Origin of the sequence: Pseudomonas sp. LH21 (assembly GCF_036549575.1) — a bacterium.
GTDB classification, from domain to species: Bacteria; Pseudomonadota; Gammaproteobacteria; order Pseudomonadales; family Pseudomonadaceae; genus Aquipseudomonas; species Aquipseudomonas peradeniyensis.
The window spans coordinates 1,555,210-1,670,552 of record NZ_CP144367.1; the positions used below are offsets into that span (position 1 = coordinate 1,555,210).

A 115,343-nucleotide genomic window follows, 5' to 3' on the forward strand; every position below is an offset into this window, starting at 1 on the left:
GCGCCCGGCCGGCGTTGCCACTCCTCGCCATAGCCCTGCTATGACTCGTCGCGGCGCCTTGGCCGAACGCCCAAGCCACTCGCCAAAAGAGAACGTATTCCCGAGACAGGACACTAGGTCGTTTTCAGCACATTCCGTCAGGTCGGGTTAATTTCCTACAAAACTTGACCGCTGACGTGATGGCCTTCTGCTAAATATCTACTTGCTTTGATGATTTTCCCACTCATCTGGATAAGCAAGGGATCGCCAACGATGCGCATGAATTTGCCCGTCACCGAGCACGAAAGAACCTTTCCCCAAGACCAGCGGCTGATCTCCACCACCGACCTGAACAGCCGCATCACCTATTGCAACGACGCATTCGTGGCCATCAGCGGGTTCACCTACGACGAACTGGTCGGCCAGCCGCACAACCTGGTGCGTCATCCCGACATGCCGCCGGCGGTTTTCGGGCATATGTGGGACACCATCAAGCAAGGCAAACCCTGGATGGGCGTGGTCAAGAACCGCGCCAAGAACGGCGACTTCTACTGGGTCAGCGCCTACGTCACGGCGGTGTACGAGAACGGCCGCATCAGCGGCTATGAGTCGGTGCGCTCGGTGCCGACCCGGGAGCAGATCCGCCGGGCCGAGAACTTGTACGCCCGCCTGCGGGCAGGACGCTCGCCGGTGCCACTGGCGGCGCGCCTGGGGCATGGGATCGGCCATGGCTGGCCGCTGATCGGCGCGGGTCTGCTGTCGGCCGCCGCTTACCTGTGGTTGCCCCCTTATGCGGCGTTGGGCGTGCTGATGGCCAGCCTGCTGGCGGCCTGGTATGTGGTCGAGCATCGGCAGAACCAGTCGATCCGACGCACCTTGCAGGAGCACCCCAAGGCCTTCACCAGCCCGCTGGTGGCGCTGACCTACAGCGACAACCCCGGGCTGCAGGGCCAGCTCGACCTGGCGATCATCAGCGAGGAGGCGCGCCTGCAGACCGCCCTGACCCGCCTGGTGGACGCCGGTGTCGGGGTCAAGTCGCGAGCCGCGCAGTCCGCCGACCTGTCCGATGCCCAGGCGCAGATGCTCGACCGCCAGCGCAGCGAGACCGACCAGTCGGCCACCGCCATCGCGCAGATGGCGGCGACCATCCAGCAGGTCACCCACAACGTGCAGAGCACCGCCCATGCCGCCAGCGACGCCGACCAGCTGGCCCAGCAGGGCAGCGACCTGGCGCAGCAGAGCCTGCGCGCCATGGGCAGCATGAGCGAGGCGGTGAGCGACATCGGCCAGGCGGTCAATGCCCTGGCCGAGCAGACCCAGTCGATCGGCAGCGTGGTGGATGTGATCACCTCGATCGCCGAGCAGACCAACCTGCTGGCGCTCAATGCCGCCATCGAGGCGGCGCGGGCCGGCGAGCAGGGCCGGGGCTTCGCCGTGGTGGCGGACGAGGTGCGTTCGCTGGCGCAGCGCACCCGCGCCTCGACCGAGGAGATCCACCACATCATCTCCACCCTGCGCTCCGGTGCCGACCGCGCGGTGGCCAGCGCCAGCCGTGGCCAGCAGATCTCCAGCGACAGCGTGCACAGCGTCGAGGCGGTGCAGGCGGCGTTGTCGGGCATCGCCCAGGCGGTCAGCCGCATCACCGGCATGAGCCAGCAGATGGCCACGGCGTCCGAGCAGCAGAGCCATGTCGCCGAGGACATCAACCAGCAGATCGTGCGCATCGCCCATCTGTGTGACGAAAGCGCGGGGCAGGCCAGGCAGGGGGCCGAGATCAGCCAGGACCTGGAGCGCATGGCGGAGTATCTGCACAGCCTGGCGGAGCGGTTCAACCGCTGAAGCTGTAGCGGGTAACAGTGGGGGCGTGGGAGCGGGCTTGCCCCGCGATTGCAGTGCCGGCTTTGTCGCGGGGCAAGCCCGCTCCCACGAACGCCTCGCAGCCCACCGGGAATGGCAACCCTGTGGCAAACTACCCGCCCCAAGGAGCCCCCCATGCCCAGACCCCGCTGCGAGCGTTGCCAGCGCCCGCTCACCCATTGCCTTTGCCCACTGATCCCGCACCTCGGCAGCCGCACCCGCGTGGTCGTGCTGCAGCACCCCAGCGAAACCGCCCACGCCCTGAACACCGCACGCCTGGCGGCCCTTGGGCTGATCAACGCCGAGCTGCGCATCGGCGAGGTGTTCGATGACCTGGACGCACTGCTGGCCACGCCGGGCTATCGACCCGCGCTGCTGTTCCCCGGTGACGAGGCCGAGGTCCTGCAAGGCTATGGGCAAGACGCCGGTCTGCCCTTGATGCTGATCGTGCCGGATGGCACCTGGCGCAAGGCGCGCAAGATGCTGTACCTGAACCCGCTGCTGGAGGGGCTGCCACGAGTGACGCTCGGCCATGTCCAGCCCTCGCGCTATCGGCTGCGCAAGGCACCGGAGCCGGGGGCCTTGTCGACGCTCGAGGCGGTGGTGCAGGCGTTGAATGTGCTGGAGGCTCCGGTAGTGTTCGATGAGTTACTGCGCCCGTTCGAGGCGCTGATCGAAGGGCAGATCGAGGCCATGGGAGCGCAGACATATCAACGCAATCATGGGCAGGCTTGAATCGGAGCCCGCCCCTTCAAGGCGTGATAGTAGGTGCCCGGCTTGGCGTTGCCGGGGCTGCTTTGCAGCCCTTTCGCGGCACAAGGCCGCTCCTACTGGGCACGCGTTCTCCTGTAGGAGCGGCCTTTGTGCCGCGAAAGGGTCGCAAAGCGACCCTGGCAATCTTGAATTGGAGCGGCCCTTTCAAGGGGGGAGCCTGATCGCGTAACAAACCCACCATGCGACGGGCTCATGATCCGTGGGAACGGGCTTGCCCCGCGATTGGGCCGACATGCTGGCAATCACCGCTCGCGCAACGCCTCCGTCCGCGCCTTCAGTACCGGCTTCAACAGATAATCCAGCACGCTCTTCTGCCCGGTGATGATATCCACCGTGGCCACCATCCCCGGAATGATCAGCAGCGGCTTGTTGTCCCCACCCAGGTGGTTCTTGTCCGTGCGCACCTGGATCAGGTAGAAGGCATTGCCCTTGTCGTCGGTGACGGTATCCGCGCCGATCAGCTCCAGCTTGGCCTTCAAACCACCGTAGATGGTGTAGTCGTAGGCGCTGAACTTGACCATCGCGGTCTGCCCCGGGTGCAGGAATGCCACGTCCTGGGGTCTTACCTTGGCCTCGATCAGCAGGTTGTCCTCGATCGGCACGATCTCCACCAGGTCGCTGCCGGGCTGGACCACGCCGCCGATGGTGTTGACCTTGAGCAGCTTGACGATGCCGCGCACCGGCGACACCACGGTGGTGCGGTTGACCCGGTCGTCGATGGCGATGCTGGTGGCGGTGATCTTCGACAGCTCCGTGCGCTTGTCGTTGAGCTCCTTGGCGGCGTCGGAGCGGAAGCTGGCGTCGGATTCCTGGATCTTGCTGCGGATTTCGGCGATCGCCGCCTCGGCGCGGGGGATCGCCAGGTTGGTGGCATTGAGCTGGCCGCGCGCCTCCACGCTGCGCTGCTTCAGGCGCAGGATCTCGACGGGGGAGATGGCGCCCTTGCCCACCAGCGGCGAGGACATGTCCAGTTCCTGCTGCAAAAGGCCCACGGCCGAACGGTACTGGTCGGCCTTGGAGCGGAACTCGGCCAGTTCCTGGGTCTTCTGCCGCAGTTGTTCGTTGAGGGTCTGCTTTTCGCTGGCCAGGCGCCGCTGGCGTGACTGGTACAAGGCGATTTCGTCCTCGGCCACCTGCGGTGCCTTGCCGCGCACCTCGTCGGACGGCACGAAGGGGCGGCCGTCGGACTCGGCCGACAGGCGTTCGACCTGGGCGGTCAGCGCATAGCGATCAGCCTCGCTCTCGCCCTTGTTCGACTTGAAGCGGGTGTCGTCCAGGCGCAGCAGGGTCGCGCCCTTGTCGACCATCTGCCCTTCGCGCACGAAGATCTCGGTGACAATGCCGCCCTCGAGGTTCTGCACCACCTGCACCTTGCTCGACGGAATGGCCTTGCCCTCGCCGACGGTGACCTCGTCGAGCACCGCGAAGTTGGCCCAGACCAGGGCCACCAGCAGCAGGATCGCCGCCAGCCACACGGTCAGGCGCGACAGGCTGGGGGACTCCTGCAAGGTGGCGCCGGCCAGTTCCGGCATGTAGTCGCGTTCGGCGCGCTTGTCGGCGCCCTGGAGGTAGCTGCGCACGCTGTGGCTGAGGGGCATACATTACCTCCTAGAAAACTGGCCCCCTGTAGGAGCGGTCTTGTCCCGCGATCACGGGCATAGCCCCGTGCCAGGCACCGCGTTGCCTTGATCGCGGGACAAGCCCGCTCCTACAGGGGTGGTGGTCGTGTCACAGCGCCGCGCCGATACGGCCCTTGCGCAGCGCATCGATGACCGCGTCCTTCGGCCCGTCGGCGACGATCTTGCCGTTGTCCAGCACCAGCAGCCGATCCACCAGGCTGAGCATCGAGGTGCGGTGGGTGACCAGCAGCAGGGTCTTGCCCGGCACCCAGTCCAGCAGGCGCTGACGCAGTTGCTCCTCGCTGCTGTTGTCCATGTGGCTGGTGGGTTCGTCGAGGATCAGGATCGGCGGTTCCAGCAGCAGGGCCCTGGCCAGCAGCACGGCCTGGCGCTGGCCGCCGGACAGCAGTTGGCCGCGCTCGCCTACTGGGCGGTCAAAGCCCTGCGGGTGCTGGCGGGCCAGTTCGCTGACCCCGGTCAGTTCGGCCACCTCGAGCATGCGCGCATCACTGACATGGCGGGCGCCGAGGGTGAGGTTGTCGCGCAGGCTGCCGGCCAGCAGGGGCAGGTCGTGGGCCACGTAGCCGAGCTGGCTGCGCAGGTCGGCGATGTCCAGCTGGCGCAGGTCGAGGTTGTCCAGCAACACCTGGCCTTCGTCGGGGTGATGGAAGCCCATCAGCAGGCGGGCGAGGGTGCTCTTGCCCGAGCCGCTGCGGCCGATGATGCCGATGCGCTCGCCCGGCTTGAGCGTGGCGCTGACATCGTTGAGTGCCGGGGCCGTTTGCCCGGCATAGCGGAAGGTGGCGTGGTTGATGCTGATGCCACCTTGCAGCGCGGTGTGCTCCAGGGCCTGGTGCTCGGCTTCGCGTTCCTGGGGCAGGCTCATCAGCGCGTCGGTGCTGCGCATGGTCAGCTGCGCCTGCTGGTAGCGGGTGATCAGCCCGGCGATCTGGCCCAGCGGCGCGAGGACCCGGCTGCCGAGCATGTAGCTGGCCACCAGCGCGCCGACGCTGAGGTTGCCGGCGATGATGCTGTACACCCCGGCGACGATGGTGGCCATGCCGCAGAACTGCTGGATGAACAGCGTGCCGTTGCTGGCCAGCGAAGACAGGTTGCGGGCATGGGCGTCGAGGCGGGCGATGGCGCCGTTGGTGTGTTCCCACTGGTACTGGCGCTCGCTTTCGGCGCCGCAGGCCTTGAGGGTTTCCAGGCCGCCGAGGGTCTCGATCAGCAGCGCCTGGCGCACCGCGCCGAGGCTCAGGCTCTTCTGCACCGTGTCACGCAGGCGTACCTGGATGAACAGCGCCAGGCCCACGGCCAGCGGGAAGGCGATCAGCGGGATCACCACCAGCCAGCCGCCGAGCAGGCCGATCACCAGCAGCATCAGCGCCACGAACGGCAGGTCGATGATGCTGGTCAGGGTGACCGCGGTGAGGAATTCACGCAGTCCCTGGAAGTCATGGATGCTCTGGGCGAAGCCGCCGATGGTGGCCGGTCGCGCCTTCATGCTCATGCCGGTGATGCGTTCGAACAGGGTGGCCGAGAGAATCAGGTCGGTCTTCTTGCCGGCCTGGTCCAGCAGGTGCGCACGAACCATGCGCAGCACCAGCTCGAAGGCGGTGCCGATGAACAGGCCGGCCACCAGCACCCACAAGGTGGACAGCGCCTGGTTGGGCACCACGCGGTCGTAGGTCTGCATGACGAACAGCGGCACCATCAACCCCAGCAGGTTGATCAGCAGGCTGGCCAGCAGGGCATCGCCATACAGCCAGCGGGAGTGGCGCAGGGTGTCACGGAACCAGGCATTGACCCGCGGGATCAGCGGGGCGCGCACCTCCTCCAGGGTATGGCGAGGACGGGCGAACAAGACCTGGCCGCTGTAGGCCTCGGCCAGGGCATCGCGTTCGACCCACTGCTCGCCGCCTTCGGCTTCGCACGGCAGCAACAGGGCCCGGCCGTTGTCCGCCCAGCGTTGCAGCACGGCGCTGCGGCCGTCGTTGAGGATCAGCAGAACCGGCAGGTTGAGTGCCGAGATGGCGTCCAGCTCACGTTGCAGCACCCGCGCCTGCAACCCCGCCCGCGCGGCGGCGCGGGGCAGCAGGGCCAGGGGCAGGCGTTGCTCGGCCAGCGGCAGGCCGCTGCACAGGCTGGCGCGGCTGGCAGGGCAGCCGTGCAGCTTGCACAGGATCAGCAGGCCATCGAGCAACGGATCATCAACATCCAGGCGCGGTTGCGCGCTTTGCATACTGGTCACGATGGCCTACTCCTGCCGCGGTGGACGGGAAATGGGCGCTGGCGAAAAGTCCCTTGTCTCGTCAGAACCTAACGCATGTCGGGCAGTTTCGCCTCGTTGCGTACTTCGGTCTTGGCGATGGCCTCGGGCGGCAGCGAGATGTGCTGCTTGCTCAGCAACTCACCCATGGTCGCCAGGACCCGGTACATGGAGAACTCTTCGGTGTAGCGCACTTCGGTGTAGCGCCGGTTGGCGTTGTACAGCTCGTTCTCGCTGTCGAGCACGTCGAGCAGGGTGCGCTGGCCCAGGCCGAACTGGTCCTGGTAGGCGGCGCGCACGCGCTGGGTGGTTTCGGCGTACTCGCGGGCGCTCGGGGTCTGCTTGCGGGCGTTGTTCATCGCGTTCCAGGCCAGGCTGAGGTTTTCGTTCAGCTCGCGCAGGGCGTTGTTACGGATGTCCATCGCCTGGTTGATCTTGTGCGCGTCGGACTGCAGGCGGGCCTTGTCGCTGCCGCCGCGGAACAGGTTGTAGCTGAGCTCGACGCCGGCCTGCCAGTCGTTGTTGTCGTGGCCCTTCTGGCCGCCGATGTTGTTGTTGGCGCCGGTGGCCAGCACCGCGTCCAGGCGCGGGTAGAAGGGCGACTTGGCCACTTCGTACTGCTGCTCGGCGGAGCGCACGTCAGCCTGGGCCGACTTCAGGTAGGGGTTGTTCTCCAGCATGCCCTGGCGGGCATTGAGCAAGTCAGCCGGTACTTCACCCTTGATCGTGACCGGTGTTTCCAGCTCGTCCGGCATGCGCCCGACTACGCTGTAGAAGTTGGCCTCGGCGTCGGCCAGGTCGACCTCGGCGGTGTCCAGGTTGTTCTCGGCCAGGGCGCGACGGGCGCGGGACTGGTCGAGGTCGGCGGTGCTGCCCACGCCACGTTCGCTGCGCAGGCCGATCTGGTCGTTGACCCGCAGGTGGGCCTGCAGGTTGTTCTTGGCCAGGGTCACCAGTTCGCGGCGCTTGAGTACCTCGAGGTAGACCTCGATGGCGCGCAGGGCGATGCTCTCGGCGGTGGCCTGGGTGTAGTAGGCGCGCGAGGTGGCCACCGCTTCGGTGCGGGCGACCTCGTTGGAGGTGTTGAAGCCGTCGAACAGCATCTGTCGCAGGCGCAGTTCGGACTGGGTGTAGTTGAGGGTTTCCTTGTTGTGGTTACGCGTGCCGTCGGGGTTGAAGCCGCGGGTGTTGGTGTTGTCCGAGCGTTGCCGGCCGTAGCCGGCGACCAGATCGACGGTTGGGTAGTACCCCCCGCGGGCGAACTTCACATCCTCGTCGGCCGACAGCCTGCTGTTGCGGCTGGCGCTGATCTCGGGATGCTGGTCCACGGCGTTCTGGACAGCCTCGGTGATCGACATCGCCTGACTGTTGGCACACGCCATGGCCAACAAAATCGCACTGGTGATGGGGGTTAAAGCGCGCATGGGGTACATCTCCCTGGTCTTGAATAATGTCCTGCTAATCGCCAAAAAAATGACGAAAAATTAGAATCAAACCGTTTCAGGTTTGTAACAACAGAGCTAAGAACATTTACCGGGCGAGCTAAGAAGATTTTTTCATAAGATATATGCGAAAAAAAACTTATGCGGTCTAAAGAATCCGGGACATTGTTTCATTCAGGCGGTTACGGGAATTGGCTGGGACAGGCGATTTTCGGGCCTTGGTGAAAGTTCCAGATTTTTTGCAGCTAAGGAGACAGGGGAGGAAGGCGAAAGCGGAATTTGGCGACAGAAAAATGGCACTCAATAATGGCCATTCGCCCTTCTCGCTATCGCGGCAGTCGTCACAAGGAGCGTGGTTTCTCACGAACGTGACAGCAACGATCCACCAGCCATGGCATTCGGAACGTTGCGCACATTACCCGGCACGCCTTGATCTGCGAAAAGCCCATCGGCAGGGGAGGCGTACGCTCATGGCTAAATTAGTCGGTGTAGTCGGCAAGGTGATCGGCCAGGTATTCGCGGTGGGCGACGATGGTCATCGCCGCCTGTTGGTGGAGGGCGACCGGTTGTTCGCCGGCGAACAGCTCGAGACCGGCAGCGAGGGCGCCGTGGCGGTGCGGCTGCAAAATGGCGCGCAGCTGACCCTGGGCCGCGACAGCAGCCTGGAGATGACCACCGACCTGCTGGCCAATCGCGCGCCCCATGTGCAGGCGCCGGACGCGCAGCCCAGCGACGCCCAGCTCAGCGATGTCGAGCAACTGCAAAAAGCCATTGCCGCAGGCGCCGACCCCACCCAGGAGGCCGAGGCGACGGCGGCGGGCGGCAACCCGTCGGGTGTGTCGGGGGCGCTCGGCGGGGGGCACAGTTTCGTGATACTGACCGAGGTGGGCGCCCGGGTGGATCCCACCATCGGCTTCCCCACCGCGGGATTCAATGGTTTCCCCCTGCTGGCCAATCTCGAACTCGGCGGTCTTGACGGCAACGATGACGGGCCGGTGTTGGCCAGTGCACCCGTGATCGACAATCCGGTCAGCCTCGATGGCCTGGATATCAGCCCCGCCGAATTGACCCTGGACGAGGCCAACCTGCCCCAGGGGTCGGCCAGCAACCCGGCGGCCCTGACTCAGTCAGGCAGCTTCACGGTGGTGGCCGCCGACGGCGTGTTCAACCTCAGTGTCGGCGGCATCAATGTGGTCACGGCGGGCGTGGTCACCGGCGTCGGGCAGTCCATCGTCACCGGGCTCGGCAATGTGCTGACCATCACCGGCTACAACCCGGCCACCGGCGTGGTGAGCTACAGCTACACCCTGACCGGCGCCGAGCACCACCCGGACGGCGCGGGCAGTAATACCCTGGGCGAGCAGTTTCCGGTGCTGGTCAGCGACACGGATGGTGACGTGGCCAGTGGCTCCCTGGACGTGATCATCCGCGACGATGTGCCACGGGCGGTGAACGACACCCATGCCACCGCTGCCACCGAGCAGCAGGTGGAACTCAGCGGCAATGTGCTGAGCAACGATATCCAGGGGGCGGACCGCATCCCCAGCGGTCCGGTGGTGGCCGGCACTTTCGTCGGCACCTACGGCACCCTGGTCCTGGCGGCGGACGGCTCCTACACCTACACCCTCAACACCAACGACCCGGACTTCAAGAACCTGCACGGCGGTGGCAATGGGGTGGAGACCTTCACCTACACCCTGAAGGACGGCGACGGCGATACCAGCACCGCGACCCTGACCCTCAACATCAGCAACCTCGACGATCCGGTGACCTTGGGCGGTCTGAACGTGAACGGTGGCGAACTGACTGTCTACGAGAAGAACCTGGCCGACGGCAGCGCGCCGAACCCAAGTGCACTGACCCAGAGCGGCACCTTCACGGTCAGCGCACCGGATGGCCTGCAATCCTTGAGCGTCGGCGGCATCAGCGTGGTCAGCGGCGGCGTGGCGGCTAGCTACCCGCAGTCGATCACCACGGCCCTGGGCAATACCCTGACCATCACCGGCTACAACCCGGCCACGGGCGTGATCAGCTACAGCTACACCTTGCTGGACAATGAGAGCCACGCCAACGGCGACGGCGCCAACAGCCTGTCCGAGCACTTTACCGTCACGGCCACGGACACCGACGGCAGCACGGCCAACGGCTCGCTGGACGTGAATATCGTCGATGACCTGCCCAAGGCCAATCCCGATTCGGCCAGTGTCGTCGAAGGCGGCACGGTCAGTGGCAACGTGCTCGACAACGACACCTCCGGTGCGGACGTGCGCGCCGATGGCAAGTACGTGGTCGGCGTGCGGGCCGGCGCCGATACCTCGACCTCGGCCAGCGGCCAGCTGGGCACCCAGGTCCAGGGCCAGTACGGCTACCTGACCCTGGATGCCCAGGGCAACGCCACCTATCACGCCAACCCCAACGCCGTGGCACCTGCCGGGGCCACGGACGTGTTCGTCTACACCGTGCGTGACAGTGACGGTGACGAAAGCACCACCACCATCACCATCGACGTGCGCGATTGCTCGCTGATCGCCGGTGCCGACAGCGAGGTCACGGTCTACGAGAAAGCCCTCGACCTGACCAAGGATGGCAACGACCTGGCCCCAGGGAATGTGGACGGCAGCCAGCCAGGCTCGACTGGCGAGACGGCCAGCGGCTCGCTGGCCGGTTCGGTCAGTGGCGGAACCGGGGCGCTGACCTTCACCCTGGTCGGCAATGCCACCGGCCAGTACGGCCAGATCCAGCTGAATGCCGATGGCTCCTACACCTACACCCTGACCTCGGCGCCGAATTCGCCGAATCACGTCAACGACGGCCCGAACGTGCTGACGGAAACCTTCACCTACCAGGTGAAGGATTCGCTCGGCAATTCGACCACCAGCACCATCGTGATCAGCATCGTCGACGACGTGCCCAAGGCTCACAGCGACTTCGCCAATGTCTACGAAGGTGGCACCGTCAGCGGCAATGTGCTGGTCAACGATGTGATCGGCGCGGACGTGCCGGCCGATGGCAAGTATGTGGTCGGCGTGCGCGCAGGCAGCGACACGTCGACCTCGGCCATCGGCCAGCTGGGCAGCAATGTGGTTGGGCAGTACGGCTACCTGACCCTCGATGCCCAGGGCAACGCCACCTACCACGCCAACCCTGACAGCGTGGCGCCGGCCGGTGCCACGGATGTGTTCGTCTACACCATCCGCGATGCCGATGGCGACGAGAGCACCACCACCATCACCATCGACGTGCACGATATCTCGCTGGTCGCCTGCCCCGACGACACGGCCAAGGTCTACGAGAAAGCCCTGGACCTGACCAAGGATGGCAACGACCTGGCCGCAGGCACGGTCACCGGCAGTGACCCGCACGCCACCACGGAAACCACCAGCGGCTCGCTGGCCGGTTCGGTCAGCGGCGGCATCGGCGCCCTGACCTTCACCCTGGTCGGCAATGCCGCCGGGCAGTATGGCCAGATCCAGCTGAACAGCGATGGCAGCTACACCTACACCCTGACTTCGGCGCCGGACTCGCCCAACCACGCCAACGACGGCCCGAACGTGGTCACCGAGAGCTTCACCTACCAGGTGAAGGACTCGCTCGGCAACACCACCACCAGCACCATCGTGGTCAGCATTGTCGACGACGTGCCCAAGGCCCATTGCGACGTGGCCTCGGTCAAGGAAGGCGCCAGTGTCAGTGGCAACGTGCTGGACAACGATGTGGTCGGCGCCGATGTGCGTGCCGACGGGCAATACGTGGTCGGCGTGCGAGCAGGCTCTGACACCTCGACGTCAGCCATCGGCCATGTCGGCGACAGCATCGTCGGTCAGTACGGCTACCTGACCCTGGACAACCAGGGCAACGCCACCTACCACGCCAACCCCGACAGCGTGCCGCCCGCCGGGGCGACCGACAGTTTCGTCTACACCATCCGCGACGCCGATGGCGACGAGAGCACCACGACCATTCGCATCAATGTCCAGGACAGCAAGCTGGTGGCGTGCGAGGACAACGACGTCACCGTCTACGAAAAAGCCCTGGACCTGCACAAGGATGGCAACGACCTGGCCGCCGGCAGCGTGACCGGCAGCGACCCGGGTTCCACCGGCGAGACCGCCTCCGGCAGCCTGGTCGGCTCGGTGCATGGCGGCGTCGGCGCACTGACCTACAGCCTGGTCGGCAATGCCGTGGGTCAGTACGGCCAGATCCAGCTCAACGGTGACGGCTCCTACACCTACACCCTGACCTCGGCGCCGAAGACCCCGGGTGGCGCCAACGACGGGGCCAACACCGTCAATGAGTACTTCACCTACAAGGCCACCGACGCCCTGGGCAACAGCGTCACCAGCACCATCGCCATCAACATCGTCGACGATGTGCCGACGGTGCAATGCGCGGTGCGCAGCATCACGCCCGGCCAGGTGGACTCCAACATCCTGCTGGTGGTGGACGTTTCCAGCAGCATGGCCGCAAGCTCCGGCGTGCCGGGCTTGACCCGCCTGGAGCTGACCAAGCAGGCCATCAGCGCCTTGCTCGACAAGTACGACGAGATGGGCGACATCAAGGTGCAGATCGTCACCTTCGGCACCGGCGCCGAGATGAAGACGCCGGTGTGGGTCTCGATCAGCGAAGCCAAGAGCCTGATCGCCGGGCTCACTCCCGGCGGCTCGACCTACTACGACTCGGCGGCCACCAAGGCCCAGGAAGCCTTTGCCACCACCGGCAAACTGGTGGGTGCGCAGAACATCAGCTACTTCTTCTCCGACGGCGAGCCCACCAACGGCCACGCCATGACGGCGCCGCGCGAGGCTGCCTGGGAAAACTTCCTCGACAACAATGGCATCAAGTCCTACGCCATCGGCATGGGCAGCGGCGTCAACGAGGGCAACCTCGACCCGCTGGCCTACGACGGCAGCAGCCATACCGACACCAACTCGGTGGTGGTCACCGACCTCAGCCAGCTGAGTGCGGTGCTCTCCGGCACGGTGCAGGGCGCGCCGATCACCGGCAGCCTGATGAGCGGCGGCGACTTCGGTGCCGACGGCGGCTTCATCAAGGCGCTGCTGGTGGACGGCACCACCTACACCTACGATCCGAAGGCCAATGGTGGGCAGGGCGGTTATGCGGTCAGTGGCGGGGTGGACAAGGCCACGTTCGACACCGTCAGCAACAGCCTGAACATCAAGACCGGCCTGGGCGGCACCCTGGTGGTGAACATGGACAACGGCGAGTTCACCTACACGCCGCCGAAGGACAACGGCAGCGGCCAGGTGGAGAAGTTCGGCTTCATCGCCAGCGACAACGACGGCGACACCCGCAGCGCCAGCCTGACGGTGAACATCAACAGCAACGGCGGGCCGGTCGCTGGCGCCGACCACATCATCACCAACATCAAGGGCGCCACCCTGAGCGTGCCGGCAGAGGCCTTGCTGGCCAATGACAGCGACCCGGACCACGACACCCTGAGCGCCGCGCCGACTACCTTCAATACCAACTTCGCCGACAAGGGCGCGGGCTTCACGGCGGGCACGCAGGCGCAGACCATCACCTTCAACGCCACCGCCAACAAGGCCGAGAACCAGTTGCGCGACCTGGCCCGCAGCGAGTTCACCAGCCTCAACGGCAGCATGACCGCCGCTCTGGTGGTGGCCGGTTACCTGGGCTCGATCAGCAGTGCCAACGCCAACGACGAGGACACCCTGACGGTCACCCTGCGCAAGGGCGAGACCCTGACCCTCGACCATGACCGGCCTGCCGGCAACCTGCTGATGGAGTGGAAGGATGCCAGCGGTAGCTACCAGACCATCGCCGATGGCGGCAGCTTCACCGCCACCCATGACGGCGTGTACAGCATCCATGTGATCAACACCGAGAACGCCTCGGGCAACAGCAAGGCCGCCGAGAACTACAAGCTGAGCCTGGTGGTGGACTACAGCAACGCCAGCAATGACGACTACCACGGCAGCTACAGCGTCAGCGACAACCATGGTGGCACGGCAACCGGCGCGGTGGACATCACCTATCAGGCCGGCAATACCCTCACCGGTACTTCAGGGGACGATGTGCTGCTGGCCGGAACGGGCGACACCACCCTGCACGGCGGCGCCGGCAACGATGTGCTGGTGGCCGGCGCAGGCAACGACAGCCTGTATGGCGGCGATGGCGATGACCTGCTGATCGGTGGGCCGGGCAATGATCTGCTCGACGGCGGCCCCGGCAACGACACCGCCAGCTATGCCAGGGCAACCAGTGGCGTGACTGTCGACCTGGGCCATGTCGGCCAGCAGAACACCGTCGGCGCGGGGCTGGATACCCTCAACGGCATCGAGAACCTGATCGGTTCGGACTACAACGACACCCTGACCGGCAACGACGGCGACAACCTGCTCAACGGCGGCGCGGGCAACGATGTGCTCAGGGGCGGCGCCGGCAACGACATCCTGATCGGCGGGCGCGGCGATGACACCCTCACCGGTGGCAGCGGCAACGACACCTTCGTCTGGCTGAAGGGCGACACCGGGCACGACACCGTGACCGACTTCACCCCGGGCAGCGATCGGCTGGATCTGTCGCAACTGCTGCAGGGGGAGAACGCCACCAGCGCATCGCTGGATGATTACCTGCACTTCAAGGTCAGTGGCAGCGGCGTCAACGTGGTGTCGACCATCGAAGTCAGCAGCGTCGCCGGCGCGGCGCCGACCCAGACCATCGACCTGGCCGGGATAGACCTGGCGCAGCACTACGGGGTCGCGGCCGGGGCGGGCGGGGTGATCGCGGCAGGGCATGACACCGCGACCATCATCACCGGCATGCTCAATGACCATTCGTTGAAGGTGGATACGGTGTAAGCGGCGGGGAGATGAACCGAGGCGTGCTGTTACGCATTCCCCTGTAGGAGCGGCCTTGTGTCGCGAAAGGGCCGCAAAGCGGCCCCGGCGATCTTTGCATCAATGCTGAAATCCTGGGGCCGCTTCGCGCCCTTTTCGCGACACAAGGCCGCTCCTACAGGGGGATTGTGCTTGGCCATCCGGCTCAATTCGGTCGCTGCAGGGTCTTCTGCCTGAGGATCCAGGCACTGACCAGCACCGCGCTGGTCAGCATGAACACCCGTGCCCAGAACAATGGCACCAGGTAGCAGGACAGCCCGATGCTGGCCCACATCAGGCCGATCGCATAGACCTTGCCCCGCAGCGGAATCCCCTCGCCGCTGAGGTAGTCGCGGATCCACGGCCCGAGTTTCGGATGATTCACCAGCCAATGGTGAAAGCGCGGCGAGCTGCGGGCGAAGCAGGCCGCCGCCAAGAGCAAGAACGGGGTGGTGGGCAGCACCGGCAGGAAGATCCCCGCCACCCCGAGCGCGACACTGAGCCAGCCGGCGGCCAGCAGCAGGTAGCGCACCACGTCGATCAGTGGTGGCGCGGCTTGAGCAGGGCAGGCTTCTCTTCAGGGGCGTGCAGCAGCAGGAACAGCGCGCTCAGTGCCTCGGGGATCTGCACGATCATGTCGTCCTGCAGGTTGGCGTTGCCGGCGATGTCGGCGAACTCCGGCTGCTCGTCGAACAGGCCCGAGCCGACCATGATCGGCAGCAGCATTTCGCTGACTTCTTCCTCGGCGTTCTCGAACCAGGCCTCTTCACGCAGGAAGACACCCTCCATGAAGCCGATGCACCAGCCGCGCAGGTCGGAATCGTCCGGCTCGTCGGTCAGGTCCAGCTCGCAGGGCAGGTCGAATTCCTCGTCGCTGGCCAGTTGGCGGGCGATGTGCGCCTTGAGCGCGACCAGGGTGGCCTCGATCTCAGTGCGCTGGGCATCGCTGGCGTAGTGCGGTTCTTCGGCGAACAGCGCGTCGATCCATTCGCGTTCTGGAACTTCCTCGGAGCAGATCGACAGCGCGGTCAGGTAGCCGTGTGCGGCGACGTAGTCCAGCGCTTCTTCGTGCAGCTCATCGGCGTCGAGGAAGGCTTGCAGGCGGGTCAGTTGCTCGGCGAAGGACATTACAGGGCTACCTTGGGGAATAAACGATAGTGAATTCTAGCACCTTGCGGCGGCTGCGGGGCAAAGGGAACGTCTGTCACCGGGGCATGCGGCACAGCGCGGCAGTCGGGTATACTCCGCGGTTTTTCGTGCCCGGTGGCGTTTTGCGGCCATCCGGCAAAAACCGCTTACGCATTCGATGTGTGCGCGGCGCATTTATCGTCCAGCCTGAGTCCAGGATGGTACGGCGATTTTGGAGTGGCAAATGCTCGAACAGGCTCAGCGCGTCCTCAAGGATGTCTTCGGTTACGACAGTTTCCGCGGGCGCCAGGCAGCGATCATCGAATGTGTGGCAGGCGGCGGCGACGCCCTGGTGCTGATGCCCACCGGTGGCGGCAAGTCGTTGTGCTTCCAGGTGCCTGGCCTGCTGCGCCCGGGCCTGACCGTGGTGGTCTCGCCGCTGATCGCGCTGATGGACGACCAGGTCGCCACCCTCGACGAACTGGGCGTGGCCGCCGCGGCGCTGAACTCCACCCTCAGCGCCGAGCAGCAGCGCGACCTGGCCGGGCGCCTGCGCCGTGGCGAGGTGAAGATGCTCTACCTGGCCCCCGAGCGCCTGGTCCAGCCGCGTATGCTGGACTTCCTGCGTGGCCTGGACATCGCCCTGTTCGCCATCGACGAGGCCCACTGCGTGTCGCAATGGGGCCATGACTTCCGCCCCGAGTACCTGCAACTGGGCCAGCTCGCCGAGCTGTTCCCGCATGTGCCGCGCATCGCCCTGACCGCAACCGCCGACATGCGCACCCGCGAGGAGATCGTCCAGCGCCTGCACCTGCAGGGCGCCGAGCGCTTCCTGTCGAGCTTCGACCGGCCGAACATCTTCTACCGCATCGTGCCCAAGGAGTCGCCGCGCAAGCAGTTGATGGCCTTCCTCGGCGAGCGCCGCGGCAACGCCGGCATCGTCTATTGCCTGTCGCGCAAGAAGGTCGACGAGACCGCCGCCTTCCTCTGCGACCAGGGCTTCCCGGCGCTGCCTTACCACGCGGGCCTGGCCGCCGAGACCCGCGCCGCCAACCAGCACCGCTTCCTCAACGAGGAAGGGCTGATCATGGTCGCGACCATCGCCTTCGGCATGGGCATCGACAAGCCCAACGTGCGCTTCGTCGCCCACCTCGACCTGCCCAAGTCGCTCGAGGCCTATTACCAGGAGACCGGCCGCGCCGGCCGTGACGGCCTGCCCTCGGACGCCTGGATGGCCTACGGCCTGCAGGACATGGTGATGCTCAAGCAGATGCTGCAGAACTCCGAGGGCGACGAGCGCCACAAGCGCATCGAGCAGCACAAGCTCGACGCCATGCTGGCGCTGTGCGAGGAGACCCGCTGCCGCCGCCAGTCGCTATTGGCCTACTTCGACGAAGTGCTCGAGCAACCGTGCGGGCATTGCGACAACTGCGTCGACCAGGTGCAGACCTGGGACGCCACCGAGCCTGCGCGCCAGGCGCTGTCGGCGGTGTTCCGCACCGGCCAGCGCTACGGCGTCGGCCACTTGGTCGACGTGCTGCTGGGCAAGGACACCGAAAAAGTGCGCAATTTCGGCCACGAGAAGCTGTCGGTATTCGGCGTCGGCAAGGCGCTGGCCGAAGCCGAGTGGCGCTCGCTGTTCCGCCAGTTGGTGGCGCGCGGCCTGGTGGATATCGACCTGGAAGGCTACGGTGGCCTGCGTCTGTCCGACAGCTGCCGGCCGTTGCTGCGCGGCGAGGTGAATTTGCAGCTGCGCCGCGACCTCAAGCCGCAGACCGTGGCCAAGTCTTCCTCCAGCGGTGGCGGCAGCCCGGCCAGCCAGCTGGTACGGGCCGAGGAGCGCGAGCTGTGGGAAGCGCTGCGCACCCTGCGGCGCAAGCTGGCCGAGGAGCACAGCGTGCCGCCCTACGTCATCTTCCCCGACTCCACCCTGTTGGAGATGCTGCGCAGCATGCCCACCAGCCTCAGCGACATGGCTCAGGTCAGCGGTGTCGGCGCGCGCAAGCTGGAGCGCTACGGCCAGGCCTTCCTCGAAGTGCTCAACGGCGCCGGTGGCACCGAGGAGGCGCCGAAGGTGGTGCTCGACCTACGCCACGAACTGGTCAGCCTGGCCCGCGCCGGCATGACCCCGGCGCAGATCGCCGGGCAGCTGAACTGCACCGAGAAGAACGTCTACAGCCTGCTGGCCGAGGCCATCGGCCGCCAGGAACTGAGCCTGGAGCAGGCGCTGGACTTGCCGGAAGAACTGATGATGGAAGTGCAGGACGCCTTCCTCGACGGCGAGGGCGAGTTGCCGCCGGTGTCCGGCGTGGCGCCGTTGTTCGGCCAGCGGGTGCCGGAAGGCGTCCTGCATTGCGTACGGGCGGCGCTGGCGGTGGAGTTCGGCCTGTGATTGCCGGCATTTGCGCCAATTGCTGACCTTTGTCATACCCTTACATGATTATCAGCCATTTCCGAGGCGTCCAACCTTGCCTGATTGGCCGGGCCATGATTAGCTGGCTAATAATTAGTTCTATTCATTGAGTTGCTTATGCCCCTGACCGACAACCAACACCGCTTCGGCATGCAGCTGGCCCAGATGTCCCGGGGCTGGCGTGCCGAACTGGACCGCCGCCTGGCCGGGCTCAACCTGTCGCAAGCCCGTTGGCTGGTGCTGTTGCACCTGGCCAGGTTCGACGAGGCGCCGACCCAGCGTGAGCTGGCCCAGAGCGTGGGCGTCGAGGGCCCGACCCTGGCGCGTCTGCTCGACAGCCTCGAGAGCCAGGGGCTGGTGCGCCGCCAGGCGGTGATGGAAGACCGCCGGGCCAAGAAGATCCTGCTGTGCCCGCCGGCCAAGCCACTGATCGACCAGATCGAGACCATCGCCAACGCCTTGCGCCTCGAGCTGTTCACCGGCATAGACGAGGCCGACATGGAAGTGTGCATGCGCGTGCATGCGAAGATTCTCGATAATCTCGAGAAGTCCTGAACCCTTCATCAATCGCGGGGCAAGCCCGCTCCCACGAGTCTGCTCCCACAATAGGCCGCATGACTTGTGGGAGCGGGCTTGCCCCGCGATCATTTCTAGAAGGTATGCCCCAGGTTCAGGTACACCGCCTTCTCATGGGCATCGTTGGCCCCATAGCTCAGGTTCAACGGCCCCAGCGGCGTTTCCAGCCCCAGGAAGATGCTCGCCGCATTGATGTAGCCACTGTCGAACTCATTGTCGTTGTTCCACGCCCGTCCACGCTCCAGCGAGCCGCCCAGGTACAGCGGGAAATCCAGCGGCAGGTAGGCCCGTGGCGTCAGGCGGCGGTAGTAGACCATGCGCAGCAGGCTCATGTTCTGCCCGGAGATCGAATCCTGACGGAACCCAGACAGCTGCCGGGCGCCGCCGAACACGAAGCTGGAAGTGACCACTTCGGCATCGTCCAGGGTGCGCCCGTAGCGCCCGCCCAGCACCAGGGTGTTCGGCCCGCTGCTGATGGCCTTGTCCAGGTTGAACAGCCACTGCCGGTAATCCTGGTCCGAGTCCAGTGACTTGTCGTACTTGCGCACGGTCAGGCCGATGTCCTCGCCGCTGTGGGGGAAGTAGACGTTGTCGAAGGTATCGAACGAGTACTTGAGCTCGTAGAAGCCCTCGTTGAAGCTGACCTTGGGCAGGTCCTGGTCGCCGATGCGCACCTCGGCATTGCCCCAGGCCTTGCCCACGCCCAGGCGCACCTCGCCATAGGTGCCGATCTGCCGACCGACATTGAGCCCGAAGCCGTAGCGCTCCAGGCGATACTCGGCCACCGGGTCGTTGTCCAGGGTCGCCTCGACGTTCTGCGAGCCCAGGGCCAGGTAGGGGGCGATGAAGTAGCGCGAGCCCACGTCCAGCGGCTGGTAGAACTCGCTGTACAGCTCCTGCTCGTCGCCGATCTGCGCGCGGGTCAGCCATTCGCCGCCGAGCCGGTTGATGCCGTTGACCCGGTAGCTGGCGCCGAGGTTGAAGGCGCTGTCGCCGCGCAGGTCATCCGACAGGTTCAGGCCCAGGCGCAGGTAGTCGGTGCCGCCACGCCGGCCACGGGCGTTGATCACCAGGGTATGCTCGTCGCCCTTGTGCGCCACGCGGTACTGCACCTGGTCGAAGTAGTCCAGGCCGTAGAGGGTGCCCATGTCGGTCTGCAGGCGGCCGAGATCCAGCGGCTCACCGATGGGCTGGCGAATGTAGTAGCGGATCACGTCGTCGCTGACCTTGGAGTCGTTCTCCACCCGGATGGCAGTGATGATCGGCGTGCGCTGTTTCGGTGAGCGGGCCACCGCCAGGTTGCTGTCGCCCTCGGGCTGGCGCAGCGCCGCCAGGCGCGGGTCGAGGGCGCGGGTGGCGCGGTAGCCGGCGTCGATCATGTCCTGGGCGCGGCCGAAATCGGTGACGCCGAAGGCTGACAGCGGCGGCTGTACCAGGATGTCTTCGCGGCGCAGGGTGGCCAGTTGCTCCTCGGAGTTGCGCCGGGTCATCAGGGTGATCGACTGGTTGAGCACGTCCACCACCGTGGCCAGCTGCTTGCGGTTGCGCAGCGGAGTGCCGATGTCGACGACGATGGCCAGGTCCACGCCCATCTCGCGCACCACGTCCACCGGGATATTGTCGGTCATGCCGCCGTCCACCAGCAGCCGGCCATCCAGCTCTACCGGGGCGAATACCGCGGGGATCGACATGCTGGCGCGGATCACCTGGGGCAGGTGGCCGCGGCGGAAGATCACCTTCTCGCCGCTGGTGATGTCGGTGGCCACGGCGCGGAAGGGGATCGGCAGCTTGTCGAAGTCGCGGATGTCGGCGGTGTGGGCCAGCTTGCTTTCCAGCAGCAGGGCCAGGTTCTGGCCCTGGATCACCCCCAGCGGCAGGCCCAGGCTGCCGTCGTCGCGAAAGCTCAGCTTCTGCTTGACCAGGAAGTCGCGGTCGTCCTGCTTGCGTCGGAACGGCACATCCTTGCGCGGCGGCGCATCGGACAACGCCTGCTGCCAGTCCAGCGTGGTGGCCAGTTTTTCCAGTTCGGCGATGCTGTAGCCCGAGGCGTACAACCCGCCGACCACCGCGCCCATGCTGGTGCCGGCGATGGCGTCGATGCGCACGCCCTGTTCCTCCAGGGCCTTGAGCACGCCAATATGGGCCAGGCCGCGGGCGGCACCGCCCGACAGCACCAGGCCGATCTTTGGTCGTGTTGCTTCGGCGGCCAGCACGGTGAAGGAGGTGAGCATCAGCAGGAGGCAGTACAGCAGGCGGCGCATCGTGAGTCTCAAACCAGAGGATAAAGACCGCTAGTATAAGCGGCCCTTCCTACGGAGTTTCCCTGCATGGCAGACAGCAAGCCACAAATCGTCATCAATTATTGCACCCAGTGCCAGTGGCTGCTGCGCGCAGCCTGGTTGGCCCAGGAGCTGCTCAGCACCTTTGCCGACGACCTCGGCCAGGTGGCGCTGGAGCCCGGTACCGGCGGGGTGTTCCGCATCACCTGCGACGGCGTGCAGATCTGGGAACGCAAGGCCGACGGCGGTTTTCCCGAGGCCAAGGTGCTCAAGCAGCGGGTGCGTGACCAGATCGATCCGCAGCGCGACCTGGGCCACAACGATCGCTGATCAGGCGCTTTCGGGCTGCGGCTGACGGGCCGGTTGCTCGGCGGCCAGGCGGCTGGACAGCACGATGGCGAAGATGATCAAGGCGCCGCCGGCGAGCATGCGCAGGGTCGGCTGTTCGGCGAACACCACCCAGGCCACGGCGATGCCGTACACCGGCTCCATGCCGAACACCACGGCGGCGGTGCGCGCCTTGATCACCGCCAGGCTGGCGACGAACAGGCTGTGGGCGACGCCGGTGCAGAAGACGCCGAGCAGGGCGATCCACAGCCAGTCCAGCGGTGCCACCGCGCCCAGGCCGGGCACGGCGAACGGCAGCAGGCACAGGCTCACCACCAGGTTCTGCCACAGCGCCGCCTGCACGGCGGGCAGGCGCCCGGAACCGGCGCGGTTGGTCAGCGACAGCAGCGAGAACAGCAGGCCCGAGAGCAGCGCCCAGAGCAGCCCGCCGGTGGCCTCGCTGGCCAGGTCGAAGGCCGGGGTGACCAGCACCAGGCCGATGCTCACCAGCAGCACCAGCAGCGCTTCGTTGCGGCGAATGCGTTCGCGGAACAGCAGGCCCTCGAGGATCACGGTGAAGGCCGGGAAGCTGGCGAAACCGAGGGTGGCGATGGCCACGCCGCCGACCTTGACCGCGATGAAGAAGCTCACCCAGTGCCCGGCCAGCAGCACGCCGCCCAGCAGCAGGCGGCGCAGGTCCTGGCCGCGCAGCGGTTGCCAGGCCTGGCGCGCCAGGCTGGCGAACAGTGCCAGCGCCAGCACCGCGAACAGGGCGCGGCCGAAGACGATGATCGAGGGACTGGCGCTGGCGGCCAGCTTGCCGAAGACGCCGGTCAGGCCGAAGAACAGCGCGCCGATATGCAGGGCGCCGAGGGCGGTGCGGTGGTTCATGGTGGTCCTTTGCATTCGCAGGTTCCTGTGCCGGCCTCTTCGCGGGTAAACCCGCTCCCACAGGTTTCGCACTGATCTGTGGGAGCGGGTTTACCCGCGAAGAGGCCGGCACAGGCAGAGACGATCTTGGCGCTCAGTGTAAGAGCCTGGTCTGCCCGTGTCTGTCGCGCATCTCGCTTCAGTTGTCGCCAGACTCGCGCCGCAACGCCAGCGGCGTGCAGCCGAACGCCCGCATCACCGCCGCGCTGAAGGCGCTCTGCGAGCCATACCCCACCCGCGCCGCGACCTCACCCACCGGCAACAGTGTCTCACGCAACAGTCGCCGCGCCATCGACAACCGCCGCTGACGGATATAGTCCATCGGCGTCATGCCGCACTCGCTGGCAAACCGCGCGTGCAGTCGTGCGCTGGAGAGCCCGGCCAGGCGCGCCAGGTCGGCGACTTGCAACGGATAGGCGGCGTGCTGCTCGATATGCCGGTCGAAGGCGGCATAGGGCAAGCGCCTGCTGGTGAGTACCGGGGCACCGGCCTGCAGGTTGAGGCTGGCCAGCAACAGCACCGCGCCCTGGCGGGCAATCAATGGGTCGTCCACCGGGCTTGCCGCCAGCCAGTCGACCAACTGCTGCTGGCGGCTGTTCAGGCCCAGGGGGCCGGGGCGGTCGAGCAGGCGGCGGCTGTTGTCGGCGTGCTCGCCCAGGTGGTCGCCGAGCCAGTGCCCGCCCGGCACGTCCAGCACCAGGCAGTGGCTGCCCTCGGGGCTGCCGCAGGTGTGGTGGGCCCCGGCAGGCACCACCATCAGGTCCTGGCGACCGACCCGGCCGCCGCGGCCATCCACCTCGAAGTCCAGGCGCCCGCCCAGGCCGAACACCAGTTGCGGGTGGTCGTGGCTGTGGGCGATCAGGTCGTGGCGATAATGGCGCAGCGAAAGCAGGGGGGCGGCGGTCATGGTGAGTCCTCACGAAGCAGGTGAAGAGTGTACACCTCCGGGCGGGCGCAGGATGGTCATGTGCGTGCCACCAATCTGTCACCTGTGCCTGCCAGTCTCCAGCAAACAGCGCCGGAGCCTGCCCATGACCCACGCCGAACCTCTCCGCCCGTCACGCAAGCAGCGGGTCCGTACCCTGTGGATTTCCGATGTGCACCTGGGCACCCGGGATTGCCAGGCCGAACACCTTGCGCACTTCCTCAAGGGCTACCAGGCCGAGCGCATCTACCTGGTCGGCGATATCATCGACGGCTGGAAACTGCGCGGCGGCATCTACTGGCCCCAGGCCCACACCAACGTCATCCGTCGCCTGCTGACCCTGAGCAAGCGCGGTACCGAGGTGATCTACGTCACCGGCAACCACGACGAATTCCTGCGCCGCTACTCGAAACTGATCCTGGGCAACATCCAGCTTGTGGATGAAGCCGAGCACCTTACCGTCGACGGTCGGCGGCTGTTGGTGATCCACGGCGACCAGTTCGACGTGATCACCCGCTACCACCGGTGGCTGGCGTTTCTCGGCGACCGGGCCTACGAGTTCACCCTGGTGCTCAACCGCTGGCTCAACCACTGGCGCGCCCGTTATGGCTATGGCTACTGGTCGTTGTCGGCGTACCTCAAGCACAAGGTCAAGGGCGCGGTGAACTTCATCAGCGATTTCGAGGACGCCATTGCCCACGAGTGCACCCGGCGTGGCTTCCAGGGCGTGGTGTGCGGACATATCCACCATGCCGAGATTCGCCGGGTGGGTGAGGTGGAGTACCTCAACTGCGGCGACTGGGTGGAGTCGTGCACGGCGCTGATCGAGCATTGGGACGGGCGGATCGAACTGTACCGGTTCGCCGAGGCGCAGGCGCGCGAAGCCGCTTCGCGCCTGGCGGAACTGGGCGAACCGGCCTAGGTCGGTTTCAGCCCTGTAGGAGCGGCCTTGTGCCGCGAAAGGGGCGCGCAGCGGCCCCAGGATCTCGGGTATGTCTCAAGATCGTCGGGGCTGCTACGCAGCCCATTCGCGGCACAAGGCCGCTCCTACAGATGGCGGGTAGCTGGAATCAGGCCGAGGCCTTCAAGGCCGCCTTGTAGATCGACTGCCTGGGCTGTGCGAACAGTCGCTCCATCATCGGTTCGAAGAACGACAGCGGCAGGCTCGGGTACTCGGGGTCGAACGCCGCCGCGTCGTAGCGCGCGCAGAACTCGATGGTTCGTTGGTACTGCGGGTGATCGCTGAATTGCTCGCGCAGGTGGCGATCCATGCCCAGGTGGTGGAAGAAGTAGTAGCCCTGGAAGATCCCGTGCTTCTCGATCATCCACAGGTTCTCGGCGCTGACGAAGGGCTTGAGGATCGCCGCGGCGATATCCGGGTGGTTGTAGCTGCCGAGGGTGTCGCCGATGTCGTGCAGCAGGGCGCAGACCACGTATTCCTCGTCGCGGCCGTCACGGTAGGCGCGGGTGGCGGTCTGCAGCGAGTGGCTCAGGCGATCGATGGGAAAGCCGCCGAAGTCGCCATCGAGCAGGCGCAGGTGGGCGAGGATGCGCTGGGGCAACTGCCGGGCATAGGCGCGAAAGTCGTCGGCGATGATCGCCCAGTCCTGGGCGGTGCCGTCGCGCATGTGGCTGAAGTTCGCTTGCTTGTTCATCGCCGCGGGCCACTCGTGTCGGGGACATGCCTGGCAGTGTTGGCCAGGACGCGGGCTTTGGCAGTGGCCGGCCGGGACGCGAACCTGGCCTTGCGGGCCGATTCAGAGGCTGAGCCGGCCCAGCAGGATGTCGCGGAACATGGCGAAGTCGCCGACCAGGCTGTACCAGGGATGGGTGAAGGTGGCCGGCCGGTTCTTCTCGAAGAAGAAATGCCCGATCCAGGCGAAGCCGTAGCCGGCCAGCGGCACGGCCAGCAGCAACAGCCACTGGCCACTGCCGATGCTGTAGGCGAGCAGGGCGATCACCAGGCTGGTGCCGACGAAGTGCAGGCGGCGGCAGGTGGCGTTGCTGTGCTCGCCCAGGTAGTAGGGATAGAACTCGGCAAAACTGCGGAACTGCGCTGTGCGGGTCATGGCGGGTTTCCGGATCTGCGGGGCGTGCTTACAGGATACACGGCGTGGAGCCTGAATCGAGTCTAGAGTCACTGAGGGCAGTGGCCAGTGACAATAGGCGCCAATTGAGTATCCTTTCGGTTCACCGCAGGAGCGGTCAGCACAAGAGCCTGTCATGAGTGAGAGAACCACGTCAGCCAGCTGGGCATCAGGGATCGTCAAGGCACTCGAGCTGGAAGGGCTCGATTGTCCGGCCATGTTCAAGCAGCTCGGGCTCGACTTTTCCGCCCTCGACGACCCCGATGCGCGATTCACCCAGGATTCGATGACCCGGCTGTGGCAGTTGGCGGTCGAGTTGTCGGGCAACGAGGCTATCGGCCTGAACATGGCCCGGGTGGTGCGTCCGGCCTCGTTCCATGTGGTGGGCTATGCGCTGATGTCCAGCCGCACCCTGGCCGAGGGTTTCGAACGCCTGGTGCGCTACCAGCGGATCATCGCCGAGAGTTCGGACCTGAGCTTTCGCCGCGAGCCCGACGGCTACGCCCTGGTGCTGACCGTGCATGGCGACCACCTGCCGCCGACCCGGCACAGCGCCGAGGCGTCCCTGGCCTGCGCCCTGGCCCTGTGCACCTGGCTCAGCGGGCGGCCGATCCAGCCGCGGCGGGTGCTGATCCAGGGCGGCCAGCCGAAGAATGTCGAGCCGTACAAGGTGGCCTTCCATGCACCGCTGGTGTTTGGCGCGCCCCATGACGCGCTGGTGCTCGAGCGTGCCGACATGGAGGCGCCGCTGCCGACCGCCAACGAGGCGATGGCGGTGCTGCATGATCGCTTTGCCGGGGAATACCTGGCGCGCTTCTCGGAAAGCCGCGTGACCCACCGGGTGCGCCAGGTGCTGTGCCGCATCCTGCCCCAAGGCGAGCCCAAGCGCGAGACCGTGGCCCAGGCCCTGCACCTGTCGCAGCGCACCTTGCAACGGCGTCTGCAGGACGAAGGCACCAGCTTCCAGACCCTGCTCGACGACACCCGCCGCGAACTGGCCGAGCAGTACCTGGCGCAGCCCGGCACCACCTTGCTGGAGACCGCCTACCTGCTGGGTTTCGCCGATCCGAGCAACTTCTACCGGGCGTTCCGCCGCTGGTTCGACACCACCCCGAGCGAGTACCGCACGCGGCTGTCGGTCAGTGACGCCAGAACGCCGGCATGCACAACACCAGCACCGTGATGATCTCCAGGCGGCCCAGCAGCATGCCGCCGGAGAGGATCCACTTGGCCGCGTCCGGCAGGCTGGCGTAGTTGCCGGCCGGGCCGATCACCTCGCCCAGCCCGGGGCCTACGCCCGACACCGTGCCGGCGGCGCCGGTCAGCGCGGTCATCCAGTCCACGCCCAGCAGCGACAGCAGCAGGGCGATGATGCAGATAGTGATGGCGAAGAAGAACGAGAAGGTCAGGATCGAGCGCACGATCTCTTCGTCGAGGCGATGGCCGTTGTACTTCTGCTTGATCACTGCCCGTGGGTGGATCAGCTGGTTGAGGTTGGCCTTGAGCAGGATGTAGGCGACCTGGAAGCGGAAGATCTTGATGCCGCCGGCGGTGGAGCCCGAGCAGCCGCCGACGAAGCCCAGGTAGAAGAACAGCATCAGCGAGAAGTTGCCCCACATGCTGTAGTCGCCCAGGGCGAAACCGGTGGTGGTGACCACCGAGGTGACGTTCAGCGCCACGTGGCGCAGGGCGTCGAGCCAATGCAGGTCGGTGGTGGCCCAGTACCAGGTGCCGAGCACCAGCCAGGTGGCCAGCAGCATGGCCAGCAGGCCCTGCACCTGCTGGTCCTTGATCAATGCCTTGCGGTGGCCGCGCAAGGTGGCCACGTAAAGGGTGAACGGCAGGCTGCCGAGAATCATCACCACCACCGCGACCCAGTGCACCGCGGGGATGTCCCACTTGGCCAGGGACTGGTCGGAAGTGGAGAACCCGCCGGTGGAGATCGCCGACATGGCGTGGTTGATCGCGTCGAACGGGCTCATGCCCGCCCACCAGAACGCCAGGCTGCCAAGCACGGTGATGCCGACATACACCGCGACGATCGACTTGGCGACCATGTGCGAGCGCGGCATGACCTTCTCCGAGCGGTCCGAGGACTCGGTCTGGAACAGGCGCATGCCGCCGATGCGCAGCAGCGGCAGGATTGCCACCGCCATGCCGATGAAGCCGATGCCGCCCAGCCAGTGCAGCATCGAGCGCCACATCAGGATGCCCGGCGACATGTTGTCCAGGCCGCTGAGCACGGTGGCGCCGGTGGCGGTGATGCCGGACATGCTTTCGAAGAAGGCGTCGGTGTAGCTGATGTGCTGCGTCAGCAGGAACGGCAGGGCGGCGAACACGCAGACCACCAGCCAGCTGCTGACGGTCAGCAGGTACATGTCGCGGGGGCGCAGGTGCACGTGCTCGGGGCGGCCGGGGATGACCAGGCCGAGCCCGGCGAGGAACGTGATCAGGCTCGACCAGAGGAACGAGGGCATGTCGCCGGTGCGCTCGAAGACCACCAGGGTCGCCATGGGCACCACCATGCTCACTGCCAGGGTGATCAGGAAGATGCCGATGATGAAACCAATGATCCTTAAGGTCGGCAACGCCATGTGATCTGCTCTGACTCGCTACGGAAAGGGCGCCATTCTACCTGTGGGGGAGGTGATGTAAACGTACGATTGAGCGTGTCGTGGAAGCGCTGCTGGTCCTGCGACAGGGCAATCCCGCTCCCACGAGGGCGGCGCTATGGTGCAGAATGGCCGCACTTTCAATCTGCCAGGAGGGTAGCCCATGGAGGCTCTCGACGCATTGCTCAACCGTGTTTCCGTGCCACGCCTGACTGAACCGGCGCCCAATGCCGCCCAGCGCGAGGCACTGTTCCAGGCCGCGTTGCGCGCGCCGGACCATGGCCAGCTGCGCCCCTGGCGCTTCCTGACCATCGAGGGGCAGGGCCGCGAGAAGCTCGGCGAGCTGTTCGCCGAGGCGGTGCAGGCCAAGGGCGATGCCACTCCGGCCGCGCTGGACAAGGCCAGGGCGATGCCGCTGCGGGCGCCGCTGCTGATCGTGGTGATCGCTCGGCTGCAGGATCATTTCAAGGTGCCGAAGATCGAGCAGCGCCTGGCCGCTGGCTGCGCCGCCCACGGCATCCTCATCGCCGCCCATGCCCAGGGCATCGGCGCGGTGTGGCGTACCGGTGACATGGCCTTCGATGCCCATGTGCACGAGGGCCTGGGCCTGGAGGCGAATGAAGAGGTGATTGGCTACCTGTATGTCGGCACGCCGATGGGCGAGCCGCGCACGGCGCCGGTCCTGGAGACGGCCCAGTACGTCAGCGCCTGGGGTAACTGAAGCATCAGGTCATCGCGGGGCAAGCCCGCTCCCACGCAAGCTCGCCCCACGGGAATGCGTGGGAGCGGGCTTGCCCCGCGATGGGTTCATCACCACTGTCAGCTATTCATGCGCCAAGGGCAGCTCCAGCGTCGCCACGAACCCACCCTGCGGATGATTCCCCAGCACCAGGCTACCGCCATGCCGCTCCGCCGCCTTGCGCGCAATCGCCAGCCCCAGGCCATGCCCCGGCGCCTCCTGCCCCGGCGCCCGGAAGAACGGCTCGCCCAGCTGCGCCAGGTGTTCGGCCGCCACCCCCGGTCCATGATCGCGCACGCTCAGCACGATGCGATCCTGTTCGCGGCGGGCATGCACCTCGATCGGCTGCCCGGCCGGATTGAAGCGCAGGGCATTGCGCAACAAATTGTCCACTGCCCGTTCGATCAAGGTTGGCCAGCCGTGCAAGGTCAGGCCTGCCTGCGCCTCCAGTCGCACGTCCTGTTCCGGCGCTGACAGCTGGGCGTCCTTGCGCACGCCGCCCAGCAAGGCATTGAGGTCCACGGGTTCGGCATGGGCCTGGTCGGCATCGACCCGGGCCAGTACCAGGATCTCGCTGATCAGGTCTTCCAGGCGATCGCACTCGCGGGTCAGGCGCGGCCAGAGGGCCTGGCGCTGCTCCGGCTCGGCGCGCTCGGCCAGGGCCAGGGCGATGCGCAGCCGCGCCAGCGGCGAGCGCAGTTCGTGGGACACATCGCGCAGCAGCTGGCGCTGGCTGCCGATCAGGCTCTGCAGGCGCGCGCCCATCTTGTTGAAGTCGTTGGCCAGCACGCCGAACTCGTCGCGGCGCACCGCCAGCCGTGCCAGGCTGTTCTGCTGGTAGCTGGTCTGCCCCAGGTCGTGCACCGCGCCGCGCAGGCGGCTGAGCGGGCGGGTGATCGACAGGGTCACCAGCAGGCTGAACAGAGTCAGTACCACCAGGGCGATCCCCAGGGCGCTGAGCGGCCAGATCAGGCTCTCGCGGTGCCAGGCGGCCAGTTCGGGGTGGGGAATGCGGTAGATCAGCAGGTAGGTCTCGCCGCTGGTGGGGCTGGTGTATTCCTCGGTCAGGCGGCGCCAGGGCAGGCGGCGCTCGTCGTTGTGCTGGCGCGCCTCGAAGGCTGCGGCGCGGCGCGGGAAGGTGCCGGGCACCACGGCATCGCCGCTGTCGTCGAGCACCTGCACGTCGATCTTGTAGCGCTGCTTGCGTCGCTCCAGGAAGCGCTGCGACGATTCCAGGCCGTCCTGTTCATAGTGCTGGGCCCAGTGACTGGCCAGGTTGTTCAGGCCCGGATGGCGGCTGAGGATCCAGGTGTCCTGGTTGAGCATGTGCCCGAGCAGGATCGACAGCCCGGCGACCAGGGCGATGGCCAGCCAGAAGCTGGCCAGGATGCGCCAGAACAGTGAACGCAAGAAGAGCACCTCCGAGAAAGGGCGAAAGCCCGGCCCGCGGGGGCGCGGGCCGGGCATCGGGCTGACAGCTTACTGGGCCTTGCCGGCTTTTTCAGCCTTCCAGGCCTGGAACTCCTTCCATTCGGCCTTGCGCGCGGCGCGTTCCTTCTGCAGTTCGTCGAACTTCTTCTGCTGCTCGGGCTTGAGCAGGGCGCGGATCTGGCCGTCGGTCTTGTCGTGGCTGGCCTTGAGTTCGTCCTTCATGGCTTTCTGCTCGGCGACCGGCAGCTTGGCCATGTAGCGTTCGGTGATGTCGCGGCGCTGTTGCATCTGCTCGCCCATCAGCTTGCCGATCTGCTGGCGCTGGTCGCGGCTCAGGTCCAGCTGGGCGAAAGGCGCGTCACCGCGATGATGCGGGCCGTCGTGGCGCGGACCGCCGTCAGGCATGGCCATGGCCACGGTCGGCAGGGCGGCGGCGAACATCAGGGCGATCAGGGTCTTGCGCATGGTGTCTCTCCTTTCAGGGGCCGGTGGTTACCGGATGAGCCCAGTCTAGGGAGATCAAGGTCAAGGGCGGTCAGGCCAGGGTAAAGGGAGGGTAAAGATGCCGGTAGCCGTCGTGCGAACCCTGTAGGAGCAACTGTCTTGCTAAGATCTTTCAACTGGCGTGATCTCTGTAGGAGCGGCCTTGTGCCGCGAAAGGGCTGCGCAGCAGCCCCGGGATTTCAGCGTTTTTGCAAAGATCGCCGGGGCCGCTTTGCGGCCCTTTCGCGGCACAAGGCCGCTCCTACAGGGGGTAGTCGCTGTCAGAGGCTGTAGTAGTAGCCGCGGCTGCGCAGGGCGACGATGCGCGGCCGTCCGTCCGGGTGCGGGCCGATCTTCTTGCGCAGGTTGCTGACGTGCATGTCCAGGCTGCGGTCATAGAGCGTGAGCTTGCGACCCAGGCCGATCTGCGCCAGTTCCTGCTTGTCCAGCGGCTCGCCGGGCTGGCGCAGCAGCGCCTCGAGGATGCGGCTCTCGGACAGCGTGAGGGTCATCTCGCGCTCGTCGATGCTGACCACGCCGCGCACCGGGCTGAAGGTCAGGTCGCCGATCTCGACCTGGCTGCTGGGCGCGCTGGGGTGGCTGCGACGCAAGACGGCGCGCAGGCGGGCGGTGAGCTCGCGGGGGTCGCAGGGCTTGGCCAGGTAGTCGTCGGCGCCCAGCTCCAGGCCAAGGATGCGGTCCAGCGGCTCGCCACGGGCCGAGAGCATCAGCACCGGCAGGTCGGTGTGCTCGCTGCGCAACTGTTTGAGCAGTTCCAGGCCGCTGCCGTCGGGCAGCATGACATCCAGCACCACCGCCGCCGGGGCGTGGGTGGCCAAGGCCTGGCGCGCACTCTGGCCATCGTGGCAGGCGCGCACCGCAAACCCTTCCTGGGTCAGCCAGCTGCCGAGCAGCTCGCACAGTTCCTGGTCATCATCAATCAGTAACAGCTCGCTCATGTCTCACTCAATTCAACCATTGCCGGCGTCTTCTGTGTCCGCCGCTGGCTAAGATACCGCAGACTGCCGACAACAGTGCAACGACCGAGCCGATCAGGAACCACTGCTGCTGGTCGGTGAGCAGGCGCTGGGGTGCGCTGCTGGCGGCCTGCAGCTCCTTGACCGCCAGCTTCAGGCGCTGGTTGTCCTGGCGCAGGCGCGAGAGCTGGGCGCTTTCGCGCTCACTGTCCTGGTTCTGCAGTTGCAGGGTCAGCGCGTCGCGCTGTTTCTCACTCTCTTCCAGGCGCTGCTGCAGCTCGGTGATCCGCGCCCCGGCTTCCAGCGACAGCGGCTGCTCGGCTGCGGCGAAAGGGGACAGCAGTAACAGGCAAAGCAGCAGGGACATCGGACCTTGACGCATTGGAACTCCTGATTCGTATCGATTCAGGAGGTTGTCGGCCGGTTGTCGGATTAGATGAGGCGGGTATCGAGTTGGCCTCATTCGCGGGTAAACCCGCTCCCACAGAGGCGTGCGGCGCCTGTGGGAGCGGGTTTACCCGCGAAAAAGGCGATGCGGTTTCGGATCAGGGCAGGACTTGCTTGAACGGCTTGACCACGACCTTTTCGTAGACGCCCGCGGCGATGTACGGGTCGGCGTCGGCCCAGGCCTGGGCGGCGGCCAGCGAATCGAACTCGGCGACGATCAGGCTGCCGCTGAAACCGGCAGCGCCCGGGTCGTTGCTGTCGATGGCCGGATGCGGGCCGGCGAGCACCACACGGCCTTCTGCCTTGAGCTGCTGCAGGCGCTCGATATGGGCGGGGCGGGCGGCCAGGCGTTTTTCCAGGGAGTTTTCGACGTCGCTGGCGATGATGGCGTAGAGCATGTCAGTCCTTGGGTTTGGAGGTGGAAGGGTCGGCATCGTGCAGGTGGCGCGACAGGTAGACACCCTGGGCCACCAGGAACAGCACGGTCATGCCCAGGCTGCCGAAGACCTTGAAGTCGACCCAGATGTCCTGGAAGGTGAAGGCGACGAACAGGTTGGCGGCGCCGCACACCAGGAAGAAGCCGATCCACGCCAGGTTCAGGCGGGTCCAGACTGTTTCAGGGAGTGTCAGGGCGTGGCCCATGATGCGTTTGATCAGCACCCGGTCACCGATGAAGTGGCTGCCGGCGAAGGCCAGGGCGAACAGCCAGTTGACCACCGGCGCCTTCCACTTGAGGAAGGTCTCGCTGTGGAAGGCCAGGGTCAGGCCGCCGAACACCAGGCAGGCGACCAGGGTCAGCAACTGGCCCTTTTCCAGCTTGCCGTGGCGCAGGAACAGCGCGCCGTAGACCACCACGGAGCTGGCGATCAGCATGGCGGTGGCGCTGTAGATCCCGCCGAACTCGAAGCTTTGGCCGGCGAATTCGACCGGGCGCGGGTCCAGTTTGTAGACGATGAAGAACAGCAGCAGCGGGATGAAATCGATGAATTGTTTCACAGTGGCAGCCAGAAGCGGGATGTGACGGCATAATAACAAACATCGATTCCTGCGAAAGCGCTCCTCCATGAATGTTGATCTGCACTGTCACAGCACGGCCTCCGACGGCGCCCTGTCGCCCACGGCACTGGTCGCCCGGGCCCATGAGCACGGGGTGCGGACGCTGTCGCTCACCGACCACGACACCCTCGAAGGCCTGCCCGAGGCCCGCCAGGCCTGCCTGGACAACGGCATGCAGTGGGTCAGCGGGGTAGAGTTGTCGTGCACCTGGGGCGGCGCCACCATCCATGTGCTGGGTTACGATTTTTCGCTCGATGCCCCGCCCTTGCTCGAGGCCATCGACAACCTGCACCGAGGCCGCTGGCTGCGCGCCGAGGAAATCGACCGCAAGCTGGCGGCCAAGGGCATGCCGGGCGCGCTCGACGGCGCGCGGGCCGTGCAGCAGGAATTGGGTGACAGCGGCAACGCCCCGGCGCGCCCGCACTTCGCCGAATTCCTGGTGCGCGCAGGCTTCGTCAAGGACCGTGGCGAGGCCTTTCGCAAGTGGCTGGGCGCCGGCAAGTTGGGAGACGTCAAGCTGCACTGGCCGACGCTGGAGGAAACCGTCGCCACGTTGCGTGAGTCCAATGCCTGGGTGAGCCTGGCTCATCCCATGCACTACGAACTGACCCGCAGCAAGCGCAGACGGCTGATTGCCGACTATATTCAGGCAGGGGGGCAGGCACTGGAAGTGGTCAATGGGATGATGCCGCCCGAGCAGGTGGGGACAATGTCGATCCTCACTCGTGAGTTCGGCTTGCTGGCAAGCGCCGGCAGTGACTTCCACGGCCCTGGCACCTGGGGCGAGATCGGTGCTTACCGGCCATTGCCTGAGGACCTGCCACCTCTGTGGCGTCGATTCCGACATGAACAGTCTATGGCGGTATGAACAGGACGACTACGTGAGCCAATTTTTCCAGATCCATGCGGAAAACCCGCAGGCGCGCCTGATCAAGCAGGCGGTCGAGATCATCCGCAAGGGCGGGGTGGTGGTCTACCCGACCGACTCGGCCTATGCGATGGGCTGCCAGATCGGCGACAAGGGCGCCATCGAACGCGTGCGTCGGCTGCGCCAGCTGGACAAGAACCACAACTTCACCCTGCTGTGCTGCGACTTGTCCGAGATGGGTACCTTCGCCAAGATCGACACGGCGACGTTCCGCCTGCTCAAGGCGCACATACCGGGGCCCTACACCTTCATCCTCAACGCCACCCGTGAAGTGCCGCGCCTGCTGTTGCACGACAAGCGCCGCACCATCGGCCTGCGCGTGCCGTCCAACCCCATTGTCCTGGCCCTGCTCGAAGAGCTTGGCGAGCCGCTGATGAGCGTCAGCCTCATCCTGCCGGGCGACGATGAGCCGATGACCGATCCCTACGAGATCCGCCAGCGTCTGGAGCACCACGTCGACCTGATCATCGACGGCGGCTTTGGTGATTTGAAGGCTTCGACTGTCATCGACCTGTCCGGTGACGAGCCGGAGCTGATTCGCGAAGGGTGCGGGGATCCGACGCCGTTCCTGGTCAACGCATGAGCCAGATGGAAGCGCCCGAGGCGCCGGCCGAGGAGGCCGATGCCCCCCAGCAGTTGCAGCTGGCCCTGGTCTACGGGGAGGTGCTGACCGAACTGCCGGTAGACCTGTACATCCCGCCGGACGCGCTGGAAGTGATCCTCGAGGCCTTTGAAGGCCCGCTGGACCTGCTGCTGTACCTGATCCGCAAGCAGAACATCGATATCCTCGACATCCCGGTGGCCGAGATCACCCGCCAGTACATGGGCTATGTCGAGTTGATGAAGAGCGTGCGCCTGGAGCTGGCCGCCGAATACCTGGTGATGGCCGCCATGCTCGCCGAGATCAAGTCGCGCATGCTGCTGCCGCGCTCCAGCGAGATCGAGGAAGAGGAGGGCGACCCGCGCGCCGAACTGATCCGCCGCCTGCAGGAGTACGAGCGCTTCAAGGCCGCCGCCGAGGGCATCGACGAGCTGCCGCGGGTTGGTCGCGACGTCGTCGTGCCTCGCCTCGAGGCCCCTCAGGCCAAGGTGCGCAAGCTGCTACCGGAGGTCGCTCTCGAGGAGATCCTGCTGTCCATGGCCGAGGTCATGCGCCGCAATGACCTGTTCGAGAGCCACCAGATCACCCGTGAGGTGCTGTCGACCCGCGAGCGCATGAGCGACGTGCTCGAACGCCTCAAGGGCGGGGTCTTCGTGCCGTTCGTCGAGCTGTTAACCGCCGAGGAGGGCAAGCTCGGCGTGGTGGTCACCTTCATGGCGATTCTCGAACTGGTGAAGGAATCGCTGATCGAACTCGTGCAAAATGAGCCTTTCGCCCCGATCCACGTCCGTGCCCGGGCAGAGTGACCTGACGACTACCGATGAACCTGAACGAACCCCGCGAACTGGCGTCGCTGATCGAGGCCTTCCTGCTCGCCTCGGGCAAGCCGCAATCCCTCGAGCGCCTCTACGAGCTGTTCGAGGAGGCCGAGCGCCCGGCCCCCGCCGTTTTCAAGAAGGCCCTGGACATACTGGGCAAGTCCTGCAACGGTCGCGCCTTCGAGCTCAAGGAAGTGGCCAGCGGCTACCGCCTGCAGATCCGCGAAGACTATGCACCCTGGGTCGGCCGCCTGTGGGAGGAGCGCCCGCAGCGTTACTCCCGCGCGCTGCTGGAAACCATGGCGCTGATCGCCTACCGTCAGCCCATCACCCGTGGCGAGATCGAGGATGTGCGCGGCGTGGCGGTCAACAGCAACATCATCAAGACCCTGATGGAGCGCGAGTGGATTCGCATCGTCGGCTACCGCGAGGTGCCTGGCCGGCCGGCGATGTTCGCCACCACCAAGGCGTTCCTCGATCACTTCAACCTCAAGAGCCTCGACGAGCTGCCGGCATTGGCCGAGTTGCGCGAGATGGAGCCTGAGCCGCTGCTCGATCCGGACGAGGCGCCGGTGCCCGCTCACCTGCAGGCCCTGGCCGATGCCAGCCTGGGCGAGGAGGGTGAAGAGGTGGAGCCCAAGGAGGAGACCAGTTTCCGTTCGCTGCTGGTTGAGCTGGATGCGATGGAAGAGGGGCTCAAGACCGATTTCGATGATTTGCGCGATGAGGCGTCCATCGAGCCCGAGGATGAACCAAAGGCCTGACTGCCGGCTTTGTGGGAGCGGGCCTGCCCCGCGATCAGGCCGGCACCGTCAATACCTACCTTTGGGCAGAATCTGCAGGGCGATCACCAAAAACCTTCTACCCTCCAGTGCGTTCCCCCGCCGAACCGCGTATGATGCGCGCCCGCTTTCACTACTACACCGGGAGGTGCCCAGATGAGTGACAAAGACCTGCAAGACCAACAACCCACCCCGCCGTCCGGCGAAAAGCTGCAGAAAGTACTGGCGCGCATCGGCGTCGGCTCGCGCCGTGACGTCGAGGCCTGGATCGGCCAGGGCCGTATCAAGGTCAACGGCGTCGAGGCCACCCTGGGCCTGCGCGTCGACCTGCACGACGCCATCACCGTCGACGGCAAGCTGATCAAGCGTGTCGAGGCCGCCGAGGCGACCCGCCGTGTGATCATGTACAACAAGCCCGACGGCGAGATCTGCACCCGTGACGACCCGGAAGGCCGCCCGACCGTGTTCGACCGTCTGCCGCGCCCGAAAGAGGGCCGCTGGATCAACATCGGTCGCCTGGACATCAACACCACTGGCCTGCTGCTGTTCACTACCGATGGTGAGCTGGCCAACCGCCTGATGCACCCGTCCTATGAAATGGACCGCGAGTACGCCGTGCGTGTGCGCGGCGAGGTCGATGACGACATGGTCGACCGCCTCAAGGCCGGTGTGGTGCTCGAGGACGGCCCGGCCAAGTTCACCGACATCCAGAAGGCACCGGGCGGCGAAGGCTTCAACCACTGGTACCACTGCGTGGTGATGGAAGGCCGCAACCGTGAGGTGCGCCGCCTGTGGGAATCCCAGGGCGTGGTGGTCAGCCGCCTGAAGCGTGTGCGTTTCGGCCCGGTGTTCCTCAACTCCGACCTGCCGATGGGCCGCTGGCGCGAAATGAGCCAGGGCGAGATCGACATCCTCGCCGCTGAAGTCGGCCTGCAGCCGGTGGCGCTGCCGGAGATGAAGCTCAAGGCCAAGGACAAGCTCGAGCGTCTGCAGCGCAAGTCGACCCGTCCGCTGGGCCGTGGCGAGCGTGTGCGCACCCTGCGCCCGGCCGCCGAAGGGCAGGCCGAGCGCCCGGCGCGCGCGTCGCGTGAAGAGTCTGCACCGCGCAAAAGTGGTCGTGGCAGCACGGTGGCCGAGCGCCCGAGCGAGATGCGCAAGCGTCCTGCCCGTCCTGAAGGCGACAAGCCAGCAGGTCGTGGCCGCGGCAAGCCGCGTGGCTGATTCGCCCCGGTAGCGAAAGAGCCAGCCTTCGGGCTAGTGCCAGTCAGTTAGCGCTTCATCGCACTTATTGGGGCTGCTTTGCAGCCCTTCGCGGGTAAACCCGCTCCCACAGGATCGCGCAAACGCTGAATCGAGCGCCGTACCTGTGGGAGCGGTTTTACCCGCGAAGGGTCGCGCAGCGACCCCAATTGGCTTAACTGACTGGCATTAGCCTTCGGGGTGGCTTTTTTGTGCCTGTGAAAAGGAAGACCCTCGATACGCAGCCCTGTGTAGGAGCGGGCTTGCCCCGCGATGGGCCGCAAAGCGGCCCCAAGTGCCTGAACAGACAGAAATTTTCCCGACCAGTGGCAAATTTTCAAACCACCTTGTAAAGAAAATTATACGATTCTTGGCCTTTTCCCCGGCTTGCCTGTACTTTCCCGCTCTTCGTCACAAAATCTTTCCAAGACTTGCGCGCCAGAGCCTCCCCATCACCCTTCACCCCCTTCCCAAACCCCCGCCCAAACGCTGAGATAGCGCCATTGCCGTGTGCAGAGCCAGGCAGGATCGCCAGGCACTTAAAACAACAAAATGGAGGCGCCATGCACGCCGATCACTCCGCCTTTTCAGGCCTTCACCCCAGGACCGCTGCGTTTTTTCCACAGGAAACGATGCAACGCGTTGACGCCTGCGCGTTTGCAGGGGTATACAATGCGCCGCGTTTTACCTGTGACCCCCTTGCGTACCGCGCACGCTTGCTGACACCCGGTTGATCCGCCCCTGGCCACCAAGGCCACGAGCGACTGCCCGTCATAAGTATCCAAGGTAACCACCTTGCCCATTCCGCTGCGCCACGAGTGCGGTGGGTCCGATTCCGTCACAGATAAAAACAAGCAGGTGACTTCGTTCATGAGTGGACATAACTCACAGTCTGGCGAACTCAAGCGTGGCTTGAAGAACCGCCATATCCAACTGATCGCCCTGGGTGGCGCGATCGGCACCGGATTGTTCCTTGGCTCGGCCGGCGTGATGAAGTCCGCCGGTCCGTCGATGATCCTCGGCTATGCGATCTGCGGCTTCATCGCCTTCATGATCATGCGCCAGCTCGGCGAGATGATCGTCGAAGAGCCGGTGGCCGGCTCCTTCAGCCATTTCGCGCACAAGTACTGGGGCGGTTTCGCCGGCTTCCTGTCGGGCTGGAACTGCTGGGTGCTGTACATCCTGGTGGGTATGTCGGAGCTGTCGGCGGTGGGCAAGTACGTCCATTACTGGTGGCCGGAGATCCCGACCTGGGTCACCGCGGCGGCGTTCTTCCTGCTGATCAACGCCATCAACCTGATGAACGTGAAGTTCTTCGGCGAGGCCGAGTTCTGGTTCGCGATCATCAAGGTCGCCGCCATCGTCGGCATGATCGGCCTGGGTGCCTACCTGCTGACCAGCGGCAGTGGCGGCCCGGAAGCGTCGGTGACCAACCTGTGGGCCCATGGCGGCTTCTTCCCGCATGGCGTCAGCGGCCTGGTCATGGCCTTGGCCTTCATCATGTTCTCCTTCGGTGGCCTGGAAATGCTCGGCTTCACCGCGGCCGAGGCCGACAAACCGAAGACCGTGATCCCCAAGGCGATCAACCAGGTCATCTACCGCATCCTGATCTTCTACGTGGGCGCCCTGGTGGTGCTGCTGTCGCTGACCCCGTGGGACAGCCTGGTGGCCAGCATCGACGCTTCCGGCGGCAGCTACGGCAGCAGCCCGTTCGTCCAGGTCTTCTCGCTGCTGGGTAGCGACGTGGCCGCGCACCTGCTGAACTTCGTGGTCCTGACCGCGGCGCTGTCGGTGTACAACAGCGGTACCTACTGCAACGCCCGCATGCTCCTGGGCATGGCCGAGCAGGGCGATGCCCCGGCGGCGCTGGCCAAGGTCGACCGTCGCGGCGTGCCGGTACGCTCGATCCTGGCATCGGCGGCCGTGACCCTGATCGCGGTGCTGCTCAACTACCTGATGCCGCAGAACGCCCTGGAACTGCTGATGTCGCTGGTGGTGGCGACCCTGGTGATCAACTGGGCGATGATCAGCTACTCGCACCTGAAGTTCCGCCAGCACCTCGACCGCACCGGTCAGAAGCCGCTGTTCAAGGCGCTGTGGTACCCGTACGGCAACTACCTGGTGCTGGCCTTCGTGGTGCTGATCCTCGGCATCATGCTGCAGATCCCGGGCATCCAGGTGTCGGTGTACGCCATGCCGGTATGGTTGGTGGTGATGTATGTGTTCTACGTGCTCAAGAGCAAGCGTGGGGCGCAGGTCAACGGCGCTGCCGGTAGCGTGGTCAAGTAAGCGCCGAGGCGCTTCGAGAAAACCCGATGCCGGGTGACTGGCATCGGGTTTTTTGTTGTCTGTGCCAGCCTCAGATCTGTTCCAGCAGCCAGCTGCGAAACGCCCGCAACGAAGGCAGTGCCTCATTCCTGGGTGGATAGATCAGGTAATAGCTACGCTGGCTGGCAAACGGCTCGCCGGGGCTGAACAGCTCGCCGCTGGCCAGTTCCTCCTCCACCAGAATCCTGGGCACCAGGCCGATCCCTATCCCCGCCCGTACCGCCTGGATCAGGTGCGACGTCAGCTCGAAACTCGGCCCCAGGCGCATCGCCCGGTGGGGCAGGGCGTGGTGGGAGAACCACTCCCCCCAGGCATGGGGGTTGTTGGCGACGTTGAGCAGCACCTCTTCGCTGATCCGCGCCGGGCACCAGTGCTGGCCGTCGCGAGCGCTGTCCGGCGGCAGGATCACCACCAGCTCCTCGGCGTGCAGGCGATGGCAGACCAGCCCGGGCAGGTCGTGGGTGGCCACGCCGATGGCGGCGTCGATCTCGCTGGTGTCGAAGTTGATCGCTTCGATACGGGAATGAATGTGCACCAGCATGCCGGGGTGGGCGCTGTAGAACGCATGCAGGCGCGGCAGCAACCATTTCGAGCCGAAGGTCGGCAGGGTCGCCAGGCGCAATGTGCCGACCCCGGACTGATAGGCCAGGGCCTGCAGGGTGGCGCTGCGGATGCGTCCGAGGGCCTCGCTGAGCTCGCGCTGGTACAGGCGGCCGACATCGGTCAGTTGCACCTGGCGCCCCTCGCGGCGAAACAGGGTGAGCCCCAGCTGTTGCTCCAGCGCCTGCACCTGGCGGCTCACCGCGCTCTGGGTCAGCGACAGCTCGGCGGCGGCGCGGGTGTAGCTTTCATGCCGCGCGGCGGCCTCGAAGGCCAGCAGCAGCGACATGGACGGGGTGAGGTGGCGGTAATTCATTCATAAAGCTCATCGATAGCGGCAGGAATATCCGTTTGCCCCTGGCGCGAAACTACAGGAACATGGGCGCATTCGTCATGCGGTATAGAACATTCATACCGTAGTCGCAGGAAACACGGCATTTCGTGGGAGCGGGCTTGCCCCGCGATGGCGTCATCGCGGGGCAAGCCCGCTCCCACGAAATGTTGTAATGCCTGGAACCCGTGAATTAGCCAATATCGAATAGAGGCCATCCTTCGATGATCGCCCAGCTTCCGCCCCGTGCGCCCGCCGCCCATTACCCTGAATTCCTCGAAGGCCTGAAGAACAGCGGCTTCCGTGGCCAGATCAGTGCCGACTACGGCACCCGCACCGTGCTGGCCACCGACAACTCCATCTACCAGCGCCTGCCCCAGGCGGCGGTGTTCCCATTGGATGCCGACGATGTGGCGCGGGTCGCCACGCTGATGGCCGAGCCACGCTTTCGCGACATCAAGCTGACCCCGCGTGGTGGCGGCACCGGTACCAACGGCCAGTCGCTGACCGATGGCATCGTCGTCGACCTGTCGCGGCACATGAACAGCATTCTCGAGATCAATGTCGAGCAGCGCTGGGTGCGGGTTCAGGCGGGCGTGGTCAAGGACCAGCTCAATGCCGCGCTCAAGCCACATGGGCTGTTCTTCGCACCGGAGCTGTCCACCTCCAACCGCGCCACCGTCGGCGGCATGATCAACACCGACGCCAGCGGCCAGGGTAGCTGCACTTACGGCAAGACCCGCGACCACGTGCTCGAGCTGCACAGCGTGCTGCTCGGTGGCGAGCGCTTGCACAGCCTGCCGATCGATGACGCGGCGCTGGAGCAGGCCTGCGCCGAGCCCGGCCGGGTTGGCGAGGTGTATCGCATGGCCCGCGAGATCCAGGAAACCCAGGCAGGGCTGATCGAAAGCATCTTCCCCAAGCTCAACCGCTGCCTGACCGGCTACGACCTGGCGCACCTGCGCGACGAGCAGGGCCGTTTCAACCTCAACAGCGTGCTATGCGGCGCCGAAGGCTCGCTGGGCTATGTGGTCGAGGCCAAGCTCAATGTGCTGCCGATCCCGAAGTACGCGGTGCTGGTCAACGTGCGCTACAGCAGCTTCATGGACGCCCTGCGCGACGCCAATGCGCTGATGGCGCACAAGCCGCTGTCGATCGAGACCGTCGACTCCAAGGTGCTGATGCTGGCGATGAAGGACATCGTCTGGCACAGCGTCGCCGAGTACTTCCCGGCCGACGCCGAGCGCCCGACGCTGGGCATCAACCTGGTGGAGTTCTGCGGCGACGAGCCGGCCGAGGTCAATGCTCGGGTCGAGGCGTTCGTCGCGCACCTGCAGCGCGACACCAGCGTCGAACGCCTTGGGCACACCCTGGCGGAAGGTGCCGAGGCGGTCACCAGGGTCTACACCATGCGCAAACGCTCGGTGGGGCTGCTGGGCAACGTCGAGGGCGAGGTGCGGCCACAGCCGTTCGTCGAGGACACCGCCGTGCCGCCGGAGCAGTTGGCTGACTACATCGCCGACTTCCGCGCGCTGCTCGACGGTTATGGTCTTGCCTACGGCATGTTCGGCCATGTCGATGCCGGCGTGCTGCACGTGCGGCCGGCGCTGGACATGAAGGATCCGGCCCAGGCCGCGCTGGTCAAGCCGATCTCCGATGCCGTGGCGGCGCTGACCCAGCGCTATGGCGGCCTGCTCTGGGGTGAGCACGGCAAAGGCCTGCGCTCCGAGTACGTGCCAGAATACTTCGGCGAACTGTACCCGGCGCTGCAGCGTCTCAAGGGCGCATTCGACCCGCACAACCAGCTCAACCCGGGTAAGATCTGCACCCCGCCGGACAGCGCCGAAGGCCTGACCCCGGTGGATGGCGTGACCTTGCGCGGTGACCTTGACCGCCGTATCGACGAGCGCGTCTGGCAAAGTTTCGGCAGCGCCGTGCACTGCAACGGCAACGGTGCCTGCTACAACTACGACCCCAACGACGCCATGTGCCCGTCGTGGAAGGCCACCCGCGAACGCCAGCATTCGCCCAAGGGGCGTGCCTCGTTGATCCGCGAATGGCTGCGCCTGCAGGGCGAGGCGAACATCGATGTGCTCGCCGCCGCCCAGCGCAAGGCGTCCTGGCTCAAGGGACTGCCGGCGCGCCTGCGCAACAGCCGTGCGCGCCAGCAGGGACAGGAAGACTTCTCCCACGAGGTATACGACGCCATGGCCGGCTGCCTGGCGTGCAAGTCCTGCGCAGGGCAGTGCCCGATCAAGGTCAATGTGCCGGACTTCCGCTCGCGCTTCCTCGAGCTGTACCACGGTCGCTACCAGCGTCCGTTGCGCGACTACCTGATCGGTTCGCTGGAGTTCACCATCCCTTACCTGGCCCATGCGCCGGGCCTGTACAACGCAGTGATGGGCTCGAAGTGGGTGAGCAGGCTGCTGGCGGACAAGGTCGGCATGGTCGACAGTCCGCTGATCAGCCGTTTCAACTTCCAGGCCACCCTGACCCGTTGCCGGGTTCAGGTGGCGAGCGTGCCGGCCCTGCGCGAGCTGACCCCGGCCCAGCGTGAGCGCAGCATCGTGCTGGTCCAGGATGCCTTCACCCGCTATTTTGAGACGCCACTGCTGGCCTCGTTCATCGAACTGGCCCATCGCCTCGGGCACAAGGTGTTCCTCGCGCCCTACAGCGCCAACGGCAAGCCGTTGCATGTGCAGGGTTTCCTCGGTGCCTTCGCCAGGGCGGCGATCCGCAACGCCACCCAGCTCAAGGCCCTGGCCGACTGCGGCGTGCCGCTGGTGGGGCTGGATCCGGCAATGACCCTGGTCTACCGCCAGGAGTACCAGAAGGTCGATGGCGTGGAGTGCCCGTCGGTTCTGTTGCCCCAGGAGTGGCTGATGAACGTGCTGCCCGAGCAGGCGCCGGCCAAGGCCGACAGCTTCCGCCTGATGGCCCACTGCACCGAGAAGACCAATGTGCCGGCCAGTACCAAACAGTGGGAGCAGGTGTTCGCCCGCTTGGGGCTGAAGCTGGTCACCGAGGCCACCGGCTGCTGCGGCATGTCCGGTACCTATGGGCATGAAGCGCGGAACCAGGAAGCCTCGAGGACCATCTTCGAGCAGTCCTGGGCGACCAAGCTGGACAAGCAGGGTGAGGCATTGGCGACCGGCTATTCCTGCCGCAGCCAGGTCAAGCGCATGACCGAGAAGCAGTTGCGCCATCCGTTGGAGGTGGTGCTGCAGTATGCGCAGCGCTAGTCAATTGATGGGGCCGCTTTGCGGCCCTTTCGCGGCACAAGGCCGCTCCTACAGGAGGTTTTGTTCCTCTGTAGGAGCGGCCTTGTGCCGCGAAAGGGGTGCAAAGCACCCCCCCCCGGCTTTTAGCGTTCCCGTTGCAGTCGAGCTTGTCGGTACAGATAGCAGCTCAACACTAACCCACACCCCGCCGCCGCCGCCGCGAACAGAAACATCGAGGCAAATCCGAACCCCGCCGCCACCGCGCCCACCAGCGGCCCGGTGATCCCCAGCGACAGGTCGATGAACAGCGAATAGGCCCCTACCGCCGCGCCGCGGTTGGCTGCCGACACCTGGTTCACGGCTTCCACCCCGAGTGCCGGAAACACCAGCGAGAATCCGAACCCGCTCAAGGCCGCGCCGGCCAGGGCCATCTCGGCGCTGGGCGACAGCCACAGCATCAGCAACCCCAGTGTCTCCACCGACAGGCAGGCAATCGCCACGCGAAAACCGCCGATGCGGTTGATCAGGTTACCGAACAGCAGGCGCGCGCAGATGAAGCTGGCGCCGAACAGGCTCAGGGTCAGCGCGGCATTGGGCCAGTCGCGGCTGGCGTAGTACAGCGTGATGAAGGTGGCGATGGTGCCGAAGCCGATCGAGCCCAGGGCCAGCCCCGAGCCATGGGGGAAGACCTTGCCCAGTACCCGCAGGAACGGCAGGCGCGCGCCGGCGACCACCGGCGCGGCGCGCTTGGGCCAGGCCAGCACCAGGCCGATGACGCCCAGCAGGATGATGCTCGCGCCCATGCTCCACAGCCCGAGCTGCTTGACCATTAGGACGCCGAGCGGCGCGCCGATGGCCAATGCGCCATAGCTGGCAATGCCGTTCCAGGAGATCACCTTGGCGGTATTTTCCGAGCCGACCCGGCCGATGCCCCAGCCGATCGAACCCGAGCCCACCAGGCTCTCGGCGCTGCCCAGCACCAGGCGGCCGATGAACAGGCAGGCCAGGCTCAGCCAGGGCAGGTGGGTAAGAAAGCTGCAGGCCAGCATGAACACGCCGCTCAGGCCGCAGCCGAACAGGCCGTACATGACCGCTTTCTTGCTGCCGAGGTTGTCGATGATGCGGCTGGCGGTGGGGCGGCTGAGCAGGGTGGCCAGGTACTGCACGCTGATCACCAGGCCCGCGACCACGGCGCTGAAGCCCAGGTCGTTGTGCACGTAGCCGGGCAGCACGGCCAGGGGGATGCCGATGTTCAGGTAGCCGATGAAGGTAAACAGGACGATGGAAACGACTTGCAGGGTGACCGCAAGGGGGCGCGGTGAGTCGGGCATGAGGGTCTTCGGTAGAGGTTCTGGACGGTGTGAAAACGCGATGACGGGGATATCCCGCAGGTCAGCCGTTTTCACACAGTCGGGTGGGGTGCGCGATTATTCCGGGTCGGCGCTGGATTGATCGTCACCGTCCTGGTCGACGGCGGGCGTCGGTTCGGCGTGGGCGGCAACGGATTGCTCTTCGGGGTTCAGGCTTGGGAAGGGAAGATTCGGGATTTCATGCATCTCGTCGTTCCTCGCAAGTGTGAGTGAAAAGGCGGCGCCAGGGCGCATGTGTGGCTTCGAAAAGCTGGGGCAGGATACAGCAGTCTGGATGACAGTTTGAGATTTTTGCCGGGCGCTGGTCGGTTTTAGCGGGCGATCAGCGCACCGCCGACTGTGTTCGGGCGCCGGAAACTCTGTGGGAGCAACAGCCTTGTACTGCCAGCGTTCGATTCATCGCAGGCTGCGTCGCCCACAGTTACAGCGCTTGATGTCAAAGCAGCGCGTATCCTGTGGGAGCGGGTTTACCCGCGAACACCGGCGAAGCCGGTGCCATCCACCGCGTCGCTTGCTTCGCGGCTAAAGCCGCTCCCACAGGTACTGCGATATCAGCGACAGACGTCGGCGATGGCCGCCGCCAGTTGCTCCAGGCGTCGTGCATCCGCCCCGGCGATGTTCGCCCGGCCAGTACCGACCATGTACACACTGTGCCGCTCACGCAGCAGGCGCACTTGCTCGGGGTTCAGGCCGGTGTAGGAGAACATCCCGCGTTGCACGGCGATGTGCGCGAAGCGCTCGGCCAGGCCATGGGGCGCCAGCGCCTGCACCAGGCCCTGGCGAAGCTCGGCGATGCGCTGGCGCATGGCGTTCACTTCCTCGACCCACAGCGCCTTGAGCGCCGGATCACCGAGGATCTCGGCGACCACCGCGGCGCCATGGTCCGGTGGCGTCGACCACAGGTTGCGCGCAATGAACGCCAGCTGGCTGCGCACATCCAGCAGTTTCTCGGCATCGTGGCTGCACACCAGCAGGGCGCCGGTGCGATCGCGGTACAGGCCGAAGTTCTTCGAGCAGGAGCTGGTGACCAGCAGTTCCGGCAGTTCAGCGGCAAACAGGCGCACCGCCCAGGCGTCTTCCTCCAGCCCGTCACCGAAGCCCTGGTAGGCGAAGTCGATCAGTGGCAGCAGGTTGCGGCGCTTGACGATGTCGAGCACCACGCGCCAGTCGTCCTGGCCCAGGTCGAAACCGGTGGGGTTGTGGCAGCAGGCGTGCAGCAGTACCACGTCGCCTTCCGGCGCCTGTTCCAGCGCGGCGAGCATGCCGTCGACGTTCAGGCGGTTGTCCTTGCCCACGTAGGGGTAGTGGGACACCTTGAGCCCGGCACCGGCGAAGATCGTCTCGTGGATCGGCCAGGTCGGGTCGCTCAGCCAGACCCCGCGGCCGGGCAGGCAGTGGGCGATGAGCTCCGCTGCCAGGCGCAGGGCGCCGGTGCCACCCGGGGTCTGGGTGGCGCCGGCGCGCTGACTGGCCAGCAGCGGCGAGTCGCTGCCCAGCACCAGCTCGCTGACCAGGTGGCCGAACGCCGCGTCGCCATGGCCACCGATGTAGCTTTTGGTGGCCTGGCGCTCGACCAGGCGCTGCTCGGCCTGCTTGACCGCCGCGGGAATCGGCGTCAGGCCCTGGGCGTCCTTGAACACGCCGACGCCCAGGTCGAACTTGGCCGGGTTGTCGTCGCGGGCGTAGGCCTCCATCAGCCCCAGGATCGGGTCGCCAGGAACCCGACCGATGGCCGCGAAGTGCATCACTTGCGCCCTTCGGCGGTCTTGGCGACCTCGTCGGTGCGCGCGCACATGATGAAGTCGTTGCGGTGCAGGCCCTTGATCGAGTGGCTCCACCAGGTCACGGTGACCTTGCCCCACTCGGTCAGCAGACCCGGGTGGTGACCTTCGGCTTCGGCGATTTCGCCGATGGCGTTGGTGAAGGCCAGGGCGTGCTTGAAGTTCTTGAACAGGAATACGCGCTCGAGCTCCATGTGGCCGTCGCGGACTTCGATGTTCCAGTCCGGGATCTGCAGGATCAGTTCTGCCAGTTCATCGTCGGAGACTTTCGGCGCATCGGCGCGGCAGGCTTCGCAGTGGGCTTGGTTCAAGGCATTCATGGGTGTTTTCCGATTTGAGTTGTTATCGACAGGGGCGCTCAGGCAGCGACCTTGGGTGGAAACTTCGGTGCGTGCAGGCCCAGCTGCATGGCCTGGTTGACCATGGCCATGATGTCTTCGTGGGCCAGGTCGAACAGGCGCTTCATGTTCGGCAGGACGAAGTACAGGGGCTGCAGGATATCGATGCGGTACGGCGTGCGCATGGCCTCGATCGGGTCGAAGGCCTGGTGCTCCGGCTCGCCGGACAGACTGTAGACGGTTTCCTTCGGCGAGGAGAGGATGCCGCCGCCGTAGATCTTGCGACCCTGTGCGGTCTCCATCAGGCCGAACTCGATGGTCATCCAGTACAGGCGCGCCAGGTACACACGCTGTTCCTTGGTCGCCGCCAGGCCCAGCTTGCCGTAGGTGTGTGTGAATTCGGCGAAGAAGGGGTTGGTCAGCAGCGGGCAGTGGCCGAAGATCTCGTGGAAGATGTCGGGCTCCTGCAGGTAGTCCAGCTCTTCCGGGGTGCGGATGAAGGTGGCGACCGGGAAGCGCTTGCTGGCCAGCAGTTCGAAGAAGGTCTGGAAGGGGATCAGCGCCGGCACGCGGGCGACCTGCCAGCCGGTGGTGGCGCCCAGCACCTTGTTGATTTCGCCGAGCTGGGGGATGCGGTCATGGGGCAGCTTGAGCTGCTCGATGCCGTCCAGGTATTCCTGGCATGCCCGGCCTTCGATCACTTTCAGTTGGCGAGTGATCAGGGTGTTCCACACCGCATGCTCTTGCTGCGGGTAGTCGATAAAACCATGCGCATCGGGCTCGCGTGCCACGTATTGCGTCTGTTTCATGTGGCTCTCCTGGTGAGGGCGTTCTTGTTATGTGCAGGACATACCTTAGGAATATCCCTACAAACGCGGCTTTGCACCGGGGTTGAGGCCACTTGTGGCTATCCGCTGGTCCTGAATTCGTAACGATAATTTTACAAAAATGCCCTTGTGCCGGAAAATCACGGGCATCGAGCTGAGTTGAAGGGCGATTCTGTCAGCTTATCTTTACGACTTTTCCGCGTGCCAAGTAAAAACCTTGGCCGCTTCGAGAGCTTTCATGCGTATCAAAGTGCACTGCCAGAACCGCATCGGCATCCTGCGGGACATCCTCAACCTGCTGGTGGAGTACGGCATCAACGTGCTGCGCGGCGAGGTGGGCGGCGATCATGGCAACGCCATCTACCTGCACTGCCCGAACCTGATCAACCTGCAGTTCCAGGCCCTGCGGCCGAAGTTCGAGTCGATCGCCGGGGTATTCGGGGTCAAGCGGGTCGGCCTGATGCCCAGCGAGCGCCGGCACATGGAGCTCAATGCGCTGCTGGGCGCACTGGATTTCCCGGTGCTGTCGATCGACATGGGCGGCAGCATCGTTGCCGCCAACCGTGGCGCGGCGCAGTTGCTCGGTGTACGGGTGGACGAAGTGCCGGGCATTCCGTTGTCGCGCTATGTCGAGGACTTCGACCTGCCGGAGCTGATCCGCGCCAACAAGTCGCGGATCAACGGCCTGCGCATCAAGGTCAAGGGCGATGTGTTCCTCGCCGATATCGCGCCGTTGCAGTCGGAGCATGATGACAGCGAGGCCCTGGCGGGCGCGGTGATCACCTTGCATCGTGCCGATCGCATCGGCGAGCGTATCTACAACGTGCGCAAGCAGGAGCTGCGTGGCTTCGACAGCATCTTCCAGAGCTCGCGGGTGATGGCCGCGGTGGTGCGCGAGGCGCGGCGCATGGCGCCGCTGGATGCGCCGCTGTTGATCGAGGGCGAGACCGGTACCGGCAAGGAGTTGCTGGCGCGCGCCTGTCACCTGGCCAGCCCCCGTGGCCAGGCGCCGCTGATGGCGCTCAACTGCGCCGGCCTGCCGGAGTCGATGGCCGAGACCGAGCTGTTCGGCTACGGGCCGGGGGCGTTCGAGGGCGCGCGAGCCGAAGGCAAGCTGGGGCTGCTGGAGCTTACCGCCGGTGGCACGCTGTTCCTCGATGGCGTCGGGGAGATGAGCCCGCGCTTGCAGGTCAAGCTGCTGCGCTTCCTGCAGGATGGCTGTTTCCGTCGTGTCGGGAGTGACGAAGAGGTGTACCTGGACGTGCGGGTGATCTGCGCGACCCAGGTCGACCTGTCCGAGCTGTGCGCCCGGGGCGAGTTCCGCCAGGACCTCTACCATCGCCTCAACGTGCTGTCGCTGCACATTCCGCCGCTGCGCGAATGCATGGATGGCCTGGAGGGGCTGGTGCAGCACTTCCTCGACCAGGCCAGCCGGCAGATCGGCTGCCCGATGCCGCGCCTGGCGCCGGCGGCGATGGACAAGCTTGCCCAATATCATTGGCCGGGCAACGTGCGCCAGCTGGAGAACGTGCTGTTCCAGGCGGTGTCGTTGTGCGAGGGCGGGGTGGTGAAGAGCGAACATATCCGTTTGCCGGATTATGGCGCACGCCAACCATTGGGTGAGTTTTCCCTGGATGGCGATCTTTCGCAAATTGTCGGACGGTTTGAAAAGGCGGTATTGGAAAGTCTGATGAGCGAGTTTCCAAGTAGCCGGGCGCTGGGGAAAAGATTGGGAGTTTCCCATACGACCATTGCCAACAAGTTGCGGGATTATTCGTTGAACAAGTCGGCGGAGTGAGTGTGGCTAATTACCTCGAAAGTTACACTTTTTCCTGTAGGAGCGGCCTTGCGCCGCGAAAGGGCCGCAAAGCGGCCCCGACGATCTTGGCGTGCCGCTGAAAACCTGGGGCCGCTGCGCGGCCCTTTCGCGGCGCAAGGCCGCTCCTACAGGGATAGTGCAAGGGCTGGCCTCAGCCGTTGGAACAACCGTTCCCCATCACGCGGTATTCGAGAATGTGCTTCTGGCCCTGGGAGTCCTCGTAGGTCATGCGGGCCGGCACCACTTCGCAGACGTTCGGCACTTCGCTCATGGAGATGACGCGGGCGATGTCCAGGTGCTGCGAATAACTGTACTGTTCAACCGGAATCTGCTCGACATCTTTTGCTTCGCCGGCCAATGCCGCGCCGCAAAAACCGCCAAGTACCAATACCAGTAAAGCTTTCATTTTCAAGTTACCTGTCTAAGGTCGTGAGGGGGCACGCGGCGCTTATGGCGCCGCGAGTACAGCAAGTTTCAACTATCGGGATGAGGTGCGGATTAACGCTGCCTTCGTGGGGGCTGTTACCAAGTTAATCGCGTTGCCGTTGCTGGCGAGATGAATTTTAGGGAGGCGCCCACGGCTGAAACAGAGGGGGTTTTGATAAAGTCTTTTGACAGAATCTGTAACAATCCCCGCCGAAACCCAGATTTTTTCTCTCGACGATGGCTGCATGCCATGTGCTAGAGCGGTCGCGCCTGATCGGTGAGTCGACGGCCCGTCGCGTTACTACCAACGTCGAATGGTCTTGGCCGCTCTGGTACAGTTACAAACGGTTCCATACAAAAACAACTATTACACCGAGGTAACACAGATGAGTGCGGCTCCACTGTATCCCGTTCGTCCCGAGGTTGCGGCCAGTACCCTGACCGACGAGGCCACCTACAAGGCCATGTACCAGCAATCGGTGATCAACCCGGACGGCTTCTGGCGCGAGCAGGCCCAGCGTCTGGACTGGATCAAGCCTTTCACCAAGGTCAAGCAGACCTCGTTCGACGACCACCATGTCGACATCAAGTGGTTCGCCGACGGCACTCTGAACGTTTCCTATAACTGCCTGGATCGCCATCTTGCCGAGCGCGGCGACCAGTTGGCGATCATCTGGGAAGGCGACGACCCTTCCGAGCACCGCAACATCACCTACCGCGAGCTCCACGAGCAGGTCTGCAAGTTCGCCAACGCCCTGCGTGGCCAGGACGTGCACCGTGGCGACGTGGTGACCATCTACATGCCGATGATCCCCGAGGCCGTGGTCGCCATGCTGGCCTGTGCACGCATCGGCGCGATCCACTCGGTGGTGTTCGGCGGCTTCTCGCCGGAGGCGCTGGCCGGACGCATCATCGACTGCAAGTCGAAAGTGGTGATCACCGCTGACGAAGGCCTGCGCGGTGGTCGTCGCACCCCGCTCAAGGCCAACGTCGACCTGGCCCTGACCAACCCTGAAACCAACAGCGTGCAGAAGATCATCGTGTGCAAGCGCACCGGTGGCGACATCGCCTGGCACCAGCACCGCGACATCTGGTACGAAGACCTGATGAAGGTCGCCTCCAGCCACTGCGCGCCGAAAGAGATGGGCGCCGAGGAAGCGCTGTTCATCCTCTATACCTCCGGCTCCACCGGCAAGCCCAAGGGCGTGCTGCACACCACCGGCGGTTACCTGGTGTATGCCGCGCTGACCCATGAGCGCGTGTTCGACTACCGTCCGGGCGAGGTCTACTGGTGCACCGCCGACGTGGGCTGGGTCACCGGCCACAGCTACATCGTCTACGGCCCGCTGGCCAACGGCGCCACCACGCTGCTGTTCGAAGGCGTGCCGAACTACCCGGACATCACCCGGGTGTCGAAGATCGTCGACAAGCACAAGGTCAATATCCTCTACACCGCGCCAACCGCCATTCGCGCCATGATGGCCGAAGGCGAAGCGGCGGTGGCCGGTGCCGATGGCTCCAGCCTGCGCCTGCTGGGTTCGGTGGGCGAGCCGATCAACCCCGAGGCCTGGAACTGGTACTACAAGACCGTCGGCAAGGAGCGTTGCCCGATCGTCGATACCTGGTGGCAGACCGAGACCGGCGGTGTGCTGATCAGCCCGCTGCCGGGCGCCACCGCGCTGAAGCCTGGCTCGGCGACCCGTCCGTTCTTCGGCGTGGTGCCGGCGCTGGTGGACAACCTGGGCAACCTGATCGAAGGCGCCGCCGAGGGCAACCTGGTGATCCTCGACTCCTGGCCGGGTCAGTCGCGTTCGCTGTACGGCGACCACGACCGTTTCGTCGACACCTACTTCAAGACCTTCCGCGGCATGTACTTCACCGGTGACGGTGCCCGTCGCGACGAAGACGGCTACTACTGGATCACCGGTCGCGTCGACGACGTGCTCAACGTTTCCGGGCACCGCATGGGCACTGCCGAGATCGAGAGCGCGATGGTGGCGCATCCGAAGGTCGCCGAGGCGGCGGTGGTGGGCGTGCCGCACGACATCAAGGGGCAGGGTATCTACGTCTATGTCACCCTCAATGCCGGTGAGGAGTCGAGCGAGCAACTGCGCCTGGAGCTGAAGAACTGGGTGCGCAAGGAGATCGGCCCGATCGCTTCGCCGGATGTGATCCAGTGGGCGCCGGGGCTGCCGAAGACCCGTTCGGGCAAGATCATGCGCCGCATCCTGCGCAAGATTGCCACCGGCGAGTACGACGCACTGGGTGATATCTCCACCCTGGCCGACCCAGGCGTGGTACAACACCTGATCGACACCCACAAGGCGATGAGCCTGGCCACCGCCTGAGTCGAAGCGTCGCGGCAAGTCGGCTCCTGAAGGTCGTGGGGCGGGCTTGCCCCGCGATAAGGCCATCAACAAAAGCCCCGCCCACACCCGGCGGGGTTTTTGCTTTACTGATACAGACTGTTACTCCGACATTCATCGGTAACCCTGGCTGTCACCGATTTCGCCCAAATGCGGGGCTTGTGGAAACATTCATGTGCCATTTGAGTGCATTGCTGGGAGCATTTCGTGCAGGGTCGCACGCTGCGCTTGCCGGAATACAAGGCTTTGCCAATAATGGGCCCGCTTATTGCTTTGGGTATAGGTTATTTCTCTTTTGCTCTTGCATATCTCGCAGGAGCTGTCAATATCGCCCGCCGCGGTTCCTGGCGCTTCTGTAATTAGTTGTCGCTTTGAAGAAATATCGACCACCGGGCTGTCGCTAGAATGCCACTCACTCGCTCGTGGTCTGCGACCTTGGTCGAAACCTGCGCGGCTCGCGCTGTACCCATTCGCATATCGGGCAGCCGTTACAACTGCCTTGTATTGCCCCGTACCGATGGAGTTACCTGATGAAGAAGCTCGCACTGCTTGGCGCCCTGGCGCTTTCCGTGTTTTCCCTGGTATCGCAGGCCGATGAGAAGCCGTTGAAGATCGGTATCGAGGCCGCCTACCCACCCTTCGCCTTCAAGCAGCCTGATGGCAGCCTCGCCGGCTTCGACTACGACATCGGCAACGCCCTGTGCGAACAGATGAAAGCCAAGTGCACCTGGGTCGAGCAGGAGTTCGACGGCCTGATCCCGGCGCTGAAAGTGCGCAAGATCGACGCCATCCTGTCGTCCATGTCGATCACTGATGATCGCAAGAAGTCGGTCGACTTCACCAAGCGCTACTACCTGACCCCGGCGCGCCTGGTCATGAAGGAAGGCACTGCCGTCAGCGACAGCCTGGCTGAGCTCAAGGGCAAGAAGATCGGCGTGCAGCGCGGCTCGATCCATGACCGCTTCGCCAAGGAAGTCCTGGCCCCGCAAGGCGCCACCGTCGTGCCTTACGGCACCCAGAACGAAATCTACCTGGACGTCGCCGCCGGTCGCCTTGACGGTACCGTGGCCGACGCCACCCTGCTCGAGGACGGCTTCCTGAAGACCGACGCCGGCAAGGGCTTCGCCTTCGTGGGTCCGGCCTTCACCGACACCAAGTACTTCGGTGACGGCGTCGGCATTGCCGTGCGCAAGGGCGATACCGCCAACGCCGAGCGCATCAACGCCGCCATCGACGCGATCCGTGCCAACGGCAAGTACAAAGAGATCGAGAAGAAGTACTTCAACTTCGACATCTACGGTCCAGACTCGAAGTAAGCCATCGAGTTTCACCTGTGCAATGGTGCAAACAGCAGAATCTCTGAGGTTTGCACCATTTTTCATTCCCAAGCCCTGAGGAATTCGAATCATGTTGAAAGGCTATGGGGCAGTCATCCTCGACGGAGCGTGGCTGACGCTGCAGCTCGCCCTGTCGTCGATGGCCCTGGCCATCGTCCTCGGCCTGATCGGCGTGGCGCTGCGCTTGTCGCCGGTGCGCTGGCTGGCCTGGCTGGGGGATCTGTATTCCACGGTGATCCGTGGCATCCCTGACCTGGTCCTGATCCTGCTGATCTTCTACGGCGGCCAGGACATCATCAACCGGGTGGCGCCGCTGCTCGGTTATGACGACTACATCGACCTGAACCCCCTGGTCGCCGGCATCGGCACCCTGGGCTTCATTTTCGGTGCCTACCTCTCGGAAACCTTCCGCGGCGCCTTCCTGGGCATTCCCAAGGGGCAGGCCGAGGCCGGCGCGGCCTATGGCATGAGCGGAGTCCAGGTGTTCTTCCGGATCATGGTGCCGCAAATGATCCGCCTGGCGATCCCGGGCTTCACCAACAACTGGCTGGTGCTGACCAAGGCGACCGCGCTGATTTCGGTGGTCGGCCTGCAGGACATGATGTTCAAGGCCAAGCAGGCGGCGGACGCCACCCGCGAACCCTTCACCTTCTTCCTCGCGGTGGCGGCGTTGTACCTGGTGCTGACCAGTGTCTCGCTGCTGGCGCTGAGGTATCTCGAGAAGCGCTACTCGGTGGGCGTCAAGGCGGCTGAACTATGATCTTCGACTACAACGTCATCTGGGAGGCCATGCCGCTTTACCTGGGCGGCCTGCTGACCACCCTCAAGCTGCTGGCGCTGTCGCTGCTGTTCGGCCTGCTGGCGGCTGTTCCGCTGGGCCTGATGCGCGTCTCCAAGCAGCCGCTGGTGAACATGAGCGCCTGGCTGTACACCTATGTGATCCGCGGCACGCCGATGCTGGTGCAGCTGTTCCTGATCTACTACGGCCTGGCCCAGTTCGAGGCGGTGCGCGAGAGCTTCCTGTGGCCGTGGCTGTCCAGCGCGACCTTCTGCGCTTGCCTGGCTTTTGCCATCAACACCAGCGCCTACACCGCCGAGATCATCGCCGGCAGCCTCAAGGCCACGCCCCACGGCGAGATCGAGGCGGCCAAGGCCATCGGCATGTCGCGCATGAAGATGTACCGCCGCATCCTCCTGCCATCGGCCCTGCGCCGGGCGCTGCCGCAGTACAGCAACGAAGTGATCATGATGCTGCAGACCACCAGCCTGGCGTCGATCGTCACCCTGATCGACATCACCGGTGCCGCGCGCACGGTCAATGCCCAGTACTACCTGCCTTTCGAGGCCTATATCACGGCGGGCGTGTTCTACCTGTGCCTGACCTTCATCCTCGTGCGCCTGTTCAAGATGGCCGAACGCCGCTGGCTCGGCTACCTGGCGCCGCGCAAGCACTGACCGCTCTGTGAGATCCGACAGCATGTACAAACTCCAAATCCAAGACCTGCACAAGCGCTACGGCAGCCATGAGGTGCTCAAGGGCGTCTCCCTCGAAGCCAAGGCAGGCGACGTGATCAGCATCATTGGCTCCAGCGGCTCGGGCAAATCGACCTTCCTGCGCTGCATCAACCTGCTGGAGCAGCCGCACGCGGGCAAGATCCTGCTCAACAACGAAGAGCTCAAGCTGGTGGCCGGCAAGGACGGCGCGCTCAAGGCCGCCGACCCGAAACAACTGCAGCGCATGCGCTCGCGGCTGTCGATGGTGTTCCAGCATTTCAACCTGTGGTCGCACATGACGGCGCTGGAGAACGTCATCGAGGCGCCGGTGCACGTGCTGGGCGTGAACAAGAAGGAAGCGCTGGAGAAGGCCGAGCACTACCTGGCCAAGGTTGGCGTGTCCCACCGCAAGGATGCCTTCCCTGGTCACATGTCCGGCGGCGAGCAGCAGCGCGTGGCCATTGCCCGCGCCCTGGCCATGGAGCCGGAGGTGATGCTGTTCGACGAGCCGACCTCGGCGCTCGACCCGGAGCTGGTGGGCGATGTGCTCAAGGTGATGCAGTCGCTGGCCCAGGAAGGTCGCACCATGGTCGTGGTCACTCATGAGATGGGCTTTGCCCGCGAGGTGTCCAACCAGCTGGTGTTCCTGCACAAGGGGTTGGTGGAGGAGCGCGGCTGTCCGCGCGAGGTGCTGGTCAATCCGCAGTCCGAGCGCCTCAAGCAGTTCCTTTCCGGCAGCCTGAAGTAATCGCTGCACATTTGCACCATAATGGGGCATGCTGCGCCATCCGCGCGGCATGCCCTGGCGCCACAAGCGCGAACCCTTCCTCCCAGGTTTCGGACCACGCCCTATGACCACCCAGCGAATCGGATTTCTCATCTGGCCAAGCACCAAACCGCTGACCCTGGCGTTGGCTGAAGAGGTGCTGCAGGTGGCCCAGCGGGTGCATCCGGACGTGGTCTACGAGCTGGCCTACCTGCAGGCCGAAGCCGTGCAGGAGGGCGCCTGGCGCCTGCCGGGCGAGGCCTGGAGCGGTCGTCTCGAGGGTTGCCACAAGCTGTTCCTGCTGGCCGACGAGCCGCCGGCGGCGATCGGATCGTCGCTGTCCGCCGCGCTCAAGCAGCTGGCGCGCAGCGGCTGCATGATCGGTGGCCTGTCCGCCGGTGTGTACCCGCTGGCGGCGCTGGGCCTGCTCGATGGCTACCGCGCCGCGGTGCACTGGCGTTGGCAGGACGATTTCGCCGAGCGCCACCCCAAGGTGATCGCCACCAGCCACCTGTTCGACTGGGACCGTGATCGCCTGACCGCCTGCGGCGGCATGGCGGTGACCGACCTGCTGCTGGCGGTGCTGGCGCGCGATCATGGCGCGGAGCTGGCGGGCGCGGTGTCGGAAGAGTTGGTGGTCGAGCGTATCCGTGAAGGGGGCGAGCGCCAGCGCATTCCGCTGCAGAATCGCCTGGGCTCCAGCCACCCCAAGCTCACCCAGGCAGTGCTGCTGATGGAGGCCAATATCGAGGAGCCGCTGACCACCGACGAGATCGCCCAGCATGTGTGCGTGTCCCGGCGCCAGCTGGAGCGGATCTTCAAGCAGTACCTCAATCGGGTGCCCAGCCAGTATTACCTGGAGCTGCGCCTGAACAAGGCGCGGCAGATGCTGATGCAGACCAGCAAGTCGATCATCCAGATCGGGCTGTCCTGCGGGTTTTCCTCGGGGCCGCATTTCTCCAGTGCGTACCGCAATTTCTTTGGCGCCACGCCGCGTGAAGACCGTAACCAGCGGCGCAATAGCAGCCCGTTCGAGCTGAGCTCGGCGCCGGCCGAGCGGGGCTGATTTCTCTATTGTCTGTGCCGGCCTCTTCGCGGGTAAACCCGCTCCCACAGGCAATCTGCTGTTTTCAGGTACGGTGCCATCCTGTGGGAGCGGGTTTACCCGCGAAGAGGCCGGTGCAGGCAACCTCTTTTCATATGTGAACGGTCGTTCACCCGATTCCTATCTCCCGTTACACTGCGCGATTGCGACACTGTTTGTCGCATTGCCGAAAACCCCGTGAAAACACGGTTTGGCGCTGTAACAAGTTGTCGCCTGGCAGCAAGGACAGGCGCCGATCAGTCCTTACAATCCCCTCATCGCTCGCCACTTCCAGGCCAGCGTTCCTCTTCAGGAGACTCAGATGTCCGTTGAGCAAGCCCCGGTGCAACGTGCCGATTTCGACCAGGTCATGGTTCCCAACTACTCCCCGGCGGCCTTCATTCCTGTACGAGGCGAGGGTTCCCGAGTCTGGGACCAGACCGGTCGCGAGCTGATCGACTTCGCCGGCGGCATCGCCGTGAACGCCTTGGGCCACTGCCACCCGGCGCTGGTCAAGGCGCTCACCGAGCAGGCCAACACCCTCTGGCACGTCTCCAACGTGTTCACCAACGAGCCGGCCCTGCGCCTGGCGCACAAGCTGGTGGACGCGACCTTCGCCGAGCGCGCGTTCTTCTGCAACTCCGGTGCCGAGTCCAACGAGGCCGCCTTCAAGCTGGCCCGTCGCGTCGCCCATGACCGTTTCGGCCCGGAGAAGCACGAGATCATCGCCACCGTGAACAGCTTCCACGGTCGCACCCTGTTCACCGTCAGTGTCGGTGGCCAGCCCAAGTACTCCGACGGCTTCGGGCCGAAGATCACCGGCATCAGCCATGTGCCGTACAACGACCTGGAAGCGCTGAAGGCGCAGATTTCCGACAAGACCTGCGCCGTGGTCATCGAGCCGATCCAGGGCGAGAGCGGCGTGGTCCCGGCCGACAAGGCCTATCTGGAAGGCGCGCGCAAGCTGTGCGACGAGCACAACGCCCTGCTGATCTTCGACGAAGTGCAGACCGGTGTCGGCCGTACCGGCTCGCTGTACGCCTACCAGCACTACGGCGTCACCCCGGACATCCTCACCAGCGCCAAGAGCCTGGGCGGCGGCTTCCCGATCGGCGCCATGCTGACCACCAGCGACCTGGCCAAGCACCTGGCCGTCGGCACCCACGGCACCACCTACGGCGGCAACCCGCTGGCCTGCGCGGTCGCCTGCGCCGTGCTCGATGTGGTCAACACCCCGGAAACCCTGGCGGGCATCAAGGCCAAGCATGAGCGTTTCAAGACCCGCCTGGAGAAGATCGGCCAGGAAACCGGCCTGTTCACCCTGGTGCGCGGCGTCGGCCTGCTGATCGGCTGCGTGCTGAGCGAGGCCTGGAAAGGCAAGGCCAAGGACATCCTCAACGCCGCCGAGAAAGAAGGCGTGATGGTCCTGCAGGCAGGTCCCGACGTGGTCCGCTTCGCCCCGAGCCTGGTAGTCGAAGATGCCGACATCGACGAAGGCCTGGATCGTTTCGAACGCGCCGTGGCAAAACTGACCAAGGGCTGATCGCCCTTCGCCGGCCCCGAAGAGGGGCTGGCGATACCCGAATTCCAGTGCGGGCACCTGCTTGCAGGTGGTGGCGCGTGCCCGCCGTTTTTCCGTGCCGATGTGATCGGCCCGCTTTCCCGAAAGGAGTGACACCATGCTGGTGATGCGCCCCGCGCAAATGGCTGATCTGAACGAAGTGCAGCGCATGGCTGCCGACAGCCCCATTGGTGTCACCTCGCTGCCGGATGACGCCGGCCGCCTGGGCGACAAGATCGCCGCCTCGGAAACCTCCTTTGCCGCCGAGGTCAGCTTCAATGGCGAGGAGAGCTACTTCTTCGTGCTCGAGGACAGCGCCACCGGCAAGCTGGTCGGCTGCTCGGCCATCGTCGCCTCGGCCGGCTACTCCGAGCCGTTCTACAGCTTCCGCAACGAGACCTTCGTGCACGCCTCCCGCGAGCTGAAGATCCACAACAAGATCCACGTCCTGTCGCTGTGCCACGACCTCACCGGCAACAGCCTGCTGACCAGTTTCTACGTGGTACCGGAGCTGGTGAGCAGCGCCTTCGCCGAGCTCAACTCCCGGGGCCGCCTGCTGTTCATGGCCTCGCACCCCGAGCGCTTCGCCGACTCGGTGGTGACCGAGATCGTCGGCTACAGCGACGAGCAGGGCGAGTCGCCGTTCTGGGACGCCATCGGCCGCAACTTCTTCGACCTCAACTACGCCGACGCCGAGCGCCTGTGCGGCCTGAAGAGCCGCACCTTCCTCGCCGAACTGATGCCGCACTACCCGATCTACGTGCCGCTGCTGGCCGACGAAGCGCAGGAGGCCATGGGCCAGGTGCACCCGCGGGCGCAGATCACCTTCGACATCCTCATGCGCGAAGGCTTCGAGACCGAGCACTACATCGACATCTTCGACGGCGGCCCGACCCTGCACGCCCGCGCCTCGGGCATCCGTTCCATCGCCCAGAGCCGGGTGGTGCCGGTCAAGCTGGACGAGACGCCGGTCAAGGGCGGCCGTCCGTACCTGGTGTGCAACGGCCAGTTGCAGGATTACCGCGCGGTGCTGCTGGAGCTGGACTGGGTGCCGGGCAAGCCAGTCAGCCTGAGCGACGAAGCCGCCGAGGCCCTGGGTGTCGGCGAAGGCGCCAGCGTGCGCCTGGTCGCGGTCTGAACCGCCGGAACAGAGAGTTTCGCGGCAGGCACAGACCGCCGCACAAGGAGATAGCATGATCGTTCGTCCTGTACGCAGCAGCGATTTACCCGCGCTGATCGAATTGGCCCGCAGCACCGGCACCACCGGGCTGACCACGCTGCCCGCCAACGAGGAGCGCCTCGGCCAGCGCGTCGGCTGGGCCGAGAAGAGCTTTCGCGGCGAAGCCGAGCGCGGCGACACCGACTACCTGTTCGTGCTGGAGAACGACGAAGGCCTGGTGGTTGGCATCAGTGCCATTGCCGGTGCCGTCGGCCTGCGCGAGCCCTGGTACAACTACCGGGTCGGCCTGACCGTCAGCGCCTCGCAGGAGCTGAACATCTACCGCGAGATCCCCACGCTGTTCCTGGCCAACGACCTGACCGGCAACTCCGAGCTGTGCTCGCTGTTCCTGCGCAGCGACTACCGCAGTGGCCTCAATGGTCGTCTGCTGTCCAAGGCGCGGATGCTGTTCATCGCCGAGTTCCCGCAGCTGTTCGGCAACAAGATCATCGCCGAGATGCGCGGCATGTCCGACGAGGCAGGCCGTTCGCCCTTCTGGGAGAGCCTGGGCCGGCACTTCTTCAAGATGGAGTTCAGCCAGGCCGACTACCTCACCGGCGTGGGCAACAAGTCGTTCATCGCCGAGCTGATGCCCAAGTTCCCGCTGTACACCTGCTTCCTCTCGGAAGCGGCGCGCAACGTCATCGGCCGCGTGCACACCGACACGGAGCCGGCGCTGGCCATGCTCAAGCGCGAAGGCTTCAACTACCAGGGCTACGTCGACATCTTCGACGCAGGTCCCGCCATCGAGTGCGAGACCTCGAAGATCCGCGCCGTGCGTGACAGCGAGACCCTGGTACTGGCCGTCGGCACTCCGGGTGACGACGCCACCCCTTACATCATTCACAACCGCAAGCGCGAAGACTGCCGCATCACGGCTGCACCGGCGCGCCTGGCGGCAGGCACCCTGGTGGTCGATCCGCAGACCGCCAAGCGCCTGCGCCTGGGCGCCGGCGACAATGTCCGCGCCGTGCCGCTGTCCGCCGGTCGGGAGGCCCAGTAAATGACCACGCATTACATCGCAGGCCACTGGCTGGCCGGCCAGGGTGAAACCCTGCAGTCGCTCAACCCCGTCACCCAGGCGGTGATCTGGCAAGGGCAGGGCGCCGACGCCGCCCAGGTCGAAGCCGCCGTGCAGGCCGCCCGCCAGGCGTTCCCGGCCTGGGCATCGCTGAGCCTGGAAGCGCGTATCAGCGTGCTGGAGGCCTTCGCCGACAAGCTCAAGGCCAAGGCCGAGGCGCTGTCGCGCTGCATCGGTGAAGAAACCGGCAAGCCCCTGTGGGAGTCGGCCACCGAAGTGACCAGCATGGTCAACAAGGTCGCCATCTCGGTGCAGAGCTACCGCGAGCGCACCGGCGAGAAGAGCGGCCCGCTGGCCGACGCCACCGCCGTGCTGCGGCACAAGCCCCATGGCGTGGTGGCGGTGTTCGGCCCGTACAACTTCCCCGGCCACCTGCCCAACGGCCATATCGTTCCAGCGCTGCTGGCCGGCAACTGCGTGGTGTTCAAGCCCAGTGAGCTGACCCCCAAGGTCGCCGAGCTGACGGTGCAGTGCTGGATCGAGGCCGGCTTGCCGGCCGGCGTGCTCAACCTGGTCCAGGGCGCCCGCGAAACCGGCGTGGCGCTGGCCGCCAACCCGGGTATCGACGGTTTGTTCTTCACCGGTTCCAGCCGCACCGGCAACCTGCTGCACCAGCAGTTCGCCGGCCGCCCGGACAAGATCCTCGCCCTGGAAATGGGTGGCAATAACCCGCTGGTTGTCGATGAGGTCAAGGACCTGGACGCCGCGGTGTACACCATCATCCAGTCGGCGTTCATCTCCGCCGGCCAGCGCTGCACCTGCGCCCGCCGCCTGCTGGTGCCGCAGGGTGCCTGGGGTGACGCGCTGATCCAGCGCCTGGTCGAGGTTAGCCGCGGCATCAGTGTCGGTGCCTTCGATCAGCAACCCGCGCCGTTCATGGGCTCGGTGATTTCGCTGCAGGCGGCACGCGCGCTGTTGGCGGCCCAGGCCGAACTGCTCGGCAAGGGCGCCGTGGCGCTGCTGGAGATGACCCAGCCGCAGGCCGACGCTGCCTTGCTCACGCCGGGCATCATCGATGTCAGTGCCGTGGCCGGGCGCCCGGACGAAGAGTTCTTCGGCCCGTTGCTGCAGGTGATCCGCTACGCCGACTTCGACGCGGCGATCGAGGAGGCCAACAACACCCAGTACGGCCTGGCCGCCGGCCTGCTGTCGGACTCCAACGCCCGCTACCAGCACTTCTGGCTGCGCAGCCGCGCCGGCATCGTCAATTGGAACAAGCAGCTGACCGGCGCCGCCAGCAGCGCGCCGTTCGGTGGTGTCGGCGCCAGCGGCAACCACCGCGCCAGCGCCTACTATGCGGCGGACTACTGCGCCTACCCCGTGGCTTCGCTGGAGACCGCGAGCCTTGCACTGCCGGCGACCCTGACGCCGGGCGTCACCCTATAACAACAGGTCTCGGAGCCTTGCCGATGAAATCCTTTGAAGTGAATTTTGATGGCCTGGTGGGGCCGACCCACAACTACGGCGGCCTGTCCTACGGCAACGTGGCCTCGCAGAGCAACAGCCAGCAGGGTTCCAACCCGCGCGAGGCGGCGCGTCAGGGCCTGGCGAAGATGAAGGCGCTGACGGAGATGGGCTTCAAGCAGGGCGTGCTGGCCCCGCAGGAGCGTCCGGACGTGGCGGCCTTGCGCCGCCTGGGCTTCACCGGCAGCGACGGCGAAGTGATTCAGCGCGCCGCGAAGGAAGCCATGCCGCTGCTGGTCGCCAGCTGCTCGGCCTCGAGCATGTGGGTGGCCAACGCCGCCACCGTCAGCCCCAGCGCCGACACTGCCGATGGTCGCGTGCACTTCACCGCCGCCAACCTCAACTGCAAGTACCACCGCAGCATCGAGCACCCGACCACCAGCCGTGTGTTGGGCGCCATGTTCAGCGATGACAAGGTCTTCGCCCACCACGAGGCGCTGCCGGCGGTTGCCCAGTTCGGTGACGAGGGCGCGGCCAACCACACTCGCTTCTGCCGCGCCTATGGCGATGCCGGCGTCGAGTTCTTCGTCTATGGCCGAAGCGCCTTCGACAGCCGCTATCCCGCGCCGCAGAAGTATCCGGCGCGCCAGACCCTGGAAGCCTCCCAGGCCGTCGCTCGCCTGCACGGGCTGAGCGACGATGGCGTGGTCTACGCTCAACAGAATCCGGCAGTGATCGACCAGGGCGTGTTCCACAACGACGTGATCTCGGTGGGCAACGGCGAGGTGCTGTTCTACCACGAGGACGCGTTCCTCGAGACCGACACGGTGCTTGGCCAGCTGCAGGCTAAACTGGCCAGCAAGGGCGGCAACTTCCAGGGCATCTGCGTGCCGCGCGCGGCGGTGACGGTGGAGGACGCGGTGCGTTCCTACCTGTTCAACAGTCAGCTGCTCAGCCGCGAGGACGGTTCGATGCTGCTGGTGGTGCCGGAAGAGTGCCGCCACAACGAGCGCGTCTGGGCCTACCTGAACCAGCTGACCGGCCAAGGTGGCCCGGTGAAGGAGGTCAAAGTGTTCGACCTCAAGCAGAGCATGCAGAACGGTGGCGGCCCGGCTTGCCTGCGTCTGCGCGTGGCGTTGAAGGAAAACGAACTGGCGGCGGTCAATCCAGGCGTTATCATGACCGCCTCGCTGTACGACACCCTGGTGCAGTGGGTCGACAAGCACTACCGCGATCGCCTCGGCGAAGCGGACCTGGCCGACCCGCAGTTGCTGGTGGAATGCCGCACGGCCCTGGATGAACTGACCCAGATCCTCAAGCTGGGCTCGGTATATCCGTTCCAACGCCAACCTTGATAGAGAGAAATTGCAATGTCCGACGCCCTGCGCCTGATCCTGGAAGATGAAGACGGCACCCAGCTGGAAACCTCCTGCACCCGTTTTGCCGTGGTCTGGCAAGGCAAGGAAGTGTGGATCCAGCAGGACGGCCGCGGCCAGCTGCTGATCGGCGTCGATGTCGAGGAAGACGACACCGAGTACGCCAACCTGCTGCTGCGCCCGATGGCCACCAACCTGGTCAGCCTGCAACTGGAAATGGAACCGGCCGACGTCGCCGGTGACGACGACCACGTCCACGGCCCGGACTGCGGCCACCACCACTAAGGAAGCGCCTATGCTCGCCCTCGGCAAACTGCTTGAGCTGACCCTGACCGATCACGAACCGGCCGAGAAGACCCAAGTGACCACCCGGGGCGTGCGTTTGCGCTGGTTGGGGGAGGGCGCACTGGAAGTGCGTCCCCCCGAAGGTGAGGATTGCGGGCTCGACCTGCTGTTGTCGGCCGGTATCCATGGCAACGAGACGGCGCCGATCGAGCTGCTTGAAAGGCTGCTGCACGGTGTTGCTAACGGCAAGATCAAGCCGCGTGCGCGGGTGCTGTTCCTGTTCGGCAACCCGGCGGCGATCCGCAAGGGCGAGCGTTTCATCGAGCAGGACATCAACCGCCTGTTCAATGGCCGCCACGAACTCTCCAGTGGTTTCGAGGCGCTGCGCGCCGCCGAGCTCGAACAGTTCGCCCGGGTGTTCTTCAGCAAGCCCGAGCGCACCCGCCTGCATTACGACCTGCATACCGCCATTCGTGGGTCCAAGATCGAGCAGTTCGCGCTGTATCCCTACAAGGAAGGTCGCCGGCACTCGCGCCGTGAGCTGGCCCGTCTGGCCGCGGCCGGCATGGAGGCGGTCCTGCTGCAGAGCAAGTCGTCGATCACCTTCAGCGCGTTCACCTATGAGCAGCTCGATGCCGAGGCCTTCACCCTGGAGCTCGGCAAGGCCCGGCCGTTCGGGCAGAACGAAGAGGTCAACCTCGACCGGCTAGAGGAGCGCCTGATCCAGCTCATCGAGGATACCGAGCCGCAAACCGAACAGTCCCTGGATGGCCTCAAGCTGTTCAGCGTCGCCCGCGAGATCATCAAGCACAGCGACAGCTTCCGCTTGCACCTGCCGGCGGATATCGAGAACTTCTCCGAGCTGAAGAAGGGTGACCTACTGGCCGAAGACCTGGCCGAGACGCGCTGGGTGGTGGAGGAGGAGGGCGCGCGGATCATCTTCCCCAACCCCAAGGTGAAGAACGGGCTGCGCGCCGGCATCCTGATCGTGCCCGACTCGGGCCAGCGGCTGGCTTAAGCCTTGCGCGATCCCTGTAGGAGCGGCCTTGCGTCGCGAAAGGGCTGCGCAGCAGCCACGGGGATCTCAGCTGCGAAGCTGATATTGCTGGGGTCGCTTTGCGACCCTTTCGCGGCACAAGGCCGCTCCTACAGGCGTGTTGTGCACTAGGCCGGTTTTGGATCCCTTCGGTGATGAAATTCTTTTAATTCACCAACCTGTTAATTTTCCCCACCCCGGGACCGTAATTGGCTTGCCAGTAGCGAAACGCTGGCTTTAGCATCGCGGTCATGCCGTTTTCAATTGCTGTAGTCCGACAAACCGTCCATTCGACGGTTTCTATCGCATAAACACACTGCACCGAGACTGCAGGACCGATATAATGCGGCCCTTTGCCGTCGTTTCGTCGATTCGACGTGTGGCCGCCGTTTCCGTGGAAGAACCTATGAAAAGCGCAGAAATCCGTGAAGCCTTCCTCCGCTTCTTCGAAGAGCAGGGACATACTCGCGTTGCCTCCAGCTCCCTGATCCCGGGCAATGACCCGACCCTGCTGTTCACCAACGCCGGCATGAACCAGTTCAAGGACTGCTTCCTCGGCCAGGAAAAGCGCGCCTATACCCGCGCCGTGAGCAGCCAGAAGTGCGTACGCGCCGGTGGCAAGCACAACGACCTGGAAAACGTCGGCTACACCGCCCGTCACCACACCTTCTTCGAGATGCTGGGCAACTTCAGCTTCGGCGACTATTTCAAGCGCGATGCCATCACCTTCGCCTGGACCTTCCTGACTTCGGACAAGTGGCTGAACCTGCCGAAGGAAAAGCTGTGGGTCACCGTCTACGCCAGCGACGACGAAGCCTACGACATCTGGACCAAGGAAGTCGGCGTGCCGGCCGAGCGCATGGTGCGCATCGGTGACAACAAGGGCGCCCCGTACGCCTCTGACAACTTCTGGACCATGGGTGACACCGGCCCGTGCGGCCCGTGCACCGAGATCTTCTACGACCACGGCGCCGACATCTGGGGCGGCCCACCCGGCTCGCCGGAAGAAGACGGCGACCGCTACATCGAGATCTGGAACAACGTCTTCATGCAGTTCAACCGCACCGCTGACGGCGTCCTGCACCCGCTGCCGGCGCCGTCGGTGGACACCGGCATGGGCCTGGAGCGCATCAGTGCGGTGATGCAGCACGTGCACTCGAACTACGAGATCGACCTGTTCCAGAGCCTGCTGGCTGCTGCCGCCCAAGCCATCGGTTGCGCCAATGACGACCAGCCGTCTCTGAAAGTGGTTGCCGACCACATCCGTTCCTGCGGCTTCCTGATCGCCGACGGCGTGCTGCCGTCCAACGAAGGCCGTGGCTACGTGCTGCGCCGCATCATTCGTCGCGCCTGCCGCCACGGCAACAAGCTGGGCGCCAAGGGCAGCTTCTTCCACAAGATCGTCGCCGCGCTGGTGGCCGAGATGGGCGAAGCCTTCCCTGAGCTCAAGGGCCAGCAGGCGCACATCGAGCGCGTGCTCAAGACCGAGGAAGAGCAGTTCGCCAAGACCCTCGAGCAGGGCCTGCGCATCCTCGAGCAGGACCTCGCCCAACTGCAGGGCCAGGTCGTGCCGGGCGACGTGGTGTTCAAGCTGTACGACACCTACGGCTTCCCCATGGACCTGACCGCCGACATCGCCCGTGAGCGCGAGCTGACCATCGACGAAGCCGGCTTCGAGCGCGAGATGGAGGCCCAGCGCGAGCGCGCCCGCTCCGCCAGCGCCTTCGGCATGGACTACAACAGCCTGGTCAAGGTCGACACCGCCACCGACTTCCTCGGCTATGACGCCACCGAAGGCCAGGGCAAGGTCATCGCCCTGTACAAGGACGGCCAGTCGGTTGAGCAACTGGCAGAAGGCGAGGAGGGCGTTGTTGTCCTCGATCGCACCCCGTTCTACGCGGAGTCCGGTGGCCAGGTCGGTGACTCCGGCTACCTGCAGGCCGGCGCCGTGCGCTTCGACGTGCGCGACACCACCAAGACCGGCGGTGCCTTCCTGCATCACGGCGTGGTCGCCAGCGGCGCGCTGACCGTCGGCGCCGCGGTTGATGCCCGCGTCGATGCCGAGGTGCAGCACGCCACCTCGCTGAACCACTCCGCCACCCACCTGCTTCACGAAGCCCTGCGCCAGGTGCTGGGCGAGCACGTGCAGCAGAAGGGCTCGCTGGTCGACAGCCAGCGCCTGCGTTTCGACTTCAGCCACTTCGAGGCGGTCAAGCCTGAGCAGATCAAGGCCCTGGAAGACATCGTCAACCGCGAAGTGCGCCGCAACACCGAGGTACAGACCGAGCTGACCGACATCGAGACCGCCAAGGCCAAGGGTGCAATGGCGCTGTTCGGTGAGAAGTATGGCGACACCGTGCGCGTGCTGAGCATGGGCGGTGACTTCTCCGTCGAGCTGTGCGGTGGCATCCACGCCAAGCGCACCGGCGACATCAGCCTGTTCAAGATCATCAGCGAAGGCGGCGTGGCCTCTGGCGTGCGTCGTATCGAAGCGATCACCGGCGCCGCCGCGCTGGCCTACCTGAACACTGCCGAAGAGCAGGTCAAGGAAGCCGCGCAGCTGGTCAAGGGCAATCGCGACAACCTGATCGACAAGCTGTCGGCTGTGCTCGAGCGCAACCGCCAGCTGGAAAAGCAGCTCGAGCAGCTGCAGGCCAAGGCCGCCAGCGCCGCCGGGGATGATCTCTCCAACGCGGCCGTTGAGGTCAAGGGCGCCAAGGTCCTCGCCGCCCGCCTGGATGGGCAGGACGGCAAGGCGCTGCTGGCGCTCGTCGATCAACTGAAGAACAAGCTCGGCCACGCAGTGATCCTGCTGGGCAGCGAGCATGAGGGCAAGGTCGTGCTGGTGGCTGGCGTGACCAAGGACCTCTCCAGCCAACTCAAGGCTGGCGACCTGATGAAACAAGCTGCTGCGGTGGTCGGTGGCAAGGGCGGCGGTCGTCCTGACATGGCCCAGGGTGGTGGCGTCGACGTCGCCGCGCTGGACCAGGCGCTGGCCCTGGCCGTGCCGTTCGCCGAGCAGGGACTTTGAGATGGCGGGGGCGTCGGTCTAGTCGGCGTCCCCGCCATGTTGGATTGTTTTTTGGGGCCCTTGAGGGCTGAGGCACCTTTGAAATGGCGTTGATCGTACAGAAATTTGGCGGTACCTCTGTCGGTTCCATCGAGCGGATCGAGCAGGTTGCCGACAAGGTCAAGAAATTCCGCGAGCAAGGCACCGACCTGGTGGTTGTGCTGTCGGCGATGAGCGGTGAAACCAATCGCCTGATCGACCTGGCGAAGCAGATCACCGACAAGCCCGAACCCCGCGAGCTGGACGTGATCGTCTCGACCGGCGAGCAGGTCACCATCGCCTTGCTGTCCATGGCCCTGATGAAGCGCGGCGTGCCGGCGGTGTCCTACACCGGCAACCAGGTGCGCATCCTCACCGACAGCGCGCACAACAAGGCGCGCATCCTGCAGATCGACGACCAGAAGATCCGCGCCGACCTCAAGGCCGGCCGGGTCGTGGTGGTCGCAGGTTTCCAGGGCGTCGACGAGCACGGCAACATCACCACCCTCGGCCGTGGCGGCTCCGACACCACCGGCGTGGCCCTGGCGGCGGCGCTGAAGGCCGACGAGTGCCAGATCTACACCGATGTCGATGGCGTCTACACCACCGACCCGCGTGTCGTGCCCCAGGCCCAGCGCCTGGAGAAGATCACCTTCGAGGAGATGCTGGAAATGGCCAGCCTCGGCTCCAAGGTGCTGCAGATTCGCTCGGTGGAGTTCGCCGGCAAGTACAACGTCCCGCTGCGCGTGCTGCACAGCTTCAAGGAGGGTCCGGGTACCCTCATTACCATCGATGAAGAGGAATCCATGGAACAGCCGATCATTTCCGGTATCGCCTTCAACCGTGATGAGGCCAAGCTGACCATTCGTGGCGTCCCGGATACCCCGGGCGTCGCCTTCAAGATCCTCGGCCCGATCAGCGCGGCCAACATCGAAGTCGACATGATCGTGCAGAACGTCTCGCACGATAACACCACCGACTTCACCTTCACCGTGCACCGCAACGAGTACGAGAAGGCGTTGAGCGTGCTGGAAAACACTGCACGCGAAATCGGCGCGCGTGAAGTGATCGGCGACACCAAGATCGCCAAGGTGTCGATCGTCGGCGTCGGCATGCGCTCCCATGCGGGCGTTGCCAGCCGCATGTTCGAGGCCCTGGCCAAGGAGAGCATCAACATCCAGATGATCTCCACCTCCGAGATCAAGGTCTCGGTGGTGATCGAAGAGAAATACCTTGAGCTGGCCGTACGCGCGCTGCACACCGCGTTCGAGCTCGACGCGCCTGCCCGACAGGGTGAGTGACACGCTGCCTGGAGGGGCGCGGCTTGCCGCGCCCTTCGCGTTTCTGGTCGCTGCGGCTGTCCCTGTCCAGGCAGCCGTGGCGGTCGATCCGGGCCAGTGCCGTCGTCCCCGGCCAAGGCCCTGCTTTTAAAGACTGTTGTCCCTGAAGATTCATGTGAGGAGAAAACTATGCTGATTCTGACTCGTCGGTGCGCCGAGAGCCTGATCATTGGTGACGGTGAGATCACCGTGACGGTCCTGGGTGTCAAAGGCAACCAGGTGCGTATTGGCGTTAGCGCGCCCAAGGAAGTGGCTGTTCACCGCGAGGAAATCTACCTGCGGATCAAGAAAGAGAAGGACGAGGAGCCAAGCCTTTAATTTTTTTGAAGTTTTTTTCAAAAAAAGGGTTGCAAACGAGGAAGGGTGTGTTTAATATTCGCCTCGTGTTGCGGTGAGGTGGCCGAGTGGCCGAAGGCGCTCCCCTGCTAAGGGAGTATACCTCATAAGGGTATCGGGGGTTCGAATCCCCCCTTCACCGCCATTATTTGCCTGGAGCGCTTCAAGCGATCCGAATGGCACAGCAAGACACGGACTCATAGCTCAGCTGGATAGAGTACTCGGCTACGAACCGAGCGGTCGGAGGTTCGAATCCTCCTGAGTCCGCCACTTTTGAAGTGGCTTTGCCTGCAAGGCTGCTTCAAACCACCAGTGGTAATCTGGTCTAAAACTACCCCACGGACTCATAGCTCAGCTGGATAGAGTACTCGGCTACGAACCGAGCGGTCGCAGGTTCGAATCCTGCTGAGTCCGCCACTTTTGAAGTGGCTTTGCTTGCAAAGACGCTTCAACAAGCCAGTGGTAATCTGGCCTAAAACTACCAACCACGGACTCATAGCTCAGCTGGATAGAGTACTCGGCTACGAACCGAGCGGTCGCAGGTTCGAATCCTGCTGAGTCCGCCACTTTTTGAAGTGGCTCTGCTTGCAAAGACGCTTCAACAAGCCAGTGGTAATCTGGCCTAAAACTACCACTACGGACTCATAGCTCAGCTGGATAGAGTACTCGGCTACGAACCGAGCGGTCGCAGGTTCGAATCCTGCTGAGTCCGCCATACATCAAGAAGCCCGCTCATTAGAGCGGGCTTTTTGTTTTTCTGGCGCGCTGAATTGTCACGGATGTCCATCTACGCTGTTCTGTAGAGGCTCCCGAAAGGAATCGGCGCTGCGAATCGAACCGGCACACGAGCAATGTGCTTTTCACGCCATAGCGACCGTCGCACTGATGGCTTCGAGCGTTGTCACAGCTTTAGCGCGCAAACGATTGTTCTGGCCAAAAATTTAAGCGATCCGACAGCTTACACAGTGTATGATTGCGCCCGTCAGCCCCGCCGGGGCTTGTGGAATCCCACCATGGACTTACCCAGTAGTTACTCGCTAACACGCTTCATACAGCCAGATCTGACCGATTGATTCTCCCGGCGTGCTCCGCTGCTGGGAGTGGAGTTCGCCTATGACCGAAATCGAAGTAAAGAAAGCCCAAGACAGCCTGCAGGATCGCCTGGCCCAGGTGATCGAACTGCTGCAGCGCCAGCGGGTGGTCGAGGACCTGACGCACCGTCAGGAAGGTCACCACCATGACCTGGTGGAAAACCTCGTCCACCGCCAGAACCTTGTCGAACTGCAGCGCAAGCTCGACGACCTGCACCCCGCCGACATCGCCTATATCCTCGAAGCCTTGCCGCTGGACGACCGCCTGACGGTCTGGCAGCTGGTGCGCTCGGATCGCGACGGCGACATCCTGCTCGAAGTCTCTGACGCCGTGCGCCAGACCCTGATCGCCGACATGGACGATCACGAACTGCTGGCTGCCGCCAAGGAGATGGACGCCGACGAACTCGCCGACCTGGCACCGGAGCTGCCCCGCGACGTCGTCCACGAGCTCATGGAAAGCCTTGATGCCCAGCAGCGCGAGCGTGTGCGCTCGGCCCTGAGCTATGACGAAGAGCAAGTCGGCGCGCTGATGGACTTCGAGATGGTCACCATCCGCGAAGACGTCAGCCTCGAGGTGGTATTGCGCTACCTGCGCCGGCTCAAGGAGCTGCCAGGGCACACCGACAAGCTGTTCGTCGTCGATTACGATGGCATTCTCAAGGGTGTGCTGCCGATCAAGCGGTTGCTGGTCAACGACCCGGACAAGAAAGTCGCGGAGGTCATGGCCAATGACCCGGTGACCTTCCACCCCGAGGAAGATGCCTACGACGCCGCCCTGGCCTTCGAGCGCTACGACCTGGTCTCCGCCCCCGTGGTGGACAAGAACGAGCGTCTGATCGGCCGTCTGACCATCGATGAAATGGTCGACCTGATTCGTGAAGAGAGCGAGAGCGAAGTGCTCAACATGGCCGGTCTGCGCGAGGAGGAAGACATCTTCGCCTCGGTCTGGCGCTCGCTGCGCAACCGTTGGGCTTGGCTGGCCATCAACCTGATCACCGCATTCGTCGCCTCGCGGGTGATCGGCCTGTTCGAAGGCTCCATCGAGAAGCTGGTGGCGCTGGCGGCGCTGATGCCGATCGTGGCGGGTATCGGCGGCAACTCGGGTAACCAGACCATCACCATGATCGTGCGCGCCATGGCCCTCGACCAGGTGTCGCCGGGCAATACCAGCCGCCTGATGCGCAAGGAACTGGCGGTGTCGCTGCTCAATGGCCTGATCTGGGGAGGCGTGATCGGTGTCGTGGCGTTCTGGCTCTATGGCAGCTGGTCGCTGGGCCTGGTAATGACCGCGGCGATGACCCTGAACCTGTTGCTGGCCGCCTTGATGGGCGTGCTGATCCCGATGACGCTGACGCGCCTGGGGCGTGATCCGGCGATGGGGTCGAGTGTGATGATTACGGCGGTCACCGACAGTGGCGGCTTCTTTATTTTCCTCGGCCTGGCTACGCTGTTCCTGCTGTAAGCGTTTTCAGGCCATGCGCAATCCCCTGTAGGAGCGGCCTTGCGCCGCGAAAGGGCCGCATGGCGGCCCCATGATTTCAGCGTTGATGCAAAGATCGCCGGGGCCGCTATGCGGCCCTTTCGCGGCACAAGGCCGCTCCTACAGTAGGGGGGTGCGTGACTCCGCAACCGGATGCAAAAAAAAGCCAGCTTGCGCTGGCTTTTTTGTGTGCGGCTGTCGCTAGCCTGGATCAGGACGCGTCGGCGGCCATTTCCACATCGTGAGCGATGAGGGCGACCAGCGCATTCTGCTGGCGGTGGGACAGCTGGCGGAAGCGCTGCAGCAGTTCACGTTCGTGGAGGCTGAGCTCTGGGCTGTCCAGGCGCATGCTCAGTTCATCACCCAAGGCACCTTCCTGGATAAGGCTCTGCTCCAGGCGGGCGATGATTTCGGAGTTCATGCTGCGGTGATGGTTTCGCGCTACTTCGGCAATGCGCTCACGCATCCCGTCTGGCAGGCGGACGACGAACTTGTCAGCGGTGCGGCTCGAATAGATAGCCTGTTTCATTGGGCGCATATAAATTGACCGGTTGTTCTGGTTCAGGGGGAGCGGTTCGCAAATTGGCCGCACGGTGGAAGTACGACCGCGGCGACGACAAAATGTTCAACCGTGATGTGATTTTGGTTCTTCATCTTGCCTCAGGGTCGCCGTTTCCTTGGCGTCAATTCTGTGACAAATAGTGATCTCGATAAAGGCTTTTTGCCAGTACCAATTATCAGAAATGAGCACTGGTTTGAAAAGTTTCACATTCATCGAATTGCACCGGCGTCAGACAAATGCCGTCAAAATCTGGTAAAAGACGGTAAAGGCCTGGGGAAAATCCTGGAATGCGCTGGTTTCCCATACATTGAGCATAGTGGCTATGCAATATGACGCAAGCGGTGGGGCGGCCTCAAGGGGGCGCCTGATATTCCTCATGGGACCGTCGGGATCGGGAAAAGATTCCCTGATCGATGCGGCGCGTGAGCGATTGTTCGCCCAGGGCGTCGAAATCGCCCGGCGGGTCATCACGCGCTCGGCCGAGGCCAAGGGCGAAGCCGCGCTCGGAGTGAGCGTCGATCGCTTCGAGGCGATGCGCGAGGCGGGGGCGTTTTCCCTGGACTGGCAGGCGAATGGTCTGAGCTATGGCATCCCCGCACAGTTGGACGCGTGGCTCGCCGCAGGCCAGTCGGTGCTGGTCAATGGTTCGCGTGCCTACCTGGCCAACGCCCGGCAGCGCTATCCCGACCTGGTGGCCGTGGGGCTGACGGTTTCCCAGCAAGCGCTACGGCAGCGATTGCTGGCCAGGGGGCGGGAGAGCAATGAAGAGATCGAGCAGCGCCTGGCCCGCAACTTGAGGTTGCAGGCCTATGATCCCGGCGTGCATGTCGTGGACAACTCCGGTTCGCTGGCCAGCGCGGTCGAGGCGTTGCTCGCGCTGTTGCGCAGCGAAGGCGTGATCGCCGACGCGGCGGGGAAAAAGCCGACGTGCAAATTGCCCGATTGATACATGACAAATGCCCACACGCTGGTTAACATGCTCGCCGTCCCCGCCGCACAGCGTCTGTTGTCGGCTTCTGTGTCTCAGTAGCTCAATTGGATAGAGCATCCCCCTCCTAAGGGGAAGGTTGGCAGTTCGAACCTGCCCTGGGACGCCATTTCCCCCCATTTCCCTTGTCCTCGTTCAACGAACCTGAACGCTTGCCTGCGGCTGTCGCGTCGTGCGGCTGTAGCTCAGGGCGAAGTGTGCCGCCAGCCCGAAGATCAGACCCCAGAACGCGGCTCCAAGGCCGAGCAGGCTCATCCCCGATGCGGTGACCAGGAAGGTGATCAGCGCCGGCTCCCGCTGTTTTTCGTCACTCATGGCGCCCGTCAGGCCGTTGGCAATGGCACCGAACAGTGCCAGGCCGGCGAGGGCGGCGATCAGTTCCCTCGGCAGGGCGGCGAACACCGAGGCCAGCGTGGCGCCGAAGCTGCCCATCAGCAGGTAGAAGGCGCCGCAGGCCATGCCGGCGATGTAGCGCTTGTCAGGGTTCTCGTGGGCCTCGCGGCCAGTGCAGATGGCGGCGGTGATCGCCGCCAGGTTGACGCCGTGGCAGCCGAAAGGTGCCAGTAGCAGCGAACCCAGGGCGGTGACCGAGACGATCGGGCGTGCCGGCACCTGGTAGCCGGAGGTGCGCAGTACGGCGATACCGGGCACCGACTGGCCGGTGAGCGATACCAGGGCCAGGGGCAGGCCGATATTGACGATGGCCTGCCAGCTCCACTGCGGGCTGGTCCAGGTCGGGACGGTCATTTCCAGCACCAGGGCCTGGGTGTCCAGCTGGCCCAGGCCGGTGGCGAGGCCGCAACCGACGATCAGCACCGAAAGAATCGCGTAGCGCGGCGACAAGCGCTTGAACAGCAGGTAGCTCGCCAACATCGACAGTACCAGCACGGGCTGCAGGCGGATCGAGCTGAACAGTTCGGCGCCGAAGCGGAACAGGATGCCGGCCAGCATCGCCGCGGCAATGGCCTTGGGCAGGCGATTCATCAGCTTGTCGAAGGCGCCGCTCAGGGCGATCACGGCAATCAGCAGCGAGGCGACGATGTACGCGCCCACCGCCTGCGCCAATGACACACTCGGTAGCATCGACACCAGCAGCGCCGCGCCGGGCGTGGACCAGGCGGTGATCACCGGCACCCGCAGTTTCCAGCTCAGCAGCAAGCCGGTCAGGCCGCTGCCGATGGAGATGGCCCAGATCCAAGAGGCGGTCGTGGCGTTACCCAGGCCTGCCTGGTCGGCGGCCTGGAACACGATGATCAAGGGGCCTGCGTAGGAGATGATCACGGCGATCAGGCCGGCGACCAGGGCGGAGAGGGAAAAATCCTTTCTGAGGTTGTCCATGGCGAGTCCAGGTGAGTTTATTGATTCGATTGAGTCGATTCAAATTGAATCTATACGGTAACGAGACCTGAATTCAAGTGGGGCAGCTCCCACGCGGGTGATGCTTACAACTTGAATCGCTCGGAGGATCGACTCAAGTTGGCCTGTGTGTTCAAATTTCAATCATTTTCAGCCCGGTAGCCGTCTCATGTGGGTTCCACGGATCAGCGAAAGCAATCAGCCTGTCTACCTGTCCATTGCCGATGCGCTGGCGCACGATATTGCCAGCGGCGCGCTGCGGCGTGGCGAACGCTTGCCGACGTTGCGCGAACTGGCGCAGGCACTGGACGTCACGCCAGGCACCATCAGCCGCGCCTACACCGAGGCGTCGCGCCGTGGCCTGACCCAGGGCGAGGTGGGGCGTGGCACCTACGTCCTCGACCGGATCGCCGAGATGGGCGAGGCCCCCGTGATCGCCCGATCTGCACCTGCAGCTCGCGGCGAAGCGCTCGACCTGTCGATCATCAAGCCCTACGGCGAAACACTGCAGTACTGGTTGCGTAACGCGTTGACCGAGCTGGCCAATACCTCACGGCTGGAGCAGGTGCTGGACTACGCCCCCGATGGCGGCCATCCAGCGCATCGCGAGGCGGGCGCGCAATGGTTGCGCCAGTGGCTGCCGGGTGCGCAGTGGCAGCAGATGGTCATCACCAGCGGTGCCCAGCATGGGTTGATGGTGGCGATCAGCGCCCTGACCGGGGCGGGCGACCTGGTGCTGTGCGAGTCGCTGTGCTATCCGGGCATCATTTCCGTGGCCCATGGCCTGGGCCGCCGTCTGCGTGGCGTACCGATGGACGAGCAGGGCATCCTCCCCGAGGCCTTGCGCGAGATCTGCCAGCGCGAGCGGCCCGCCATGCTGGTGTGCGTGGCGACCTGCCAGAACCCGACCACGGCGATCATGTCCAACGAGCGCCGCGCCCAGATCGCGGCGCTGGCGGAGGAGTTCGATTTCCTGCTGCTGGACGATGACATCTACGGTTTCCTCGCCACCGACCCGCAGACTCGGCCGTTGGCGACCTTCGCCCCGGAGCGTTCGATCTACCTCACCAGCCTGTCCAAGTCGGTCATGCCGGCGCTGCGCATCGGCTACCTGTACAGCCCGCCGAAGCTGCTGTCACGCCTGACCGCCATGGTACGCAGCACGGTGTGGATGCCTTCGCCGTTGACCGCGCAACTGGCCAGCCATGTGATCGGCGAAGGGTTGGACAGCCAGTTGATCCGCATGCACCGCGCCGAGGCGGCGGCACGCCAGGCCATCGCCCGTGAAGTTTTCGCCAGTGCGTCGCTGCAGAGCCAGCCGCACAGCTATCACCTCTGGCTCAACCTGCCCGAGCCGTGGCGCAGCGACGAGTTCGCCCTGCTGGCGCGGGCCAATGGCGTGGTGGTCATGAGCGCCAGCCAGTTCCAGGTGGAACGCACGGGCGATCCACGTGGCGTGCGGGTCGTGCTGATGTCGCCGACCAGTCGGGAGGAGTTGCGCTTCGCCCTGACCCAGCTGGCCAGCCTGCTCGAGTCAGGGGATCCGAAGCGCTTCTACTGACGAATGCCCGGCGCTGGTGTCCTGTCTCGGAAATACGTTCTCTTTTGGCGAGTGGCTCGGGTGTTCGGGCAAGGCGCCGCGACGAGTCATAGCAGGGCTATGGCGAGGAGTGGCAACGCCGGCCGGGCGCCCAAGACGCCGCCAAAAGTGAACAGCTTATTTCCGAGACAGGACACACGACGAAAGGGGCAAAAGCTGTGCCAGCAGTGGTACCGGGGCGAAATAGGCCGTTAGGACTATTCCGACAGCCTGTTGCTCGGAATATGCTTGGCCGGCAGAGGAACAGGATTGCCGCTTGCGGCAAATACAAGCATGTGTCGGCAGCACCGGGTACGGGGCGCAGTTGCTGGACAACAGGGAGCGCGTCCATGAGTCAGGCAACAAAGCCGCTACCGGCTGGCTTCACCGAGCAGCAATTGCACACCTTGTTCGATCTGATCAGCGACGGTATCTGGGACTGGGATGCCAACAACGGCTATGTCTACCGCAATCCGGGCTGGTACGCGATGCTGGGCTATGCCAGCCACTCGCTGGACAATTCCGTGCTGACCTGGGAAAGCGTGATCCACCCCGAGGATTACCCACGGGTGATGGCGCATTTCGAGGCCTACATCAACCAGCGCAACGAGCGTTATCTCATCGAGTACCGTTGCCGCTGCCAGGATGGCAGCTACCTGTGGATCGAGGACAGCGGCCATGTCATCGCCCGCAACGCCGACGGTTCGGTAGCGCGCATGCTCGGCGCCCACCGCAATATCGACGCGGGCAAGCGCCTGGTAGCGGAGCTCGAGCAGCGCAACCTGTCCCTGGAAGGCCTGGTGGCCGAGCGCACCCGCGAACTGTCGTGGGTCAACCAACAGTTGCAGCGCCAGCTCGACGAGAATCGCGAGTTGGCCGAGCGCGACGCCCTGACCCGTACCGCCAATCGCTATCGCCTGGAAAAGACCCTGGAGCAGGCGTGCGAGCGTGCCCGGCGTTTCCGTGAACCGCTGGCGTTGATCGCCATGGACCTGGACGACTTCAAACCGATCAACGACCTGCACGGCCATGCCCGTGGCGATGCGGCGTTGGTCGAGGTCACCGAGCGGATCCGCCAGTGCCTGGGAGAGCAGGACCTGCTGGCGCGCTGGGGCGGCGATGAATTCGTGGTGGTCTTGCCACGGACCTCGCAGGAACAGGCACGCGAAGCGGCGCAGCGGATTCAGGAGGCCTTGGCCGAAGTGGCGCCGATTGGCCAGTGCCAGCTGACCATGAGCTATGGCGTGGTGCAGTGGCGGGAAGGAGAGGAGCGGCACGACCTGCTGGCCCGTGCCGACAAGGCGCTGTACCGGGCCAAGGCAGCCGGCAAGAACGCTGTCGCCGAATGAAAAAAGACCCGCGGCGCCAGGGGCGCAGCGGGCCAAATCGGCGATTGCCGCTTCAGTATCAGGTCAGATATGCAGGGCGTGGCCCAGGGCGCGCAGCGCCGCTTCCTGTACCGCCTCGCCGAGGGTCGGGTGGGCGTGGATGGTGCCGGCGATGTCTTCCAGGCGAGCCCCCATCTCCAGCGACTGGGCAAAGGCGGTGGACAGTTCCGATACCGCCACGCCCACGGCCTGCCAGCCGAGGATCAGGTGATTGTCGCGACGGGCCACCACACGCACGAAGCCGGTCTTCGATTCCAGGCTCATGGCCCGGCCGTTGGCGGCGAAGGGGAATTGCGCGACGATGCAGTCCACGCCCTGCTGGTTGGCGTGTTCCGGCGTCTGGCCGACCACCACCACTTCCGGATCGGTGAAGCACACCGCGGCGATTGCGCTGGGCTCGAAGCGTCGGCTCTTGCCGGCGATGATCTCGGCGACCATCTCGCCCTGGGCCATGGCCCGGTGCGCCAGCATCGGCTCGCCGGCCACGTCGCCGATGGCCCAGACGTTGCGCATGCTGGTCTGGCAGCGCTCGTCGATGGCGATGGCCGCGCCGTTCATCTTCAGGTCCAGGCTTTCCAGGCCGAAGCCCTTGGTGCGTGGGCGGCGACCCACGGCCACCAGCACCTGGTCAGCCTCCAGGCGCAGTTGCCCGCCCTGGCCGTCGCTGGCCAACAGGCAGCCGTCGGCATAGCCTTCGACACTGTGGCCCAGGTACAGGGCGATGCCGAGTTTCTTGATCGAGTCGGCCACCGGCGCGGTGAGTTCCGCGTCGTAGGTTGGCAGGATGCGTTCGCGGGCTTCCACCACGCTGACCTTGGCGCCGAGCTTGCGGTAGGCGATACCCAGTTCCAGGCCGATGTAGCCGCCGCCGACCACCACCAGATGCTGGGGCAGCGACTTGGGTGCCAGGGCCTCGGTGGACGAGATGATCGGCCCGCCGATAGGCAGCATCGGCAGTTCGACGCTGTTCGAGCCGGTGGCCAGCAGCAGGTGCTCGCACTGGATGCGCTGGCCGTCGACCTCGACGCTCTTGCCGTCGAGGATCTTCGCCCAGCCATGGATCACCTTCACGCCGTGCTTTTTCAGCAAGGCGGCGACGCCGCTGGTGAGGCGGTCGACGATGCCGTCCTTCCACTCGACGCTGTGCGTGATGTCCAGGCGCGGCGAGGCCACGCTGATGCCCAGCGGCGAAGGCTCGGTGTAGCGGCTGGCCTGGTGGAACTGCTCGGCCACATGGATCAGCGCCTTCGAGGGAATGCAGCCGATGTTCAGGCAGGTGCCGCCCAGGGCCTGGCCTTCGACGAGCACGGTGGGGATGCCCAGCTGCCCGGCGCGGATGGCGGCCACGTAGCCGCCGGGGCCGCCGCCGATGATCAGCAGGGTGGTGTTGATGAGCTCTTGCATGATCACTCCACGAACAGGCAGGCAGGCTGTTCCAGCAGGCCGCGCACGGCCTGGATGAACAGGGCGGCATCCATGCCGTCGACCACGCGATGGTCGAACGAGCTGGACAGGTTCATCATCTTGCGCACGACGATCTGGCCGTCGATCACCACTGGCCGTTCGACCATGCGGTTGACGCCGACGATCGCCACTTCCGGGGTGTTGACCACCGGGGTGCTGACGATGCCGCCCAGCGCGCCGAGGCTGGTCAGGGTGATGGTCGAGCCGGAAAGCTCCTCGCGAGTGGCCTTGTTGTTGCGCGCGGCGTGGGCGACGCGGGCGATCTCGCTGGCGTTGCTCCACAGGTTGCCGGCCTCGGCGTGGCGCAGTACCGGCACCATCAGGCCGTTGTCGCCCTGGGTGGCGATGCCGACGTGTACCGCGCCGTGACGGGTGATGACCTGGGCTTCGTCGTCGTAGGTGGCGTTGATCTGCGGGAAGTCGCGCAGGGCGACGACCATGGCGCGCACCAGGAACGGCAGCAGGGTCAGCTTGCCGCGGCTGTCGCCGTACTTGGCGTTGAGTTGCTGGCGCAAGGCTTCCAGGTTGGTGACGTCGATTTCCTCGACGTAGCTGAAGTGGGCGACGCGGCGCTTGGCGTCCTGCATGCGCTGGGCGATCTTGCGGCGCAGGCCGATCACCGGTATCTGCTCGCTGTCTGTGCGCTTGCCGTAGCCCCCTGGTGCCTGACCGGCGCCGGTCTGCGGTTTGCTGATGAAGGCATCGAGGTCTTCATGCAGGATGCGCCCGGCCGGGCCGCTGCCATGCACGTAGCGCAGCTCGATCCCGGCGTCCAGGGCGCGCTTGCGCACGGCCGGGGAGGCCAGTGGCTTGTCGTGGGCTTCGCGTGGCACGATAGGCGCGGCGGCGTGGGTCGCGACAACCTGGGGTCGTGCTTCGATGCGTGGCTCGGGTTGGGCCATGGCCTTGACCGGTGCAGGTTCCGGCTCCACCGGCTTGGCCTGGGGCACGTCGACATGGTTGCCGCTGCCTTCGACCTCGATGCGGATCAGCTCGCTGCCGACCGCCATCACCTCACCGGGCTGGCCACCCAGGGCCAGTACCTTGCCGCTGACCGGCGAAGGGATTTCCACGGTGGCTTTGTCAGTCATGACATCGGCCACCACCTGGTCCTCGGCGATCACATCGCCGACCTTGACGAACCATTCCACCAACTCGACTTGCGCGATGCCTTCACCGATATCCGGCATCTTGATGACGTGCGTTCCCATTCAGACCTCCATGACCCGTTTCAGTGCCGCGCCTACCCGCGAAGGGCCGGGGAAGTAGGCCCATTCCTGTGCGTGAGGGTAGGGGGTGTCCCAGCCGGTGACGCGCTCGATGGGCGCCTCGAGGTGATGGAAGCAGTGCTCCTGGACCAGCGACACCAGTTCGGCGCCGAAGCCGCAGGTACGGGTGGCCTCGTGCACGACCACGCAGCGACCGGTCTTTTTCACCGACGCGACGATGGTCTCCAGGTCCAGCGGCCACAGGCTGCGCAGGTCGATGACTTCGGCGTCGACGCCGCTCTCCTCGGCGGCCACCTGCGAGACATACACGGTGGTGCCGTAGGTCAGCACGGTGACGTCGTTGCCCGGGCGGGTGATTACCGCCTTGTCCAGCGGCACGTTGTAGTAGCCATCAGGCACTGCGCTGTGCGGGTGCTTGGACCACGGGGTTACCGGGCGGTCGTGGTGGCCGTCGAACGGGCCGTTGTACAGGCGCTTGGGCTCGAGGAAGATCACCGGGTCGTCGCATTCGATCGAGGCGATCAGCAGCCCCTTGGCGTCGTATGGGTTGGACGGCATCACGGTGCGCAGGCCGCACACCTGGGTGAACATCGCTTCGGGGCTCTGGCTGTGGGTCTGGCCGCCGTAGATGCCGCCGCCGCAGGGCATGCGCAGGGTCAGCGGCGAGATGAATTCGCCGGCCGAGCGATAGCGCAGGCGGGCCATCTCCGAGACGATCTGGTCGGAGGCGGGGTAGAAGTAGTCGGCGAACTGGATCTCGACCACCGGGCGCAGGCCATAGGCGCCCATGCCCACGGCGGTGCCGACGATGCCGCTCTCGGAGATCGGCGCGTCGAACACGCGGGACTTGCCGTACTTGGTCTGCAGACCTTCGGTGCAGCGGAACACGCCGCCGAAGTAGCCAACGTCCTGGCCATAGACCACCACGTTGTCATCGCGCTCGAGCATGACATCCATGGCCGAGCGCAGGGCCTGGATCATGGTCATGGTGGTGGTGGACATGGCGTTTTCCAGATGGATGCTGTTGTTGTGATCGTTCATCTCAGACCCCCAGTTCCTGGCGCTGACGGCGCAGGTGGTCGGGCATTTCCTTGTACACGTCCTCGAACATCGAGGCGGCGCTGGGGATATGGCCATTGCTCAGGGTGCCGAACTGCTCGGCGTCCTTCTGCGCCTTGATCACCTCGGCCTCGAGCTCGGCGGTGACCGCCTGGTGCTCTTCCTCGGACCAGTGGCCGAGCTTGATCAGGTGCTGTTTCAGGCGGGCGATCGGGTCGCCCAGCGGGAAGTGGCTCCAGTCGTCGGCCGGGCGGTACTTGGACGGGTCGTCCGAGGTCGAGTGCGGGCCGGCGCGGTAGGTGACCCATTCGATCAGCGTCGGGCCCAGGCCACGGCGGGCGCGTTCGGCGGCCCAGCGCGAGGCGGCGTAGACGGCGATGAAGTCGTTGCCGTCGACCCGCAGCGAGGCGATGCCGCAACCCACGCCACGACCGGCGAAGGTGGTCGACTCGCCACCGGCGATGGCCTGGAAGGTCGAGATCGCCCACTGGTTGTTGACCACGTTGAGGATCACCGGGGCGCGGTAGACGTGGGCGAAGGTCAGGGCAGTGTGGAAGTCGGACTCGGCGGTGGCGCCGTCACCGATCCACGCCGAGGCGATCTTGGTATCGCCCTTGATCGCCGAGGCCATGGCCCAGCCGACTGCCTGGACGAACTGGGTCGCCAGGTTGCCGCTGATGGTGAAGAAGCCGGCTTCGCGCACCGAGTACATGATCGGCAGCTGGCGGCCCTTGAGCGGGTCACGGGTGTTGGACAGCAGCTGGCAGATCATGTCCACCAGCGACACCTCGCGGGCCATCAGGATGCTCTGCTGGCGGTAGGTGGGGAAGCACATGTCGCTGCGGTTCAGGGCCAGGGCCTGGCCGCTGCCGATGGCTTCCTCGCCCAGGCTCTGCATGTAGAAGGACATCTTCTTCTGGCGCTGGGCGACCACCATGCGGCTGTCGAAGATGCGCGTCTTGAGCATGGCGCGCATGCCTTGGCGCAGCACCTGCGGCTCGATGCCCTCGGCCCAGGGGCCGACGGCGTCGCCATGCTCGTTGAGCACGCGCACGAGGCTGTAGGAGAGGTCCGCCGTGTCGGCAGGCTCCACATCGATAGGGGGTTTACGGACTTGACCGGCGTCGTTCAGGCGCAGGTAGGAGAAATCGGTCTGGCAGCCTGGCCGGCCTGTAGGCTCGGGCACATGCAGACGCAGGGGGGCGTACTCGTTCATGCTTTTTACGCTCGCTCGAATGTTGTTTTTGTGAGCTTTGAAGCGGCCGCCGCTGACTGCCGGCTCGTGACTGGCAGGTCAGCGTCTTTTTACATCATAGGGGGACGGCAGGAGAATTTTTCTCTCAAGTTCATTGCCTTTGTCCGGCGGCGCAGATAAACATTCCGTACAAACACAAAAACCAGGTCAATTTCTCTCATGCGTAAACTGGATCGAACGGATATCGGCATCCTCAACAGCCTGCAGGAAAACGCCCGGATCACCAACGCGGAGCTGGCGCGCTCGGTCAACCTGTCGCCCACGCCGTGCTTCAACCGCGTCAAGGCCATGGAGGAGCTGGGGGTGATCCGCCAGCAGGTCACGCTGCTGTCGCCCGAAGCGCTGGGGCTGGATGTGAATGTGTTCATCCACGTCAGCCTGGAAAAGCAGGTGGAGCAGTCGCTGCACCGCTTCGAGGAGGAGATTGCCGAGCGCCCGGAGGTGATGGAGTGCTACCTGATGACCGGGGATCCGGATTACCTGCTGCGCGTGCTGCTGCCGAGCATCCAGGCGCTGGAGCGTTTCCTCGACTACCTGACGCGCTTGCCCGGGGTGGCGAACATTCGCTCCAGCTTTGCCTTGAAGCAGGTGCGCTACAAGACCGCGCTGCCGTTGCCGGCCAATGGCATGACGTTGCGTGAGCAGTAACCTGGGCTGGCCCTTTCGCGGGTAAACCCGCTCCCACGGGAATCACGCCACCCTCCAGGGCCAAGATGACCCTGTGGGAGCGGGTTTACCCGCGAAGAAGGCTCCACGGTCCCTGGGGTGCTTGATATTTTAAACACCCCCGGCCTATGTTGTGTGCGTCGCCATTCCCGGCATGCGAACACAACAAGAAGGACAGCGTCATGACGACCGAAGGCCCGCGCAACCAGGCAGCGTTCCTGAAGGGCATCGATGAAATCGAGTGCGTCACCCCCGACCTCAACGGCGTGCCCCGCGGCAAGGTGATGACCGCCGAGGGCTTCCTCGAGGGCCGCCGCCTGCAGATGGCCCGCGGCGTCCTGCTGCAGTGCATCATGGGCGGCTACCCGGCGGCCAAGTACTACGGCAGCGACGACGGCGACCTGGCGCTGGTGGCCGAGCCCTCGCAGATCCACCGCCTACCCTGGAGCGACGAGCCGCGGGCGCTGGCCATCTGCGACGCGGTGGAGCTCGATGGCACGCCCTCGGGGCTGTCCAGCCGTGGCCAGCTCAAGGCGGTGATCGCCCGTTATGCCGAGCGCGGGCTGGCGCCGGTGGTGGCGACGGAACTGGAGTTCTTCGTCTTCGCCGCCAACAGCGACCCGACCCAGCCGTTCCAACCGCCGCTGGGCAAGGACGGACGCCGGGAATTGGGCCACTCGGCATTCAGTGTCAGCTCCAACAACGGCCTGCGCCCGTTCTTCAACGAGGTGTACCGCTGCATGGCGGCGTTGGGCCTGCCGCGCGACACCTTCATGCACGAGATGGGCGTCAGCCAGTTCGAGATCAACCTGCTGCACGGCGATCCCTTGCTGCTGGCCGACCAGACCTTCCTGTTCAAGCACCTGCTCAAGGAGGTCGCGCTCAAGCATGGCCTGACCGTGGTGTGCATGGCCAAGCCGCTGGCGCACACGCCCGGCAGCTCGATGCATATTCACCAGAGCCTGGTCGACATCGCCAGCGGGCGCAACGTGTTCAGCGACGAGCAGGGCAGGACGACCGACATCTTCCATCATTTCATCGGTGGCCTGCAGGCCTGCCTTGCCGACTTCACCGTGCTGTTCGCGCCGAACGTCAACTCCTACCAGCGCCTGTGCCACCCCTATGCGTCGCCGAACAATGCCTGCTGGTCCGAGGACAATCGCGCAGCGGGCCTGCGCATCCCGGCCAGCTCGCCTGCGGCGCGGCGAGTGGAGAACCGCCTGCCGGGCGCCGACGCCAACCCTTACCTGGCCCTCGCCGCGAGCCTTGCCGCCGGCCTGCATGGAATCGAGCGGCAGCTTGCGCCGACGCCGGCGATCCAGGGCGAGTTCGAAGTCCCCGAGCACCTGAGCCTGCCTTGCACCCTGCACGCCGCGCTGGAGCGCCTCAAGCGCAGCAACCTGGCGCGGGAACTGTTCGGCAGGGAGTTCATCGAAGGCTACATCGCCACCAAGACCCTGGAGTTGAGCGATTTCTTCGATGAGATCACGCCCTGGGAGCGCCGCGTGCTCGCCGCGCAAGCCTGAGCGCGACACGACCGCTACTGGATGCGCCCCCGGCGGCCGATTTCGCGGTCGGGGGCCTGCGCCGCGGTGGATTTGCTTTTATGCTTGGCAGCAACCCCGCGCCACCAGATCAAGGAGCTTGACGGGACGTATGCGAAATATCTGGAAGCCGTTTCAGTCGTTGTACTTCGCCGCCCTGATGATGCTGATCGGTTCGGGCCTGCTCAGTACCTACCTGGCCCTGCGCCTGGCCGCCGACCATGTCGACAGCCTGTGGATCGGTGCGCTGATGGCGGCCAACTACTTCGGCCTGGCGGTGGGCGGCAAGGTCGGGCACCGGCTGATTGGCCGGGTCGGGCATATCCGCGCCTACGCCACCTGTGCCGGCATCGTCGGCGCGGCAGTGCTCGGGCACGGGCTGACCAGCTGGCTGCCGGTGTGGATCGGACTGCGGATGATCGTCGGCCTGGGGATGATGTGCCAGTACATGGTCATCGAGAGCTGGCTCAACGAGCAGGCCGATGCCAAGCATCGCGGCGCGGTGTTCAGCGGCTACATGATCGCCTCGTATCTTGGGCTGGTGCTTGGCCAGTTGATCCTGGTGGTGCATCCGCAGCTGGGGCCTGAGTTGCTGATGCTGGTGGCGATGTGCTTTGCCCTGTGCCTGGTGCCAGTGGCCATGACCCGGCGCATCCACCCCGCGCCGTTGCGACCGGCGCCGATGGAGCCGAAGTTCTTCATCAAGCGCGTGCCGCAGTCGCTGTCCACGGTGCTTGGCTCGGGTCTGATCGTCGGTTCGTTCTATGGCCTGGCGCCGCTGTATGCGTCCAGCCAGGGGCTGTCCACCGAACAGATCGGCCTGTTCATGGGCAGTTGTATTTTTGCCGGCCTGCTGGTGCAGTGGCCGCTGGGCTGGTTGTCCGACCGCTATGATCGCGCCGTGCTGATCCGCAGCGTGGCGATCGGCCTGGCGCTGGCCTCGGCGCCGCTGGCGATCCTGCCAGGCGTGCCGTTGGCGCTGTTGTTCGGTATCGGTTTCGTCATATCGCTGTTGCAGTTCTGCCTGTATCCCCTGGCGGTGGCGTTTTCCAACGACCATGTGGAAAGCGAGCGGCGGGTCTCGTTGACGGCCATGCTGCTGGTCACCTATGGCGTGGGGGCCTGCATCGGGCCGCTGGCGGCGGGGGTGCTGATGAAGCTGCTGGGCGCGCAGATGCTGTACGCCTTCTTCGTGTTCTTCGCCCTGGTGCTGGTCTGGCGCATTCGGCCCAAGGCGGTCACCGGGCTGCACCAGGTCCAGGATGCGCCGCTGGGGCACGTGGCCATGCCGGCGGCGGGCTCGCCCTTGTCGGCGGCCCTTGACCCTCGGGTGGACGAGCAGACCGTGCAGGAGGTGATGCAGGCGCCGGTGGCGGCGGAGGATACCGAAGAGGAGGCCGGCGCGGAGCGCGAAGGCGAGGTGAGCAAATCCTAGCCTGTTGGTGTTGGGCCTGAATGAAAAACGCCACCCATTGGGTGGCGTTTTTCATGTCCTGGCGACGCTCAATAGTCGTCTTTGTCGAACCGCCGCGCCTCGCGCTGCAGCTGGTAGACGAAACTCTCGATCTTGCGCTGCGCCTGGCCGTTGAGGTTGTGGAAGCGCACCCCGGCGAAGGTGGTGTTGATGCGTTCCTCGAAGTGCAGGTGGCGCAGTTCGACCAGGGTGTCGGTCAGCCCCAGTGGGGTGCTGGCCTTGAAGCGTTCATAGACCTGGCCCAGTTGCAGGCGGTCCTCGACGTTGCCGTCGAAACGCAGCTTGCAGCCGGTGGCGGAAATGTCCAGCAGCTTGCCGCGCAGGGCACCGTTGCCCTTGAGGTGGGTTCCGTCAAGGACGATGTCGACCAGTTGCGACAGCTTCAGCGCGGCGCGAAAGGCGTTGCGGCGCTGGTGGTAAGTCACTTCCTCGGGCAGCGGGCCACGGTAGCAGCGGTTGCCGTCGATCTCACTGATGGTCAGCGCGGTGTTGGATTCCCAGGCGATGCGCACACCGTCATGGAAGCCTTCGACACGGAACGGTTCACCGTTCTCGATGTACTTCTCGCCGTCGCGGGGGATCATTTCATCCAGCGCCAGGACGCCGCTGTCCCGGTCGACATGCACCACGTAGCTCTGAAACCGCTGGCTGCGCTCATGGAAGCTGATGATCAGCGGGTCGTGGCTCTCCAGCAGTTGGCGCAAGTTCGCCGTGATCTCCAAAGGGGTGCTCAGCACCTTTGGTGGCTGGGGAGCATCGGATTCATTGAACACGGGTAATCAATCTCCAGGCAAATACGGCACACGCAAGTAACGGCATTATGCCAGTATGTTCCGTGCCTTGATCAGGGTCAATCAGACTTGGCCGATGGCCCTGGGCTTGTCCATTGGCGAGGTCGCGCCGCGGCTGTCATAGAGCGACGGAGAGTCGCCGCCCATGAGGATTCTGATCTGGTTGGCCGTGGCGTACTGCTGCATCTGGATGATCCGGCCATTGTTCTCGTTGACCTTCTGGCAGGCATCCATCAGCTGGGTGAGCTCATTGAGCTGCTGCATGATGAGTTCGCCGTTGGCCGACTGGTCGGCCACCGCCTGCACGCCCGCGCGGTCGGCGCTGAGGCCCAGATCGATGAGCAACTGGTTGCGCCGCTGTCCCTGCTGCTCGAGCAGCACGACCAGCGACTGCTTGCGCGCAAGGATATGCTCCAGCGCCATGATTTCCCGGCCATGCAGGGAAACTGCCTCCTTTTGCAGAAGGTCGAGCAGTTCCTGGGTCGGCGCGATGTCGTCTTCGATCAGTTGCAGCAGGGTGATGTCGTGCATGGCTAACTCTTGGCGTTTTGCGTCCTTGAAGTCAGCGCCCCTGGAGGTCAGCGCTGGGCTTCGAAATCAAGCAGTTTGCTGGCGACCCGGTCGGCATCGACCTTGTAGCTGCCATCTGCGATGGCCTGTTTCAACTCGGCCACGCGGGCGCTGTTGACGGTCGGCTGATCGCGCAGCTTGTCGCTGATCTTCTGCAATTGCTGGGCCTCTGGGCTCAGGTGTACCGCTTCTCCGCTGGCACTGGCGTGCTTGGGCGCTGCGCTGGCCTCGCCGGATTTGTCGGCGTTGCCCGGCGCGGCATTGCCGCGAACGCCGCCCGTGACGGACGGAGAATTGTTGAGACGACTGAAGTCGATGACCATGTTCAGAACCCCTGGGAATTAGGACGCATGCCTTGCTTTCGGCCTACCCGAGCAAAACTTTAGGCGTGAATGCATCACCGCCTCTCGGCACACGTGCGCAACCCGATCTGTGACACAGTTTAGGGGGCGCGGTTCCACATCGCCAGCGTTGCGTCACTATCCCGACGCAGTGCAGCCCTACATGGCCACCTCGACCTGCCCCGGGCCCGTGACGCGGGCCTTGACCACGCGTTTCGAATTCAGGTTGCGTACTCGGATCTGCGTCTGCAGGCCACCTTTGTCCAGGGCCTCGCCGGGCATGCGTACGCTCAGGCTGCCGCTACGGGCGATGATCACCACGTGATCACCCTTGCGCACCACATCGGCCTGCTCCAGGTGCTGTTGCGTCAGCACCTGGTCGAGCACCGTGGGTCGCAACAGCTTCAAGCCCACGGCCTGGTCAAGCTGGGTCAGGTAGCCGACGCCGAGGGTGCCCACATCGCGTTCGCGCAGGGCCACATCGCCTTCACCCACCACGCTTTCACGTTTCAGGGGGCGAGTCATGACCACCACGTCGCGCATCAGGCGCACCTGGGCGGGGACGAATACCGTCCAGGGCGCCGTGCCGTCGCAGCGGACCCGTACCGTGACTCGTCCCAGGGGCGTCGAACCTTTCAGCGAGGCGTCCAGCTGCTGGCTGCACAGCGGCATGCGCAGGCGTGGGTCGAGGCTGTTGACCTGGATCTCGTAGCGGCCCGGGGTCTGGGTGGTCGCCAGGTAGTCCTCCACGGTGAATTCAAGAAACCCTTGAGTGACACCGATAAGCTGTTCAGGCAAGGTAAAAGAGTCCGCCAGCGTACGAATGCCGGGTGCCAGCAGGCACAGGGCGGCCAGTGAGCCGGTCAACAGGCGCGTCAGTCGTCGGAAATTTGTCGTTTTCGTGTACATGGCGTTCAAAAAAGCAAAGCCCGTGCCGATTCGGTGCATAGGCAATCGTTGAAGGAGTCTGGCATGGCTGGAGTGATGGATTCGGTCAACCAGCGCACGCAACTGGTGGGGCAGAATCGCCTGGAGCTGCTGTTGTTTCGCCTCAATGGCGATCAGCTCTACGGCATCAATGTGTTCAAGGTGCGGGAGGTGCTGCAGTGCCCGGACCTGACACTGCTGCCCAGGTCCCACCCGGTGGTGCGCGGCGTGGCCAACATTCGGGGGGCGACCATCCCGATCCTGGACCTGTCGATGGCCACCGGCCTTCCGCAGTTGAAGGAAGAAACGCGCAACAGTTTCGTGATCATCACCGAGTACAACACCAAGACCCAGGGCTTCCTGGTGCATTCGGTCGAGCGCATCGTCAACATGAACTGGGAAGAGATCCATCCGCCACCCAAGGGTACCGGACGCGATCACTACCTGACCGCCGTGACCCGGGTCGACAACCGCATGGTCGAGATCATCGATGTGGAGAAGGTGCTGGCCGAGGTGGCGCCGTCGTCCGAGTCGGTGTCCGATGGCGTGATCGATGCCGAAGTGCAGGACAAGGCGGTGATGCTGCGGGTGCTGACGGTCGATGACTCGTCGGTGGCGCGCAAGCAGGTGAGCCGTTGCCTGCAGACCGTGGGGGTCGAGGTTGTGGCGCTCAACGACGGTCGCCAGGCCCTGGATTACCTGCGCAAGCTGGTGGACGAGGGCAAGCGTCCGGAGGAAGAGTTCCTCATGATGATCTCGGATATTGAAATGCCGGAAATGGACGGCTATACCCTCACGGCGGAGATCCGCAGCGATCCGCGCATGCAAAAACTGCACATCTGCCTGCATACTTCGCTGTCCGGGGTATTCAACCAGGCGATGGTCAAGAAAGTCGGTGCCGATGACTTCCTGGCCAAGTTCAGGCCGGATGACCTCGCCCAGCGCGTGGTCGATCGGATCAAGGCAAGTCATTGAAACGGCCGGGGCCCGTCCCCGGCGCTAGCGATTTAAGAAGAGGCGGCAGCATTGTCTACGGGTAATTTGGATTTCGAACAGTTCCGGGTCTTCCTGGAGAAAGCCTGTGGCATCCTGCTGGGCGAGAATAAGCAGTACCTGGTCTCCAGCCGTCTCAACAAGCTGATGGAGCAACAGGGCATCAAGTCGCTGGGCGAACTGGTGCAGCGCATCCAGACCCAGCCACGCAGTGGCCTGCGCGAACAGGTGGTCGATGCCATGACCACCAACGAGACGCTGTGGTTTCGCGACACCTACCCGTTCGAGGTGCTCAAGAGCAAGGTGATCCCGGAGTTCATCAAGAACAATCCGGGCCAGCGCCTGCGCATCTGGTCGGCGGCCTGTTCGTCCGGTCAGGAGCCGTACTCGATCTCGATGTCGATCGACGAGTTCGAGCGCACCAACCTCGGCCAGCTGAAGATGGGGGCGCAGATCGTCGCTACCGACCTGTCGGGTGCCATGCTCAACAACTGCAAGACCGGCGAGTACGACAGCCTGGCCATCGCCCGCGGCTTGTCGCAGGAGCGCCTGCAGCGCTACTTCGACCCAAAGGGTCCGGGGCGCTGGGCGATCAAGTCGCCGATCCGCAGCCGCGTCGAGTTCCGTTCGTACAACCTGCTCGACAGCTATGCGCCGCTGGGCAAGTTCGACATCGTGTTCTGCCGCAACGTGCTGATCTACTTCTCGGCCCAGGTCAAGAAGGACATCCTCATGCGCATTCACGGCACCCTCAAGCCCGGTGGCTATCTGTTCCTGGGGGCGTCCGAGGCGCTCAACGGGCTGCCTGACCATTACCAGATGGTCCAGTGCAGCCCGGGGATCATCTACCAGGCCAAGTAAGGCTGGGCGAAAAAAGGCCGGTATCCTGCGATACCGGCCTTTTTGTTTTCGCTGCGGGCTTGCCTGTGATGGCGTGTCAGAATGCGTAGCGCAGCCTGGCCGAGAACACGTCGGCATCGAAGCCCGACTTGCCCACGTAGTCATAGCTGACGCCGACGCTCACCGCACCCAGCTTGTAGTCCGCCCCCAGCCCGGCCTCGTAGCTGTTGCGCGCCACGCTGGCGCCATGGCTGACGAAAGGTGTGGTGCCCAGCACGAAGGTCGCGGTGTTCTGCACAGGATCCGCGGCGAAGTCGCGGTAGGCCATGACTTTCAGCTGTGGCTCCAGGATGCCGGCGCCGAGCGGCAGTTGGCTGGCCACGCGCACGCCGGCGCCCAGCTCGATGGCCTCGTAGCGCTGCGCCTCGACCTTGAGTGCGGCGGCCGAGCCTTTCTCGTTGAAGCGGTCGATGTCGACGCGGCTGTAGCGCGCCGCCAGGCGCGGCTCGACCAGCAGTCGCGGATTCAGCTGCCAGCTGTAGCCGCCCACCAGGTTCAGGCCCAGCAGGTTGCTGTCATAGTCCGACTTGGCCCGTGTGCCCGCGACCTCGCGCTTGCCTTGGTTGTCGTTGAAACCGTAGGTCAGGCTGGCGTCGACGAAGTAGTTGTCCAGGGTGTAGCTGCCATATAGCGAGAAGGCGTGGCTCTGCACCTGGGTCTTGTTGCCGCGTTTGCCGTTGACGTCGGTGTCGATGAAGCTGTAGGCCGCGCCGAGGGTGAGCTGGTCGTCCAGCTGGCCATCGGCGCCGACCGCCACGCCGCGGCTGTAGGCGGTGTAGCCGGCAATGCCATCGCGCTGCTGCTGGCTGGCGTCGCTGTACAGCGACTGCATCCACACGCCGGAGGCGCGGCGTGCCTCGTCGGCGCGAGGGGCGCGCAGGCTGCTGGAGCGGTTGTCGATGGCGTTGCCGATCAGTCGCTGGCTGGCCATGGCGGCCTGGCGGGCGCCGTCGCTGACGTCCGGCGCCAGTTGCTCGGCGAGCCTGGCCAGTTGCGCCTCGTCGGCGCTGGCGGCGGCGAGGAACAGTGGGTCCTGGTTGCCCAGGCGTGCCAGCAGGCCGGCTTCGGCCAGGTTGCCCAGGGCACGCTGTGCATTGCTGTCGCCACCCTGTTGGGCGACGATCTGCGCCAGGTCCTCGGTCGGCTTGGTGCTGACGGTGACGTAGACCTTGTTGTCATCGAGCGTGCTGCTCAGCACGTTGAGCATGGCCGAAGTGCTGGCGATCTGGGGCTTGGCGCTGACCTGCAGGCCGCTGGCGTCGAGGACCTGCACCTGGCCGGCCTCGAGCAGCAGGTAGCGGCTGCCGCTGGCCTCGAAGTCGGTGTCCTCCGGCTCCAGCAGGATCCGCGCGTTCTGGGCGAACTCGGCGATGCCGCTGACCTTGAGCACTGCCGTGTCCGGGTCGGTGCTGCTTGCCAGCCACAGGCCCAGCGCCGAGTTGTCGGCAATCCTCAGGTTGCCGTCGAGGGTGGTGTGAAGGCTGTGCAGGGTGAAGGTAGTGGGTGGCTCGCTGCTGTTCCCCACATCGATCCAGCCACCGTTTGCCAGGCGGATGCTGTTGCTGCCGGGGGATCCGTAGGCGACGCCATAGGTGCTGTCGCCTTCGACCTCGATGTTGGCCAGGCCGACAAGGTCGCCGTAGATCTTGCTGCCCTGGCGCATGATCAGCTCGACCGGGCGGTTGCTGGCGGTGGCGTCGATGGCGACTTTGGCCCAGATCTCACCGCTGTTGAAGATGTTCAAGTCACCGTTGGCCTTGTATCCGGGTTGCAGGCCGGGACCGTCGAAGGCGGTGTTGCCGATGCGGATGGCGGTGTCGCCGGCCACGATCCTGCCGCTGTTTTCGACATGGCGTCCCAGGCTGTCGAACAGGGTCGCGCCGTCGAGCACGATGGCTTGGGAGCCTTGGTCACCAGCGAAAATCTGGCCCTGGTTGTCGATGCCGGCCAGTACGGTCGGCCGGTTGGCGGCATCCGTGGTGGCGTGGATGGCGATGGCGCCCGGGCCCGTCGCGCTGATCTCGCCGCGGTTGACCACCCGCTCTTCCAGGTTCGCTCCTGCCAGGTTGATGGCCCGCGAGTTGCGGCCTATGGCGATGATGCGGGCGCCTGCGGCATTGATCAGGCCGCCATGGATGCGGCTGATGTTGCTACCGGAGCTGGACAGGTCGATGCCATAGGTGGGGCCGCCATTGTTGTAAGAGAAGCTGCTGCCGGCCTTGAGCAGCCCTTGGTTGGTCAGGTCGTCGTCGACTGTGCTGGCGCTCAGGCGCAGGGCGGCACCATCGAGGCTGGTGGTGATCACATGGCCGTTGTTGGTCAGGAAGCCACCGATGTTGGTGCCGCTGATGCGGATACCGTCGCTGCGATGGATCAGGTCGACAGCGTTCGTGTCGTTGTCGTTGATTGCACTGCCAAGCGTCATGTTGCCCGCCACCAGGCTGTTCGCGAGAGCGATCGCGTCCTGCTGGCGGCCGGTGAAGCTGCCGGTGAACTCGAGGTCGTCGGCAAAGGACTGGTGGTCACCCCTGTAGCCGGCATCGGTCAGTGCAATGGTCTGGGGCAAAGCCAGGGCGGGGGCGGGAATGGCGCCGATCAGGAGGGCCAGGAGGGTCTTGCGCAGGTTAAGCGGTGGCACGGTTTCGTTCCTTTGAAATCGTAATGAAAGCGGCGCGCATCCATGCGGGCGACAACCGTGATGGCGTGGGCTGGTGCGCGAGGACGCGGATGCTATCGCGATTGGTGGCTAAATGACATGTCGAATTGACGTCAATTTTTTGTTTTGCCGCTTTTGCCGCCTGGCAATTGCCGCTTGCCGAGTTCGATGCGGAAGCACATTGCCGCTTTTCTGGCATCGCCAGTGTCCTGATATCTGGCTAGCCCCCGCTTTACTGGGGTTGCGCAGGTTGGCACAGCCCTTGCTAAAGCCTAAGCCAACGAAACTCTGGTCAACCTTTGAAGGTTTCCCCGATATGAGCATCAGCTTCGACAAGGCGCTTGGCATCCACGAAAAGGCATTGGGCTTCCGTGCCCAGCGTGCCGAGGTGCTGGCCAACAACATCGCCAACGCCGACACGCCCAACTACAAGGCGCGCGACATGGACTTCTCGTCGGTGCTCGCCGCCGAGGCCGACAAGCAGCAGAAGGGGCGCATCGCCCTGGATCGCACCAACAGCCGCCACATCGAAGCCGAAGGCCTGGCGATGATGGACGACACCCTGCAGTACCGCACGCCGATGCAGCCGTCGATCGACCAGAACACCGTGGATGCGCAGATCGAACAGTCGAACTACGCGGAAAACGCCGTTGGCTTCCAGGCCAGCTTCACCCTGCTCAACAGTAAATTCAAAGGGCTGGTATCGGCCCTGCGTGGAGAGTGACCATGTCCCTTGCCAGTGTCTTCAACATCGCCGGTAGCGGCATGAGCGCGCAGAACACGCGCCTGAACACCGTTGCCTCGAACATCGCCAACGCCGAGACGGTGTCCTCGAGCATCGACCAGACCTACCGCGCTCGCCATCCGGTGTTCGCCACCACCTTCCAGAACGCGCAGAACGGCATGGGCCAGTCGCTGTTCGAGGAGCAGGGCGAGGCCGGGCAGGGCGTCCAGGTCAAGGGCATCATCGAGGACCAGAGCAACCTCGAGGCGCGCTACGAGCCCAATCATCCGTCGGCGAACAAGGACGGCTACGTCTACTACCCGAATGTCAACGTGGTCGAGGAGATGGCCGACATGATCTCCGCCAGCCGTGCATTCCAGACCAACGCCGAGCTGATGAACACCGCCAAGAACATGATGCAGAAAGTGCTGACCCTGGGTCAGTGATAAGGAATCCCGATCATGGCAGTCGAAAACCCCAGCGTGAACCTCAATGATGTGCTGACGAAGTCCGGGGTCAGCACCGGCACCAAGAAAACCACCACCGAGCCTGTCGACAAGAACGCGCTGGGCAAGGATGCGTTTCTCAAGCTGCTGGTCACCCAGATGCAGCACCAGAACCCGCTGGATCCCCAGGACAACGGTCAGTTCATCGCCCAGCTGGCGCAGTTCAGCAGCCTGGAAGGCATCCAGACCCTGAACAGCTCGGTCAACTCGATCATCAGCGGCATGGGCTCGTCCCAGGCGCTGCAGGCCTCCTCCCTGGTCGGGCGTTCGGTGATCGTGCAGAACGACAAGGCCCTCTTCGATCCGAAGGAAAGCCTCAATGGCCAGGTGGTCGTGCCGCAGAACATCACCGACGGCAAGGTGACCATCAAGGACAAGGATGGCAACGTGGTCAAGACCATCCAGTTGGGCGAGCAGAAGAAGGGCACCGCCGATTTCATCTGGGACGGCACCAACGACAAGGGCGAAAAAGTCGAAGCGGGTACCTATACCTTTACCGCCACCACCACTGTCGACGGCAAGTCGCAGGAGATGTACACGATGCTGCCGGCCAAGGTCACCAGTGTCAGCTTCCAGAACGGCGGCGAGATGATGCTCAACCTTGCCGGGATCGGCAAGCTGGGCATCTCCAAAGTACAAACCATCGGAATCTAAGGCCGCTAGCACGGCATAAGGAGTGAATGCATGTCTTTCAATATCGGCCTTAGCGGTCTCTACGCCGCCAACAAGAAGCTGGACGTCACCGGCAACAACATCGCCAACTCCGAGACCGTCGGCTTCAAGTCGTCGCGCGCCGAGTTCGCCGACGTCTATGCCGGCGCCAACCGCCTGGGCGTGGGCAAGAACCAGGTCGGCAACGGCGTGCGTCTGGCCACGGTTTCCCAGCAGTTCGGCCAGGGCGACGTCAACAACACCGGCAACGTACTGGACATGGGCATCCAGGGCCAGGGCTTCTTCGTCCTGTCCGACAACGGTTCGCTCAGCTACACCCGCGCCGGTGCGTTCCAGACCAACAAGGACGGCTATGTCGTCACCTCCGATGGCCTGGGCCTGCAAGGCTATGGGGTCGATGCCAATGGCAAGATCATGAAGGGCGTGCTGACCGACCTGCGGATCGATACCTCGGCAATGGCGCCGAAGGCGACCACCCTGATCGACCAGGGCATCAACCTGAACTCCTCGGCCCCCGACATCCCGCTGGAGGTCCTGGACAATTCCACGCCGCCCGTGATGGTGCCGAACAAGCCGTTCGATCCGAAGGATCAGGCCACCTATACCAAGTCGTTCCCGACCAAGGTGTACGACAGTCAGGGCAACGAGCACGTCATGGAGCAGTTCTACCGCAAGACCGGCGAGAACCAGTGGACCATGTACACCCTGGTGGATGGCCGCAACCCCTACGACCCGAGCAAGACCACGCCGCTCATTGGCAACATCGACTTCAACCCCGACGGCAGCGTCAAGGCCATGACCGCCAGCCCTGACAACGTGCCGACCACGCCGGTGGGGACGTTCGACTGGAGCGTGGTCAACAATACCTTCACCATGAAGGGCTGGATCCCGGCCGCCAAGGACGCCGCGGGCAACTGGGGCTCCAACGGCTCGGTGGGCAATGCCGACGGTATGCGCCTGTCGATGAACAGCACCACCTCCTACAACCTCGAGACCGCGCGCAGCTCGCAGTCCCAGGACGGTTATGCCACCGGTGTCCTGTCGAACCTGTCGATTGACTCCACCGGCGTGATGTTCGCCAGTTTCAGCAACCAGCAGTCCCGCGCCATCGGCCAGGTAGCCATCGCCAGCTTCGCCAACGAGCAGGGCCTGCAGCAGGTGGGTGGTACCCGCTGGAAGGAAACCTTCGCCTCGGGTATTCCAGGTATCGACGCGCCAAAGACTGGCACCCTGGGCTCGGTGGAGTCCAACTCGCTGGAGGCTTCCAACGTCAATCTGACCAAGGAGCTGGTCGAGCTGATCAAGGCGCAGAGCTTCTACCAGGCCAACGCCAAGACCATCTCCACTGAAAGCACCATCATGCAGACCACCATCCAGATGACCTGATGGTCGCTGGCTGATCGTTTGTCGACGAACCCCTTTGCACGAAGGGGTTCGTTGTTTTCGAGGAAAGGCTCCATGAAAAAGCTGGTCGCTGCCGCTGTTGCGGCGCTCTGTCTGCTCCAGGCGCAGGCCGCGATGGCGCCCTGGTGGCGCTGGGAAAGCCAGGCCGACGGGCGCCTGGTGTGTTCGCAATGGTCGCCGGGCGAGGGCTGGAAACGCTTTGCCGGGCCGTTCGACAATGCTGGTTGCAGGTCGCTTTGACCAAAGGCAAAAAATGATGGCTTGAGGTCATCGATTGGCGGATTTGCTTCAGATATGATCCGCGCCATCTCACCCGTTCGTGTGACTGGAAGGCGTCATTTTCCAAAGGTCGGAACTCTTTGAAAGCAGTAAGAATACTGGCGCGAGCGTGCTGCCGGCAGCGCTTCGCGTGGCCTTGAAAAATGCCTGGTCGGCGCGGCACTGTTCTCCGGCGTGATCAACCTACTGGCGTTGATCGGCCCCCCTGTTCATGCTCGAGGTCTATGACCGGGGCATCCCCAGTCGCAGCCTGCCCACCCTGGTGTTCGCCGTGCTCGACATCATTCGCTCGCGGGTCATGTCGCGGATCGCTGTCGATTTGGGAGTGATGCTCAGCAACTGGTACGCCGGTTCGAACACCATCGAGTCGTTCCAGACCAACAACGGTGACACCTTCACCATCACCTGACAGGCAAGCGTCGCCTGACGGCGGCCGCAGGCGGCCAAGCCTTGCCGCTGTCAGGCACCCGCCGCCGAGATTTTGTCTCTCTGACAGCGTGCTTTTCGGCAAAGGCCCCGTAAACCGGGGTCTTTGTCGTTTCTGTGGCAATTGGCGCGAAACTTGCTCGAAGCATCGCACAGCCACGGCGACCGGCAATCGATCGCCCGTGCAGCGGAGGATGACTGTGGACAAGATGCTTTACGTGGCCATGACCGGCGCCAGCCAGAACGCGCTGGCGCAGAAGGCCCATGCCAACAACCTGGCGAACGTTTCCACCAACGGCTTCCAGCGTGATCTGGAACAGGCCCGTTCGATGCCGGTGTTCGGCGACAGCTTTCCGGCGCGTGCGTTCGCCATGAGCGAACGGCCGGCCACCGATTTCAGTGCCGGCCCGCTGGTGGAAACCGGTCGCGAGCTGGATGTGGCGGTCAGCGGCAACGGCTTCATCGCCGTGCAGGCCCCCGATGGCAGCGAGGCCTACGTGCGCACTGGCAGCCTGAACATTGACGCCCTTGGTGTGTTGCGCGCCGGCAACGGCATGGCGGTAATCGGTAATGGCGGTCCGATCGCCATACCACCGGAGCAGAAGGTCGAGATCGGCGATGACGGCACCATCAGCATCCGCGCCATGGGCGAGGACCCGCGGGTGATGGCCGAGGTCGATCGGATCAAGTTGGTAAACCCTGATATCAAGGGCATGACCAAGGGCCAGGACGGGCTGATCCGCACCGCCAGTGGTCAGCCGGCCGACATGGACGTGAACGTGCGCGTGGTGTCGGGTTTCCTCGAGGGCAGTAACGTCAATGCCGTGGAGGAAATGACATCGGTGCTGGCGCTGTCCCGACAGTTCGAGTTGCACGTCAAGATGATGAAAGCGGCCGAGGAAGGCGATCAAGCCATGGCTCGGGTTTTGCAGATCGGTTAATCACATTTGAACGGGTGCCGTAAAACAGGCGCACGAGGAGAACACTAAATGCTTCCGGCTCTTTGGGTCGCTAAAACCGGCCTGTCCGCCCAGGATACCAACCTGGCGGTCATCTCGAACAACCTGGCCAACGTCTCGACCACTGGTTTCAAGCGTGATCGCGCCGAGTTTCAGGACCTCTTGTACCAGATCAAGCGCCAGCCCGGTGCGCAGTCCACCCAGGACAGCGAGCTGCCTTCGGGCCTGCAGGTCGGTACCGGTGTACGTATCGTCGGCACCCAGAAGAACTTCCAGACCGGCAGCCTGCAGACGACCGAGAATCCGCTGGACATGGCGGTCAACGGGCGTGGCTTCTTCCAGGTGCTGCAGCCTGACGGCACCGTCTCCTATACCCGCGACGGCACCTTCCACCTGAACTCCGACGGCCAGGTCGTCACCGCCAACGGCTTCGCCCTGGAACCTGCGGTCGTCGTGCCGCCGGATGCCCAGACCTTCACCGTCGGCCAGGACGGCACGGTGTCGATCACTACCCCCGGCAACCCGGCCGCGCAGGTCATCGGCAACATCCAGACCGCCGACTTCATCAACCCGGCGGGCCTGCAGGCCATCGGCGGCAACCTGTTCCTCGAGACCGCCGCCAGCGGTGCGCCGCAGATTGGCACGCCAGGCCTGAACGGCTTCGGCCCCACCCTGCAGAAAACCCTGGAGGCGTCCAACGTCAGCACCGTGGAAGAGATGGTCAACATGATCACCACCCAGCGTGCCTACGAGATGAACTCCAAGGTCATCTCCGCCGCCGACAAGATGCTGTCGTTCGTCACCCAGCAGCTGTAAGCCCTGGCGGCCCGATCAAGGCGGGCCGCTGATCATCCGCTCGCTGTTGCAGCGCCTGTTTCACCATGAGGTAAGTGTCATGAGTCGTCTGTTGTCCGTATTCGCCCTGGGGGGGGTGGTGTTGCTGGCTGGTTGCGTTGCGCCGACGCCCAAGCCAAACGACCCGTATTATGCGCCGGTCCTGCCGCGCACCCCGTTGCCGGCAGCGGCCAACAACGGCTCGATCTACCAGGCCGGTTTCGAACAGGGCCTGTACACCGACCGCAAGGCGTTCCGGGTCGGTGACATCATCACCATCACCCTCAACGAGCGTACCTCGGCGAGCAAGAACGCCGGTTCCCAGATCCAGAAGAACAGCAAGGCCGACATCGGCCTGACCTCGCTGTTCGGCACCGTGCCCAATACCAACAACCCGCTGGGTAGCGGCGACCTCACGCTTGAGGCCGGTTACAGCGGCGACCGCTCCACCAAGGGCGACAGCAAGGCCACCCAGGGCAACACCCTCACCGGTTCCATCACGGTGACCGTGGCCGAGGTGCTGCCCAACGGCATCATCGCCGTGCGCGGCGAGAAGTGGATGACGCTGAACACCGGCGAGGAACTGGTGCGCATTGCCGGCCTGATCCGTGCCGACGACATCGCCACCGACAACACCGTGCCGTCCACCCGCGTGGCCGACGCGCGCATCACCTATTCGGGCACCGGCTCGTTCGCCGATGCCAGCCAGCCCGGTTGGCTGGACCGTTTCTTCATCAGCCCGCTCTGGCCCTTCTGAGTACGGATGACCATGTTCAACGCTAGGCGGTTGATTGCCGCGACCCTGCTTCTGTCCTGTGCGTTCGGTGCTCACGCCGAGCGCCTGAAGGATATCGCCAGCATCTCCGGCGTGCGCGCCAACCAGCTGATCGGCTATGGCCTGGTGGTGGGCCTCAACGGCACGGGTGACCAGACCACCCAGACACCGTTCACCCTGCAGACCTTCAACAACATGTTGTCGCAGTTTGGTATCAAGGTGCCGCCGGGGTCGGGCAACGTGCAGTTGAAGAACGTTGCCGCCGTGTCGGTGCATGCCGACTTGCCGGCATTCGCCAAGCCCGGCCAGGTGATCGACATTACCGTGTCTTCCATCGGCAACTCCAAGAGCCTGCGTGGCGGCAGCCTGTTGATGACGCCGCTCAAGGGTATCGACGGCAACGTCTACGCCATTGCCCAGGGCAATCTGGTGGTGGGCGGCTTCGATGCCGAAGGTCGCGACGGCTCGAAGATCACCGTCAACGTTCCGTCGGCTGGTCGCATTCCCGGCGGTGCCTCGGTCGAGCGCGCGGTGCCGAGCGGATTCAACCAGGGCAATAGCCTGACGCTCAATCTCAATCGTCCGGACTTCACCACCGCCAAGCGCATCGTCGACAAGGTCAACGAGCTGCTCGGCCCGGGCGTGGCCCAGGCCGTCGATGGCGGTTCGGTGCGGGTCACCGCGCCGATGGACCCGAGCCAGCGCGTGGACTACCTGTCCATTCTCGAGAATCTCGAGATCGATCCGGGCCAGGCGGTGGCCAAGGTCATCATCAACTCGCGCACCGGCACCATCGTCATCGGCCAGAACGTCAAGGTGTCGCCGGCGGCGGTCACCCACGGCAGCCTGACCGTGACCATCACCGAAGATCCGATCGTCAGCCAGCCGGGGCCGTTCTCCAATGGCCAGACCGCGGTGGTGCCGCGTTCGCGGGTCAATGCCGAGCAGGAAGCCAAGCCGATGTTCAAGTTCGGCCCGGGCACCACGCTGGATGAGATCGTTCGTGCGGTGAACCAGGTCGGCGCGGCGCCGAGCGACCTGATGGCCATCCTCGAAGCGCTGAAGCAGGCCGGTGCGTTGCAAGCCGACCTGATCGTGATCTGAGGACGCAGGGATGAATTCGAAGAGTCTTGTTTCCAGTCAGGCCGACAGCGGCGCCTACACCGACCTCAATCGCCTGGGCTCGCTCAAGCGCGGGGATCGCGACAGCGAGGGCAACATCCGCAAGGTGGCCCAGGAGTTCGAGTCGTTGTTCATCAGCGAGATGCTCAAGGCGTCGCGCAAGGCCAGCGATGTGATGGCTGACGAAGACAGCCCGATGAACAGCGACACGGTCAAGCAGTACCGCGACATGTACGACCAGCAGCTGGCGGTGAGCATGTCGCGCGAAGGGGGCGGTATCGGCCTGCAGGACGTGCTGGTGCGCCAGCTGTCGAAGAACAAGGCCGCGCGTCCGAACACCAGTCCGTTCCCGAGGATCGAAGGGCAGGCGCCGGCGTTGTGGGCCTCGAAAGTGGCCGAGCCCGCGCACATGGTCGAGAGTGGCGCTGCGCGTAACGATGTGGCTGCGCTCAACGCGCGGCGCCTGGCGCTGCCTGGCAAGCTCACCGATCGCTTGCTGTCCGGCATCGTGCCGTCCGCTGGCAATGCCGCCGCCAACGCCACGGCGCTGCCTGGGCGTGGCGATATCCCGCCCGGTGGCGTGGCCGTCGGCGACTGGGAGCCGGCGCGCAGCTTCGCGGCGCCAGGAGGCAACCTGCAGATTCTCGGTCGGGCCGTGGCCCAGCCGCCACTGGCACCGAAAAAGGCCTTCGCCGACAGCGACGCCTTCGTCGCCACCATGCTGCCGATGGCCGAGCAGGCCGCCAAGCGCATCGGTATCGATCCGCGCTACCTGGTGGCCCAGGCCGCGCTGGAAACCGGCTGGGGCAAGTCGGTCATGCGCAACCCGGATGGCAGCAGCAGTCACAACCTGTTCGGCATCAAGGCCACCGGCAGCTGGCAGGGCGGCGAGGCGCGGGCGATCACCAGCGAGTTCCGCAACGGCCAGTTCGTCAAGGAGACCGCGGCGTTCCGTTCCTACGACAGCTACCAGGACAGCTTCCACGACCTGGTGAGCCTGTTGCAGAACAATTCGCGCTATCAAGATGCAGTGCGGGCGGCCGATAAACCAGAACAGTTTGTGCGGGAGTTGCAGAAGGCCGGTTACGCCACCGACCCCAACTACGCCAGCAAGATCTCGCAGATCGCAAAACAGATGAAGTCGCAGCAGAGCTACGCAATGCTCGGTACCACCACGAAACTTTAAGGGCAGGAAACCATGGCGAGTTTGATCAATATCGGTATGTCTGGCCTGGGCGCCGCCCAGTCCGGGATGTACACCCTGGGTAACAACATCGCCAACGCCGATGTGGAGAGTTACTCTCGCCAGCAGATCGTCCAGAAGACCAAGGGTGGCCAGCAGGTCGGCCAGGTGTTCATCGGCACCGGCACCACGCTGTCCGATGTGCGCCGGGTGTACAACGCCTTCCTCGAGAACCAGCTGCGTTCCACCACGTCGCTGTCCAGCGACGCGAACGCCTACCTCAACCAGATTGGCCCGCTGAACAATGCCCTGTCCAGCGCCGATACCGGTATCACCGCGGCGCTCAAGAGCTTCTTCAGCGCGATGCAGGATGCCTCGGCCAAGCCCACCGAGGATGCCTCGCGGCAATTGCTGCTGACCAGCGCCCAATCGCTCGCCAAGCGCTTCAACAGCCTGTCGGCGCAGTTCAACCAGCAGAACAGCAACATCAACAGCAACATGGCGGCGACGGCCGACCAGATCAACAAGCTGACCGCGACGATCTCCGAGTACAACCAGCAGATCGTCAAGATGACCGCCATCACCGGCAAGCCCAACGACCTGCTCGACCAGCGCGACGGCGCGGTGCGCGAGTTGAACAAGCTGATCGGCGTGGACGTGGTCGAGCGTGACGGCAACTACGACATCTACCTGAAGAACGGCCAGTCGCTGGTGCTGGGCAACACCACACAGACCCTGGGCGTGGAGCCCGGGCCGACCGACCCGTCGCGCATGAACCTGGTGCTCAATCGCGGCTCGACCAAGATGGACATCACCGACAGCACCACCGGCGGCGAGCTGGGCGGTCTGCTGCGCTACCGCAAGGACACTCTGGACCCTGCGCTCAACGAGCTGGGTCGCGTGGCCCTGGCGGTGGCCGATGCGATCAACAGCCAGCTGGCCCAGGGCATCGACAAGAACGGCGAGTTCGGCGCGATCCTGTTCGGCGACATCAACAGCGCCGCCGCCATGGCCGGGCGCAGCGTGCCCAAGCTGGGCAACAGCCCTGGCTCCGGCAACCTCGATGTGAACATCAAGGACACCGGCAAGCTGACCACCAACGACTATCAGGTGACGTTCACCAGCGCCAACGAGTACACCGTGCGCCGCCTGCCCGACAACACCGAGATGGGCAAGTTCGACATCACCGCCGATCCGCCGCCGGTGATCGACGGCTTCACCCTCAATCTGCGCGGTGGCGCGCCGATCGCCGGCGACAGCTTCAAGATCACCCCCACCCGCAATGCCGCGGCCAGCATCGAGACGGTGCTCACCGATCCCAAGCGCCTGGCGATGGCCAGCCCGCTGACCGCTACCAGCGGCTCGGGCAACAAGGGCACCGGGCTGATCGGCCAGCCCACGCTGACTTCCGAGCTGGACATCTACGATGCCGCCCAGCGCGCCGACCTGCAGACGGGGCTCAAGTACTCGACGCCGGTCAAGCTGGTGTTCGGCGACGAGAAGACCTCGCCCCAGACCTACACCATGTTCGATGCCAAGGGCAGCCCCATCGGCAGCGGCACGATCATCCCCGGCCAGGAGAACAAGCTGCAGCTGTCCGTGCCGATGGTCGATGGCAGCGGCAACCCGATCAACGACGCCAGCGGTACGCAGAAGAAGTTCACCTTCGAGATGAGCATCTCTGGCGCCCCGAAGGGCGGCGACAACTACACCGTCTCGCTGACCGGCGCCGGCTCGGCCGACAACCGCAACGCCCAGTCGGTGATCAACCTGCAGACCAAACCCACCGTCGATACCGGTGCCGACGGCAAGGGCATCAGCTTCACCGATGCCTACGCCAAGCTGGTGTCCAACGTTGGTGGCAAGACCAACCAGGCCGAGATGGACAGCAACGCCACCCAGGCGCTGCAATCCTCCGCCCTGACCAGCCGCAACTCGAGCTCTGGCGTGTCCGTGGACGAAGAGGTCGGCAACCTGGTCAAGTTCCAGCAGTACTACACCGCGTCGTCGCAAATCATCAAGGCGGCCCAGGAAACCTTCGCCACTTTGATCAACAGCCTTTAAGGAGCCGTAGACCGTGCGCATCTCCACCCCGCAGTTCTACAACAGCAGCAGCGCCAACTACGAGCGCACCTTCGGCAACGTCAACAAGACGACGCAGGAAGCCAGCGACTTCATTCGCGTGCGCACCGCCGCCGACGATCCGGTCGGCGCTGCGCGCCTGCTGCAGCTCGAGCAGCAGCAGAACATGCTCGATCAGTACAAGGGCAACATCACCAACGTGCGCAACGCGCTGGGCAGCAGTGAAAGCACGCTCAATGCCATTGGTTCGATCCTGCAGCGTGTCAACGAACTGGCTGTCAGCTCCGGCAACGGCGGATTCACCGACGCCGACCGCAAGGCCAACGCCTCTGAACTGGCTTCCCTGGAAGACCAGCTGTTCTCGCTGATGAACAGCAAGGATGAAAACGGCAAGTACCTGTTCTCCGGCTCCAAGGGCGATACCCAGCCTTACGTGCGCAACTCCGACGGCACCTACAGCTACCAGGGCGACCAGAGCAACCTGATGCTGCAGGTCGGCGACATGCTCAGCCTGGCCGCCAACGAGACCGGCTACAGCGCCTTTGAGCAGGCGCTCAACACCAGCCGCAGCGAGACCCGCCTGACCGCGCCGGCCACCGATGACGGCCGGGTCAGCCTGTCCAATGGCCAGGTATCCGGCAACACCACCTACAATGATCGTTTCCGCAGTGGCGAGCCTTATAGCATTCAGTTTACCAGCAGCACCGAGTACAAGATCCTTGATGCCGGCGGCAACGATGTGACCTTGGAAGCCAGTCAAGGTGGCAAGTTCGACCCCAAGGGCGACAACACTACAATCAGCTTCCGCGGCGTCGACCTGCGCCTGAAGATCAGTTTCAAGGCCGGTGACGAGGCCAATCCGGATGCCGCCATCGCTGGTCACAGCTTCAACCTGAGTTCCAAGGCCGACTCGATCGCCGGGACCCGCAGCCCAGGCAATACCTCTTCGGCGCAAGTCACCGATGCGACCATCAGCGATCCGGCTGCCTACAAGGCCGCGTTTCCGGGTGGTGGTGCGGTGCTCAAGTTTACCAGTGCCACCGACTTTGAACTGTACGCTTCGCCGATGACCGCCGACAGTCGCCCGATCTCCAGCGGCACACTCAGTGGCACCACAGCCACCGCTGCGGGTGTGACGTTCGATCTGGCAGGCGCGCCGAATGCCGGCGACTCGTTTGCGATCAAGGCTGACACCCACCAGAACCAGAACATTCTCAATACCATCAGCCAATTCCGTACCGCGTTGAACACTCCGCAGGACAACGACCCGGTGGCACGGCAGAACTTCCTCGCCGCGCAGGATGCGGCGCTGGGCAATATCGCCAGCGGCCTGAACCAGGTGTCGTCGTCGATCTCGGCCATCGGTGGTCGTGGCCAGGCGCTGGACGTGCAGGCGGAAACCAACGAAGCCCTTGCCGGTGAAAACACCAAGACCCAGAGCTCTATCCGCGACAGTGATCCGGCTGAAGTCATGTTGCGCCTGGAAATGCAGAAGAACATGCTGCAGGCTTCGATGCAGTCCTTTGCCAAGATCGCGGGTCTGTCGCTGGTCAACTACATCTGATCCTTCCTCGTGTCATCGGCTGCGCACTGTCCCTTCCGGGGTAGTGCGCAGGCCTCTTCCAGCAGGTTCCTCATCGTGAATCACTTGGCTCTCGTCAGCATCGCCATTCCGGCATTCAATCCAGATTTTCTGCATGCTGCTCTGATGAGTGCACTCAGCCAGGACTATCCGAATCTCGAGGTCCTGGTGTGTGACGACAGTCGTGGCGACGAGATCTGCCGCATCGTCGACGATGTGATCAAGCAAACCGACAAACCGGTGCGCTACCTGCGCAATCCGCAGACCCTTGGATTCGGTCGCAATTTATTGATGTGTGTCGAGCAGGCGCGCGGCCAGTTGATCAAGTTCCTGTGTGACGACGATCTGCTGTTCAGCACTTGTGTCAGTGAGCAGGCGGCGGTGCTGAACCAGCATGCCGATGTCAGCATGAGTGTCTGTCAGCGGATGCTGTGTGCGGCGGACGACTCACTGCTGCCGTCGCGCATGCTGAATATGCTGATGTGTCCGCAGGATGCCGTAGTCAAGGGGGCTGACCTGCTTGAAGCGCTGGAGTCGATGGGTTCCAACCTGTTTGGCGGATTGAGCCATGCGCTGATGCGCCGTGAGCTGGTGCAGGAGTTTCTGCCCGCGTTGGTCGAAGGCGGATTTGTTGCGCGTCTGGACATGGCGCTTTATCTCTGCATGATGCGGCGCGGTAATCTGGGGCATCTGGAGCGCTTCCTCAGTCTGGAGCGGCTGCACCCGGGAAGGCTGAGTCATCAAGCCGGTATGACCTTGGTCTATCCCACCGAAACCCTGTGGATCAAGGCGATGCTGGAAGCGCGTAGCAGTGAGGCGGCGCCGGCCAAAGGCTGGGTGCGCTATATACCACTGGCGTGCTACGACGGCGCGCAGGACGCCCATTGGGAGGAGTACGACCTCAATGGACTGCGTGCACTGCAGGAAGCCCGGGTGCATCAACAGCTGGGAAGCGATTGCCTGTCCTTCGAGGAAATCTACAGCCAATGGCTGGATTGTCGCCGCTTGTCGGAGGCCCAGCTCAAGCTGCTGCCGAAGCGTTTCGAACGTTGGCCGTCCCGGCCTCGCATCGTACCGGTGATCTGGGCCGGGGAAGGTGACGAGCAGGCCTTGCGCACGACCTTGGCCAGTCTCGCCGAGCAATCCTACGCGCCAGCCGCCTGTTGGGTGTGCGCGCCAGTCGAGATGCACTTGCCTGAGACCCCCGGTATCGAGCGCTTGCCGGCACAAGGCAATGGTCTTGCGCAGTTGCAGGCGCGCCTGGCGCAGGGAGATGCTGACTGGGTGTTCCTGTTGCAGGCAGGTGATCGCCTGGTGCCCCACGCCTTGGCCATCATGGGCGAACGCATGGCCTTGCGAGATCGTGTCTGCATGTATGTCGACGAAGGCAGTCATGACAACCTGCGTGCGTCGACACCGATCTTCAAGCCGGATTTCAATCTAGATCTGATGCGTAGCCTGCCGTATGTAGGGCGCTTGCTGGCATTCGAATGCAAGGCACTTCTCCAGGTGGGTGGCTTCGATCTGGATTTCGACATCCTGGCCCCTCACGATCTGTTCTGGCGCTTGGCAGAGACGCGTGGACTGCAAGTCATCGAGCACGTCGACGAGCTGCTGGTGCATTGCCAGTGGGACTTCGCCCAATGGTTGAGTGATCCGCGTTGCGTGGCGCAGGCACCGCGTGTGGTGCAGGCACATTTACGACGACTCGGGGTAGACGCCGACGTGGTCGGGGCATCCGACCAGGCATTGTGCCGCGTGGCCTACCGGCATGAAACCCAGGCAGGGGTTTCGATCCTGGTGAGTGTGGGGGACGATCTTGTAGCGGCGAGGCGTTGTGTCGAGTCCTTGTTCGAGCATTGCACCTATGCCAATTTCGAGGTGCTGCTGATTGCCGTCACGGATACCCCGGCTGACCTGCGCCAATGGCTGCAGGCCATGCAGAGCCTGGGCAGCGACCAGTTGCGGGTGGTCGAGGTGTCCGCTGGCAACCGGGTGGCGCGGCTTAACGAGGCGAGTCTCACCGCGCGCGGCGAATACCTGTTGATGCTCGACACCGCCTGCATGGCCTTTGAACCGCGCTGGTTGGTTGAACTCATGGCCCAAGCCCAGCGCCCGGAAGTCGGTGTGGTCGGGCCCAAGCTGTGCACGCCATCAGGCACTGTCTTCGGCGCTGGCCTGGTGCTGGGGCTGCACGGTGAGGCAGGTAGTCCCTTTGTTGGTTTGCCGGTGGATGCCAATGGCTACATGCACAGGCTTGGTTGCACGCAGAACTGGAGCGCTCTGTCCCTGGACTGCCTGCTGGTGCGTCGGGAGGTCTTTCACGCCTTGGGCGGCTTTGATGTCGAAGGGTTGCAGGGTGGGCTGCAGGATGCCGATTTCTGCCTGAGGGTCGCAGAGCAGGGCTATCTGGTCGTCATGACGCCCATGTCGATGGTGGCGCGCCTGACCAGTCAGCAAGGTGAGGTTCAGGGTGGCCCGCAGGGTAATGCCGACAGCGAGGTCTTCCACGATCGCTGGCTTGCCAGGCTTGCCCGCGATCCTGCCTACAACCGCAACCTCAGCCTGACAATGACCAGCTTCAGTCTGGAGCCCGGTCTGCGCCAAGGCTGGGATCCGTTCCTGGAGCGGGTCTTGCCGTCGGTGTTGGCGCTGCCGGTCAACTCGTCCGCCGTTGGCCATTACCGGGTCTCACAACCCTTCCGCGAGCTGGAGAGTGCCGGCTGGATCCAGGGGCGGCAGAACTACCGGGTACCCGGCTTGATCGAATTGGAGCGTGAAAAGCCCGACGTCATCGTGTTCCAGTACCGCAGCCGGATGAGTTCGGTCGAGGAGATCGGGCGAGCGGTGCGTGCGTCCAGCGCCCGCCATATCTACGAGATCGATGACTACATCATCGGCGTGCCTGAACGAAACGATCATTCGCGCAACATGCCTGCCGATATTCGCGAGGCGGTCAGCCTGGGTGTCTCGATGTGCGATCGCGTGGTGGTTTCCACCCAGCCGCTGGCGGATGCCCTGTCGAGCATGCATCAGGATATCCGGGTGGTGCCCAACATGCTGGCCGCGAAGCTGTGGGTCGGCCTTGCCAGTGAGCGCCAGACCACTGCGCGTCCACGGGTAGGCTGGGCGGGCGGTACCAGTCATCGGGGAGATCTGGAGCTGCTGCAGGAGGTGATCAAGACCCTGGCGGGCCAGGTCGACTGGGTATTCTTCGGCATGTGCCCGGATCCGCTGCGGCCTTATGTCAAGGAGTTCCACAGCGGCATACCGATGTCGGAGTACCCGCGCAAGCTGGCGAGCCTCAACCTCGACCTGGCATTGGCGCCACTGGAGCAGAACCTGTTCAACGACTGCAAGAGCAACCTGCGTCTGCTGGAGTATGGCGCTTGTGGTTTCCCGGTGATCTGCTCCGACACCAAGGCCTATGATGGCTATCTTCCTTGCACCCGGGTCGCCAGCAACAGCACCGCCGAGTGGCTTGACGCGATCCGCATGCACCTGGCCGATCCCGACGCCAGTTACCGCCAGGGTGAGGCTCTGCGTGAAGTGGTGTTGCGCGACTATGTCCTGAACGAGCGTCACCTGCAGCATTGGGCCAACGCCTGGTTGGCCGACTGATAACGCCATGTGCCGCCTGCGAGCGCATGGTCATACTGGAATCTGAGTATCGGGTACCCCATGACTGGACAAACATCCGTAAACACTTCGTCGCCCCTCGATACCCACGTCGTACTGCTCGGCAGCGAAGATCTGGGTTATCGCGAGCGTGCGTTTGCCTACCTTGACGGTAGCGGTCATGCCGCCACCGTAATTGAGGGGAGCAGTGGCGAGCAGGTACGCGAGGCGCTGAAGCGGGTGCTCGAGGAGGTCGATGCCCCCTACGTGGTGCTGACCAGGGACAGCGACTTCCTGCTGCCCGAGGCGATGCAGGAGGCCCAGGTCTGGCTGGCCGCCAATCCGCAGGCGCAGGGTGTGCAGGGGTACGCGCTGGGCATGCGTCCCGGCAACAGCACGGTCAGTTATCACCGCCTGGGTGAAACAGCACAGCCTCAGCACGGTCCAGGCATGCGTGACCGTGTGCTCGCACACGCCATCAGTGGCCTGCAGCCCTGGCGTGCCGTGCTGCGGGTGAATGCGCTGCGAACGGCTCTTGCCGATGCTTCGGCGCGGGTAGATGGCGAGGACTGGCTGGTAGGATTGTCATTCGCCCTGTTGCGCCAAGGTGAAATCCCGGTGTTCGAGCAGACTCTCGTAGTGAGCGAATGCCGGGAACAGGTAGTCGATCCGGATACGCTGGCGCCGGTCATTCGAGCCTTGCGCCAGTGGGATGAGCAACAGGCAGGTGAGTTCGAAGGAGATGAAGGCTTCGCCATCCTCCGCCAATTCGTATTGGCCACGGCGACCGTCGGTGCCGCTACGCTGCTGTTCGCATCGCCCTGGACCAGCGTTGTCCATGCGCCTGAGCGCAGCTTCGAGGCTCGCCAGCATGTCGAGCTGCCTTATTACAATGCCAGGGTATTCCGCCAGTTGTCGGAGTTGGAGTTCTTGGTGCACGCCTGGCCGGTGGGGCGTGAGCATGTGCGCGCGGTGGAAGGGGCATGGGTGCGCCAGCGCGACTTGCTGCAGCGCCATGCCAACGACAACCTGATGACATTGCGCGGGCGGTACTGGGAGGCTTTGGCGGTCAATCTGTTCTCGCCGCAGGTCTGCCAGTTGCTGCTGGAGGTGCTGGAAGATGATGAGCAAGAGGCGCGCGAGGAACTGGTGCATTGGCTCGATCGCCTGGTGCAGGTCGGGGCTCCGGAACTGACGGGCTGCCTGGCGCGGACAGCCTCGGGCCAGGTGCTGCAAGTGCTGGCGGCTGCGACCCTGGATGAAGCCGCCAGGCAGCGGGTGCAGAAGCATCTGGACGCTGGCCAGCGTCCACAGATCGCCTTGCTGGTGCTGGACCTTGAGGATGATGACGCTGCCCTGCAGCGGACCTTCGATACCGTGGTGGCCAGCGGCCTGCGCGACTTCCGTCTCGTGGTGCTCAAGGCTGGAAGCCTGCCGGCGATCACGACCGCACGGGACACCCTGCATTTCGTGAAGGTTACCGCGGACAATGTCGTTTCGCATCTCAACCAAGTGATCAGGCAGTTGCCCAGTGAGTGGCTGATCCTGATGCGGGCCGGTGACGAGCTGGCGGGCAGTGGCCTGTTGCGTCTGCAGTTGGAGCTGGCTCAGGCCGAAGGTCTCAAGGCTGTGTGTGGCAACGAGGTGCAGCGTGACAGTGAGGGTCGCCTGGTCAGCGTCCTGCGGCCAGGGGCGGATTTCGACCTGCTGCGCAGCCGTCCCGACCTGATGGCCCCGCACTGGTTGTTGCGTCGAGAGGTGGTGCTGGAGGTAGGCGGCTACAGCGACACCTGCCGTCAGGCGCTTGATCTGGACCTGCTGCTCAGGGTGGTGGAGGCCAATGGGTTGGCCGGCCTGGCGCATATAGACGAATACCTGGTGATCGGTAGCAGCCAGTGCGAGTCGATGCTCGCGGATGCTCAGGTTACCTTGGGTCGACATCTGGGGCAGTTGGGTTATCGCGGGCAGGTCGAGCAGGGGCACGAAGGGCGCCTGTTCATCGACTTCCGTCATCCGACCACGCCGCTGGTCAGCATTCTGCTGGATGCCGGGGATGACATGCAGCAACTGGGCACCAGCCTGGCCAGCATCCAGCAGCGTACGCGTTATCCACGCTACGAAGTGTTGGTGGTCACCCGTGGCGAGCAACGGCAGGAGACGAGCCTGGGCGGGCGAGTGAGGATGCTGTCGTGTCCGGCCGCGAGCTCGGCGGAGCGGCTCAACCAGGCCATTGGCGAGGCGCGCGGTGAGTATCTGGTGCTGATGAGTGACCGCAGCCAGGTGTCCAGTCCCGGATGGATCGAGAGCCTGCTCAACCAGGCCCAGCGCCCCGAGGTGGGCCTGGTCGGTTGCCAGATGCATGACGAGGCCGGGCGTGTGAGTCATGCCGGCTATGAACTGCTTGAAGGCGGGCAGGTTCATGCCAGCTGGCTGGGGCTTGGCTTGGAAGAACGTGGTGAGGCCTTGGGGCTGGATGTCGTGCGTGCCTGCCAGGCGGTTTCGAGCGATGGCCTGATGGTGCGCAAGGAAGTGCTTGATGCGCTAGGTGGGCTTGGTCGGGGCCAGGCGCCGGATATCGAGCTGTGCCTGCAGGTTTCCCAGGCGGGCCTGCTGGTGCTGATGGCGCCTCAGGCGCAACTGGTCAACCAGGGCGTGCCGGTGCTGTCCGATGCTGCGCTCCAGGCGCTGGTCGCACATGCGCCCGCGGCGTTCGCCCGGGCCGTTGCGGTGGATGGGGCAATGGGTCTCGCGCAGCCGGCAGATGCAAGTGGACCGCGTTGGTTGAACGCGTTGGGCTGAAGGGCAGCTTGAACCTTCTAGTGTCCTGTCTCGGAAGTACGTTCTCTTTTGGCGAGTGGCAACGCTGGTCGGTCGCCCAAGGCGCAGCGAAAAGTGAACAGCTTTTTTCCGAGACAGGGCACTAGGTGGGTAGGGCGCAGTACAGGAATAGATCCAGGCCCTGTGCCTTGAGGAGAGGTGACAGCCTACTCGGGTGAGCAGCTTCAAAAGTTCCCGGACATCAAACTCGCGCCAGCGGGCCTGGTTGATGGCGAAGCGTTTTTCCTGGAAATGCAATTTTGCATTGATTTTCTATGCGATTATGCATATTCTTTGGTGGTCGTCACTAGCGGGGCGTTTAAGCGTGATCAATCCCCCGTGATGGGCACGGGGCCTGCTGGTGACAAACTCAAGGAAAAAATTATGAAAAGGATGTTGAGTCGGGTATCGATCTTGGGCATCGCCTTTGGTGCGGCCTTGACTGTGCAGGCAGGCGAAGTGCCGTCAGGCTACTGGAGGTTGTCTACCTTTCACGTCTCTAATGGTGCCGCTGCCACGGTGCAGATGGTTTGTTTCAAGGCCAACAAGACCTGGTACTCCACTACCGAAGCCAACTGGAATGGTGCATGGTTTGCAAACGGCGATGAAATTCACTGGTATGGCAGTGTTCCTCTCGCCGACTACGGCAACGTAGCGACCATTGGTATGGGAGCGCTGTCGGGGGCTGTGAGTATGTCGGGGAAATACGCGGAATGGTCCGCCCCTGGCAATGCGCCCTATAGGTTTGACAGGCATTACACCTACACACTGACTTACCAGCAGGCAGAGTGTCCACCTCCCAAGCTGTGAGCGCTAATGTGAAACAACCTCCGATGGATCCGAGATTCAAACTGTATGTCTGGGAGCTCTCGATCTATAAATCGCTTCCTCACGAGGGCGCGAAAATCTATCGGTGATTGGCGATGGGGCTGCGTAGGGCGCATGGTTTCGCGCTTTGAAAGGCGGCTTGGTGCGGCGATTTATTGACAGATTCATGATGATCGGAAGCGCTCCAGCTGGCTTTACATCATGCCCCTTCCTGTAGAGCAAACGCTGGTGACCCTAGTCGTTAACTCTGCGCCTTTCCCCTCGTTCTTTGCCGCTTGATGCTGCGGTGACGCCGTTACGTGCTGGCGACTCTCTGTGTGATTACACAAGCCTGGATTTACTGATCCCCCCATTGAACTGATTGAGCTAAGCACAGCCCGGCATCCTGCCGGGCTGTGCATCCGGGCTTGTCGGCCAATCTCGTGCGGGCGAATCGCTAGGCGGTGCTTTACCCGGGCGCGAGTTGGCAGTCTTTTTGCTAAGTCTGCTCAAGTAGCTGAATTGGTCAGTATTTTGTCAGCCCGTCCAGGGTAGCGGCCTTCCAAGGTAAGTCGACAATGAAAACAGTCATCCTGGCCGGCGGCCTGGGTACACGCATCAGCGAAGAGTCGCATCTTCGTCCCAAGCCGATGATCGAGATCGGCGGCAAGCCGATCATCTGGCACATCATGAAGATCTACTCCCACCATGGGATCAACGATTTCGTGATCTGCCTGGGCTACAAGGGCTATGTGATCAAGGAGTACTTCGCCAACTATTTCCTGCACATGTCCGACGTGACCTTCGACATGTCGGAAAACCGCATGCACATTCACAACCGCAACGCCGAGCCGTGGCGGGTGACGCTGGTGGACACCGGC

Annotated in this window: 94 protein-coding genes, 6 tRNA genes and 1 pseudogene (1 of these 101 running past the window's edge); 66 read left to right on the forward strand and 35 right to left on the reverse strand. The window is 64.4% G+C overall.

Features of this window, described 5'->3' with window-relative positions; all coding sequences use genetic code 11:
* Positions 1–258: 258 nt before the first annotated feature.
* The 3 genes and pseudogenes from VUG52_RS27225 to VUG52_RS07335 all read left to right on the forward strand — a co-directional run.
* A pseudogene (locus VUG52_RS27225) lies at positions 259–555 on the forward strand (PAS domain-containing protein); the annotation flags it as partial.
* A 234-nt stretch (positions 556–789) separates the two neighbouring features.
* A complete protein-coding gene (locus VUG52_RS07330) occupies positions 790–1,818 on the forward strand; it encodes a methyl-accepting chemotaxis protein (protein WP_371263157.1) in 1,029 nt (342 codons plus the stop codon).
* A 153-nt stretch (positions 1,819–1,971) separates the two neighbouring features.
* A complete protein-coding gene (locus VUG52_RS07335) occupies positions 1,972–2,571 on the forward strand; it encodes a tRNA-uridine aminocarboxypropyltransferase (RefSeq protein WP_331832632.1) in 600 nt (199 codons plus the stop codon).
* Between the two features lie 281 nt (positions 2,572–2,852).
* Here VUG52_RS07335 and VUG52_RS07340 read toward each other — a convergent pair whose 3' ends face one another.
* From VUG52_RS07340 to VUG52_RS07350, 3 genes are all read right to left on the reverse strand, one after another.
* The gene (locus VUG52_RS07340) at positions 2,853–4,208 is read right to left on the reverse strand and encodes an HlyD family type I secretion periplasmic adaptor subunit (protein WP_186732980.1); all 1,356 of its coding nucleotides are present in this window, start codon (positions 4,206–4,208) and stop codon (positions 2,853–2,855) included.
* Between the two features lie 130 nt (positions 4,209–4,338).
* The gene (locus VUG52_RS07345) at positions 4,339–6,474 is read right to left on the reverse strand and encodes a type I secretion system permease/ATPase (protein WP_331833162.1); all 2,136 of its coding nucleotides are present in this window, start codon (positions 6,472–6,474) and stop codon (positions 4,339–4,341) included.
* A gap of 77 nt (positions 6,475–6,551) precedes the next feature.
* A complete protein-coding gene (locus VUG52_RS07350) occupies positions 6,552–7,925 on the reverse strand; it encodes a TolC family outer membrane protein (RefSeq protein ID WP_050706786.1) in 1,374 nt (457 codons plus the stop codon).
* 488 nt (positions 7,926–8,413) lie between these two features.
* Here VUG52_RS07350 and VUG52_RS07355 point away from each other — a divergent pair, with 488 nt between their 5' ends.
* The gene (locus tag VUG52_RS07355; RefSeq protein ID WP_331832634.1) at positions 8,414–14,785 is read left to right on the forward strand and encodes a retention module-containing protein; all 6,372 of its coding nucleotides are present in this window, start codon (positions 8,414–8,416) and stop codon (positions 14,783–14,785) included.
* Positions 14,786–14,969: 184 nt separating this feature from the next.
* Here VUG52_RS07355 and VUG52_RS07360 read toward each other — a convergent pair whose 3' ends face one another.
* Together VUG52_RS07360 and VUG52_RS07365 are read right to left on the reverse strand one after the other, a co-directional pair.
* On the reverse strand, positions 14,970–15,335 hold the full coding sequence (locus VUG52_RS07360; protein WP_050706769.1) for a YbaN family protein: 366 nt from the start codon (positions 15,333–15,335) through the stop codon (positions 14,970–14,972).
* Positions 15,336–15,343: 8 nt separating this feature from the next.
* Positions 15,344–15,931, reverse strand: a complete 588-nt coding sequence (locus VUG52_RS07365) for a YecA/YgfB family protein (protein WP_028691105.1) — start codon at positions 15,929–15,931, stop codon at positions 15,344–15,346.
* Between the two features lie 244 nt (positions 15,932–16,175).
* Between VUG52_RS07365 and recQ the strand changes: the two genes are divergently transcribed.
* Both recQ and VUG52_RS07375 read left to right on the forward strand, forming a co-directional pair.
* Positions 16,176–18,323: a DNA helicase RecQ gene (gene recQ, locus VUG52_RS07370; RefSeq protein ID WP_050706768.1), complete on the forward strand. Its 2,148-nt coding sequence runs from the start codon at positions 16,176–16,178 to the stop codon at positions 18,321–18,323.
* A 138-nt stretch (positions 18,324–18,461) separates the two neighbouring features.
* Positions 18,462–18,899 (forward strand): MarR family transcriptional regulator, encoded by a 438-nt coding sequence (locus VUG52_RS07375; RefSeq protein ID WP_028691103.1) that lies wholly within the window; start codon positions 18,462–18,464, stop codon positions 18,897–18,899.
* A 95-nt stretch (positions 18,900–18,994) separates the two neighbouring features.
* On the opposite strand, the gene VUG52_RS07380 is transcribed toward VUG52_RS07375, so the two are convergent.
* Positions 18,995–21,181, reverse strand: coding sequence for a patatin-like phospholipase family protein (locus VUG52_RS07380; protein ID WP_050706767.1), 2,187 nt, complete (start codon positions 21,179–21,181; stop codon positions 18,995–18,997).
* 66 nt (positions 21,182–21,247) lie between these two features.
* Here VUG52_RS07380 and VUG52_RS07385 point away from each other — a divergent pair, with 66 nt between their 5' ends.
* Positions 21,248–21,529, forward strand: a complete 282-nt coding sequence (locus VUG52_RS07385) for a SelT/SelW/SelH family protein (protein WP_050706766.1) — start codon at positions 21,248–21,250, stop codon at positions 21,527–21,529.
* Here VUG52_RS07385 and VUG52_RS07390 read toward each other — a convergent pair whose 3' ends face one another.
* On the reverse strand, positions 21,530–22,417 hold the full coding sequence (locus VUG52_RS07390; RefSeq protein WP_050706785.1) for a DMT family transporter: 888 nt from the start codon (positions 22,415–22,417) through the stop codon (positions 21,530–21,532).
* Positions 22,418–22,595: 178 nt separating this feature from the next.
* Complete coding sequence (locus VUG52_RS07395) at positions 22,596–23,363, reverse strand: helix-turn-helix transcriptional regulator (protein WP_262952505.1); 768 nt, start codon at positions 23,361–23,363, stop codon at positions 22,596–22,598.
* 124 nt (positions 23,364–23,487) lie between these two features.
* Here VUG52_RS07395 and VUG52_RS07400 point away from each other — a divergent pair, with 124 nt between their 5' ends.
* Complete coding sequence (locus tag VUG52_RS07400; RefSeq protein WP_050706764.1) at positions 23,488–24,303, forward strand: UDP-2,3-diacylglucosamine diphosphatase; 816 nt, start codon at positions 23,488–23,490, stop codon at positions 24,301–24,303.
* A gap of 148 nt (positions 24,304–24,451) precedes the next feature.
* On the opposite strand, the gene VUG52_RS07405 is transcribed toward VUG52_RS07400, so the two are convergent.
* Together VUG52_RS07405 and VUG52_RS07410 are read right to left on the reverse strand one after the other, a co-directional pair.
* On the reverse strand, positions 24,452–25,036 hold the full coding sequence (locus VUG52_RS07405; RefSeq protein WP_050706763.1) for an HD domain-containing protein: 585 nt from the start codon (positions 25,034–25,036) through the stop codon (positions 24,452–24,454).
* A 102-nt stretch (positions 25,037–25,138) separates the two neighbouring features.
* Positions 25,139–25,450, reverse strand: a complete 312-nt coding sequence (locus tag VUG52_RS07410; protein WP_050706762.1) for a DUF962 domain-containing protein — start codon at positions 25,448–25,450, stop codon at positions 25,139–25,141.
* Positions 25,451–25,604: 154 nt separating this feature from the next.
* On the opposite strand from VUG52_RS07410, the gene VUG52_RS07415 reads away from it, so the two are divergent.
* The gene (locus VUG52_RS07415) at positions 25,605–26,651 is read left to right on the forward strand and encodes an AraC family transcriptional regulator (protein ID WP_050706761.1); all 1,047 of its coding nucleotides are present in this window, start codon (positions 25,605–25,607) and stop codon (positions 26,649–26,651) included.
* Here VUG52_RS07415 and VUG52_RS07420 read toward each other — a convergent pair.
* Positions 26,608–28,062, reverse strand: coding sequence for a TrkH family potassium uptake protein (locus VUG52_RS07420; RefSeq protein ID WP_050706760.1), 1,455 nt, complete (start codon positions 28,060–28,062; stop codon positions 26,608–26,610). The two genes, VUG52_RS07415 and VUG52_RS07420, sit on opposite strands and share 44 nt — an antisense overlap.
* Before the next feature lie 181 nt (positions 28,063–28,243).
* Between VUG52_RS07420 and VUG52_RS07425 the strand changes: the two genes are divergently transcribed.
* On the forward strand, positions 28,244–28,801 hold the full coding sequence (locus VUG52_RS07425; RefSeq protein ID WP_050706759.1) for an NAD(P)H nitroreductase: 558 nt from the start codon (positions 28,244–28,246) through the stop codon (positions 28,799–28,801).
* Positions 28,802–28,903: 102 nt separating this feature from the next.
* On the opposite strand, the gene VUG52_RS07430 is transcribed toward VUG52_RS07425, so the two are convergent.
* The 6 genes from VUG52_RS07430 to VUG52_RS07455 form a co-directional block, all read right to left on the reverse strand.
* Complete coding sequence (locus VUG52_RS07430) at positions 28,904–30,286, reverse strand: sensor histidine kinase (protein ID WP_050706758.1); 1,383 nt, start codon at positions 30,284–30,286, stop codon at positions 28,904–28,906.
* 12 nt (positions 30,287–30,298) lie between these two features.
* The gene (locus VUG52_RS07435) at positions 30,299–30,715 is read right to left on the reverse strand and encodes a Spy/CpxP family protein refolding chaperone (protein ID WP_050706757.1); all 417 of its coding nucleotides are present in this window, start codon (positions 30,713–30,715) and stop codon (positions 30,299–30,301) included.
* 299 nt (positions 30,716–31,014) lie between these two features.
* A complete protein-coding gene (locus VUG52_RS07440) occupies positions 31,015–31,692 on the reverse strand; it encodes a response regulator transcription factor (RefSeq protein WP_028691090.1) in 678 nt (225 codons plus the stop codon).
* A 7-nt stretch (positions 31,693–31,699) separates the two neighbouring features.
* On the reverse strand, positions 31,700–32,092 hold the full coding sequence (locus VUG52_RS07445) for a hypothetical protein (RefSeq protein WP_050706756.1): 393 nt from the start codon (positions 32,090–32,092) through the stop codon (positions 31,700–31,702).
* 163 nt (positions 32,093–32,255) lie between these two features.
* Positions 32,256–32,555 (reverse strand): YciI family protein, encoded by a 300-nt coding sequence (locus tag VUG52_RS07450; RefSeq protein WP_050706755.1) that lies wholly within the window; start codon positions 32,553–32,555, stop codon positions 32,256–32,258.
* Position 32,556: 1 nt separating this feature from the next.
* On the reverse strand, positions 32,557–33,153 hold the full coding sequence (locus VUG52_RS07455) for a septation protein A (RefSeq protein WP_050706754.1): 597 nt from the start codon (positions 33,151–33,153) through the stop codon (positions 32,557–32,559).
* Between the two features lie 67 nt (positions 33,154–33,220).
* Between VUG52_RS07455 and VUG52_RS07460 the strand changes: the two genes are divergently transcribed.
* The 6 genes from VUG52_RS07460 (at position 33,221) to VUG52_RS07485 (ending at position 39,870) form a co-directional block, all read left to right on the forward strand.
* A complete protein-coding gene (locus VUG52_RS07460; protein ID WP_050706753.1) occupies positions 33,221–34,081 on the forward strand; it encodes a PHP domain-containing protein in 861 nt (286 codons plus the stop codon).
* A gap of 13 nt (positions 34,082–34,094) precedes the next feature.
* On the forward strand, positions 34,095–34,724 hold the full coding sequence (locus VUG52_RS07465; protein WP_082337815.1) for an L-threonylcarbamoyladenylate synthase: 630 nt from the start codon (positions 34,095–34,097) through the stop codon (positions 34,722–34,724).
* A 125-nt stretch (positions 34,725–34,849) separates the two neighbouring features.
* Positions 34,850–35,548 carry a segregation and condensation protein A gene (locus tag VUG52_RS07470; RefSeq protein ID WP_162232980.1) on the forward strand — a complete coding sequence of 233 codons (699 nt, stop codon included), beginning with the start codon at positions 34,850–34,852 and terminating at the stop codon, positions 35,546–35,548.
* Between the two features lie 14 nt (positions 35,549–35,562).
* Positions 35,563–36,324, forward strand: a complete 762-nt coding sequence (gene scpB, locus VUG52_RS07475; protein ID WP_050706750.1) for an SMC-Scp complex subunit ScpB — start codon at positions 35,563–35,565, stop codon at positions 36,322–36,324.
* Positions 36,325–36,498: 174 nt separating this feature from the next.
* Entirely contained in the window at positions 36,499–37,563 is a 1,065-nt protein-coding gene (rluB, locus tag VUG52_RS07480; RefSeq protein WP_050706749.1) for a 23S rRNA pseudouridine(2605) synthase RluB, read from the forward strand.
* Positions 37,564–38,451: 888 nt separating this feature from the next.
* Positions 38,452–39,870, forward strand: coding sequence for an amino acid permease (locus VUG52_RS07485; RefSeq protein ID WP_050706748.1), 1,419 nt, complete (start codon positions 38,452–38,454; stop codon positions 39,868–39,870).
* Positions 39,871–39,940: 70 nt separating this feature from the next.
* Here the strand turns inward: VUG52_RS07485 and VUG52_RS07490 are convergent, their stop codons facing one another.
* On the reverse strand, positions 39,941–40,825 hold the full coding sequence (locus VUG52_RS07490) for a LysR substrate-binding domain-containing protein (protein WP_050706747.1): 885 nt from the start codon (positions 40,823–40,825) through the stop codon (positions 39,941–39,943).
* A gap of 239 nt (positions 40,826–41,064) precedes the next feature.
* Here VUG52_RS07490 and ydiJ point away from each other — a divergent pair, with 239 nt between their 5' ends.
* A complete protein-coding gene (gene ydiJ / locus VUG52_RS07495; RefSeq protein ID WP_050706746.1) occupies positions 41,065–44,082 on the forward strand; it encodes a D-2-hydroxyglutarate dehydrogenase YdiJ in 3,018 nt (1,005 codons plus the stop codon).
* 122 nt (positions 44,083–44,204) lie between these two features.
* Here the strand turns inward: ydiJ and VUG52_RS07500 are convergent, their stop codons facing one another.
* From VUG52_RS07500 to phhA, 5 genes are all read right to left on the reverse strand, one after another.
* A complete protein-coding gene (locus VUG52_RS07500; protein ID WP_050706745.1) occupies positions 44,205–45,392 on the reverse strand; it encodes an MFS transporter in 1,188 nt (395 codons plus the stop codon).
* Between the two features lie 96 nt (positions 45,393–45,488).
* Complete coding sequence (locus VUG52_RS07505; protein WP_256206020.1) at positions 45,489–45,617, reverse strand: hypothetical protein; 129 nt, start codon at positions 45,615–45,617, stop codon at positions 45,489–45,491.
* A 365-nt stretch (positions 45,618–45,982) separates the two neighbouring features.
* Positions 45,983–47,179: an amino acid aminotransferase gene (locus VUG52_RS07510; RefSeq protein ID WP_162232978.1), complete on the reverse strand. Its 1,197-nt coding sequence runs from the start codon at positions 47,177–47,179 to the stop codon at positions 45,983–45,985.
* Complete coding sequence (locus VUG52_RS07515) at positions 47,176–47,532, reverse strand: 4a-hydroxytetrahydrobiopterin dehydratase (RefSeq protein ID WP_011534975.1); 357 nt, start codon at positions 47,530–47,532, stop codon at positions 47,176–47,178. Before VUG52_RS07515 ends, VUG52_RS07510 begins: the two co-directional genes overlap by 4 nt.
* Before the next feature lie 38 nt (positions 47,533–47,570).
* Positions 47,571–48,359, reverse strand: coding sequence for a phenylalanine 4-monooxygenase (phhA, locus tag VUG52_RS07520; protein WP_050706743.1), 789 nt, complete (start codon positions 48,357–48,359; stop codon positions 47,571–47,573).
* 256 nt (positions 48,360–48,615) lie between these two features.
* Between phhA and VUG52_RS07525 the strand changes: the two genes are divergently transcribed.
* The gene (locus VUG52_RS07525; RefSeq protein WP_262952513.1) at positions 48,616–50,175 is read left to right on the forward strand and encodes a sigma-54-dependent transcriptional regulator; all 1,560 of its coding nucleotides are present in this window, start codon (positions 48,616–48,618) and stop codon (positions 50,173–50,175) included.
* Between the two features lie 172 nt (positions 50,176–50,347).
* Here the strand turns inward: VUG52_RS07525 and VUG52_RS07530 are convergent, their stop codons facing one another.
* On the reverse strand, positions 50,348–50,602 hold the full coding sequence (locus VUG52_RS07530; protein WP_023630669.1) for a DUF2790 domain-containing protein: 255 nt from the start codon (positions 50,600–50,602) through the stop codon (positions 50,348–50,350).
* Between the two features lie 406 nt (positions 50,603–51,008).
* Here VUG52_RS07530 and acs point away from each other — a divergent pair, with 406 nt between their 5' ends.
* The 22 genes from acs to mgtE all read left to right on the forward strand — a co-directional run bounded on the left by acs (position 51,009) and on the right by mgtE (position 72,912).
* The gene (gene acs / locus VUG52_RS07535) at positions 51,009–52,970 is read left to right on the forward strand and encodes an acetate--CoA ligase (RefSeq protein WP_050706739.1); all 1,962 of its coding nucleotides are present in this window, start codon (positions 51,009–51,011) and stop codon (positions 52,968–52,970) included.
* A gap of 548 nt (positions 52,971–53,518) precedes the next feature.
* Positions 53,519–54,304 carry an ABC transporter substrate-binding protein gene (locus tag VUG52_RS07540; protein WP_050706738.1) on the forward strand — a complete coding sequence of 262 codons (786 nt, stop codon included), beginning with the start codon at positions 53,519–53,521 and terminating at the stop codon, positions 54,302–54,304.
* Between the two features lie 91 nt (positions 54,305–54,395).
* The gene (locus VUG52_RS07545) at positions 54,396–55,085 is read left to right on the forward strand and encodes an ABC transporter permease (RefSeq protein ID WP_331832636.1); all 690 of its coding nucleotides are present in this window, start codon (positions 54,396–54,398) and stop codon (positions 55,083–55,085) included.
* Positions 55,082–55,780 carry an ABC transporter permease gene (locus tag VUG52_RS07550; RefSeq protein WP_050706737.1) on the forward strand — a complete coding sequence of 233 codons (699 nt, stop codon included), beginning with the start codon at positions 55,082–55,084 and terminating at the stop codon, positions 55,778–55,780. Before VUG52_RS07545 ends, VUG52_RS07550 begins: the two co-directional genes overlap by 4 nt.
* A 22-nt stretch (positions 55,781–55,802) precedes the next feature.
* Complete coding sequence (locus tag VUG52_RS07555; protein ID WP_023630946.1) at positions 55,803–56,567, forward strand: ABC transporter ATP-binding protein; 765 nt, start codon at positions 55,803–55,805, stop codon at positions 56,565–56,567.
* A 103-nt stretch (positions 56,568–56,670) separates the two neighbouring features.
* Entirely contained in the window at positions 56,671–57,651 is a 981-nt protein-coding gene (gene argR, locus VUG52_RS07560) for a transcriptional regulator ArgR (protein ID WP_050706736.1), read from the forward strand.
* A 340-nt stretch (positions 57,652–57,991) separates the two neighbouring features.
* Positions 57,992–59,212 carry an aspartate aminotransferase family protein gene (locus VUG52_RS07565; RefSeq protein ID WP_331832638.1) on the forward strand — a complete coding sequence of 407 codons (1,221 nt, stop codon included), beginning with the start codon at positions 57,992–57,994 and terminating at the stop codon, positions 59,210–59,212.
* Positions 59,213–59,348: 136 nt separating this feature from the next.
* A complete protein-coding gene (gene aruF / locus VUG52_RS07570) occupies positions 59,349–60,368 on the forward strand; it encodes an arginine/ornithine succinyltransferase subunit alpha (protein WP_262952517.1) in 1,020 nt (339 codons plus the stop codon).
* 55 nt (positions 60,369–60,423) lie between these two features.
* Positions 60,424–61,452, forward strand: a complete 1,029-nt coding sequence (astA, locus tag VUG52_RS07575) for an arginine N-succinyltransferase (RefSeq protein ID WP_050706733.1) — start codon at positions 60,424–60,426, stop codon at positions 61,450–61,452.
* Entirely contained in the window at positions 61,453–62,916 is a 1,464-nt protein-coding gene (gene astD / locus VUG52_RS07580; protein ID WP_262952518.1) for a succinylglutamate-semialdehyde dehydrogenase, read from the forward strand.
* Between the two features lie 23 nt (positions 62,917–62,939).
* A complete protein-coding gene (gene astB, locus VUG52_RS07585) occupies positions 62,940–64,289 on the forward strand; it encodes an N-succinylarginine dihydrolase (RefSeq protein WP_050706731.1) in 1,350 nt (449 codons plus the stop codon).
* Between the two features lie 15 nt (positions 64,290–64,304).
* Entirely contained in the window at positions 64,305–64,595 is a 291-nt protein-coding gene (locus VUG52_RS07590; RefSeq protein WP_011534960.1) for a hypothetical protein, read from the forward strand.
* A 10-nt stretch (positions 64,596–64,605) separates the two neighbouring features.
* Positions 64,606–65,613, forward strand: coding sequence for a succinylglutamate desuccinylase (astE, locus tag VUG52_RS07595; RefSeq protein WP_050706730.1), 1,008 nt, complete (start codon positions 64,606–64,608; stop codon positions 65,611–65,613).
* 424 nt (positions 65,614–66,037) lie between these two features.
* Positions 66,038–68,662 (forward strand): alanine--tRNA ligase, encoded by a 2,625-nt coding sequence (gene alaS, locus VUG52_RS07600; protein WP_262952520.1) that lies wholly within the window; start codon positions 66,038–66,040, stop codon positions 68,660–68,662.
* Between the two features lie 83 nt (positions 68,663–68,745).
* Positions 68,746–69,981 carry an aspartate kinase gene (locus VUG52_RS07605; protein WP_028691060.1) on the forward strand — a complete coding sequence of 412 codons (1,236 nt, stop codon included), beginning with the start codon at positions 68,746–68,748 and terminating at the stop codon, positions 69,979–69,981.
* A 168-nt stretch (positions 69,982–70,149) separates the two neighbouring features.
* Positions 70,150–70,338: a carbon storage regulator CsrA gene (gene csrA / locus VUG52_RS07610; protein ID WP_003254503.1), complete on the forward strand. Its 189-nt coding sequence runs from the start codon at positions 70,150–70,152 to the stop codon at positions 70,336–70,338.
* A gap of 72 nt (positions 70,339–70,410) precedes the next feature.
* Positions 70,411–70,501: transfer RNA gene (locus tag VUG52_RS07615), tRNA-Ser, on the forward strand.
* A gap of 48 nt (positions 70,502–70,549) precedes the next feature.
* Positions 70,550–70,626, forward strand: a tRNA-Arg gene (locus tag VUG52_RS07620).
* Positions 70,627–70,696: 70 nt separating this feature from the next.
* Positions 70,697–70,773: transfer RNA gene (locus tag VUG52_RS07625), tRNA-Arg, on the forward strand.
* Between the two features lie 72 nt (positions 70,774–70,845).
* Positions 70,846–70,922 (forward strand) — tRNA-Arg (locus tag VUG52_RS07630).
* Positions 70,923–70,994: 72 nt separating this feature from the next.
* A tRNA-Arg gene (locus VUG52_RS07635) sits at positions 70,995–71,071 on the forward strand.
* A gap of 398 nt (positions 71,072–71,469) precedes the next feature.
* Positions 71,470–72,912 carry a magnesium transporter gene (mgtE, locus tag VUG52_RS07640; protein WP_050706728.1) on the forward strand — a complete coding sequence of 481 codons (1,443 nt, stop codon included), beginning with the start codon at positions 71,470–71,472 and terminating at the stop codon, positions 72,910–72,912.
* 229 nt (positions 72,913–73,141) lie between these two features.
* Here mgtE and VUG52_RS07645 read toward each other — a convergent pair whose 3' ends face one another.
* Positions 73,142–73,468 (reverse strand): Arc family DNA-binding protein, encoded by a 327-nt coding sequence (locus VUG52_RS07645; RefSeq protein ID WP_003254499.1) that lies wholly within the window; start codon positions 73,466–73,468, stop codon positions 73,142–73,144.
* Positions 73,469–73,814: 346 nt separating this feature from the next.
* Here VUG52_RS07645 and phnN point away from each other — a divergent pair, with 346 nt between their 5' ends.
* A complete protein-coding gene (gene phnN / locus VUG52_RS07650) occupies positions 73,815–74,438 on the forward strand; it encodes a phosphonate metabolism protein/1,5-bisphosphokinase (PRPP-forming) PhnN (RefSeq protein WP_262951807.1) in 624 nt (207 codons plus the stop codon).
* 74 nt (positions 74,439–74,512) lie between these two features.
* A tRNA-Arg gene (locus VUG52_RS07655) sits at positions 74,513–74,589 on the forward strand.
* 26 nt (positions 74,590–74,615) lie between these two features.
* Here the strand turns inward: VUG52_RS07655 and VUG52_RS07660 are convergent.
* On the reverse strand, positions 74,616–75,818 hold the full coding sequence (locus tag VUG52_RS07660; RefSeq protein ID WP_050706726.1) for a benzoate/H(+) symporter BenE family transporter: 1,203 nt from the start codon (positions 75,816–75,818) through the stop codon (positions 74,616–74,618).
* Positions 75,819–76,005: 187 nt separating this feature from the next.
* Here VUG52_RS07660 and VUG52_RS07665 point away from each other — a divergent pair, with 187 nt between their 5' ends.
* Both VUG52_RS07665 and VUG52_RS07670 read left to right on the forward strand, forming a co-directional pair.
* A complete protein-coding gene (locus tag VUG52_RS07665; RefSeq protein ID WP_262974396.1) occupies positions 76,006–77,397 on the forward strand; it encodes an aminotransferase-like domain-containing protein in 1,392 nt (463 codons plus the stop codon).
* 368 nt (positions 77,398–77,765) lie between these two features.
* On the forward strand, positions 77,766–78,764 hold the full coding sequence (locus tag VUG52_RS07670; protein WP_050706724.1) for a diguanylate cyclase domain-containing protein: 999 nt from the start codon (positions 77,766–77,768) through the stop codon (positions 78,762–78,764).
* A gap of 63 nt (positions 78,765–78,827) precedes the next feature.
* On the opposite strand, the gene lpdA is transcribed toward VUG52_RS07670, so the two are convergent.
* Genes lpdA through VUG52_RS07690 form a run of 4 tightly spaced genes read right to left on the reverse strand, consistent with a single transcriptional unit; the run spans position 78,828 to position 83,771 of the window.
* Positions 78,828–80,207, reverse strand: coding sequence for a dihydrolipoyl dehydrogenase (gene lpdA / locus VUG52_RS07675; protein WP_050706723.1), 1,380 nt, complete (start codon positions 80,205–80,207; stop codon positions 78,828–78,830).
* 2 nt (positions 80,208–80,209) lie between these two features.
* A complete protein-coding gene (locus VUG52_RS07680) occupies positions 80,210–81,478 on the reverse strand; it encodes a dihydrolipoamide acetyltransferase family protein (RefSeq protein WP_050706722.1) in 1,269 nt (422 codons plus the stop codon).
* Positions 81,479–82,537: an alpha-ketoacid dehydrogenase subunit beta gene (locus tag VUG52_RS07685; protein WP_050706721.1), complete on the reverse strand. Its 1,059-nt coding sequence runs from the start codon at positions 82,535–82,537 to the stop codon at positions 81,479–81,481.
* Between the two features lies 1 nt (position 82,538).
* Complete coding sequence (locus tag VUG52_RS07690) at positions 82,539–83,771, reverse strand: 3-methyl-2-oxobutanoate dehydrogenase (2-methylpropanoyl-transferring) subunit alpha (protein WP_050706720.1); 1,233 nt, start codon at positions 83,769–83,771, stop codon at positions 82,539–82,541.
* Between the two features lie 198 nt (positions 83,772–83,969).
* On the opposite strand from VUG52_RS07690, the gene bkdR reads away from it, so the two are divergent.
* The 3 genes from bkdR to VUG52_RS07705 all read left to right on the forward strand — a co-directional run bounded on the left by bkdR (position 83,970) and on the right by VUG52_RS07705 (position 87,455).
* Entirely contained in the window at positions 83,970–84,458 is a 489-nt protein-coding gene (bkdR, locus tag VUG52_RS07695) for a Bkd operon transcriptional regulator BkdR (RefSeq protein ID WP_028691050.1), read from the forward strand.
* A gap of 302 nt (positions 84,459–84,760) precedes the next feature.
* Entirely contained in the window at positions 84,761–86,002 is a 1,242-nt protein-coding gene (locus tag VUG52_RS07700) for a glutamine synthetase family protein (protein ID WP_262951852.1), read from the forward strand.
* A gap of 130 nt (positions 86,003–86,132) precedes the next feature.
* Positions 86,133–87,455, forward strand: a complete 1,323-nt coding sequence (locus tag VUG52_RS07705) for an MFS transporter (protein WP_186714870.1) — start codon at positions 86,133–86,135, stop codon at positions 87,453–87,455.
* A 68-nt stretch (positions 87,456–87,523) separates the two neighbouring features.
* On the opposite strand, the gene VUG52_RS07710 is transcribed toward VUG52_RS07705, so the two are convergent.
* From VUG52_RS07710 to flgA, 4 genes are all read right to left on the reverse strand, one after another.
* Positions 87,524–88,267, reverse strand: a complete 744-nt coding sequence (locus VUG52_RS07710) for a flagellar brake protein (protein WP_050706717.1) — start codon at positions 88,265–88,267, stop codon at positions 87,524–87,526.
* Between the two features lie 81 nt (positions 88,268–88,348).
* On the reverse strand, positions 88,349–88,816 hold the full coding sequence (locus VUG52_RS07715) for a flagella synthesis protein FlgN (protein ID WP_050706716.1): 468 nt from the start codon (positions 88,814–88,816) through the stop codon (positions 88,349–88,351).
* A 47-nt stretch (positions 88,817–88,863) separates the two neighbouring features.
* Complete coding sequence (gene flgM, locus VUG52_RS07720; protein WP_050706715.1) at positions 88,864–89,178, reverse strand: flagellar biosynthesis anti-sigma factor FlgM; 315 nt, start codon at positions 89,176–89,178, stop codon at positions 88,864–88,866.
* 177 nt (positions 89,179–89,355) lie between these two features.
* Positions 89,356–90,105, reverse strand: a complete 750-nt coding sequence (gene flgA / locus VUG52_RS07725; RefSeq protein WP_331832646.1) for a flagellar basal body P-ring formation chaperone FlgA — start codon at positions 90,103–90,105, stop codon at positions 89,356–89,358.
* A gap of 63 nt (positions 90,106–90,168) precedes the next feature.
* Here flgA and VUG52_RS07730 point away from each other — a divergent pair, with 63 nt between their 5' ends.
* Positions 90,169–91,098 (forward strand): chemotaxis protein CheV, encoded by a 930-nt coding sequence (locus VUG52_RS07730; RefSeq protein ID WP_050706714.1) that lies wholly within the window; start codon positions 90,169–90,171, stop codon positions 91,096–91,098.
* A gap of 51 nt (positions 91,099–91,149) precedes the next feature.
* A complete protein-coding gene (cheR, locus tag VUG52_RS07735) occupies positions 91,150–91,977 on the forward strand; it encodes a protein-glutamate O-methyltransferase CheR (RefSeq protein WP_050706713.1) in 828 nt (275 codons plus the stop codon).
* A gap of 76 nt (positions 91,978–92,053) precedes the next feature.
* Here cheR and VUG52_RS07740 read toward each other — a convergent pair whose 3' ends face one another.
* Positions 92,054–94,654, reverse strand: coding sequence for an autotransporter family protein (locus VUG52_RS07740; protein WP_331832647.1), 2,601 nt, complete (start codon positions 94,652–94,654; stop codon positions 92,054–92,056).
* Positions 94,655–94,988: 334 nt separating this feature from the next.
* Here VUG52_RS07740 and flgB point away from each other — a divergent pair, with 334 nt between their 5' ends.
* The 17 genes from flgB to rfbF form a co-directional block, all read left to right on the forward strand.
* Positions 94,989–95,396, forward strand: coding sequence for a flagellar basal body rod protein FlgB (gene flgB / locus VUG52_RS07745; protein WP_050706712.1), 408 nt, complete (start codon positions 94,989–94,991; stop codon positions 95,394–95,396).
* Between the two features lie 2 nt (positions 95,397–95,398).
* Positions 95,399–95,842: a flagellar basal body rod protein FlgC gene (gene flgC, locus VUG52_RS07750; RefSeq protein WP_050706711.1), complete on the forward strand. Its 444-nt coding sequence runs from the start codon at positions 95,399–95,401 to the stop codon at positions 95,840–95,842.
* Positions 95,843–95,857: 15 nt separating this feature from the next.
* Positions 95,858–96,556 (forward strand): flagellar hook assembly protein FlgD, encoded by a 699-nt coding sequence (flgD, locus tag VUG52_RS07755; protein ID WP_186735515.1) that lies wholly within the window; start codon positions 95,858–95,860, stop codon positions 96,554–96,556.
* A gap of 30 nt (positions 96,557–96,586) precedes the next feature.
* The gene (gene flgE / locus VUG52_RS07760) at positions 96,587–97,960 is read left to right on the forward strand and encodes a flagellar hook protein FlgE (protein WP_050706709.1); all 1,374 of its coding nucleotides are present in this window, start codon (positions 96,587–96,589) and stop codon (positions 97,958–97,960) included.
* Between the two features lie 72 nt (positions 97,961–98,032).
* Positions 98,033–98,218, forward strand: a complete 186-nt coding sequence (locus tag VUG52_RS07765; protein WP_050706708.1) for a hypothetical protein — start codon at positions 98,033–98,035, stop codon at positions 98,216–98,218.
* A 250-nt stretch (positions 98,219–98,468) separates the two neighbouring features.
* Entirely contained in the window at positions 98,469–98,666 is a 198-nt protein-coding gene (locus VUG52_RS07770) for a hypothetical protein (RefSeq protein WP_262951822.1), read from the forward strand.
* Between the two features lie 217 nt (positions 98,667–98,883).
* Complete coding sequence (locus VUG52_RS07775) at positions 98,884–99,624, forward strand: flagellar basal body rod protein FlgF (protein ID WP_262951823.1); 741 nt, start codon at positions 98,884–98,886, stop codon at positions 99,622–99,624.
* A gap of 48 nt (positions 99,625–99,672) precedes the next feature.
* Positions 99,673–100,458, forward strand: a complete 786-nt coding sequence (gene flgG / locus VUG52_RS07780) for a flagellar basal-body rod protein FlgG (RefSeq protein WP_050706704.1) — start codon at positions 99,673–99,675, stop codon at positions 100,456–100,458.
* A 79-nt stretch (positions 100,459–100,537) separates the two neighbouring features.
* A complete protein-coding gene (gene flgH / locus VUG52_RS07785; protein WP_050706703.1) occupies positions 100,538–101,233 on the forward strand; it encodes a flagellar basal body L-ring protein FlgH in 696 nt (231 codons plus the stop codon).
* A 12-nt stretch (positions 101,234–101,245) separates the two neighbouring features.
* On the forward strand, positions 101,246–102,355 hold the full coding sequence (locus VUG52_RS07790; protein ID WP_028691033.1) for a flagellar basal body P-ring protein FlgI: 1,110 nt from the start codon (positions 101,246–101,248) through the stop codon (positions 102,353–102,355).
* Positions 102,356–102,365: 10 nt separating this feature from the next.
* Positions 102,366–103,559 carry a flagellar assembly peptidoglycan hydrolase FlgJ gene (gene flgJ / locus VUG52_RS07795; RefSeq protein WP_262951824.1) on the forward strand — a complete coding sequence of 398 codons (1,194 nt, stop codon included), beginning with the start codon at positions 102,366–102,368 and terminating at the stop codon, positions 103,557–103,559.
* A 12-nt stretch (positions 103,560–103,571) separates the two neighbouring features.
* Positions 103,572–105,620 (forward strand): flagellar hook-associated protein FlgK, encoded by a 2,049-nt coding sequence (gene flgK / locus VUG52_RS07800; RefSeq protein ID WP_262951826.1) that lies wholly within the window; start codon positions 103,572–103,574, stop codon positions 105,618–105,620.
* A gap of 13 nt (positions 105,621–105,633) precedes the next feature.
* Entirely contained in the window at positions 105,634–107,202 is a 1,569-nt protein-coding gene (locus VUG52_RS07805; RefSeq protein ID WP_262951827.1) for a flagellar hook-associated protein 3, read from the forward strand.
* A gap of 75 nt (positions 107,203–107,277) precedes the next feature.
* The gene (locus VUG52_RS07810) at positions 107,278–110,841 is read left to right on the forward strand and encodes a glycosyltransferase (RefSeq protein ID WP_262951829.1); all 3,564 of its coding nucleotides are present in this window, start codon (positions 107,278–107,280) and stop codon (positions 110,839–110,841) included.
* Between the two features lie 60 nt (positions 110,842–110,901).
* Entirely contained in the window at positions 110,902–113,637 is a 2,736-nt protein-coding gene (locus VUG52_RS07815) for a glycosyltransferase (protein ID WP_262951830.1), read from the forward strand.
* Between the two features lie 177 nt (positions 113,638–113,814).
* Positions 113,815–114,465 carry a hypothetical protein gene (locus VUG52_RS07820; protein WP_262974390.1) on the forward strand — a complete coding sequence of 217 codons (651 nt, stop codon included), beginning with the start codon at positions 113,815–113,817 and terminating at the stop codon, positions 114,463–114,465.
* Between the two features lie 575 nt (positions 114,466–115,040).
* Positions 115,041–115,343, forward strand: partial view of a glucose-1-phosphate cytidylyltransferase gene (gene rfbF, locus VUG52_RS07825; protein WP_050706696.1) — the 5' portion only. It continues 468 nt past the right edge of the window; only the first 303 of its 771 coding nucleotides appear in the window; it begins with the start codon at positions 115,041–115,043; the stop codon falls past the right edge of the window.

Bases quoted from the DNA above. Each gene is read 5' to 3' on its own strand.
- VUG52_RS07330 (WP_371263157.1), top strand. From the start codon at position 790: ATGGCCAGCCTGCTGGCGGCCTGGTATGTGGTCGAGCATCGGCAGAAC.
- recQ (WP_050706768.1), top strand. From the start codon at position 16,176: ATGCTCGAACAGGCTCAGCGCGTCCTCAAGGATGTCTTCGGTTACGAC.
- flgC (WP_050706711.1), top strand. From the start codon at position 95,399: ATGTCCCTTGCCAGTGTCTTCAACATCGCCGGTAGCGGCATGAGCGCG.
- VUG52_RS07490 (WP_050706747.1), bottom strand. From the start codon at position 40,825: ATGAATTACCGCCACCTCACCCCGTCCATGTCGCTGCTGCTGGCCTTC.
- VUG52_RS07550 (WP_050706737.1), top strand. From the start codon at position 55,082: ATGATCTTCGACTACAACGTCATCTGGGAGGCCATGCCGCTTTACCTG.
- flgD (WP_186735515.1), top strand. From the start codon at position 95,858: ATGGCAGTCGAAAACCCCAGCGTGAACCTCAATGATGTGCTGACGAAG.
- mgtE (WP_050706728.1), top strand. From the start codon at position 71,470: ATGACCGAAATCGAAGTAAAGAAAGCCCAAGACAGCCTGCAGGATCGC.
- VUG52_RS07410 (WP_050706762.1), bottom strand. From the start codon at position 25,450: ATGACCCGCACAGCGCAGTTCCGCAGTTTTGCCGAGTTCTATCCCTAC.
- VUG52_RS07605 (WP_028691060.1), top strand. From the start codon at position 68,746: ATGGCGTTGATCGTACAGAAATTTGGCGGTACCTCTGTCGGTTCCATC.
- phhA (WP_050706743.1), bottom strand. From the start codon at position 48,359: ATGAAACAGACGCAATACGTGGCACGCGAGCCCGATGCGCATGGTTTT.
- acs (WP_050706739.1), top strand. From the start codon at position 51,009: ATGAGTGCGGCTCCACTGTATCCCGTTCGTCCCGAGGTTGCGGCCAGT.
- VUG52_RS07670 (WP_050706724.1), top strand. From the start codon at position 77,766: ATGAGTCAGGCAACAAAGCCGCTACCGGCTGGCTTCACCGAGCAGCAA.
- VUG52_RS07420 (WP_050706760.1), bottom strand. From the start codon at position 28,062: ATGGCGTTGCCGACCTTAAGGATCATTGGTTTCATCATCGGCATCTTC.
- VUG52_RS07690 (WP_050706720.1), bottom strand. From the start codon at position 83,771: ATGAACGAGTACGCCCCCCTGCGTCTGCATGTGCCCGAGCCTACAGGC.
- VUG52_RS07645 (WP_003254499.1), bottom strand. From the start codon at position 73,468: ATGCGCCCAATGAAACAGGCTATCTATTCGAGCCGCACCGCTGACAAG.
- VUG52_RS07790 (WP_028691033.1), top strand. From the start codon at position 101,246: ATGTTCAACGCTAGGCGGTTGATTGCCGCGACCCTGCTTCTGTCCTGT.
- flgJ (WP_262951824.1), top strand. From the start codon at position 102,366: ATGAATTCGAAGAGTCTTGTTTCCAGTCAGGCCGACAGCGGCGCCTAC.
- astE (WP_050706730.1), top strand. From the start codon at position 64,606: ATGCTCGCCCTCGGCAAACTGCTTGAGCTGACCCTGACCGATCACGAA.
- VUG52_RS07505 (WP_256206020.1), bottom strand. From the start codon at position 45,617: ATGCATGAAATCCCGAATCTTCCCTTCCCAAGCCTGAACCCCGAAGAG.
- phnN (WP_262951807.1), top strand. From the start codon at position 73,815: ATGCAATATGACGCAAGCGGTGGGGCGGCCTCAAGGGGGCGCCTGATA.
- ydiJ (WP_050706746.1), top strand. From the start codon at position 41,065: ATGATCGCCCAGCTTCCGCCCCGTGCGCCCGCCGCCCATTACCCTGAA.
- bkdR (WP_028691050.1), top strand. From the start codon at position 83,970: ATGCGTAAACTGGATCGAACGGATATCGGCATCCTCAACAGCCTGCAG.
- VUG52_RS07685 (WP_050706721.1), bottom strand. From the start codon at position 82,537: ATGAACGATCACAACAACAGCATCCATCTGGAAAACGCCATGTCCACC.
- VUG52_RS07345 (WP_331833162.1), bottom strand. From the start codon at position 6,474: ATGCAAAGCGCGCAACCGCGCCTGGATGTTGATGATCCGTTGCTCGAT.
- argR (WP_050706736.1), top strand. From the start codon at position 56,671: ATGACCACCCAGCGAATCGGATTTCTCATCTGGCCAAGCACCAAACCG.
- VUG52_RS07385 (WP_050706766.1), top strand. From the start codon at position 21,248: ATGGCAGACAGCAAGCCACAAATCGTCATCAATTATTGCACCCAGTGC.
- VUG52_RS07590 (WP_011534960.1), top strand. From the start codon at position 64,305: ATGTCCGACGCCCTGCGCCTGATCCTGGAAGATGAAGACGGCACCCAG.
- VUG52_RS07340 (WP_186732980.1), bottom strand. From the start codon at position 4,208: ATGCCCCTCAGCCACAGCGTGCGCAGCTACCTCCAGGGCGCCGACAAG.
- VUG52_RS07440 (WP_028691090.1), bottom strand. From the start codon at position 31,692: ATGAGCGAGCTGTTACTGATTGATGATGACCAGGAACTGTGCGAGCTG.
- VUG52_RS07425 (WP_050706759.1), top strand. From the start codon at position 28,244: ATGGAGGCTCTCGACGCATTGCTCAACCGTGTTTCCGTGCCACGCCTG.
- VUG52_RS07540 (WP_050706738.1), top strand. From the start codon at position 53,519: ATGAAGAAGCTCGCACTGCTTGGCGCCCTGGCGCTTTCCGTGTTTTCC.
- astA (WP_050706733.1), top strand. From the start codon at position 60,424: ATGATCGTTCGTCCTGTACGCAGCAGCGATTTACCCGCGCTGATCGAA.
- rluB (WP_050706749.1), top strand. From the start codon at position 36,499: ATGAGTGACAAAGACCTGCAAGACCAACAACCCACCCCGCCGTCCGGC.
- VUG52_RS07335 (WP_331832632.1), top strand. From the start codon at position 1,972: ATGCCCAGACCCCGCTGCGAGCGTTGCCAGCGCCCGCTCACCCATTGC.
- VUG52_RS07405 (WP_050706763.1), bottom strand. From the start codon at position 25,036: ATGAACAAGCAAGCGAACTTCAGCCACATGCGCGACGGCACCGCCCAG.
- VUG52_RS07350 (WP_050706786.1), bottom strand. From the start codon at position 7,925: ATGCGCGCTTTAACCCCCATCACCAGTGCGATTTTGTTGGCCATGGCG.
- csrA (WP_003254503.1), top strand. From the start codon at position 70,150: ATGCTGATTCTGACTCGTCGGTGCGCCGAGAGCCTGATCATTGGTGAC.
- VUG52_RS07765 (WP_050706708.1), top strand. From the start codon at position 98,033: ATGAAAAAGCTGGTCGCTGCCGCTGTTGCGGCGCTCTGTCTGCTCCAG.
- VUG52_RS07380 (WP_050706767.1), bottom strand. From the start codon at position 21,181: ATGCGCCGCCTGCTGTACTGCCTCCTGCTGATGCTCACCTCCTTCACC.
- VUG52_RS07565 (WP_331832638.1), top strand. From the start codon at position 57,992: ATGTCCGTTGAGCAAGCCCCGGTGCAACGTGCCGATTTCGACCAGGTC.
- flgM (WP_050706715.1), bottom strand. From the start codon at position 89,178: ATGGTCATCGACTTCAGTCGTCTCAACAATTCTCCGTCCGTCACGGGC.
- flgB (WP_050706712.1), top strand. From the start codon at position 94,989: ATGAGCATCAGCTTCGACAAGGCGCTTGGCATCCACGAAAAGGCATTG.
- VUG52_RS07815 (WP_262951830.1), top strand. From the start codon at position 110,902: ATGACTGGACAAACATCCGTAAACACTTCGTCGCCCCTCGATACCCAC.
- alaS (WP_262952520.1), top strand. From the start codon at position 66,038: ATGAAAAGCGCAGAAATCCGTGAAGCCTTCCTCCGCTTCTTCGAAGAG.
- VUG52_RS07525 (WP_262952513.1), top strand. From the start codon at position 48,616: ATGCGTATCAAAGTGCACTGCCAGAACCGCATCGGCATCCTGCGGGAC.
- flgG (WP_050706704.1), top strand. From the start codon at position 99,673: ATGCTTCCGGCTCTTTGGGTCGCTAAAACCGGCCTGTCCGCCCAGGAT.
- scpB (WP_050706750.1), top strand. From the start codon at position 35,563: ATGAACCTGAACGAACCCCGCGAACTGGCGTCGCTGATCGAGGCCTTC.
- VUG52_RS07555 (WP_023630946.1), top strand. From the start codon at position 55,803: ATGTACAAACTCCAAATCCAAGACCTGCACAAGCGCTACGGCAGCCAT.
- VUG52_RS07680 (WP_050706722.1), bottom strand. From the start codon at position 81,478: ATGGGAACGCACGTCATCAAGATGCCGGATATCGGTGAAGGCATCGCG.
- VUG52_RS07375 (WP_028691103.1), top strand. From the start codon at position 18,462: ATGCCCCTGACCGACAACCAACACCGCTTCGGCATGCAGCTGGCCCAG.
- VUG52_RS07715 (WP_050706716.1), bottom strand. From the start codon at position 88,816: ATGCACGACATCACCCTGCTGCAACTGATCGAAGACGACATCGCGCCG.
- VUG52_RS07450 (WP_050706755.1), bottom strand. From the start codon at position 32,555: ATGCTCTACGCCATCATCGCCAGCGACGTCGAAAACTCCCTGGAAAAA.
- VUG52_RS07460 (WP_050706753.1), top strand. From the start codon at position 33,221: ATGAATGTTGATCTGCACTGTCACAGCACGGCCTCCGACGGCGCCCTG.
- flgK (WP_262951826.1), top strand. From the start codon at position 103,572: ATGGCGAGTTTGATCAATATCGGTATGTCTGGCCTGGGCGCCGCCCAG.
- VUG52_RS07435 (WP_050706757.1), bottom strand. From the start codon at position 30,715: ATGCGCAAGACCCTGATCGCCCTGATGTTCGCCGCCGCCCTGCCGACC.
- VUG52_RS07395 (WP_262952505.1), bottom strand. From the start codon at position 23,363: ATGACCGCCGCCCCCCTGCTTTCGCTGCGCCATTATCGCCACGACCTG.
- VUG52_RS07770 (WP_262951822.1), top strand. From the start codon at position 98,469: ATGCTCGAGGTCTATGACCGGGGCATCCCCAGTCGCAGCCTGCCCACC.
- flgE (WP_050706709.1), top strand. From the start codon at position 96,587: ATGTCTTTCAATATCGGCCTTAGCGGTCTCTACGCCGCCAACAAGAAG.
- flgA (WP_331832646.1), bottom strand. From the start codon at position 90,105: ATGTACACGAAAACGACAAATTTCCGACGACTGACGCGCCTGTTGACC.
- aruF (WP_262952517.1), top strand. From the start codon at position 59,349: ATGCTGGTGATGCGCCCCGCGCAAATGGCTGATCTGAACGAAGTGCAG.
- astB (WP_050706731.1), top strand. From the start codon at position 62,940: ATGAAATCCTTTGAAGTGAATTTTGATGGCCTGGTGGGGCCGACCCAC.
- VUG52_RS07485 (WP_050706748.1), top strand. From the start codon at position 38,452: ATGAGTGGACATAACTCACAGTCTGGCGAACTCAAGCGTGGCTTGAAG.
- lpdA (WP_050706723.1), bottom strand. From the start codon at position 80,207: ATGCAAGAGCTCATCAACACCACCCTGCTGATCATCGGCGGCGGCCCC.
- astD (WP_262952518.1), top strand. From the start codon at position 61,453: ATGACCACGCATTACATCGCAGGCCACTGGCTGGCCGGCCAGGGTGAA.
- VUG52_RS07430 (WP_050706758.1), bottom strand. From the start codon at position 30,286: ATGCCCGGCCCGCGCCCCCGCGGGCCGGGCTTTCGCCCTTTCTCGGAG.
- VUG52_RS07365 (WP_028691105.1), bottom strand. From the start codon at position 15,931: ATGTCCTTCGCCGAGCAACTGACCCGCCTGCAAGCCTTCCTCGACGCC.
- VUG52_RS07730 (WP_050706714.1), top strand. From the start codon at position 90,169: ATGGCTGGAGTGATGGATTCGGTCAACCAGCGCACGCAACTGGTGGGG.
- VUG52_RS07665 (WP_262974396.1), top strand. From the start codon at position 76,006: ATGTGGGTTCCACGGATCAGCGAAAGCAATCAGCCTGTCTACCTGTCC.
- flgH (WP_050706703.1), top strand. From the start codon at position 100,538: ATGAGTCGTCTGTTGTCCGTATTCGCCCTGGGGGGGGTGGTGTTGCTG.
- VUG52_RS07660 (WP_050706726.1), bottom strand. From the start codon at position 75,818: ATGGACAACCTCAGAAAGGATTTTTCCCTCTCCGCCCTGGTCGCCGGC.
- VUG52_RS07705 (WP_186714870.1), top strand. From the start codon at position 86,133: ATGCGAAATATCTGGAAGCCGTTTCAGTCGTTGTACTTCGCCGCCCTG.
- VUG52_RS07500 (WP_050706745.1), bottom strand. From the start codon at position 45,392: ATGCCCGACTCACCGCGCCCCCTTGCGGTCACCCTGCAAGTCGTTTCC.
- VUG52_RS07700 (WP_262951852.1), top strand. From the start codon at position 84,761: ATGACCGCCGAGGGCTTCCTCGAGGGCCGCCGCCTGCAGATGGCCCGC.
- VUG52_RS07400 (WP_050706764.1), top strand. From the start codon at position 23,488: ATGACCCACGCCGAACCTCTCCGCCCGTCACGCAAGCAGCGGGTCCGT.
- VUG52_RS07355 (WP_331832634.1), top strand. From the start codon at position 8,414: ATGGCTAAATTAGTCGGTGTAGTCGGCAAGGTGATCGGCCAGGTATTC.
- VUG52_RS07515 (WP_011534975.1), bottom strand. From the start codon at position 47,532: ATGAATGCCTTGAACCAAGCCCACTGCGAAGCCTGCCGCGCCGATGCG.
- VUG52_RS07415 (WP_050706761.1), top strand. From the start codon at position 25,605: ATGAGTGAGAGAACCACGTCAGCCAGCTGGGCATCAGGGATCGTCAAG.
- VUG52_RS07530 (WP_023630669.1), bottom strand. From the start codon at position 50,602: ATGAAAGCTTTACTGGTATTGGTACTTGGCGGTTTTTGCGGCGCGGCA.
- VUG52_RS07545 (WP_331832636.1), top strand. From the start codon at position 54,396: ATGTTGAAAGGCTATGGGGCAGTCATCCTCGACGGAGCGTGGCTGACG.
- VUG52_RS07445 (WP_050706756.1), bottom strand. From the start codon at position 32,092: ATGCGTCAAGGTCCGATGTCCCTGCTGCTTTGCCTGTTACTGCTGTCC.
- VUG52_RS07390 (WP_050706785.1), bottom strand. From the start codon at position 22,417: ATGAACCACCGCACCGCCCTCGGCGCCCTGCATATCGGCGCGCTGTTC.